This window comes from Mycobacterium sp. SMC-17, from assembly GCF_045310915.1.
In the GTDB taxonomy this organism is placed as follows: Bacteria; Actinomycetota; Actinomycetes; order Mycobacteriales; family Mycobacteriaceae; genus Mycobacterium.
On sequence record NZ_JBJIAK010000026.1, the window covers coordinates 1 to 84,831 of the forward strand.

The 84,831-nt window shown below is 67.6% G+C and carries 43 protein-coding genes, 1 tRNA gene, 1 other RNA gene and 5 pseudogenes; 36 read left to right on the forward strand and 14 right to left on the reverse strand.

The genetic code is table 11. The features are described 5' to 3' along the window. Positions 1-80: 80 nt before the first annotated feature. The 3 genes and pseudogenes from ACJH7A_RS17460 to ACJH7A_RS17470 all read left to right on the forward strand — a co-directional run. A pseudogene (locus ACJH7A_RS17460) lies at positions 81-308 on the forward strand (transposase); the annotation flags it as partial. A 626-nt stretch (positions 309-934) separates the two neighbouring features. Then, the gene (gene ltrA / locus ACJH7A_RS17465; RefSeq protein ID WP_406802441.1) at positions 935-2,389 is read left to right on the forward strand and encodes a group II intron reverse transcriptase/maturase; all 1,455 of its coding nucleotides are present in this window, start codon (positions 935-937) and stop codon (positions 2,387-2,389) included. 113 nt (positions 2,390-2,502) lie between these two features. Further along, positions 2,503-3,486: pseudogene (locus tag ACJH7A_RS17470) on the forward strand (IS3 family transposase); the annotation flags it as partial. Between the two features lie 219 nt (positions 3,487-3,705). Here the strand turns inward: ACJH7A_RS17470 and ACJH7A_RS17475 are convergent. Continuing rightward, entirely contained in the window at positions 3,706-4,434 is a 729-nt protein-coding gene (locus ACJH7A_RS17475) for a hypothetical protein (RefSeq protein ID WP_406802423.1), read from the reverse strand. A 34-nt stretch (positions 4,435-4,468) separates the two neighbouring features. Next, complete coding sequence (locus tag ACJH7A_RS17480; protein ID WP_406802425.1) at positions 4,469-5,419, reverse strand: GIY-YIG nuclease family protein; 951 nt, start codon at positions 5,417-5,419, stop codon at positions 4,469-4,471. Positions 5,420-5,504: 85 nt separating this feature from the next. Here ACJH7A_RS17480 and ACJH7A_RS17485 point away from each other — a divergent pair, with 85 nt between their 5' ends. From ACJH7A_RS17485 to ACJH7A_RS17500, 4 genes and pseudogenes are all read left to right on the forward strand, one after another. Beyond that, positions 5,505-6,071 (forward strand): hypothetical protein, encoded by a 567-nt coding sequence (locus tag ACJH7A_RS17485; RefSeq protein ID WP_406802426.1) that lies wholly within the window; start codon positions 5,505-5,507, stop codon positions 6,069-6,071. Then, the gene (locus ACJH7A_RS17490; protein ID WP_406802427.1) at positions 6,068-7,186 is read left to right on the forward strand and encodes a DUF4062 domain-containing protein; all 1,119 of its coding nucleotides are present in this window, start codon (positions 6,068-6,070) and stop codon (positions 7,184-7,186) included. Before ACJH7A_RS17485 ends, ACJH7A_RS17490 begins: the two co-directional genes overlap by 4 nt. Positions 7,187-7,265: 79 nt before the next feature. After that, entirely contained in the window at positions 7,266-8,216 is a 951-nt protein-coding gene (locus tag ACJH7A_RS17495; protein ID WP_406802428.1) for a hypothetical protein, read from the forward strand. A gap of 328 nt (positions 8,217-8,544) precedes the next feature. After that, a pseudogene (locus tag ACJH7A_RS17500) lies at positions 8,545-8,634 on the forward strand (hypothetical protein); the annotation flags it as partial. Positions 8,635-8,644: 10 nt separating this feature from the next. On the opposite strand, the gene ACJH7A_RS17505 reads toward ACJH7A_RS17500, so the two are convergent. Beyond that, positions 8,645-8,791 carry a hypothetical protein gene (locus ACJH7A_RS17505; RefSeq protein ID WP_212807405.1) on the reverse strand — a complete coding sequence of 49 codons (147 nt, stop codon included), beginning with the start codon at positions 8,789-8,791 and terminating at the stop codon, positions 8,645-8,647. Positions 8,792-9,007: 216 nt separating this feature from the next. On the opposite strand from ACJH7A_RS17505, the gene ACJH7A_RS17510 reads away from it, so the two are divergent. Then, positions 9,008-9,697 carry a GAP family protein gene (locus ACJH7A_RS17510; protein WP_346415866.1) on the forward strand — a complete coding sequence of 230 codons (690 nt, stop codon included), beginning with the start codon at positions 9,008-9,010 and terminating at the stop codon, positions 9,695-9,697. Between the two features lie 159 nt (positions 9,698-9,856). On the opposite strand, the gene ACJH7A_RS17515 is transcribed toward ACJH7A_RS17510, so the two are convergent. Further along, positions 9,857-10,060, reverse strand: a complete 204-nt coding sequence (locus tag ACJH7A_RS17515; RefSeq protein ID WP_020101067.1) for a cold-shock protein — start codon at positions 10,058-10,060, stop codon at positions 9,857-9,859. Positions 10,061-10,299: 239 nt separating this feature from the next. Between ACJH7A_RS17515 and ACJH7A_RS17520 the strand changes: the two are divergent. From ACJH7A_RS17520 to ACJH7A_RS17540, 5 genes and pseudogenes are all read left to right on the forward strand, one after another. After that, positions 10,300-11,773: pseudogene (locus tag ACJH7A_RS17520) on the forward strand (ABC transporter substrate-binding protein). Beyond that, positions 11,770-12,720, forward strand: coding sequence for an ABC transporter permease (locus tag ACJH7A_RS17525; protein ID WP_212807402.1), 951 nt, complete (start codon positions 11,770-11,772; stop codon positions 12,718-12,720). Before ACJH7A_RS17520 ends, ACJH7A_RS17525 begins: the two are co-directional and overlap by 4 nt. Continuing rightward, on the forward strand, positions 12,717-13,556 hold the full coding sequence (locus ACJH7A_RS17530) for an ABC transporter permease (RefSeq protein ID WP_406802429.1): 840 nt from the start codon (positions 12,717-12,719) through the stop codon (positions 13,554-13,556). Before ACJH7A_RS17525 ends, ACJH7A_RS17530 begins: the two co-directional genes overlap by 4 nt. Then, entirely contained in the window at positions 13,553-15,139 is a 1,587-nt protein-coding gene (locus ACJH7A_RS17535) for a dipeptide ABC transporter ATP-binding protein (protein ID WP_406802430.1), read from the forward strand. Before ACJH7A_RS17530 ends, ACJH7A_RS17535 begins: the two co-directional genes overlap by 4 nt. Beyond that, entirely contained in the window at positions 15,139-16,182 is a 1,044-nt protein-coding gene (locus ACJH7A_RS17540) for a zinc-binding dehydrogenase (protein WP_406802431.1), read from the forward strand. Before ACJH7A_RS17535 ends, ACJH7A_RS17540 begins: the two co-directional genes overlap by 1 nt. Before the next feature lie 3 nt (positions 16,183-16,185). Here ACJH7A_RS17540 and ACJH7A_RS17545 read toward each other — a convergent pair whose 3' ends face one another. Further along, entirely contained in the window at positions 16,186-16,617 is a 432-nt protein-coding gene (locus tag ACJH7A_RS17545) for a DUF3887 domain-containing protein (protein WP_406802432.1), read from the reverse strand. 104 nt (positions 16,618-16,721) lie between these two features. Between ACJH7A_RS17545 and ACJH7A_RS17550 the strand changes: the two genes are divergently transcribed. Further along, positions 16,722-17,942, forward strand: a complete 1,221-nt coding sequence (locus ACJH7A_RS17550) for an oxygenase MpaB family protein (protein WP_406802433.1) — start codon at positions 16,722-16,724, stop codon at positions 17,940-17,942. Positions 17,943-17,959: 17 nt separating this feature from the next. On the opposite strand, the gene ACJH7A_RS17555 is transcribed toward ACJH7A_RS17550, so the two are convergent. From ACJH7A_RS17555 to ACJH7A_RS17570, 4 genes are all read right to left on the reverse strand, one after another. Beyond that, entirely contained in the window at positions 17,960-18,223 is a 264-nt protein-coding gene (locus tag ACJH7A_RS17555; protein ID WP_406802434.1) for a hypothetical protein, read from the reverse strand. A gap of 245 nt (positions 18,224-18,468) precedes the next feature. After that, a complete protein-coding gene (locus ACJH7A_RS17560; RefSeq protein ID WP_212807395.1) occupies positions 18,469-19,482 on the reverse strand; it encodes a S1C family serine protease in 1,014 nt (337 codons plus the stop codon). 45 nt (positions 19,483-19,527) lie between these two features. Next, positions 19,528-20,331: a hypothetical protein gene (locus tag ACJH7A_RS17565; protein ID WP_346415857.1), complete on the reverse strand. Its 804-nt coding sequence runs from the start codon at positions 20,329-20,331 to the stop codon at positions 19,528-19,530. A gap of 81 nt (positions 20,332-20,412) precedes the next feature. Continuing rightward, positions 20,413-20,498: transfer RNA gene (locus ACJH7A_RS17570), tRNA-Ser, on the reverse strand. Between the two features lie 68 nt (positions 20,499-20,566). Between ACJH7A_RS17570 and ffs the strand changes: the two genes are divergently transcribed. The 3 genes from ffs (at position 20,567) to ACJH7A_RS17585 (ending at position 24,268) form a co-directional block, all read left to right on the forward strand. Then, positions 20,567-20,663: signal recognition particle sRNA small type (gene ffs, locus ACJH7A_RS17575), an RNA gene on the forward strand. Between the two features lie 28 nt (positions 20,664-20,691). Beyond that, entirely contained in the window at positions 20,692-21,975 is a 1,284-nt protein-coding gene (locus ACJH7A_RS17580) for an aminotransferase class I/II-fold pyridoxal phosphate-dependent enzyme (RefSeq protein ID WP_406784007.1), read from the forward strand. Positions 21,976-22,273: 298 nt separating this feature from the next. After that, positions 22,274-24,268 carry a DNA polymerase III subunits gamma/tau gene (locus ACJH7A_RS17585; protein WP_212807392.1) on the forward strand — a complete coding sequence of 665 codons (1,995 nt, stop codon included), beginning with the start codon at positions 22,274-22,276 and terminating at the stop codon, positions 24,266-24,268. Here ACJH7A_RS17585 and ACJH7A_RS17590 read toward each other — a convergent pair whose 3' ends face one another. After that, complete coding sequence (locus ACJH7A_RS17590; protein WP_406784009.1) at positions 24,269-25,573, reverse strand: class I SAM-dependent methyltransferase; 1,305 nt, start codon at positions 25,571-25,573, stop codon at positions 24,269-24,271. Next, positions 25,570-26,961, reverse strand: a complete 1,392-nt coding sequence (locus ACJH7A_RS17595; RefSeq protein WP_406802435.1) for an FAD-binding oxidoreductase — start codon at positions 26,959-26,961, stop codon at positions 25,570-25,572. Before ACJH7A_RS17595 ends, ACJH7A_RS17590 begins: the two co-directional genes overlap by 4 nt. Before the next feature lie 71 nt (positions 26,962-27,032). Here ACJH7A_RS17595 and ACJH7A_RS17600 point away from each other — a divergent pair, with 71 nt between their 5' ends. The 11 genes from ACJH7A_RS17600 (at position 27,033) to ACJH7A_RS17650 (ending at position 67,738) form a co-directional block, all read left to right on the forward strand. Next, positions 27,033-27,470, forward strand: coding sequence for an SRPBCC family protein (locus ACJH7A_RS17600; RefSeq protein ID WP_020101051.1), 438 nt, complete (start codon positions 27,033-27,035; stop codon positions 27,468-27,470). 107 nt (positions 27,471-27,577) lie between these two features. Then, a complete protein-coding gene (locus ACJH7A_RS17605) occupies positions 27,578-27,910 on the forward strand; it encodes a YbaB/EbfC family nucleoid-associated protein (protein WP_029105129.1) in 333 nt (110 codons plus the stop codon). Position 27,911: 1 nt separating this feature from the next. Beyond that, entirely contained in the window at positions 27,912-28,523 is a 612-nt protein-coding gene (recR, locus tag ACJH7A_RS17610) for a recombination mediator RecR (protein WP_029105128.1), read from the forward strand. A gap of 382 nt (positions 28,524-28,905) precedes the next feature. Then, a complete protein-coding gene (locus ACJH7A_RS17615; protein ID WP_318983915.1) occupies positions 28,906-29,130 on the forward strand; it encodes an MbtH family protein in 225 nt (74 codons plus the stop codon). 43 nt (positions 29,131-29,173) lie between these two features. Then, complete coding sequence (locus ACJH7A_RS17620; RefSeq protein ID WP_406802436.1) at positions 29,174-60,109, forward strand: non-ribosomal peptide synthase/polyketide synthase; 30,936 nt, start codon at positions 29,174-29,176, stop codon at positions 60,107-60,109. Then, the gene (locus ACJH7A_RS17625; protein ID WP_244872742.1) at positions 60,106-63,066 is read left to right on the forward strand and encodes an RND family transporter; all 2,961 of its coding nucleotides are present in this window, start codon (positions 60,106-60,108) and stop codon (positions 63,064-63,066) included. The genes ACJH7A_RS17620 and ACJH7A_RS17625 overlap by 4 nt, the downstream gene beginning before the upstream one ends. Before the next feature lie 9 nt (positions 63,067-63,075). Beyond that, positions 63,076-63,786: an MBL fold metallo-hydrolase gene (locus ACJH7A_RS17630; protein ID WP_212807389.1), complete on the forward strand. Its 711-nt coding sequence runs from the start codon at positions 63,076-63,078 to the stop codon at positions 63,784-63,786. A gap of 147 nt (positions 63,787-63,933) precedes the next feature. Next, positions 63,934-64,218, forward strand: coding sequence for a type VII secretion target (locus ACJH7A_RS17635; protein ID WP_212807388.1), 285 nt, complete (start codon positions 63,934-63,936; stop codon positions 64,216-64,218). 3 nt (positions 64,219-64,221) lie between these two features. Continuing rightward, positions 64,222-65,616 carry a WXG100 family type VII secretion target gene (locus ACJH7A_RS17640; RefSeq protein WP_371824496.1) on the forward strand — a complete coding sequence of 465 codons (1,395 nt, stop codon included), beginning with the start codon at positions 64,222-64,224 and terminating at the stop codon, positions 65,614-65,616. An 8-nt stretch (positions 65,617-65,624) separates the two neighbouring features. Continuing rightward, positions 65,625-66,380: a hypothetical protein gene (locus tag ACJH7A_RS17645; RefSeq protein WP_212807386.1), complete on the forward strand. Its 756-nt coding sequence runs from the start codon at positions 65,625-65,627 to the stop codon at positions 66,378-66,380. A 32-nt stretch (positions 66,381-66,412) separates the two neighbouring features. After that, the gene (locus ACJH7A_RS17650; RefSeq protein WP_212807385.1) at positions 66,413-67,738 is read left to right on the forward strand and encodes a hypothetical protein; all 1,326 of its coding nucleotides are present in this window, start codon (positions 66,413-66,415) and stop codon (positions 67,736-67,738) included. 51 nt (positions 67,739-67,789) lie between these two features. On the opposite strand, the gene ACJH7A_RS17655 is transcribed toward ACJH7A_RS17650, so the two are convergent. The 3 genes from ACJH7A_RS17655 to ACJH7A_RS17665 are packed head-to-tail and all read right to left on the reverse strand — an operon-like array spanning position 67,790 to position 70,410. Beyond that, positions 67,790-68,575: a GntR family transcriptional regulator gene (locus ACJH7A_RS17655; protein ID WP_406802437.1), complete on the reverse strand. Its 786-nt coding sequence runs from the start codon at positions 68,573-68,575 to the stop codon at positions 67,790-67,792. Positions 68,576-68,599: 24 nt separating this feature from the next. Further along, entirely contained in the window at positions 68,600-69,376 is a 777-nt protein-coding gene (gene fabG, locus ACJH7A_RS17660; RefSeq protein WP_138250982.1) for a 3-oxoacyl-ACP reductase FabG, read from the reverse strand. Between the two features lie 17 nt (positions 69,377-69,393). Then, positions 69,394-70,410 carry a phosphotransferase enzyme family protein gene (locus ACJH7A_RS17665; protein ID WP_406802438.1) on the reverse strand — a complete coding sequence of 339 codons (1,017 nt, stop codon included), beginning with the start codon at positions 70,408-70,410 and terminating at the stop codon, positions 69,394-69,396. Positions 70,411-70,752: 342 nt separating this feature from the next. Here ACJH7A_RS17665 and ACJH7A_RS17670 point away from each other — a divergent pair, with 342 nt between their 5' ends. From ACJH7A_RS17670 to ACJH7A_RS17705, 8 genes and pseudogenes are all read left to right on the forward strand, one after another. Further along, positions 70,753-72,333, forward strand: coding sequence for an APC family permease (locus ACJH7A_RS17670; RefSeq protein WP_406802439.1), 1,581 nt, complete (start codon positions 70,753-70,755; stop codon positions 72,331-72,333). Between the two features lie 77 nt (positions 72,334-72,410). Continuing rightward, positions 72,411-73,736 (forward strand): aspartate aminotransferase family protein, encoded by a 1,326-nt coding sequence (locus ACJH7A_RS17675; protein ID WP_212807380.1) that lies wholly within the window; start codon positions 72,411-72,413, stop codon positions 73,734-73,736. Continuing rightward, positions 73,733-75,618, forward strand: a pseudogene (locus ACJH7A_RS17680) (propionyl-CoA synthetase). Before ACJH7A_RS17675 ends, ACJH7A_RS17680 begins: the two are co-directional and overlap by 4 nt. A gap of 30 nt (positions 75,619-75,648) precedes the next feature. Then, positions 75,649-76,389: a GAP family protein gene (locus ACJH7A_RS17685; protein ID WP_064857867.1), complete on the forward strand. Its 741-nt coding sequence runs from the start codon at positions 75,649-75,651 to the stop codon at positions 76,387-76,389. Positions 76,390-76,778: 389 nt separating this feature from the next. Continuing rightward, positions 76,779-77,015: a hypothetical protein gene (locus tag ACJH7A_RS17690; RefSeq protein WP_135357871.1), complete on the forward strand. Its 237-nt coding sequence runs from the start codon at positions 76,779-76,781 to the stop codon at positions 77,013-77,015. Between the two features lie 11 nt (positions 77,016-77,026). Next, positions 77,027-78,898 (forward strand): DUF262 domain-containing protein, encoded by a 1,872-nt coding sequence (locus ACJH7A_RS17695; RefSeq protein ID WP_135357872.1) that lies wholly within the window; start codon positions 77,027-77,029, stop codon positions 78,896-78,898. A 40-nt stretch (positions 78,899-78,938) separates the two neighbouring features. Then, positions 78,939-81,761, forward strand: a complete 2,823-nt coding sequence (locus ACJH7A_RS17700; RefSeq protein WP_064858423.1) for a helicase-related protein — start codon at positions 78,939-78,941, stop codon at positions 81,759-81,761. 332 nt (positions 81,762-82,093) lie between these two features. Next, on the forward strand, positions 82,094-84,831 hold a 2,738-nt coding region (locus ACJH7A_RS17705), incomplete at its 3' end, for an Eco57I restriction-modification methylase domain-containing protein (RefSeq protein WP_406802440.1).

Consider the following 84,831-nt stretch of genomic DNA (forward strand, 5'->3'; position numbering starts at 1 on the left):
TCTCCGGGTCGTACTTGCTCGGCATGACATGCACCTTCCCAAGGAAGGAGGTGCGCATCAAACGCGGGATGGTTCACACCGCGGTCGCGGGCATGTTGGGGATCGGCACCCCAGAGACGCTGCGGACCTGGATCCGTCGCTCGGAGGTCGACACCGGCCAGCGTCCGGGGGTGACCTCGCAGATGGCCGAGGAGAACAAGACGCTGCGTAAGGAGATCGCCGAGCTGCGTCGGGCCAACGAGATCTTGAAAGCAGCGGCGATTTTCTTCGGGGCCGAGCTGTGCGCCACGAGGCGCTGGGTATATCGAGAGGCGGTGAGAGACCGTCTCCTTCGGGTCGTCGCAGCGGCCTGAGGAAGCATCGGGGCAGCCGATCGCCGGGAACGACGGTGATCGGTGGCAAGCGGTCCCGAGAAGGCAAGCCGTGCCGGCACTGCCAGACGGTGCGGGCTTGTCGAGCAAGGTCAGAAGGTGCAGCGTAAGCGAACCAGTGTCAGACGCTCCGTAACCGCGAAGCCGGCTCCAATCTGGTGGATATGGGCCGGTGTGCAGTGCACGAACCCGAGCGGGTGGGGTTTGACTCCGAAGCCGTTTAGTTCCAGCGGTGGGGAGGCCACGGTGAAGGCCTGCGGCGTAGCCGTGGCGATGCTGCCGGAGTAGAGCTGGGCGCCTCCCTGACCAATCGATGACCTGGTGAACGTGGGAACCACCCTGCGGGACCGCTCATTTCGTTTCCGGCAGCCAGTCGGGGCGGGTGTGACGACTCGGGTTCGGAGTCAAGGAACCGCATTTCAGGGTGGGGCGGAGGCCTCGTAGTAGTCGCGGGCGGTGACGTGCCCGTCGTGGAGACCGAGAAAGGCGGTCACAGGGCGAAGGGGGCCAGCAAGACATGCAGTGCGGAAACTGGAAGGTCAGGAGAGGAAGTTATGTCGCCGGTGAATACCGACGAGCTGGAGTTGGCGCTGATGCTGGCGCGGCAACGGGTACTGAAGATCCAGACCAAGCTGCACCGTTGGGCACGCGATGATCTTGATCGCCGGTTCGACGATCTGTTCAACCTCGTCGCCGATCCCGCGTTCGTGTTGGTGGCGTGGGATCGGGTCAGCGGGAATAAGGGTGCCGCCACGGCCGGGGTGGATCGGCGCACCGCGTCGTCCATCACTGCCGGGCAGGGCATCGAGGCGTTCCTCGATGAACTGCGGTCGCAGTTGAAGGACCGCAGTTTCCGCCCGTTGCCGGTGCGCGAGCGGATGATCCCCAAGACCGGTGGTGCGTTGCGCCGCTTGGGGATTCCCACCGTGGCCGATCGGGTGGTCCAGGCATCGTTGAAGTTGGTGTTGGAGCCGATCTTTGAGGCGGATTTCCTGCCGTGTTCCTACGGTTTCCGTCCGAAGCGCCGCGCTCATGATGCGGTGGCCGAAGTGCGTTATCTCGCAACACGTCCCCGGTGTTATGACTGGGTTGTTGAGGGAGACATCAAGGCCTGTTTCGATGAGATCGACCACACCGCTCTGATGGGGCGGGTGCGTCGACGCGTCGGTGACAACCGTGTCTTGGGGTTGGTGAAGGCGTTCCTCAAGGCGGGCATCCTCACCGAGGACGGCCTGCTGGCGGACAGCACCGCCGGAACTCCGCAGGGTGGGATTCTTTCGCCGCTGTTGGCCAATGTGGCGTTGTCGGTGCTCGACGAACACATCGCCGGGTTGCCGGGTGGTCCGGCCACCGGCTCGGTTGAGCGCGCTCGACGACTTCGTCACGGGCAGCCGAACTTTCGGCTGGTCCGCTATGCCGACGACTGGTGTCTGATGGTGCGGGGCACCAGAGCCCACGCCGAAGCACTACAGGAGGACATCGCCGCCGTGTTGGCGACGATGGGGTTGCGTCTGGCACCGGACAAGACCCTGATCACCCACATCGACGAGGGGCTGGACTTCCTCGGGTGGCACATCCAGCGTCGCCGCAAACGAGGCACCAGCTGCAGCTACGTCTACGTTCATCCGTCCACGAAGGCCGTGTTGGCGGTCAAACGGAAGATCAAGACGCTGCGCCGAACAGTTGAACTCAACCAGCCGCTCGATGACCTGCTGCGCCGCATCAACGCGACGCTGCAGGGATGGGCGGGCTATTTCCGGGCCGGGGTGTCCTCGGCGACCTTCTCCTACCTCAGTCACTACACGTGGCAGACGGTGTGGCGCTGGCTCCGACGAAAACACCGCAAGTCGACCTGGAAAGACCTGCGCCGCCAATATTGCGGCGGCGGCTGGTGGCCAGCCACCGAGGACCGTGTGCTGATCGATCTGGAGAAGATCGGCACGACCCGCTACCGCTACCGCGGTGCGGTCATTCCCTCGCCCTGGCCGACCGACGAGGAGGACACCACAGCAGCCTGACCGGGTCTTGTGGAGAGCCCGGTGCATTGAAAGGTGCACGCCGGGTTCGGGAAGCGGCCCGGGAAAACGGAACAGCCCCAACGGTTGTCACCGCGTCCCGGGCCGACTTTCACCGACCGGCCCGGGAGACGGTGATCCGGTTCATCGCCGAACACAAGTACCACCAGGTGGCCGGCCCCGACGGTGGGGCCGGGCTGCGCTGGGGTGTCGAGCCCATGTGCGCTGTGCTGTGTGAGCACGGTGTGCCGATCAGTCCGTCGACCTACTACGAGTGGATCGCCAAGACCCCAACGCGTCGCCAGATCCGGGATGCCGAGTTGGTCGAGATCATCACTGCGGCCAGGGAAGACAAGAAGAAAGGTCGGTTCGTCCAGACACTAGGGTCGCGCAAGTTGTGGATCTGGCTACGCGGCCAGGGCCACGACGTCGCACGCTGCACCGTGGAGCGGATCATGCGCGAACAGGGCTGGGAGGGCGCTCGGTATGGGTCCAAGCACAAGACCACCACCGCCGATGAAAGTCATGTGCGTTACCCCGATCTGGTCGACCGGTGTTTCTACGCGGCGGCACCAAATCGGTTGTGGGTAGCCGACTTTACCTATGTTCCAACCTGGATGGGGTTCGTCTACGTGGCGTTCGTCATCGATGCGTACAGTCGCCGGATCATCGGCTGGCGGGCCGCCAGATCGATGACCACCGACCTGGTCCTCGACGCCGTCGAGCATGCCTTCTTCACTCGCGCCCGGGACGGCAGCACCAGCCTGCATGGGCTGATCGCCCACAGCGACGCGGGCAGTCAATACACGTCTGTGGCGTTCACCCAGCGGCTCATCGACGAGGGCGTGGATCCCTCGGTCGGCTCGGTCGGCGACGCGCTGGACAACGCGCTGGCCGAGACCACCGTCGGGTCGTTCAAGAACGAACTCATCCGCCGGCAAGGCCCGTGGCGTGACGTCAACCAGGTCGAGCTCGCGACCGCCGAATGGGTCGTGTGGTTCAACACTGAACGCCCGCACGAGTACCTCGACGACTTCACCCCCGAAGCCGCCGAGAAGCTCTACTACGATCACAGACGCACCCAGCCGAAGGCAGGGTGATTCAACGAGAACAGTCTCCGGACTCACCGGGACGGGTCACTGACCCACTTAAAGGTGAAGCAGAGCCAGCGTGTCGTCCCGAACCAGGTCAATCCACTGACTACTAAGGACATCCGTAGCCAGAGAAAACTGAGTAGCCAACGCTATCCGTGCAGCTTAGTAGTGGCGCAGAACGGCGAATCCTGCAAGACCCTGAGAGTTGGACTGAGTACGCAGCCTTCAGCTGTCTTGCCCGGCTTGGCGTCGCCAAACGTCAAGGATGTCAGAGCGCAACGGGTAGCCGCCCTTGAGTAGTGGCCGCTTCCCAGCCTCGAATTTAGCGGCGAGTTCACGCAGCCGTTCGGCGCCACGCGCGGCCCACTCGTTGCCGATCGCCCAGGAGTAGATCGGGTCCGGCGAAAGGCGATAGCCGCCGTCCTTGAGCGTTCGCAGGACGGCCACTGCGTCGCGATGGTCCAGTGACCCAGCGAGGTTGTTTCCCATGTTCACCATGGCGGTGAGCGTCTTCAGACCTTCGACAACAACCGGATCGAGCGCGGCACTTTCGTTGACGGCCGCCGGGCCGAGAAGTTCCGGCGATTCTGCAGCAGCCCATGCATCCACTTCGCCTTTCACCCAAGGGACGACGCACAGCGCCGCCGTCCGAGGATCGTCCGCGATCTCGCCGAGCTTTTCCCGTGTCGGCCAGGCGGCCAGCACAGGGCCACCGTGCCAGTCACGCGGCCGGCCGCGCCATGTGGCCACCGTTACCCCGGTGCGCTTCACGAACGTGGATAGCAACGTGTTGCCGTCTACGTTGGCTCGGCCGGGCGCGATGATCAGCGGCGCCCCTCCGACCTCGGCAACCTTCTCCATGAACCAGCGCAACCCATCGCGCAGGCCCTGATCGCCGTGATCGGGGCCTGCGGTCAGCGCCTTCGGGTAATTGCGTTCTGCCCGGCCAAACATAGGCTCATCATGCTCGCACCGGCCGACACATTTTTCAGTTTCTGTTGAGGCCGAACTCGCGCGTCATCAACGCACGCTTGTAATGAGATTCGGCAGCGTCCACCTCTGTCGACGACGTGCTGGGGCCGAACACTCGCAGGATGCTGAACACGAAGTGCCGCGCATGGTCGGTTCTGACCTTTGCGGAGTCGCCGCCGATGCTGCCGAAAGCGAGGTCGCGCAGGGCGACGTTTCCGCCGTGCCCGTCACGCGCGTAGGACATCCACCGACCCAGAATTCGTTCGGCGCCGTCGGCCTTGCCGACGTACTGCCTACCGTTGGAAGAGTCAGTGATGAGATAAATCCCTTGGACTTCGGAGAGCGCGACGCGCCAGTCGGCGTAGCGATGATCGATGATCATCTCGCCGAGTTCGTGGTGGGTCAGCAGTACGCGGTCGAAGCCAGGGAAGGGCACTTTGTCCCTGTCGGCGATCTCCAGCACGGGCAGGTGGGCCGCGTTTGTTGCCCGGCGATGCCAGACGCGTGGGTTGCCCCACTCCACCACGAGTCGATCGGCCAGGGGTGCCAGAAAGGTGCTGCGTCGCAGATCCCAGTACCGGTAGGTGGTCGTTCGCTCGGCGACAATCTCGCCACGATTCTCAAACGTCCCGAACAGGCGTGAGCGTCGTTGGCCGTCGGCGATGAGGACGACCCAGTAGCGAGCAGGTTCTGCGGGAAACCGACGCGCCGAGATGCCTTGAGCACGGGTGTACTCGCGGACGCGTTCCTCGGTGAGGTCTTCAGGGCCTCGAAGTCCGTTCGCGTCGCCCGTCTTAAAGCTGTGTCGGATTAGGTGGATGTCATCCAAGCCGATCGGTGGGGTTTGTTCCGCGCCGATCCCGGCGAGGACGTGCCCGAGAGTGAGAAAGGCGCCGGGTGGGCGTTCGGACGCGGTGGCACGGTCGTCGGCGTCTCCAGCGCCCCGTTGGTAGCGAAGGTCGGACATCGGCTCACTGTATGGCCCTCTGTCGCGCGGGGGCGGAACTGTCGGTACCCGGCGGTAGCGTTGGAGATCCGAGCAGAGGGAGATCATGGAACTCACCGAGGCCCAGTGGCAGACGGCCATACGTCACGCCACTGCTGCCAACTTCCCAGCTCCCGGCTCCAGAATTGCGCCTAACGTCGTCATGCTGACGCTTGCCGCCCTCGTCGGTGACGTCCAGCAGATCATGGCGTCCCATGCCCAGTACTCGGAGGCTCCGGCGACCTGGCGAACCTGGGCGTTCACGCGGTCCGGGCTGGCACAAGTCGAAGCGACGTTCGACGCCGAGCGCTACGACGCAATCGAAGACCGGCAGCGCCGACAACCCCGGTCCGTCTCAAAGCCGCCCGCCGATCCGAAGACGCTGACTGCTCGCATGCTGCCGCTGCGCACCGCGTCGTCTTTCGCCGTGGTGCGGGTGTACCACCATTCCGGAGTCGGACCGATCGGAGACTTCTACGAAGACTTCACGCCACTGGAAATCGAGATCGGCTTCGGTCGGTCCTCGGTGAGCGTCGGCATCGACACCATGTTCGACGACCAGGCCAAACGAGAGCGCTGGGAGGAGTTTGTCTCCGCCGCGCGGCAGGCGGTCATGAAGGGAGGATCTGAATGAGGGTGTTCATCAGCAGCGTCCGGCGTGGGCTTGAAGAGGAGCGCGACGCCCTCCCGGGGCTGATCACCGCGATCGGTCATACGCCGGTCCGGTTTGAGGACTTCACTGCGCAGACAGTGCCGAGCCGGGAAGCGTGCCTGGCGGGAGTCCAAAGCTCCGACGTCTACGTGCTGCTCGTCGGGCCTCATTACGGCCATGTCTTCGAAGACACCGGACAGTCCGCCACCCACGATGAATGGATGGCTGCCACGGCGGCAGGAATGCCGCGCGTGGTCTACCGCAAGGCGGACGTCGAACTGGATGCCGACCAGGCTGCATTCGTCGCGGAGATCGAAGACTACGGGGCAGGCATGTTTCGCGACACGTTCAGCTCCACCGCGGAGTTGCAGACCAAGGTGGCGGGCAAGATCCGGGAACTTGCCGAGACCAGCGGGACGCTGAGCTTCGCAGCAATGACCGAGGCGCCGGTTATCCAGTGGCGCAACCAATTTGCGCTGGGAGGTCAGGGACAACAACTCTCTCGGGCCACGCTCGAAGTCCATGTGCTTCCGTCGCCTGCCGCTCCGCTATCGGCGCGGGCACTCGCTGAAGTGGGGGATGCGTTGGCTGGCCGCATGCGCCGTAGCGGTTTGGTTGATGAGCGCGCCGGCTTGGATACGCGCACTGCGCAGGATGCGATCTATCTGGTGCTCGGGGACGACCCTCCTACAGGGTGGAATTCCGCCGCTGAGGGACGAACGCTGGGACTGCGCATCAGCAATAGCGGCCAAGTGTCGGCGTGGGCGTCGTTACCCCGCGACGGGCTTGGCGCGATTCTCGATCCCACACAACTACCCCTTCAGATCGCGAGCATGCTGCGGTTAATCGGCCATACGCGAGCGATCTCTTCACCGCACGTCGCGATCGCCGTGGGTGTCGCACCGGTAAGCACCTTGTCGATCGGCAAAGTGTCCGATATGCCGCGGATCTCGGCACAACTTCTCAAGCTGTCGGACCAGCCGCTACAAGTCGAGCCCGACGAACTGGTGACGGTGACCGTGCTCGACGTCGGTGCTCCTGAGGTCGGTGGGATCCTGAGCCGCCGCTTGATCGAGGCATTCCACCGGCACCGATGATCCGCCACGGCGACGCACGTCCAGCATCGCGCGCGAATCCGCCCTGTCGTCATGCGGCCACCGGTAGCTTGTCTCGTTGGTGACTGACAGCGACGCGCAGACAAGCTGGACAACTCCGTTCGGGGAGGAGATGGACGCGCGTAACGCCCACCTCGATGCGCTGCCCGGCAGGGCCTACCGCGACTGGTTTGAGTCCCTCAACCGCGCGTCGATGGTCCTCAGCGGGAACAGTGCTCAGATTGAAAACCACCTCGGGCAATTCGTCCACACGCCGATGTTCGTCAGCGAACTTCCCGACGACTTCGCCGCCGAGGCCGCCCGGCTCCTGCACAACTACCTGGCCGCAATCGCGACGCTGCGTGACGTGCAGCGGGTCATCCACCGCAAGATCTGGCCAGACCGGCGCGATCCCGGCGACAAGCAGACCATCTGGGAGACCACCGTCTGGGCGCCAAAGATCCAGGAGCTGTTCGACGACCCGCCGGTTGTGTTCCTGATCGATCTGCGCAACTACTCCATGCACTACGCCATCCCGCAAATGTCGATGTCCACCAGCTGGGGTTCCATCACGGGGCAGCCCGGCGGACCCTCAGCGATGCGCAACACCGTCGCGGTCGACCCCGATGTCTTGCTGAACTGGGACGGGTGGAGATCGAAGGGTCGCCAGTTCGTCGAGTCGCACCAGGGCGGAAGTATCGACATCGTTGAGGTGATCGCGCTGTATTCCACGCGGGTGCGCGAGTTCTTCGGTTGGTTCTGGCAGCAGATCGAAGACTCGAACCGGATTGAGATTCTCGAATACCGTTACAAAGCAATGGAATGGGGCCATTACCTAGACGTCGAGAGCATGGTGACGCAGTTCGGCCCCGATGGCCGCAGCGTGGTACGACCCCGGCTGGCTGAGGCCCGACTGCGCCGGGCGGCATTCGGTACACGCGGCTGGAGGCTTTTCACCCTCAATTCAGAAGGCGAATGGATTGCTGGAGCGCGTGATCCGGGATGGCCACCCTTGGCTGAGGGACCGCGGTAGTTCTCGGCGACTCTTACGGGTCTGCAATGCGGTCGCCTACAGATCCGGGGGCAGTCCCGACGCTGCTGCTCGTCCCTCCCACACGCAGAACTGGAAGAAAGCGCTGGTAGATCAGATCATCATCGACGGCTAGTTCCATGGAGAATGCGCAACTAGTTCCTAATGCGGTTAAGCCAAGCGCAAGGGCCGTTGGAGTACGCCTGCATGTCTTCACGTGCGAGCATTTGATCTAAGCACCCCTGCGTCGTCAGCAAACACGGCTGTTCTCGTGGGTCTCATCGGACACCGATTAATGATCCAGGGGGGAGGCACGCAACCGCACAGCCCTGAACTACCCGGAGAACCGAACTATCCCAAGATGCCGGGTGAGCCGAAGCGGGTGCAGCCGAGCAAGGACCGGGACCTCAAGGGGTCCTAGGGCGCGGTGGTCACGGGGAACACGTGTGGGCCGCCCCTTGCGGGCTCGGCAGCGCCTGGAGATCGTCGGTGCCGCAGCCGAGCGCCGTCCCCGAGATCAGCAGCGCCAGCAGGGCGAGGTACCGCACCGGCTTTCCGCGCCACAAACCGGTATTCACCTGGTGTCCCGATGAGTCGCTGACGCCAACTGAAATATTTTGCTGTCGTCGCACGATGCCACCTCCTCAGTGTGAATATCGCCTAGTAACTGGCAACCTACCGGTGCGTGCCGTTTAGTTGCCAGAAATCGCCGAACAAGTTCGCTGAAATCGAACGTCGACGCATATTGACGATCGTGGCGGCCCCGGGCGATTCCACTGGGTAGATTGCTGCCCATGACTGGAAGCTGGGGCACCGTGTTGACCGGGCTGGTTCCGCTCGGACTGGTGGTGGCACTGTCGCCCATCACCGTCATCCCGGCGGTGTTGGTCCTGCAGGCGCCGCGTCCCCGGCCGACAGGGCTGGCGTTCCTCGCCGGCTGGGCCGTCGGCCTGGCGGTGGTGACGGCCGTGTGCGTGCAGGCCTCGCATCTGCTCAGCGGCGCGCACCATGGCCACAAGTCGCCGCCCGAGTGGGCTTCGTGGCTGCGGGTGGTGCTGGGTGCCGCGCTCATCATCTTCGGCATCTATCGCTGGTTCACCCGGCACAACAGCACGGATTCACCGGGCTGGATGAAGAAGATCGCGACCGTCACGCCGGCCCGCGCGGCGGCGATGGGTGTGGCGCTGGTCGTGGTGCGCCCCGACGTCGTATTGATCTGTGTGCCAGCCGGATTGGCGATCGGCACCGCCGGGCTCGGCATCGAGGGTGACTGGCTGGCCGCGGCCTTCTTCGTGATCGTCGCCGCGTCGACGGTGGCGATCCCGACACTGGCCTACGCCATCGCCGGTGCCCGACTCGATGACACGATGCGGCGGCTCAAAGACTGGATGGAGAAGAACAACGCCGCGCTGATGGCGGCGATCATGGTCGTCATCGGGGCCATGGTGCTCCACAACGGCGCGCGTGCGCTCGGGTGGCTCTAGGAAGCGCGCGGGTCGACCGGCAATGGGCCGAAGAAACCCGTGCGTGCTGTCGAGCGGATGCTCAGGTCAGGACGCGGAGCATCCGTCGACAGTGTCAAGAAAGAGTTGTGGGCTGGTGCGAAATGCTCCACACCAGCCCACTGAGCTTTACGGGCTTAGTTAGACCGCGGTGACTCCGGTTGCGGCCGGGCCCTTGCTGCCCTGACCGACCTCGAACTCGACCCGCTGGCCCTCGTCGAGGGTACGGAAACCGTTGCTACGGATCTCCGAGTAGTGGACGAACAGATCCTTGGAGCCGTCGTCGGGAGTGATGAAGCCGAAGCCCTTCTCACTGTTGAACCATTTCACAGTTCCCTGTGGCATATACCAACTTCTCTCATGTAGAGCAGGACGTTAGGAAGAAAACGTCCGCGGGCATCGTAGCTCAGTTCGATATCCCTCCGCACCCTGAACTGCACATATCGCTGTTCCAGGTGTGAACCGGTGCGCCGCCGGGTATAGGGGCCGCAGGAGTGCGCCGGCCTCCGCTTCATGCCGGCCCCGGTACGGAAGTGACGGACATGCGACTGGTTGCAGCCGTGCTCGTCGTCGTTTCCGTCGTCATGGCGGGGGCCTGCGCGCCCGCACAACGCGTTGACCTGGGCCAGGACGCGGGATACCTGATCGCGGCGATCTCCGGCGAGCCCGACCAACTCGACCCGCAGAAGACCAGCGCGTACTTCTCGTTCGAGGTCCTCGAGAACGTCTTCGACACCCTCGTGGAGCCGGACGCCAACCTGACCATGCGGCCCGCCCTCGCGCAGTCGTGGGACGTCTCGCCTGATCAACGCGCCTGGACGTTCCACCTGCGGCCCGGGGTGACGTTCCACGACGGCAGCCCGCTCACCGCCGCAGACGTCGTCTTCTCCTACCGCCGGATCATCGACGGCAAGCTCGCCAACGCCGACAAGCTCAGTGCCGTCACCGACGTCACCGCGGCCGACGACCACACGGTCCGGATCACGGTGTCGCACCCGACCCCCAATCTGCTGACCAACCTCGGCGGGTTCAAGGGTGTGGCGATCGTGCAGCGCCGCAACGTCGAGGACGGGCAGATCGCCGGCCACCCGATCGGCACCGGGCCGTTCGCCTTCGTCAGCCAGCGCGGCGGTGATGCAATCACGCTGCGCGCAAATCCGCACTACTGGGCCGGCGCCACGGATTCCGGGCGTGACGTTCCGCTTCATCAGCGAGCCCTCGACGGCGCTGTCGGCGCTGCAGGCCGGTGAGATCGACTGGACCGACGCGGTGCCACCGCAGCGGGTCGCCCAGTTGCGCGGCGATGATTCGATCCACCTCGCGGTGACGCCGAGCAACGATTACTGGTACCTGGCCCTCAACGAAGCCCGGCCGGCGTGGCAGGACGTCCGGGTGCGGCAGGCCATCGCCTACGCGATCGACCGGGCGTCGATCGTGCAGGCCACCAGTTACGGTGCGGCGCAGGCCAATCAGCTCGCGATCCCGCAGGGCAATCCGTGGTACACGCCCTACGACAAGTACCGCTACGACATCGACCACGCCAAATCGCTGCTGCGGCACGCCGGCTCGGCGCCGTCCGCCATGGACCTGTTGGTCACCAGCGAGTACCCGCAGACGGTGACCGCCGCCCAGGTGATCGCCGACAACCTCGCGCCGCTGGGCATCCGGGTCACCATCCGCACCGTCGACTTCGGGACGTGGCTCGACGAGCAGCACAGCGGTCACTTCGACATGCTGATGATGGGCTGGCTCGGCAATATCGACCCCGACGATTTCTACTACGCGCAGCATCACACCGGGGGTGCGAGCAATGCCCAGAAATTCTCGGACCCGCGCGTCGACGCACTGCTGGACGCCGGTCGTACCCAGACCAATCAGCAAGTGCGGCAACAGGATTACGCGCGGGCGGCGACGCTCATCGCGGACCAGGTGAGCTACCTCTACCTGTACAACCCCGCGGTGGTCCAGGCCTGGTCACCGCGGCTCACCGGCTATGAGGCCAGGCGCGACAAGGCAATTCGGTTCCGGGACGCGGTACTCGGCGGTGACCGGCCATGACCATCCTGCGGTTCCTGGCCCGTCGGCTCGCCTACTCACTGGTGGTCCTGGTGGGCGTCCTCATCGTGGTGTTCGCCCTGGCTCATCTGGTTCCCGGTGACCCGGTGCGCATCGCCCTGGGGACGCGGTACACACCCGAGGCGTACGACGCCCTCCGTCACGCGAGCGGTCTGGATCGGCCACTGCCTGCCCAGTTCCTCAGCTACCTCGGCCATGCCGCGACGGGCAATCTCGGCGTCAGCTTCCGCAGCGGCGACCCGGTGGCCCAGGTGCTGGCCGAGCGGTTGCCCGCCACCGTCTCGCTGGCCGTGGTCGGCATCGTCCTGGCTCTGGCGATCGCGCTGCCCGCCGGCATCTACGCGGCGTCGCACGAGGGCCGGCTCAGCGACGTGATCGTCCGGGTCACAAGCCAATTCGGGGTGTCCGTGCCGGACTTCTGGCTGGGCATCCTGCTCATCTCGCTGTTTTCCACGACACTGGGCTGGCTGCCGACATCGGGCTACCGGCCGCTGTTCGACGATCCGACGGGCTGGTTGCGCCACGTGATCCTGCCGGGCCTGACCGTGGGTCTGGTGGCCGCGGCGATCATGACGCGTTACGTCCGCTCCGCGGTGCTGGAGGTGTCCGCCATGGGCTACGTCCGCACCGCGCGCTCGAAAGGCCTGCCGCCGCGGGTGGTCACGTTGCGGCACGTCGTGCGCAATGCCCTGGTTCCCATCCTCACCATCACCGGTATCCAGCTGGCGACGATCCTCGGCGGTGTCATCGTGGTCGAGGTGGTGTTCGCGTGGCCGGGCCTGGGCCGACTGGTCTACCTGTCGGTGGCCGCGCGCGACTATCCCGTGATCCAGGGCGCGGTGCTGCTCATCGCGGTCCTGTTCCTGGCCGTCAACCTGGTGGTGGATGTGCTGTATGCAGTTGTCGATCCGCGGATTCGGCTGTCATGAGGCTGCCCACGAATCCCGTCACGGTGGTCAGCGCCGCCGTCGTGGCCGCTGCCGTGGTCGTCGCCGTGGGTGCCGGCCGGCTCGCGCCGTACGGCATCAACGATGTCGACGTACCGCAGGCGCTGCGGCCGCCGAGCGGTGCGCACTGGTTCGGCACCGACGAACTGGGCCGCGATGTGTTGTCCCGCGTGCTGACCGGCCTGCAGGCGTCGATGACGGTGGCGGTGGTCAGCGTGGCGTGCGCGGCGGTGGTCGGCACAGCGCTGGGCGTCATGGCCGGGTACCGCGGCGGCTGGCTGGACACCGTGGTGATGCGGGTCGTCGACGTGTTGTTCGCGTTCCCGGTGCTGTTGTTGGCCATGGCGATCGTCGCGGTGCTGGGGCCCGGCTTGGGCACGACGATCGCCGCGATCGGCATCGTCTACGTGCCGATCTTCGCGCGGGTGGCACGGGCTAGCACCCTGGCGGTGCGGGAGGAGCCGTACGTGGCGGTGTCGCGCACCATGGGGACCGGGACGGCCTACATCCTGCGCCGGCACGTCCTGCCCAACATCACCGGTCCGCTCATCGTCCAGACCTCGCTGTCACTGGCGTTCGCCATCCTGTCCGAGGCCGCGCTGTCCTTCCTCGGCCTGGGCATCCAGCCGCCGCAGCCGTCACTGGGCCGGATGATCTTCGATTCGCAGGGCTTCGTCAGCCTGGCCTGGTGGATGGCGGTGTTCCCCGGCGCGGCGATCGTCGTCATCGTGCTGGCGTGCAACCTGCTCGGTGACGGGCTGCGTGACGTCCTGGATCCCAAGCAGCGCACCATGATCGAGGCGCGGCGGCGTTCATGAGCGTGCTGTCGGTCGACAATCTGGCCGTCCGGATCGGGCGTCGCGACATCGTGCGCGGCGTCTCACTGGCGGTCGAGCCCGAGCAGACGCTCGGCATCGTCGGCGAGTCCGGTTCGGGCAAGTCGACGACGGTGCTGGCCGCGACCGGGCTGCTCGACGCGCCCGGCGCGATCGTGACCGGCTCGAGTGCCCTTGCCGGACAACAGGAACTCGTCAGCGCCCCGGCGCGGACGTTGCGGCGCGTGCACGGCGGCCGGATCGGGTTCGTCTTCCAGGATCCCGGAACCTCGCTGAACCCGCTGCTGACCATCGAACGGCAGATCACCGAATCTCTTGAAACACACAAGCAGGTGACCCGCCGGCACGCCGCGGTGCGCGCCCTGGAACTGCTGGAGGCCGTGGGCCTGCCCGACCCGCAACGGCGGCTGCGCAGCTATCCGCATCAGCTCTCGGGCGGCCAGCGTCAGCGGGTGATGATCGCGATCGCCCTGGCCTGCGACCCCGAACTGCTGATCGCCGACGAGCCGACGACGGCCCTCGACGTCACGACACAGGCCCAGATCATCGAGCTGGTGCGGGAACTGCAGCGCGGGTTCGGTACCGCCGTGGTGTGGATCAGTCACGACCTCGGGGTGATCGGCGAGGTCGCCGACACCGTCACCGTGCTGCGCGGCGGCGAGGCCGTCGAGCAGGCACCGGTCGACGCGATCTTCGATGCGCCGCAGCAGGCCTATACCCGCGAATTGCTCGATGCCAGGCCGGTTTTGGGGCATCCTGCCCGCGAGGTCCCGGACACCGCGACACTGCTCGACGTCTCCGATCTGGATGTCAGGTTTCCCGTGAGCACGCCGACGGGCCGGACGGTGGTCCACGCGGTGAAGGACGTGTCGTTCCGCATCCGCCGGGGGACGACGCTCGGGCTGGTGGGGGAGTCGGGTTCGGGGAAGTCGACCGTGGCGGCCGCGCTGACCGGTCTGGTCGCGCCCGACGGCGGCCGCGCACTCCTCGACGGCACCGACGTGCTGACGGTCAAGCGCCGCGACCGCAAGGCGGTACGCCGCCGGATCGGTCTGGTCTTCCAGGATTCGTTCTCGTCGCTGAATCCCCGCATCCCGGTGGGTCTTTCGATCGCGGAGCCCGTGGCGGGCGCGGCCAAGGAGCGTCGCGCGCGGGTGCGTGAGTTGCTCGCCTCCGTCGAGCTGCCGGCGGACTATGCGGCACGGTATCCGCACGAACTGTCGGGCGGTGAGCGGCAGCGCGTCAACATCGCCCGGGCGCTGGCCGTGGCGCCCGAGCTGTTGATCCTCGACGAGGCCACCGCGTCACTCGACGTCTCGGTGCAGGCCAAGGTGCTGGACCTGCTGACGCGACTGCAGCAGGAAAGTGGTCTGACCTACCTGTTCATCGGCCACGACCTGGCCGTGATCGAGCGGATGAGCCACGACGTCCTGGTGCTGCGCGGCGGCGAAACGGTGGAATACCGCTCTGCCGCCGAGTTGTTCGCGCACCCGGAGCATGAGTACACGCGCGCGTTGCTCGCCGCTGTGCCTCCGGCGCGTCCGGGGCGTGCAACGATGACCTGATGCGCGCGGTGATCTTCGAGCAATTCGGTGGGCCGGTGGACGTCCGGTCGGTTGCCGACCCGACGCCGTCGCCCGGCGGTGTCGTGGTGCAAGTGCACGCGACCGGGTTGTGCCGCAGCGACTGGCACGCCTGGGCCGGGCACGACGACGGCGTCGCCCTCCCGCACGTGCCGGGGCATGAGCTGGTCGGAGAAGTGGTCGCCGTCGGCGCCGACGTCCGGCGCTGGCGGGTCGGTGACCGGGTCACCACACCGTTCGTGTGCGGGTGCGGCACCTGCGAATGGTGTGCCGGCGGCCAGGCGCAGGTGTGTCCCGACCAGACCCAGCCGGGTTTCACCCACTGGGGCTCGTTCGGTGAATACGTGGCGCTGCACGCGGCGGACACGAATCTCGTTGCGGTGTCGGAAGATATCGATGATGCCGCAGCGGCTGCGCTGGGCTGCCGGTTCGCCACCGCCTACCGCGCGCTGCGGGCCCGTGCCGACGTCAAGCCCGGCGAGTGGGTCACGGTGATCGGCGTCGGGGGCGTGGGCCTCAGCGCCGTCCAGGTGGCGGCCGCCGCCGGCGCCAACGTCATCGCCGTCGACCGCACCCCGGCGGCACTGGAACTCGCGCGCAGCCTCGGTGCCGCCGAGACCGTCCTCGCCAACGGCGCCGAGGTGGCGCCAGCGGTGCACGAGATCACCGGCGGCGGTAGCCATGTCGCGGTCGACGCGGTGGGCACCGCGGGGACGTGCGCCGATGCGATCCACAGCCTGCGCAGGCAGGGACGCCACGTGCAGGTGGGCCTGCTACCCAACGTCGATGGGCATCCGCAGGTGCCCATGGATCGCGTAATCGCTTGGGAATTGGATGTTTTGGGGTCGCATGGCATGGCCAGCGCGGACTACCCCGAGATGCTCGACCAGGTCGCGGCGGGCAAGCTGCGCCCGCAGGCGTTGGTCGAGCGGGTGGTGGGGCTCGCCGAAGGCGCGCGCCTGCTGCCGGAGTTCGGCGCCGCCAGCCCGGTGGGAGTCACGTTGATCGACCCCCGGCGGGCGTGACGGTCAGGGGACCGGCACACCTTCGCGCAGGAAGTACACGCCCGCGATGGTGCCGTCGGGATGGATCTTCACCCGGAACTGGCCGGGCATGCGGTCCATCTGCAGCGGGACGTTCACCACGGTGAGGTCGCCGCGCGCGGTGTCCTCGGGGCCGCCGTGCGACTGGTACGCCCCGAACGTGCGCTGGTAGCCGTCCCACACCTGCTGTAATGCCTTGGGGGACAACCGTTTCTGCAGCTCCGGATCGAACCGCGCGGTGACGGCGGCGTAGTTGCCCGCGGCGATGTCGTCGATGGCCGTCATGGCCACCAGGTCGGGTGCGTCGGCCGCCGCCGCGACCGGTGCCCCGCCGAGGGCGACGCCGATCCCGAGCGCCGCGATCGCGGCTGCCACTGTGTTCCGACGCTGATGCTTGGACTGTTCTCCCCGCCACATGAGGGCCAGCCTATGCGCTCGTGCCCCATTTGCCATTGACGAGACCCTCGGTACCGCCTAGTTTTGACTACATACGTTGTCAACGGTGACAAGGAGTGCGCGCGATGTCCCTGCCGATCCCGGCACGTCATCCCGACCGGCCGCAACCGGTACCTGCGGCGATCGGTTCGTTCGCCACGATGCTGGCCATCGGGAAGCCCGACGCCACGCAGTGGCAGCGGCTGGGCGAACGCCTCAATGTGGGCGACGAACCCATGGATGCCCTGGTCGCCTGGATGTCGGAGCAGGGGACGAAGCAGCTGCGGCCGCTGTTCGACCGCGCGCTCACCGACGGCATCGCCACCGTTCCGGAGGCGCCGGAGCCGCTGCGCCGGTTCTTCGAAGAGGTCGAGGCGACCCCGGACTGGGTCGACCCTGAAGCGCTGCGGATCGGACAGCGCACGTTGCGCCGGGGCGGTGCCGACGGCATGTACATCGCCCGGGACGTCGCGCTGCTGGGCGGCTACCAGTTCTCCGGTTTCAACCAGACCCTGCTGCGCACCGGCGCCCTGGAAAAGGGCTCCAACCAGCGGTTCGCCGAAACCATGCAGTGGGCGCTCGACGTGATCGACGCCGGCGGGCTGGAGAAGTTCGGTTCCGGATACCGGTCCACCATCCGCGTCCGCTTCGTACACGCCATGGTGCGACGGCATGTGCAGGCGATGCCGGACTGGCGCGCCGAGCAGTGGGGCCTGCCGGTCAATCAGACCGACATGGCTGCCACGCTGGTGGGCGCCCTGATCGCGCCGGTTCTCGGTGGCCTGGCCATGGGCATCGTGGCCACACCCGCCGAGTTGAGCGCCATCGCGCACCTCACGCGCTACGTCGGCTGGTTGATGGGCGTGCAGGACGAGTGGCTGCCACGGTCCTTCCGGGACAGCGTCCGCATCCTCTATCACACGTCCACCGCACTGGCGGTCTCCGACGAGACCACCAAACAGCTGTCGGTACCGATGGCGCGTGACCCGCTGAGCTGGCATTACCGCGGTGCGACGGGCCTTCGCCGGCGGCTGGCGTGGGCGCAGCACCTGTCGGTGACGACGGCCTTCCTGGGCCCGCGGGTGATGCGCACGCTGGGGCTGCCGTCCTACATGCCGCCGTGGTACCCGGTGCTCCGTATCCCCGTCAACGGCGTGCGCAGCATCGCGGCGCTGGTGCTGCCGGGCGGTTCGGACCGCGCGGCAGACCGCGGGCTACGCGAGCAGAAAGCCCTGCTGCGCACCATGATCGGCGGGGATGAGGCGACCATCGGGGCGTCTGCGTCCCACCTGCGCGGGGTGGCGTGAGTACGGCGGCCTGAGTACTACGGCAGTGGCGCGACGGGAGCGACGCAGGCCGGCTCCACGGGCGCCGGGTCGCGCCATGCGTGGCTGCCGGACATCAATGCGACGGTGAACGCCTCCAGGAGTCCGACCACGACGACGGGCCACATGGCTCCGGCCAGCACGCTCGTGAGGACCTGGTGGTCGGGTCGCTCGTCGTTGCTGAATCGGCGGCCGAGGAGATACGTCGCCAGGGTCACCACAGCCCATATCGCTGTGTACGCCTCCACGTAGAGGTGGACCACTGGGCTACTCCCTTTGACCGGGTAACCGCCGCGTGAACAGCTGTGACCGAAGGCTCATTTGCAGGTGAATGTGTCGCCAATCTAACTCGCGATGGTGTCCCCGCCAAGGGCTTCGTCAGTCGGCAAAACCGCATTTCGGCACGTCAGGGGGCCGTGGCAAATAGCCATCACGCGCGGTACCCGCTTAGTGCCGGTATCCAGCTACTTTGACGGACTAGTAGATTTTTTTGCCAGAAAGTTACGTGTCAGGACGTCAGCACGGCCTTGGCGGTGTGCTGCTGGCCCGCGCGGTCGATCCAGAACAGCTCGACGACGTCGCCGGGGTAGTGCCGGTCCAGCACGCTGGTGAGCGCACTCGCCGAGCTCACCGTGACGGCGTCGATGCTCACCAGCACGTCACCCGGGACCATCCCGGCGATTTGCGCGGGGCCGCCGCTGATCACGTCGCGGATGAGCACACCGGGCAGCTGCGAGTGCTCGTCGGTGCCGCCGACGCCGACGCCGAGCAGCGTGGGCTGCCCGATGTGGATGTTGTTCGACGCCGCGCCGGCCCGGATCTGCGCGGCCGTCGCCAGCGCCTCGTTGATCGGGATGGCGAAGCCCTCGCCACCCGGGCCCATGTGGAAGTTCAGCGTCGCCGCGACCGTCATCCCGACCACCCGGCCGTCGGCGGAGACCAGCGGGCCGCCCGAATCGCCGGCGCGGACCGGGGCCGCGAACTGGATCAGGCCCGTCACCTGCTCGGAACTGCCCGTCAACTCGTCCTTGGCGGTGATGGTGCGGTTCAGCCCGATGACGTGACCGGCCTCGTGGGTCAGTGAGTTGCCACTGCCGTCGGCGTTGCCCAGTGCGACGACCTCGTCGCCGACGGCCACCGCCGACGAGTCGCCCAGCGGGGCGACCGGCAGGTCGGCCGCGCCGCGCAGCTGCAGCACCGCGATGTCGCGGTGCCGGTCGTAGCCGACCAGGTCAGCGCGGTATGGCCGCCCACCGATGGTCGCGGTCACCTTGTCGGCGCCCTGTACGACGTGGAAGTTGGTCAGCAGCGCGCCGCCCGAGTCCAGGACGAAGCCGGTACCGGCACCGATGGCGTGCTGGTAGTTGATGACGGTGTCGACGCGCGCGGTCGCGGGTTCGACGGCGGCTGCGGCCGGGGACGGGTCGGCGTGGGTGACGGGTGCGAGGCTGATGGTGGCCACGGCAACGGCTGCCGCGGCGGCCGCGGTGCCGAGCCGACGGCAGAAGCGGAACCCGCCCATGTGCTGTCCTCCGGACTGCGAGGTGATGGCCCTGTGACTGGGCCCTTAGGCTCCGCGCCCGAACAAGCCGGAGCCTTTGCCGGAGCGGCGGTTGCGCAGCTTACCGGCGGGGGCGTCATCAGTGGCCGTTTCTTCAGCCTCGTCCTCGTTGGTGTCGGCGGTCTCTTCGCCTGACGTCTTGGCCGCTTCATCGGTTTCGGCGGCCTCGGTGTTACCGGCCTCGCCGGTTTCGGTGGTCTCGGCCGCGTCGTCGTCGGCCTTGTCCGTGGCCTCTTCTTCGGCCTCGGCTTCGGTGTCAGTCTCGCTCTCATCGCCGGCTTCCGCGACTTCAGCGGCGACGGCCGGGGCCTCATCGGCGCCCTTGTCGGCCTTGCGGCGGCCGCGGCGCTTGCCGTCGTTGACCTTCAGCGGCGCCGGCGGCGGAGGCGGCAACTCGGCGACGAAGGCCAGGTAGAACGCCAGGGCGGCGAGCAGAGCCAGGCCGGCCGCGCCGCCGTAGATGCCGAACAACCAGGTGCCGGCCTGATCCAGGGTCAACCAGATCTCGCTGATCGCGGCGCCGATGATCAAGACGCCCGCGACGATGTGCAGGACGATCGACCAGGTCCGCAAGGTCAGCGCCAGCTGCGGGGTGCCGTACTCCGGCAGGGCGGTGCGCTGGCGGGTGAACAGGACCGGCAGCGCCGACAACGCGACGATCAGACCGCAGACGATGCGCATCGCGGTGCCGAGGGTGTGCGACCAGTCGCCGGTCAGCTCGTTCCACCGGGGCAGCGCGAAGAAGAAGTACAGCAGCCCGGCGAGGATGAGGAACGACGCGTGCCAAATGATCGCTACCGGCCGCCGCATACTGCTCCTCGAGGGTTTTTCGCTCTGATAGTGGGCCGGGGTGCGACCGGCTGATCAGCTGGTCGCACCCCGGACCGAGTGCGGAGGATAGGGGATTTGAACCCCTGAGGGCTGTTAACCCAACCCGCGTTCCAGGCGAGCGCCATAGGCCACTAGGCGAATCCTCCGTCGACAAGGGTACCCGACCCGGATCCGACGCCCTACTCGTGTGCCACTGGGTGGGTACTACACTCGTGGCCGGACCCCGCGCGGCGTCCATCCTGTGAACTCCCCCAGGGCCGGAAGGCAGCAAGGGTCAACGGGCTCTGGCGGGTGCGCGGGGTCCCCTATGTTTTCGCGATCTGATGCGAGAGGCGCGCCGTGTCGTTTCTGTCCCTCGGCCGTGACGAATTGCAGGCCCAGCACGATCTGCAACAGCGCAATTACGCCGAACTGCAGGCCCGCAACCTGGCCCTCGACCTGACTCGCGGCAAGCCGTCGGCAGAACAGCTCGACCTGTCGAACGCCATGCTGAGCCTGCCGGGAGACACCCCCGGTTCCTACCTGGACGGCAACGGCACCGATACCCGCAACTACGGCGGTCTGCACGGCCTGCCCGAGCTGCGGGCCATCTTCGGTGAACTGCTCGGCCTGCCCGTGCAGAACCTGATCGCCGGCAACAACGCCAGCCTCGAGTTGATGCACGACGTCATCGTGTTCTCGCTGCTGCACGGCGGCGTCGATTCGCCGCGCCCCTGGGTGCAAGAACCCGCCCTGAAGTTCCTGTGTCCGTCGCCCGGCTACGACCGGCACTTCGCGATCACCGAGAGCTTCGGCATCGAGATGATCCCGGTCCCGATGCTCGAGGACGGTCCCGACGTCGACCTCATCGAGGAGCTGGTGGCCGCCGACCCGGCGATCAAGGGCATGTGGTGCGTGCCGGTCTTCGGTAACCCGACCGGCGTCACCTACTCGTGGGAGGCCACTCGCCGGCTGGTGCAGATGCAGACGGCGGCACCGGACTTCCGGCTGTTCTGGGACAACGCCTACGCCGTGCACACGCTGACGCACGAGTCGGTCCAGAACGTCGACGTCGTCGGCCTGGCCGCCACCGCGGGCAACCCGAACCGGCCGTACGTCTTCGCCTCGACGTCCAAGATCACCTTCGCCGGCGCCGGCGTCAGCTTCTTCGGCGGCTCGCTCGGCAACATCGCCTGGTACCTGCAGCACGCCGAGAAGAAGACCATCGGCCCGGACAAGGTCAACCAGCTGCGGCACCTCCGGTTCTTCGGTGACGCCGACGGCGTGCGGCTGCACATGCAGCGGCACCAGGCGCTGATGGCGCCCAAGTTCGCGGCCGTCGCCGAGATTCTCGACGACCGACTCAGCGCGTCGAAGATCGCGTCGTGGACCGACCCCAAGGGTGGCTACTTCGTCAGCCTCGACGTGTGGCCGGGCACCGCGAAGCGGACCGTGGCGCTGGCCAAGGACGCCGGCATCGCGGTGACGGCGGCCGGGGCGTCGTTCCCGTACAAGAAGGACCCGGAGGACAAAAACATCCGGATCGCGCCTTCGTTCCCGCCGCTGCCGGACCTGCGCCTCGCCATCGACGGCTTGGCGACGTGCGCGCTGCTGGCCGCGACCGAGGCGCTGCTGAAGGGCTGAGGTCCTGCCGCGCGCTGTATGCGTTGACCCTGTACCCAGGGCGCATTCGTGCGAGAGCGGTGCGCCGTGGCGTCAGGATCAACGGGTGTCACTGCCGTCCCCACGCTGACTCTGTACTGAGGGCGCAGTTGTGCGAGTAGCGGGGTGCGCAGGCGCAGGGTCAATCGAGTCGTGGTGGTCGTGTTCGCCGAGCCTGACTGCACGGCGATTTGCGGCCTGATTTTCCGCCACCACGTCAGCTTCGCGGAATGGCGAATCCACCAGAGCACGAGTCGGACCCGCTCGGTAGCCTTCTTCCGTGGCTCTCTACCGCAAGTACCGACCGGCAAGTTTCGCTGAGGTAGTCGGGCAGGAGCATGTCACCGAGCCGCTGTGCAACGCGCTGGAATCGGGCCGCATCAACCACGCCTACCTGTTCTCCGGGCCGCGCGGCTGCGGCAAGACGTCGTCGGCGCGCATCCTGGCCCGCTCACTGAACTGCGAACAGGGGCCGACGGCCAATCCGTGCGGCGAATGCCATTCGTGCGTGGCGCTGGCGCCCAACGGGCCGGGCAACATCGACGTCGTCGAACTCGACGCCGCCAGCCACGGTGGTGTCGACGACACCCGCGAACTCCGTGACCGGGCGTTCTACGCGCCGGCGCAGTCGCGGTACCGCATCTTCATCATCGACGAAGCGCACATGGTCACCAATGCCGGTTTCAACGCGCTGCTGAAGATCGTCGAGGAGCCGCCGGAGCACCTGATCTTCGTGTTCGCCACCACGGAGCCGGAGAAGGTGCTGCCGACCATCCGGTCGCGTACCCATCACTACCCGTTCCGGCTGCTGCCGCCGAAGACCATGCGCGGCCTGCTGGAGAAGATCTGCGCGCAAGAAGACGTGCAGGTCGACGATGCGGTGTACCCGCTGGTCATCCGGGCCGGTGGAGGCTCGCCGCGTGACACGTTGTCGGTGCTCGACCAGCTGCTGGCCGGGGCCGAGCAGAACCGCGTCGTGTACCAGCGGGCGCTGTCGCTGCTCGGCGCCACCGACCTCGCGCTGATCGACCGCGCCGTCGACGCGCTGGCCGCCGGCGACGGCGCGGCGCTCTTCGGGGCTGTGGAGTCGGTGATCGACGCCGGGCACGACCCACGCCGGTTCGGCACCGACCTGCTGGAGCGCTTCCGGGATCTGATTGTCCTGCAGGTGGTTCCGGACGCCGCGGCCCGCGGTGTGGTCGACGCGCCGGACGACGTCATGGAGCGCATGCGGGACCAGGCCGCGCAGATCGGCACCGCGACGCTGACGCGGTACGCCGAGGTGATGCACGCCGGGCTCGGGGAGATGCGCGGCGCGACGGCACCGCGGCTGCTGCTCGAAGTGGTGTGCGCCCGGCTGCTGCTGCCGTCGGCCAGTGACACCGAAGCCGCTCTGCTGCAACGCATCGAGCGCATCGAGACCCGGATGAACGTGTCGATCCCGGCTTCGGAGGGCGGGGCCGTTGCTGCCCCGCGTCCCGCTCCGGTGGCGGCCCCGGTCCCGGCACCGGCCGCCGAGTCGTTCGCGGAGGCCCCGAGCGCTCCGCCGGCTCCGTCGGGTTCGGCAGGAAATCGGCAGTTCACGCGGAGAAGTCAAGCCCCGCAATCGGTTTCGGCACCCGAACCGGAGCCGACACCGCCGCCCGCACCTCCGGCGCCGCGGCCCGAACCGCGTCCGGCGCCCGAACCGGCGCCGGTTCAACGTGAAACATCACCTGAACCCGTCGCCCCGCCGGCTGCCGCACCGGCAGCGGCGGCGCCCGTGCAGCCGGCCGCCGCGACACCCGGTGAGCCCGATGCCGCCGCCGTGCGCGCCATGTGGACGACGGTGCGCGAGAAGGTCCGCATGCGCAGCCGCTCGCTGGAAGCCATGCTCATGGAGGCGACGGTCCGCGGTATCGAGGCGGACACTTTGGTGTTGGCGCACCCGGCCCCGCCGCTGGCGAGGCGCCTCAGCGAGCAGCACAACGCCGACGTCATCCGCGAGGCGCTCAAGGATGCCCTCGGGGTGAACTGGCGGGTGCGGTGCGACGCCGGTGCGGCACCTGCGGGTGCGGCCGGGGGCCCGTCGGCCGGTTCCGCGCCCGCGGCGGCAGCCCCGCGTCCGGCGGCCCCGACGCCCGAGCAGCAGGCCGCCGTGGAGCGGGCCGAAGAAGAGGACATGCTGGCCGACGCCGCCAACGACCGCGGCACGGACGTGCCCCGCCGCGACCCCGAAGAGGTGGCGCTGGAACTGCTCAAGAGCGAGCTGGGCGCCCGCCCCATCGGGGAGTGATCAGGGCGTCCACCAGGGCCGCAGCGGCAGCCCGCCGTTGGCCCCGTGCTCGTCGAGTTTGACGGCCAGGACCTGGTGCAGCTGAACGACATTGGTCTCGAATCCCACGCGGGAACCGGCCATGTACATGCCCCAGACCTTGGCCGTGGCCAGGCCGACCTCGGCGACCGCTTCGTCCCAGTTCCGCACCAGGTTGGCGCACCAGTCGCGCAGCGTCAGGGCGTAGTGCGGGCGCAGGTTCTCCTCGTGCAGCACCTCCAGCCCGACATCCTGGGCGGTGGCGATGATCCGCCCCGAGCCGGTCAGCTCTCCGTCGGGGAAGACGTAGCGGTCGATGAACCCGCCGATGTTCCCGGCGCGGTTGTGCGGCCGGGTGATGCAGTGGTTGAGCAGCAGTCCGCCGGGGCGCAGCCGGTCGTGTAGGAACCGGAAGTAGGCCGGGTAGTTGGCGACACCGATGTGCTCGGTCAGACCGATCGAGGACACCGCGTCGAAATTTCCTTCCCGCACATCGCGGTAGTCTCCGTGCACGACGCGGGCGAGATCGGCCAGGCCTTCGTCGGCGATGGCGCGCTGCGCCCAGCCGGCCTGCTCCGCCGACAGCGTGACACCGGTGGCCTGCACACCGTGCCGGGCGGCGTACCGGACCATGCCACCCCAGCCGCAGCCGACGTCGAGCAGCCGGTCGCCGGGCTGCAGGCGCAGCTTGTCGAACACCAGCCGGTACTTGTTCTCCTGGGCTTCCTCGAGCGTGGCGTCGGGCCGCGGGTAGCAGGCGCAGGTGTACGTCATCGACGGCCCGAGCACCCGTTCGTAGAACGCGTTGGAGACGTCGTAGTGGTGATGGATGGCCTCGGCATCCCGGATTCGGCTGTGCCGCAGCCCTTCTGCCATCCGGCGCCATCTCGGCAGCGCCTCCTGCGGGGGCGGGGCGATCGGCAGCAGGTGTTCGAATCCGATGGACCGCACGATGTTCGCCAGCACCCGGATCGGCGGACGCTTGAATTCCACCTTGTCGGCCAGCGCCTTGAGCAGTTCGTAGGGGTCGCCCGGATGCACGCCGAGCGCAGCGAGATCGCCTGCGACGTAGGCCCGGGCCAGGCCCAGATCGCCGGGTGCGGTCGCCAGATAGGTGGTGCCGCGCGGGGTGAGCAGGCTCAGCCCCAGCTCGGCGTCCTCGGGGCCGGCCGAACTGCCGTCGTACGCCTCGAATTTGAGGGGCAGCCGACCACTCGAGAAGCTCTCCAGGACCTCGGCCAGCGTCAGCTTGCCGTCGGTCGTCCCTCGATCGTCAGTTGTCGTCATTGCCGTTGTACCGCCTTCTCATAGAGACCTAGTAGCCGCGATTCGGGGTCGTAAACGTCTTTGACCTTCTGGTACTCCGCGCCGCCGTAGCGCCGGTGGAAATCCTCACGCGAATAGAACGACTCGGAGTACAGGGACTTGTGGCCGCCGCATTCGTCGACCTTGTCCTCGATCAGGCGGTTCGTCTCACCGGCCACCTGTCCGGCCGGGACCGATGACCAGAACCCGACGTTGACGTAGTTGCGGTGGGGCTGGATGGGATACAGCGGCCAGCGGGTGTCATCGCGTAACCGCAAGGGGCACAACCAGATCGGGGTGATGGGCACACGTGCCAGGAACCACTCGAGAAAGTCGACGACGCGCTCGACCGGCACCTCGACGTCCTGCACCACCCGTTCGCGCAACGGCTTTTCCGGGGCCAGGAGGCTGCGGCGCTCGATCCGGTCGGCGATCCGGAAGCGCTGGTCGAGGCCGACGAGCTTCCAGTAGACGCTGCTGCGCCGGTACCGGCGGGGCCACAACCGCCGGATGAGTGGGCGTTGTGCGCCGAAGGCCGCCGAACACCAGAACCAGTCGGTGTCCCAGCGCCAGAGATAGTCCTGCGTGGTGAGCCGGTCGTGCCGCTCACCGGAGTCGTGCTGGATGGAGCGGTAGAAGATGCGCTGACCGGTGTAGTCGCTGACCGGGCCGTCGGTCCCGGTCTTCATGCCGAGGCACAGGTAGCTCTCGTCGGGTCCGAACACGACGCCGTCGAGGTAGTCCACCGGCACACCGTCGTGGCCGCCGGTGTCGAGGATGCGCTGCAGCTCGTCCACCAGATCGGCCACCCGGTGGAAACGCAGGTGCCGCAGCTTCACGAACGGGCGGACCGGCTCCAGCTCGATGCGCAACCGTACCGAATAGCCCAGCGTCCCATAGGAATTCGGGAAGGCGTAGAACAGGTCGGAGTGGGTGTGCGGTGATGCCCGGATCAGTTCGCCGGCCCCGGTGAGAATGTCGAGTTCCTGCACGGACTCGTGCGGCAGGCCGTTGCGGAACGACGTCGACTCGATGCCCAGCCCGGTGACCGCGCCCCCGAGGGTGATGGTCTTGAGCTGCGGCACGACAAGCGGCGCCAGGCCGAACGGCAGCGTCGCGGCGACCAGCGTCTCGTAGGTGCACATGCCCTGCACGTCCGCGGTGCGATTCTCGGTGTCGACGGCCAGCACGCCGTTCAGCCCCGAGACGTCGAGCCCCTTGGTCTTGGTGCGCGCACGCGCCCGGAACAGGTTCGACGTCGGTTTCGCCAGCCGCACCGTCGCCCCCCGCGGGATGGCGCGATAGCTGTCCAGCAGTCGCTGAACGGCCGCCTCGTGGGCGGCCGTCGCATCGCTCGTGACAGCAGTCACACATATACGCTAGACCGAGATCGCGGTCCTCGCGACCGCAAGGGAAGCCGTATGAACAGGAGTTTTACCTGATGGGACAGGTCAGTGCGTCCAGCACCGTGTTGATTCTCGCCGAACCGGAGAAGGTGCTGGCAGCAGTCGCCGACTACCAGACGGTGCGCCCGAAGATCCTCTCGTCGAACTACAGCGGCTACCAGGTGCTCGAAGGCGGACAGGGCGCCGGCACCGTCGCCACCTGGAAGCTGCAGGCCACCAAGAAGCGCTCGCGTGAGGTCAAGGCCACCGTCGACGTCGCAGGCAAGAGCGTCATCGAGAAGGACGCCAACTCGTCGATGGTGACCACGTGGACCGTCGCCCCGGCGGGCACCGGCTCGACCGTCACCGTCAAGACGGCGTGGCAGGGTGCCGGCGGTATCGGCGGCTTCTTCGAGAAGACCTTCGCCCCGCTGGGCCTGCGCAAGATCCAGGACGAGGTGCTCGGCAACCTGAAGAAGGTTGTCGAAGGCTAGCTCTTCGGCGCACGGAGATTCTTTTCGCGGCCAGTCGGTCGCCCGGTGATCCGTCGGGCGACTAGGCTGGCGCGCACACCCGATCATCGAAACTCGAGGGGACCGTCATGCAACCCGGTGGCCAGCCCGATATGTCCGCGCTGCTCGCTCAGGCGCAGCAGATGCAGCAGCAGCTCATGGCGGCGCAGGAGTCCCTGGCCACCTCGTCGGTGACCGGTCAGGCCGGTGGCGGTCTGGTCAAGGTCACCATGATGGGCAGCGGTGAGATCACCGCGCTCACCATCGACCCGAAGGTCGTCGATCCCGACGACATCGAGACGCTGCAGGACCTCATCGTGGGTGCCCTGGGCGACGCCTCCGAGCAGGTGACGCTGATGGCGCAGCAGCGCCTCGGCCCGCTGGCCGGCGGCATGCAGGGCATGGGCCTGCCCGGGTTCTGATGTGTTTGAAGGACCCGTACAGGATTTGATCGACGAACTCGGCAAGCTGCCGGGGATCGGGCCGAAGAGTGCCCAGCGCATCGCGTTCCACCTGCTGTCGGTGGAGCCGCCGGACATCGACCGGCTGACCGCGGTGCTGAACCGGGTGCGTGACGGCGTCAAGTTCTGTGCGGTGTGCGGCAACGTGTCCGACGACGACCGGTGCCGCATCTGCAGCGATCCGCGCCGCGACGGCTCCCTGGTGTGTGTCGTCGAGGAGCCCAAGGACGTCCAGGCGGTGGAGCGCACCCGCGAATTCCGCGGGCGCTACCACGTCCTGGGCGGCGCACTGGATCCGCTGTCCGGCGTCGGGCCGGAACAGCTGCGAATTCGCGAGCTGCTCAACAGGATTGGGCAGCGGGTCGACGGCGTGGACATCGTCGAGGTGATCATCGCGACCGACCCCAACACCGAGGGCGAGGCCACGGCGACGTACCTGGTCCGCATGCTGCGCGACATTCCGGGGCTGACGGTGACGCGCATCGCGTCGGGTCTGCCGATGGGTGGCGACCTCGAGTTCGCCGACGAGCTGACGCTGGGCCGGGCCCTGGCCGGCCGCCGCGCGATGGTCTGACGCGCGGCTCGGCCGCGGTTGTCTGACGCCCGGCCCGGCAAGCTCATCCGCCCCGGTTCAACTCGCTCCCCGCCGAAACCGCATTCGGTCTGGCCCCGTCACCCATTTTCCCTGCCAAATTACCGTTTCCGCAGATTTGGCTAACGAGCTGACGCGGCGGGTGAGGGGCGTGTACTGGGAAGTCCGTACCGGTATCGGCATCCGGCAAAGAATTGCGCCAAAGTTGTTGTTTCCTTGGGGATTTCGCGTCGATCGCGCCGCGGCGGCCCGTTGGCAAACACGTGTGTGGGAACTCAGTGTGGGCATGTAGCATTCGCGCACGGGCCAACCGGAGGATCGGAAGCCCCAATTATCTTGAGCGTCAATTCTTTTGGGGAGCACCATGAGCACCAACCCGTTCGATGACGACAATGGCACCTTTTTTGTGTTGGTCAACGACGAGGAGCAGCACAGCCTGTGGCCCACGTTCGCGGACGTTCCCGAGGGTTGGCGAGTGGTGCACGGCGAAGCCGACCGTGCCTCGTGCCTGGAGTACATCGAACGGGAATGGACCGATATCCGGCCCAAGAGCTTGCGTGACCGACTGTCGGTTGGGCAGCCGCGCTGAGCCTTCGTTAGTTCAGGGGTAGTTCGTCATTTCAGTGTTCGGGATGGATCTCGGCGATTCGTCGTTGCCTGTCACGCGTGGGCAGTTGGACATCTGGCTCGCGCAGGAAACGGGTCAATCGGCTGCGGAGTGGCAGCTCGGCATCTTCGTGAAGATTGACGGGCCGGTCGACTTCGATGTCTTCGAGCGCTCGATCCGCCACGTCGTCGGCGAGGCCGAGCCGGTGCGGGCGACGTTCGCCGAGTCCGACGGCCAGGTGCGGCAGCGGTTGCTCGACGTCGCCGATATCGAGGTCGCCCTTCACGATCTGACGCATGCCGACCAGCCGATGGCGGCGGCGCGCGCGACCGCCTCGGTGCTGCAGCGCACCCCCATGCCGCTCGACGGCCCACTGCTGCGCTTCGCCTACTTCCGGGCCGGCGCCGACGAGTCCTACTTCTTCGCCTGCTGCCACCACATCGTCGCCGACGGCATCGGCCTGGCCCTGGTCCTGCAGCGCATCGCCGCGGTCTACTCGGAATCCGTTGCGGGCAAAGCGATTCAGCCGTCCTACTTCAGTTCGCTGCGGGATCTGCTGGAGTCCGAAGAGGCGTACGAAGCCTCCGCGGACTACGCCGAGGACGAGGCGTACTGGCTGGCGAACCTGCCGGCAGAGCCGACGCGCGAGCTGTCGCCCGATGACGCCGCGCCCGCCGAGGACGGCTCGTCGGACCCGATTCAGCTCGCCCCCGCGCTGCTCGCCCAGGTCGAACGACTGTGTGAGGCCTGGGATGTGCGCCGGTCCACGGTGCTCATCGCCGCGTGTGCCCTGGTGCTGCGGGGCCGGGCCGCCGAGGGGCACGAGGTGGTACTCGACCTGCCGGTGACCCGGCGCGTGCTGCAGGTCTCGAAGACGCTGCCCGGCATGGTCGCCGGGGTCGTGCCGCTGGTGCTGCAGGTTTCCCCTGACGCCACGGTCGCCGAATTCTGTGCGCATGTGCACAGCCGTACCCGAGAAGCGGTGCGCCATCAGCGATTCCCGGTCCAGGCACTGGAACGCAAGAGGTACGGGTCGGGCGCCGACCGGATCGTGGTGGACTTTCTGCCGTCGGGGTTCACCGTGCCGCTGGGCGAGGCCACCGCGGCCGCGCAACTGATCTCCGGTCTCGGTCGGGGCTCCGGGCTGGCGTTCTCGGGTACCGGTGACGAGCTGTCCGTCACGACGTTCGGTACCCGGCAGCTCGACGTCGCGGAACTGGCGGACCAGCTGGACCGTGTGCTGACCGCGATGACGGCCGATCCGGCACAACGCCTGTCGGCGTTGCCGGTGCTCGGTGCGCCGGCTGAGGACCGGCTGGCGGAACTCGGCAACTGGGCGACGCTGGCCGCCGAAGCGGCCCCGCCGCTGTCCATCCCGGCGCTGTTCGCCGAACAGGTGGCCCGCGTGCCGGAGGCGGTGGCGCTCAGTGGCGACGGTCGGCCGCTCACCTACCGCGAGCTGGACCGCGCGTCGAACCGGGTGGCGCAACTGCTCGCCGACCGCGGTACGGGCCCGGGGCGCCGCGTCGCGGTGATGCTGCCGCGGTCGTCCGAGGCCATCGTGACGATCCTGGGCGTGCTCAAGTCCGGCGCGGCCTACCTGCCGATCGACCCGGCACTGCCGGACTCGCGAATCGCCTTCATGCTGGTCGACTCCGCACCGTTCGCGGCTGTCACCACGGCGGCCCTGGCCGACCGCTTCGACGGTTTCGACGGCGTCGTCATCGATGTGCGGGAGCCGTTCGACGGGCCCGACGACTGGCCCGCCGCGGCCGGGCCGGAGCCCGACGACATCGCCTACGTCATCTACACCTCGGGCACGACCGGGACACCGAAAGGTGTTGCGATTGCCCATCAGAACCTGACGCAGCTGATCGCCGCGCAGGATGCCGGCCTGCCGTCCGAGCAGGCGTGGTCGCACTGGCATTCGTACGCCTTCGATTTCTCGGTGTGGGAGATCTTCTCCGCGCTGCTGCGCGGTGGCCGCCTGGTGGTGGTACCCGAGTCGGTGTCCGCCGATCCCGCCGAGTTCCATGACTTCCTGATCGCCGAAGAAGTCACCGTTCTCACGCAAACCCCTTCTGCCATCGGCATGTTGGACATGGCGGGCCTGGAGTCGTGCGCGCTGGTGATGGGCGGCGAGGCGTGCCCGGCCGAGGTGGTCGAGCAATGGGCACCGGGCCGCACGATGGTCAACGGCTACGGCCCGACCGAGACGACGATCTATGCGGCGATCAGTGCACCGCTGGCGGCAGGTGGCGGCGCGGCACCCATCGGTGCGCCGCCGAGTGGCACGGCACTGTTCGTGCTGGACGGCTGGATGCGGCCGGTGCAGCCCGGCGTCGTCGGCGAACTGTATGTCGCCGGTGCCGGTGTGGGCGTCGGCTATCTGCACCGGACCGCATTGACCGGATCACGTTTCGTGCCATGCCCGTTCGGCAAGCCGGGCGAGCGGATGTACCGCACCGGAGACCTGGTGTACTGGGGCGACGACGGCCAGCTGCGGTACGTGGGACGCGCCGACGCTCAGGTCAAGGTCCGCGGCTACCGCATCGAATTGGGCGAAGTCCAAACAGCTTTGGCCGCACTCGACGGCGTCGTGCAGGCAGCGGTGATCGTCCGGGAGGACCGCCCCGGCGACAAGCGCCTCGTCGGCTACGTCACCGGCGCCGTCGACCCGGTCGAGGTGCGGGCCGCCCTCGCCGAGCGCCTGTCGGCGTACCTCGTTCCCGCCGCGGTGGTGGCGCTGGCCGAACTGCCGCTCACCACGAGCGGCAAGCTCGATACCCGCGCCCTGCCAGCCCCGGAGTACACGGGCGACGACTACCGCGCGCCGGACAGCCCTGTCGAAGAGATCCTGGCCGCCATCTATGCGGAGACCCTCGGGCTGGAGCCGGCGGCCGTCAGCGTCGACGACTCGTTCTTCGAGCTGGGCGGCGACAGCATCCTCGCGATGCAGGTGGCGGCGCGCGCCCGCGCCGCCGGCCTGGCGTGCCGCCCGCGTGACGTGTTCGTCGAGCAGACGGTGGCGCGCCTGGCGCAGACGGTGACCGTGACCGACGATGTGGACGACGTCGTCGACGAGGGCATCGGACCGGTGCCGGCCACGCCCATCATCCGGTGGTTCTCGAGTCTGGACGCGCCGGCCGGTGCCGGCGAGTTCAACCAGACCCTCGTGTTGCAGGCGCCGCCCGGCGCCACCGGCGCCGACGCGGTGATGTTGTTGCAGGCCTTGATGAACCGGCACGCCATGCTGCGGCTGCGGGTCGGCGCCGACGGGGCCCTGTCGGTACCCGAAGCCGCATCCGTCGACGCCCGCGACTGCATCGTGGAGGTCGACGAGCTGTCAGAGGCCGCCGTGGCGGCGGCGCGGCGGCGGCTGGACCCGAGCGCCGCGGTGGTGGTCAGCGCCGTGTGGGTCGCCCCCAGCCGGCAGCTGGTCCTGATCATCCATCACCTCGCGGTTGACGGCGTGTCATGGCGAATTCTGTTGGAAGACCTGAACATTGCGTGGGCGCAGCATCGCGGCGGCCAGCCGGTGGAGCTGACGACGACGGGCACCTCGTTCCAGCGGTGGGCCACGCTGCTCACCGAGTACGCGCACGATCCACAGGTGCGGGCGCAGGCGGCGGCCTGGCAACAGGTGGCGGCGGTACCGGCGGCGCTGCCGGCCGCGGACCCCGCCGTGGACACCTACGTCACCGCGGGCCGGCTGTCCGCGACGCTCGACGCCGAGCACACCCGGGCACTCCTCGGCGAGGTACCGGCGGCATTTCACGCCGGCGTGCAGGACATCCTGCTCATCGGGTTCGCCCTTGCGGTCACGGAATTCCTGGGCACCGGCGGCACTCCCGTCGGTATCGACGTCGAGAGCCACGGGCGCGACGAAGACATCGCCGACGGCGTGGATCTCTCGCGCACCGTCGGCTGGTTCACCGCCAAATACCCGGTGTCACTGGCGCTGGGGGAGCTGTCCTGGTCGCAGATCGCCTCGGGCGATGAGGCGCTCGGCGCCGCCGTCAAGGCGGCCAAGGAACAGTTGCGCGCGCAGCCCGCGGGCCTGACCTACGGCCTGCTGCGGTACCTGAACGACGATGTCGATCTCGACGGCGCGGAGCCGAGCCTCGGGTTCAACTATCTCGGCCGCCTGGGCTTTCCGCAGATCGCCGGCGTCGAGGAGCTGTGGCGGCTGGGCCGCGAAGAGCTGTCCCCGGCCGGCGCCGCAGCCCCGCTACCGCTGTTCCACACCGTGGAACTCAACGCCGGCACCGTCGACACCGACGCCGGACCGCAACTGCAGGCCGACTGGACCTGGGCGACCTCGGTTCTCGACGACGCCCAGCTGAACCGGTTGAGCCGGTTGTGGTTCGAGGCGCTGGCCGGCATCTGCGCACACGTCCGGGCGGGTGGCGGCGGATTGACGCCGTCGGACATCGCGCCGGCGCACCTGGGGCAGCAGCAGATCGACCAGCTGCAGCAGCAATACCGGGTCGCCGACATCCTGCCGCTGACGCCGTTGCAGCAGGGTCTGCTGTTCCACAGCAGCACCGCGCACGAGCGGGCCGACGTCGCGGCCGAGATGTACTCGGTGCAGCTGGACTTCACACTGACCGGCGCGCTGGACCCGCAGCGGCTCCGCGACGCCGTGCAACGCACCGTCAACCGGCATCCCCACCTGGCGGCCACCTTCTGCCAGCAGTTCGACGATCCGGTGCAGGTGATCCTGGCCGAGCCCGAAATCGCCTGGCGATTCGTCGATTTCGGCGCGACGGGCGTGCTCGACGAAGACGAGATTCAGCGGCTGTGCGCCGCCGAACGTATCGCGGTCGGCGACCTCGCCGGTGAGCCGCCGTTCCGGGCGCTGCTGATCCGCATCGCTCCGGACCGGCACCGGTTCGTGCTGACCAATCACCACATCGTGCTGGACGGCTGGTCGCTGCCGATCCTGTTGCGGGAAATCTTCGCCGGTTACGCCGGGCACCGGTTGCCGCCCGCGGCGTCGTACCGGAAGTTCATCACCTGGCTCGCCGACCGCGATCTCGATGCGGCGCGCGCGGCGTGGGGTGCGGTGCTCGCGGGCTTCGAGACACCGACGCTGGTGGGCCCGCAGGACCGGCTTCAGGACCGCCTGGGTCGCGGCCAGCGCGGCTTTGCGTCGTTCCAGGTTCCGGCGGAGACCACGCGCGCCCTCGGCGAGCTGGCGCGCTCCTGCCAGACCACCGTCAGCACCGTGCTGCAAGGTGCGTGGGCCGTGCTGCTGACGTCCTTGACCGGCAAGCACGACGTGGCGTTCGGAACCGCGCGGTCGCGGCTCGGCCAGCTCGATGTGGGCGACACCGAATCGATGGTGGGCCTGCTGATCAACACTGTGCCGGTGCGCGCCAACCTAACCGCGGGCACCACCGTCACCGGCCTGCTCGACCAGCTGCAGACCGCGCACAACGACACCCTCGACCACCAGCACCTGGCGCTGGGCGAGATTCACCGCGTCGCCGGCCACGACCAGCTGTTCGACACGCTGTTCGTGTACGAGAACTACCCGGTCGAGGCCGGCATGTCTGTCGGGGTCGACGACCTCGCCATCGCCGAGTTCGCGAACCGCGAGTTCAACCACTACCCGCTGACCGTCGAGGCGTTCCCGGGCGATGAACTCGGGCTGCACATCGAATACGACACCGAGGTGTTCAGCGCCGCCGGTATCGATGCGCTGATCGGCAGGCTCAGCCGGCTGCTGGTGGCGATGACCGCGGACCCGGCGCGAAAGCTGTTGTCCATCAACCTCCTCGACGCGGCCGAGCAGGACGAGTTGCGGCGCTGGTCGGGTGCCGGCGTACGGGCACCGATCGGCCTCGGGCCCGAGCTCCTGGCCGCGGCCGTCGCGGCCGATCCGGATGCAGTCGCCGTCATCGACGGCGCCCACAGTCTGACGTATCGCGAGCTCGACGAAGCCTCGAATCGATTGGCGCGCCTGCTGATCGCGGGCGGCGTCGGTCCCGAACGCGCCGTGGGTGTCGCGATGGACCGGTGCGCCGAACTGGTGGTGGCATGGTGGGCGGTGCTCAAGGCCGGCGGCGTGTACGTGCCGGTGGACCGCACCCATCCCGTCGAACGCATTGCCACGGTGCTGGATTCGGTTGCCGCCACGTGCGTACTCACCCGGGACACCGACCAGATCGGTGGCGCGGGATCACGTCCGGTACTCCGGGCGGATACCGACTTGTCGGACCACAGCGCCGAACCGGTCACCGACGCCGAGCGCTCGGCGCCGCTGACGGTCGACAACACCGCCTACGTCATCTTCACGTCGGGCTCGACGGGCGAGCCCAAGGGCGTCGCGGTCAGCCATGCCGGTCTGCTGGGTGCCGCTGCGGCACAACACGACTCGTACCGCCTGACGGCCGACGCGCGCGTGCTGATGGTCGCCGCCCCGACCTTCGACGCGTCGCTGTTCGAGATGCTGATGGCGACCGGCGCGGCCGCCGCGTTGGTGGTGGCGCCGCGGGACGTGTACGCCGGTGAGGCGCTCGTCGACCTGATGCAACAACACCGGGTCAGCGCGACGCTGCTGACCCCGACGGTGGTGGCATCGCTGGATCGGGCGCGGCTCGACGGACTGACCACACTGATCACCGGCGGTGAGGCCTGCCCCGAAGAACTGGTGCAGGCGTGGGCACCCGGGCGCCGCATGTTCAACGCGTACGGACCCAGCGAATCCACCATCTGGGCCACCGGCACGCCGCTGACGCCGGGGCGGCCGGTGAACATCGGGACGCCCATCGCGGGTACCCGGACCCTGGTGCTCGACGCGCAGCTCAACCCCGTACCGCCGGGCGTGACGGGTGAGCTGTACCTGGCCGGCCCCGCCGTCGCGCTCGGCTATGTGGGCCGTCCGACGCTGACCGCCGAGCGGTTCGTCGCCAATCCGCATGGCCGTCAAGATGATTCCGGCAGCCGGATGTACCGGACCGGCGACCTGGCGCGCTGGAACGCCGACGGCACGCTGGACTACCTGGGCCGGGCCGACACCCAGATCAAGCTGCGCGGCCAGCGCATCGAACTCGGTGAGATCGAGAGCGCGCTGCTGGCCTGCCCGCAGGTCAGCCAGGCGGCCGCCACCGTGCACCACGGCACCGGCGGCGCCCAACTCGTCGGCTACATCACGTTCGAACATGCCACCGACGGCACCCGCGACACCGAACACGACGCGGAGATCGTCGGGGAGTGGCAGGACATCTACGACGAGCTTTACGCCGCCGACGACGCGGAAGGTGAAGCGCCCGAGTTCGGTTCGGACTTCCGGGGCTGGAACAGCAGCTACACCGGCGAGCCGATTCCGCTGGCCGAGATGGAGCAGTGGCGGGCCGCCACGATCGACCGGATCATGGAGCTGCGGCCGCGGCGCGTCCTCGAGATCGGTGCCGGTTCCGGCCTGATCCTGTCCCAGATCGCACCGCACTGCGAGCAGTACGTCGCGACCGACGTGTCATCGGCGGCGGTGGACAAGCTGGCGCGGTCGTTGCGCGAGTTGGACATTCCGTGGCGTGACCGCGTCGAGTTCATGGCACGACCGGCGCACGTCACCGATGGGCTGCCCCGCGGCCATTTCGACACCATCATCGTGAACTCGGTGGTCCAGTACTTCCCCAATGCGGCATACCTGACCGAGGTCATCGACAAGGCCGTCGAGCTGCTGGCGCCCGGCGGCACCCTGTTCCTCGGCGACATCCGTAATCACAGTCTGCAGCACACTTTCCAGACCGCCATCGTGCTGGCCCGCAGCGAGAACGCCGGCACCGATGCCGCCGTGCTCCGGCAGCGTGTCGAGCATGCCGTGCTCGGTGAGGCCGAGCTGCTCCTGGCGCCCGAGTACTTCACGACCTGGGCCGCGCGGCGGGAATCCGCTGTCGGACTGGCCATTCGGATCAAGCGCGGTACCGCGGACAACGAACTCAACCGCTACCGGTACGACGTCACCATCCACAAGGCGCCCGCGTCCGGCCGGTCGGTGGCCGACATCCCGACCTGGACGTGGGACGACTGCGCCGACCTGGCCGGCCTGCAGCACCGGCTGGCCGACCTGCGGCCCGAGGCCATCCGCATCACCGACATCCCCCGCGCGGGCGTGCGCATCGACGTCCGGCTGGAACAGGAGCTCGCTGGGATCCCCGCGGACACCGAAATCCCCGAGGCCACAACGGAAGAACTGCACCGCGTCGGCGAACAGGCGGGATATCAGGTCGCCGTCACCTGGGGTGCCGCACCGGGCAGCGTCGACGCCGTCTTCGTCAGTCCGGGTGACAGCCCGCTGACCGACCTGTACCGGCCGCTCGCGCACACCGGCGTGCACGCCAACGAACCGCACAGCAGCACGAAGATCGGCGCCGTCCGGAACCGCCTGAGCGCGTGGCTGCCCGATTACATGGTGCCGCAGCACATCGTGGTGCTCGACGAGATGCCGTTGACCACATCGGGCAAGCTCGACCGCAAGGCGCTGCCGGCGCCCGAGTACACCGACACCGACGGCTACCGGGCCCCGGCCGGTGTGGTGGAAGAGATCCTCGCGGACATCTACGCCCAGGTGCTGGGTGTGCAGCGCGTCGGGGTGGACGATTCGTTCTTCGACCTGGGCGGCGACTCGCTGTCCGCGATGCGGCTGATCGGCGCGGTCAATTCGAGCCTGGCCGTGGACCTTTCGGTGCGCGCCCTGTTCGAGGCACCCACCGTGGCGCAGCTGGCCCCGCGCATCGGTGGCGACGCCACGCGCCTGGCTCCGCTGGAAGCCGGCGACCGGCCCGAGGTACTTCCGCTGTCGTTCGCGCAGAACCGCTTGTGGTTCTTCGACCAGTTGCAGGGACCGTCGGCCATCTACAACCTGGCCGTGGCGCTGCGGCTGCGCGGCCGCCTCGACACCGACGCACTCGGCCGCGCGTTGGCCGACGTGGTGGCCCGCCATGAAAGCCTGCGGACGTTGTTCGTGGCGCCGGAGGGCGCACCCCAGCAGGTGATCATCCCCGCGGACCAGGCCGACATCGGGTGGGAGACCATCGACGCCGGCGGCTGGCCGGCACATCGGGTCGACGACGCGGTGGGCGCGGCAGCCCGGCACACCTTCGACCTGTCGGCGCAGATCCCGTTCCACGCCAAGCTCTTCCGCATCACCGACGACAATCACATCCTGGTCGTCGTGGTGCACCACATCGCGGCCGACGGCTCGTCGGTCACGCCGCTGGTGCGCGATCTCGGACTGGCCTATGCCAGCCGGTGCGCGGGACGGTCTCCCGACTGGTCGCCGCTGCCGGTGCAGTACGTCGACTACACGCTGTGGCAGCGTGCACAATTCGGCGAACTCGACGATGCCGACGGTCCCATCGCCGCCCAGCTCGACTTCTGGCAGGACACCCTGGCCGGCCTGCCGGAGCGTCTCGACCTGCCCACCGACCGCCCCTATCCGCCGACGGCCGACCACCACGGCGCCCGGGTCACCGTGCAGTGGCCGGTAGCGCTGCAGCAGCAGATCCGCCGCGTCGCCCGGGAGCACAACGCGACCAGCTTCATGGTGATCCAGGCGGCCTTCGCGGCACTGCTGGCACGCATCAGCTCGACTTCCGATGTGGCGGTGGGCTTTCCGATCGCGGGCCGGCGTGACGCCGCACTCGATGATCTGGTCGGCTTCTTCGTCAACACCCTGGTGCTGCGCGTCGACCTGGGCGAGTTCCCGGGCGGCGACCCCACGTTCGTCGACCTCCTCGCGCAGGTCCGCCGACGGAGCCTGGCGGCGTACGAGCACCAGGACGTGCCGTTCGAGATGCTCGTCGAGCGGCTGAATCCCACCCGCAGCCTCACCCATCACCCGGTGGTCCAGGTGCTGCTGGGCTGGCAGAACTTCTCCTGGCAGGCCGGCGATGCGGCCGGGCTGGCCCTCGGCGACCTGCAGGTGACGCCGCTGACGGTCGATACCCAGACCGCCCGGATGGATCTGGCGTTCTCCCTGGGCGAGCGCTGGGACGGTGACGGCGAACCCGACGGGCTCGACGTGATGGTGGAGTTCCGCACGGACATCTTCGACGCGGAGAGCATCCAGGCGCTGGTCGGCCGATTCGAGCGAATGGTGTCGGCGTTCAGCGCCGATCCGGAGCAGCGGCTGTCGTCGGTGAACCTCCTCGACGACGTCGAGCAGGCCCGGCTGGACCGCTGGGGCAACCGCGCCGTGCTGGGTCAGCCGGCAGTGGTGACGACGGTGCCCGAGGTGTTCGCCGCCCAGGCCGCCCGCACCCCCGATGCGGTCGCGGTGGTGTGTGGCGACCGGTCCCTGACCTACCGGGAACTCGACGCGGCGTCGAACCGGCTGGCGAACCTGCTGACCGCGCAGGGCGCCGGGCCGGGACAGATTGTCGCCCTGCTGTTCCCGCGCTCGGCCGAAGCGATCGTGGCGATCCTCGCGGTGCAGAAGTCCGGCGCGGCATACCTGCCGTTCGACCCGGCGCTGCCGGCATCGCGCATCGAGTTCATGCTCGGTGATGCCGCACCGATCGCGGTTGTCACCACCGCCGAGCTCGCCGACCGATTCGACGGATTCGGCGTCACGGTGATCGACGTGGCCGATCCGCGGGTGGCGACGCAGCGCAGCACCCCGCCGCAGGGCCCCGCGCCCGACGACGTGGCTCACCTGATCTACACCTCGGGCACCACCGGGACGCCCAAAGGCGTTGCGGTCACGCAATACAACGTCGTCCAGTTGTTCCAGGGCCTGGAGATCGGCATCGAGTTGTCGCCGGCAGCCGGGGCGAGCGAAGCGACGGGAAATGCACAGGTGTGGACGCAGTTCCACTCCTACGCGTTCGACTTCTCGGTGTGGGAGATCTGGGGCGCGCTGCTGCACGGCGGGCGGCTCGTGGTGGTCCCCGACGCGGTGGCCCGCTCCGCCGATGACTTCCACGACCTGCTGGTGCGCGAGCGCGTCACCGTCCTCACCCAAACCCCTTCCGCGGCAGCGGTGTTGTCCACCGATGGGCTGGACGCGGCCGACCTGGTCATCGGCGCCGAGGCCTGCCCGCCCGAGATGGTCGACCGCTGGGCACCCGGCCGGACCATGGTCAACGTCTACGGTCCGACCGAGACGACCATGTGGCTGTGCAAGAGCCTGCCGCTGACCGCGGGCTCCGGGGCGCCGCCGATCGGCTCGCCCACGGCGGGCGCGGCATTCTTCGTCCTCGACGAGTCGTTGCGCCCCGTGCCGCCGGGCGTCGTCGGTGAGCTGTACCTCGCGGGCCGCGGCGTCGGCATCGGCTACTGGCGCCGGTCCGGCCTGACGGCAACGCGTTTCATGGCCTGCCCGTTCGGCGAACCGGGCACGCGCATGTACCGCACCGGCGACCTGGTGTCGTGGCGCCCCGACGGGCAGCTCGACTACTTCGGGCGCGCCGACGAGCAGGTCAAGGTGCGCGGCTACCGCATCGAATTGGGTGATGTCCGTTCGGCGTTGGCCGAGCTGCCGGGTGTCGAACACGCGGCCGTGATCGCGCGCGAGGACCGTCCCGGCGACAAGCGCCTGGTCGGCTACATCGTCGGCCCGGCGGACCCGGCCGAGGCGCGCACCGCACTGGCGCACCGGTTGCCGGGCTACATGGTCCCGGCCGCCGTCATCGCGGTGCCGGCACTTCCGGTCACCGTCAACGGCAAGCTGGACACGCGGGCACTGCCGGCGCCGGACTACCAGGACGCCGCGCGGTACCGGGCGCCCTCGGGGCCGGTCGAGGAAACCCTGACAGCCATCTACGCCGAACTTCTCGGTGTCGAGCGGGTCGGCGTCGACGATTCGTTCTTCGACCTCGGCGGAGATTCGTTGTCCACCATGCGATTGATCGCCGGCATCAACGCGGCGCTCGATGTCGAGCTGCCGGTGCGCACGGTCTTCGAGGCACCCACCGTGGCTCAGCTCGCCGCGCGGATCGGCGACGGGGCGACGCGGCGCGCGCCGCTGGTGGCTGTCGAGCGACCCGACACCATCCCGCTGTCCTTCGCCCAGAACCGGTTGTGGTTCGTCGACCAATTGCAGGGTGCGTCAGCGCTTTACAACATGCCGGTGATGCTGCGGTTGCAGGGCCGGCTCGATGCCGACGCGTTGCGGGCAGCGCTGGCCGACGTGGTCGGCCGGCACGAGAGCCTGCGCACGGTGTTCACGGCGACCGGTGGCACGCCCCGGCAGGTGGTCGTGCCCGCCGACCAGATGGAACTCGGCTGGGACGTCGTCGATGCCGGCGCCTGGACCGATGAGCAGCGCACAGATGCGGTGCGTGCGGCCGCACAGTACGTGTTCGACCTGTCCACCGAAATCCCGGTGCGCGCCAGCCTGTTCCGCCTCGCCGACGATGAGCACCTGCTGGTGGCAGTCGTGCATCACATCGCCGCGGACGGCTGGTCGCTGCAGCCGCTCGTCACCGATCTCGGCACGGCGTACGTCAGCCGCTGTGCCGGGCAAGCGCCGGGCTGGGCGCCGTTGGCCGTGCAGTACGTCGACTACACCTTGTGGCAGCGTGCGCAACTCGGCGAACTCGACGCACCCGACAGCGAGGTCGCGGCCCAGCTGACCTACTGGACCGAGGCCTTGGCCGGCATCCCCGACCGGATCAACCTGCCGACCGACCGGCCGTACCCCGCGGTCGCCGATCTCCAGGGCGCGACCATCGACGTGGACTGGCCCGCCGAGTTGCAGCAGCAGATCGCGCGCGTGGCACGTGAGCACAACGCGACCAGCTTCATGGTGGTGCAAGCAGCGCTCGCCGTCATGCTGGCCAAGCTCAGCGCGAGTTCCGATGTCGCCATCGGCTTTCCGATCGCGGGGCGGCGCGATCCCGCCCTCGACGACCTCGTGGGCTTCTTCGTCAACACCCTGGTGCTGCGCGTCGACCTCACCGGAAACCCGACCGTCGAAGAGCTCTTGGCGCAGGTGCGCGCACGCAGCCTCGCGGCCTACGAACATCAGGACGTGCCCTTCGAGGTACTGGTCGAGCGCCTGAACCCGGCACGTTCCCTGTCGCACCACCCGCTGGTGCAGGTGCTGCTCGGCTGGCAGAACCTGCCCTGGCAGCACATCGATACCGCGGGTGGCCTGGCGCTGGGTGACCTCACGGTCACGCCGCTGCCGGTGGAAACCCAGGCCGCGCGCATGGACCTGGCGTTCTCGTTGTCCGAACGCTGGACTGCCACAGGAGAACCCGCGGGCATCGGCGGCATCGTCGAGTTCCGCACCGACGTTTTCGACGCGGCGAGCGTCGAAGCGCTGGTGCATCGGATGCAGGGTGTGTTGGCGGCCATGACAGCCGATCCCGCCCGAACGCTGTCCACGGTGGATCTGCTGACGCCCCAGGAGCGCGACCGGATCGCGGCCATCGGCCACCGGGACGTGTTGACGCGGCCATCGAGTCCGCCGTCGATCCCCGAGCTGTTCGCCACCCACGTCCGTGCCGTGCCCGATGCGGTCGCGATCACCGACGCGGGTGCCGAGCTGACCTACGCGGAGCTCGATGCGGCGTCGAACCGCGTTGCCCACCTGTTGGCCGACCGCGGCGTCGGTCCGGGTTCGGTTGTCGCGCTGCTGCTTTCCCGCTCGGCCGACGCCATTGTCGCGATGCTCGGTGTGCTCAAGGCCGGCGCGGCCTATCTGCCGATCGATGTCACGTGGCCGTCGGCGCGCATCGCGTTCGTCCTCGATGACGCGGCACCGGTGGCGGCGATCAGTACCGAGCCGGACCTGTTGTCGGGCTTCAGTGGAGCGGTGGTCTCGGTCGCCGACGCTGCCGGACAAGCTGATTCAGCGCTGCCGGTGCCGAATGCCGATGCGCCGGCCTACCTGATCTACACCTCCGGTACCACCGGAGTACCCAAGGGTGTCGGGCTCACGCACGCCAATGTGACGCAGCTGCTCGGGCCGGTCGACGCGGGCCTCCCGGCTGCCGGGGTCTGGAGCCACGCGCATTCGCTGGCGTTCGACGTCTCGGTGTGGGAGATCTTCGGGCCGCTGCTCCGTGGCGGCCGCGTCGTGGTGATCGGTGACGACGTGGCCCGGTCTTCGGCGGAGTTGCATCAGACTCTGGTGCGCGAAAGCGTCACGGTCTTGACCCAGACCCCGACGGCGGCAGCGGTGTTGTCGCCGGCCGGACTGGAAGATGCGGCCCTTGTCGCGGTGGGTGAGGCCTGCCCGCCCGAGGTGGTGCAGCGCTGGGCGACCGGCGGTCGCCTGATGGTCAACGCCTACGGGCCGACCGAGACCACGATGTGCGTCGCGATCAGCGCGCCGCTGACGGCTGAATCGGTATCGGAATCCGCTGTGGTGCCCATCGGTTCACCGGTGGGCGGCGCGGCGCTGTTCGTACTCGACGACTCGTTGCAGCCGGTGCCGCCCGGGGTCGTCGGCGAGCTGTATGTCGCCGGTGCCGGTGTGGGTGTCGGCTATCTGGGACGCGCCGGGCTGAGCGCATCGCGTTTCGTGGCATGCCCGTTCGGGGCGCCCGGAGAGCGGATGTACCGCACCGGCGACCTGGTGCGCTGGGGTGCCGACGGACAGTTGACGTACCTGGGCCGTGCCGACGAGCAGGTCAAGATTCGCGGCTACCGCATCGAACTCGGTGACGTGCAAAGCGCTTTGGCCGCCGTCGACGGAGTGCAGCAGGCCGTCGTGATCGCCCGTGAGGACCGGCCGGGTGACAGGCGCCTGGTCGGCTACGTGACCGGCGCGGTCGACCCGGCCGCGGCGCGGGCCGAACTGGCGCACCGGCTTCCGGGCTACATGGTGCCGGCCGCGATCATGACGCTGGACCGCTTGCCGCTGACCGCCAACGGCAAGCTGGATACCCGGGCCCTGCCCGCGCCCGACTACGTGGCAGGCGACTACCGGGCACCGGCCACCGCGGTCGAGGAAATCCTGGCCGGCATCTTCGCGAATCTGTTGGGACACAGCCGTGTCGGTGTGGACGATTCGTTCTTCGATCTCGGTGGCGACAGCATCGCCGCCATGCGCCTGACCGCCGCGATCAACGCCGCACTGGACACGGACCTGGCGGTGCGCACCGTGTTCGAGGCGCCGACGATCGCCGAGTTGGCGCCGCGGATCGGGACGGCCGCGCCGCGGCGCGAGCCGCTGGTACCCGGGGAACGGCCGGACGTCATCCCGCTGTCCTTTGCCCAGAATCGCCTGTGGTTCCTGGAACAACTGCAGGGCCCGTCCGCGACCTACAACCTCGCCACGGTGCTGCGTCTCACCGGAGAGCTCGACGCCGGCGCGCTGCACGCCGCGCTCGTCGATGTCGTGGCCCGGCACGAGGCGCTGCGGACCGTGTTCGTCGCCCCGGACGGCGTGCCGCAGCAGGTGGTGCTGCCCGCCTCCCGGGCCGACATCGGTTGGGAGAGCACCGATGCGACCGGCTGGTCCAGGGACCGGCTGGACGCTGCCGTAGCCGACGCGGCCCGGTACGCCTTCGACATCGCCACCGAGATTCCGTTGCGGGCCAGCCTGTTCCGGGTTGCCGACGACGACCACATCCTGGTCGCCGCCGTGCATCACATCGCGGCCGACGGCTGGTCGATCACGCCGCTGGCGCGCGATCTGGGCGTCGCCTACGCGAGTCGGTGCGCCGGACTGACACCGCAGTGGTCCGAGCTGCCGGTGCAGTACGTCGACTACACGCTGTGGCAGCGTGCGCAATTCGGGGATCTGCACGACAGTGACAGCCCGATCGCGGCGCAGCTCGACTACTGGCAGGACGCGTTGGCGGGGCTGCCCGAGCGCCTGCAACTGCCGACCGACCGGCCGTACCCGCTCGTGGCGGATCAGCACGGCGCGACCGTCGCCATCGACTGGCCGGCCGCGCTGCAGCAGCAGATCGCGCAGGTGGCGCGTGACCACAACGCCACCGGATTCATGGTGGTGCAGGCGGCTCTGGCCCTGCTGCTGTCGGCCGTCAGCGCGAGTCCCGATGTCGCCGTGGGTTTCCCGATCGCCGGCCGCACCGACCCGGCGCTCGACGACCTCGTCGGCTTCTTCGTCAACACCCTGGTGCTGCGTGTCGACCTGTCCGGCGACCCGACGTTCGCCGACCTGCTGGCGCAGGTGCAGCAGCGCAGCCTCGCGGCCTACGAGAACCAGGACGTGCCGTTCGAGGTACTCGTCGAGCGGCTGAACCCGACGCGGAACCTGACGCATCATCCGCTGGTGCAGGTGCTCCTGGCGTGGCAGAACCTCCCAGGCCAGCAGGCGCACGGCGCCGGGTTGACGCTCGGTGACCTCGAGGTGACGCCGGTCCCGGTCGACACCCAGACCGCGCGCATGGACCTGACGTTCTCGCTCGGCGAGCGCTGGGCCGACGACGGCGCTCCCGCCGGCATCGCGGGAACCGTCGAATATCGCACCGACGTGTTCGACGCGCCGAGCATCGAGACACTGATCGAGCGGCTGCAGCGCGTATTGGCCTCCGTCAGTGCCGATCCCACGGCGCCGGTGTCCAAGGTCACGTTGCTCGACGACGCCGAGCACACGCGCCTCGACGAGCTCGCCAACCGTGCGGCGCTCCAGCGGCCCGCCCCTGACGTATCGATCCCGGAACTGTTCGCCGGCGTCGCCGCGCGCACGCCGGACGCGCACGCAGTCAGTTGCGCGGGCGACACCCTGACCTACCGCGAACTCGATCGGCGGGCCAACCAGTTCGCGCACCTGCTCGCGACGCACGGCGCCGGTCCGGGACAGACTGTGGCGCTGCTGCTGCCCCGGTCCGCGGAAGCCATCGTGGCGATCCTGGCGGTACTCAAGACCGGGGCGGCCTACCTGCCATTGGATCCGGCGCTGCCGGCGTCCCGCGTCGAATTCGTGCTCGCGGACGCGGCGCCGGTCGCGGTGATCACCACCGGCGACCTGGCAGACCGCGTCTCCGGCATCGACATCGCGGTGCTCGATGTGGACGAGCCGTCCGTGGCCGGCCGGCCCGACACCGCCCTGGCCGGACCCGCAGCAGACGACATCGCCTACCTGATCTACACCTCCGGCACCACCGGTGTCCCGAAAGGCGTTGCCGTCGCGCACCGTAACGTGACCCAGCTGATCGGCGCCCCGGACTCCGGGCTGCCGACCGCCGGTGTGTGGAGCCAGTGGCACTCGCTGGCGTTCGACGTCTCGGTGTGGGAAATCTTCGGTGCGCTGCTGAACGGCGGCCGCCTGGTCGTCGTGCCCGAGTCGGTGGCGCGGGCACCGGAGGACCTCCACGCGCTCGTGGTGGCCGAGCGGGTCACCGTACTGAGCCTGACTCCCTCTGCGGCAGGCGCACTTTCGACCGACGGCCTGGACGGCGTCACCCTGGTGGTCGCGGGCGAGGCGTGCCCCACCGATCTGGTCGACCGCTGGGCCGGCCGCGTCATGATCAACGCCTACGGACCCACCGAGGCGACCATCTATGCCGCGATCAGCGCACCGCTCACAGCCGGTGAGCCGACGGTGCCGATCGGCTCGCCGGTGCCGAACGGCGCAACGTTCGTGCTGGACAGTCACTTACGGCCGGTTCCGGTCGGTGTCGTCGGTGAGCTGTACCTCGCCGGCGGGGGAGTGGCGGCAGGGTATCTGCGCCGCGGCGGACTGACCGCCGCACGCTTCGTGGCGTGTCCGTTCGGCGCGCCCGGCGCCCGCATGTACCGCACCGGTGACCTGGTGCGGTGGCGGGCCGACGGCCAATTGGACTACCTGGGCCGGGCCGACGATCAGGTCAAGATCCGTGGCTACCGCATCGAACTGGGCGATATCCAGGCCGCGCTGGCGGACCTGGACGGTGTGGACCAGGCCGCGGTGATCGCCCGCGAAGATCGGCCGGGGGACAAGCGACTCGTCGGCTATCTCACCGGCTCGGCCGACCCGGAGACGGTTCGCGCCGCGCTGGCAGACCGGTTGCCGGCGTACATGATTCCGGCCGCGGTGGTTGTGGTGCCGGAACTGCCGCTGACCGCCAACGGCAAACTCGATGTCCGGGCGCTTCCGGCGCCCGAATATGCCGCGGGTGATTACCGAGCGCCCGCCAACGCCATCGAGGAAGTCCTCGCCGGCATCTACGCCGCGGTACTCGGTGTCGAGCGCGTCGGCGTCGACGACTCGTTCTTCGACCTCGGTGGCGACAGCATTTCGTCGATGCAGGTCGTGACCCGCGCGCGGGCGGCAGGCCTGATCTGCCGGACCAAGGACCTGTTCGTCGAGCAGACCGTCGCCCGGCTGGCCCGGGTGGTCGAGGTGAGCGAAAACCCCGACGGGGACGCCGATTCGGGTGTCGGCCCGCTGCCGGCCACCCCGATCATCGAATGGCTGCGCACCGTCGACGGCCCCACCGACCAGTTCAACCAGACCGTCGTGCTGCAGGCCCCGGCGCACGCCACCGACGCGGACGCGGCGATCCTGCTGCAGGCCTTGCTCGATCGCCACGCCACGCTGCGCCTGCGCGTCGAGGACGGTGAGTTGAGCACCGCTGAGCCCGGCGCCGTGGACGTCCGCGATTGCCTGCACACCGCCGACACCTGGACCGACGACGCGCTCGCCGCGGCGCGCGCGCAGCTGAACCCCGCTGCCGGGGCCATGCTGAGCGCGCTGTGGGTGGCCGACAGCCGGCAACTCGCGATCATCATCCACCACTTGGCGGTCGACGCCGTGTCGTGGCGAATCCTGTTGGAAGACCTGAACATCGCGTGGGTGCAGCACCGGGCCGGACAGCCCGTGGCATTGCCGGCGGGTGGTACCTCGTTCCGGCGGTGGGCGCAGGTGCTCGCCGAGCATGCCCAGACGACCGACGTCGCCGCTCACGCCGCGGCCTGGCAGCGCGTCACGCAGGCGCCGGCCGTATTGCCTGCCGTGCAGCCCGCGATCGACACCTTCGCCAGTGCGGGGCACCTCGCCGCCGAACTGGATGCCGAGACCACCGCGACGCTGCTGAGCGCCGTGCCGTCGGCGTTCCACGCCGGGATCAACGACATCCTGGTCATCGGATTCGCCTTGGCCCTGGCGGAATTCGCGGGTGAGCACGGCGGGACGATCGGCATCGATGTCGAGGGGCACGGGCGTCATGAAGACCTCGGCGCCGATATCGACCTGACCCGGACCGTCGGCTGGTTCACCACCAAGTCCCCGGTGTCGATCACCCTCGGGGACATCACCTGGGCACAGGTGATCGCCGGTGACACGGCGCTGGGCGCCGTCGTCAAGGACGCCAAGGAGCAACTCCGGGCACTGCCGGACCCGCTCAGCTACGGCTTGCTGCGGTACCTGAATCCCGTTGTGGACGGCAACGATCCGACCGTCGGCTTCAACTACCTCGGGCGACAGGGCGGTACCACCGAACTGTCCGAGGACCTCTGGCGCATCGGGGACCGGACCCCCTCCGCGGCCCTGGCGATCCCCATGCCGCTCATGCACACCCTGGAACTGGGGGCCGGCGCCGTCGAGACTCCCGACGGTCCACGGCTGCATGCCAATTGGACCTGGGCGCCATCGGCACTCGACGCGGAACAGGTGACGCGCCTGAGCCGGCTGTGGTTCGAAGCGCTGTCCGGCATCTGCGCCCACGTGTCGGACGGCGGTGGCGGCCTGACACCGTCCGACATCGCGCCGGCCCGCCTCAGCCAGCAGCAGCTCGATGAGCTGGAACGGCAGCGCGCAGTCGCCGACGTACTACCACTGACCCCGGTGCAGGAGGGCCTGCTCTTCCACGCCACCACCGCCCAGAGCGACGGTGACCTCTACGCCGGACAGCTCGACATCGGCGTCACCGGCCGGCTCGACGCCGACCGGCTGCACACCGCCGTGCGCGCCGCGGTCGCCCGGCATCCGCATCTGGTGGCGAGCTTCCACTCGAGGTTCGGCCAGCCGGTCCAGGTCATCCCGGCCGAGCCCGAAATCGGCTGGCAGTACCTGGAACTCGACAGCGACGCGCAGGTGACACAGCTCCGCGCAGCCGAGCGTGCCGCGGTGTGCGACCTCGGTGCCGGGCCGGTCTTCCGCGCCGCGCTGATCCGGGTCGCACCCGACCGGTACCGGTTCGTGCTGACAAACCACCACATCGTGCTCGACGGCTGGTCGATGCCGATCCTGCTGGCGGAGATCTTCGCGAACTACCACGGTCACCGGCTCCCGCCGGCCACGCCGTACCGCAACTACGTCAGCTGGCTGACCGATCGGGACCACGACGCGGCCACCGCCGCATGGGGCGAACTGCTCCGCGGCCTCGATACGCCCACCTTGGTCGGACCCGCCGGTCGCACGGAATCGGGGCCGCGCGGTGTCGAGACCGTCACGCTCCCGGCGGAAATCGCCACGGCGGCCGCCGAATTGGCACGCGCCCGGCACACCACCGTCAACACCGTGCTGCAGGCCGCGTACGCCCAGCTCCTGTGCTGGCTCACCGGCAGCCACGACGTCGTGTTCGGCACCACGGTCTCCGGCCGGCCCGCCGAGGTCGCCGGCGTCGAATCGATGGTGGGCCTGTTCATCAACACCGTGCCGGTGCGCGCCAACCTCACCGCGACCACCACGGCCGCCGCGCTGCTCGACCAACTGCAGGGTGGGTACAACGACACGTTGGAGCATCAGTACCTGGCGCTCAATGACATTCACCGCATCACCGGTCAGGACCAGCTGTTCGACACGCTGTTCGCGTTCGAGAACTACCCCGTCGACACCGCGGCCCTGTCCAGCGATGCCGAGCTGGCCGTCACCGATGTGGCGACCCACGAATCCACGCACTACCCGCTGACCGTGCAGGCGCAACCGGGCCGCGAGCTGACCATCCGCGTCGAGTACGACACGACGGTCTTCGGCACGGCCGACATCGCGGCGATGGTCGAGCGGCTGCAGACCGTGCTGGCGGCCATGGCCGCCGATCCGGACCGGCCGCTGTCGGCGATCGATGCCCTCGAGCCGGACGAGCGGGCCACGGTCGATCGGTGGAGCGGGCGCGCCGTCCTGACCGAACCCGTCGCCGGGCAGACGGTTCCGGAACTGTTCGCCGCGCAGGTGTCTCGCACCCCCGATGCGGTGGCCCTGACCTACCAGGACTCGGCCTGGACGTACCGGGACCTGAACGACACCGCGGACCGGTTGGCTCACGCGTTGGCGGCTCGCGGCGCGGGTCCGGGACAGACCGTGGCACTGATGTTCCCCCGCTCGGCCGACGCGGTCATCGCGGTCCTGGCGGTGCTCAAGACCGGCGCGGCCTACCTGCCGATCGACCCCGCACTACCCACGGAACGCGTCGAGTTCATGGTCGCCGACGCGGCGCCGGTGCTGCTGTTCACCACCCCGGAACTGGTCGCCGAGATGTCGGGACCGGGTGTCCCCGTGCTGGACGTGGACACCGTCGCGGAACAGCGCAACGGCACCGTCACAGCGGTTTCCGGACCGGGCCCCGACGACATCGCGCACATCATCTACACCTCCGGAACCACCGGGCAGCCCAAGGGCGTCGCCGTCACGCACCGCAACGTGACGCAGCTCTTCGCCGGGCTGGACCTCGGCTTCGACCTGGGTCCGGAACAGGTGTGGGCGCAGTTCCATTCGTACTCGTTCGACTTCTCGGTGTGGGAGATCTGGGCGGCCCTGCTGCACGGCGGGCGCCTCGTGGTGGTCTCCGACGCGGTGGTCCGGTCGCCGGATGAGTTCCACGCCTTGCTCGTTCGCGAGGGCGTCACCGTGCTGGCGCAGACACCGTCGGCGGTCAGTCTGCTGTCGCCGCAGGGTCTGGAGTCGATGGCCTTGCTGATCGGTGCCGAGGCCTGCCCGCCGGAACTGGTGGACCGGTGGGCGCCGGGGCGTGTGATGCTCAACGTCTACGGCCCGACCGAGACCACCATGTGGGTCTCCAAGAGCACGCGGCTGACCGCGGGGTCCGGTGCGCCGCCGATCGGTTCGCCGGTCCCGGGCGCCGCGCTGTTCGTGCTCGACGAGTGGCTGCGGCCGGTGCGGCCGGGCGCGATCGGCGAACTCTACGTGGCGGGCCGCGGCGTCGGGGTCGGCTACTGGGGCCGATCCGCCTTGACCGCAACACGTTTCATGGCGTGCCCGTTCGGCGCGCCCGGAACGCGCATGTACCGGACGGGCGACCTGGCGAGCTGGGGTCCCGACGGGCAGCTGCGCTACCTCGGCCGCGCCGACGAACAGGTCAAGATCCGCGGCCATCGCATCGAACTGGGTGAAGTGCGGTCTGCTCTGGCGGCGGTGGCCGGCGTCGAGCAGGCGGTGGTGGTCACCCGCGAGGACGAAGCCGGCGGCAAGCGTCTGGTCGGCTACGTCGTCGGGTCGGTGAATCCGGCCGAGGTGCGTGCCGCGCTGGCGCAGCGTCTGCCCGGCTATATGGTGCCGGCGGCCGTTCTCGGCCTGGCCGAACTTCCCGTCACGGTCAACGGCAAGCTCGACACCCGCGCGCTGCCGGAACCGGAATACGTTGCGGGCGTGTACCGCGCGCCGGGCAGCCTCACCGAGGAGATCCTGGCCGGCGTCTACGCGCAGGTGCTCGGCATCGAACGGGTGGGTGTTGACGATTCGTTCTTCGACCTCGGTGGCGATTCGCTGTCGACGATGCGGCTGGTCGCGGCCATCAACTCCGCACTGGACGTCGACCTCCCGGTCCGCACGGTCTTCGAGGCACCCACCGTCGCACAGCTGGCGCCGCGAATCGTCGCCGGCGAGCGTGGCCTGCAGCCGCTGACCGTGGCGGCGCGGCCCGACGTGGTGCCGCTGTCGTTCGCGCAGAACCGGTTGTGGCTCGTCGACCAGGTGCAGGGGCCTTCGCCGGTCTACAACATGGCGACGGCCCTGCGGATCGAAGGCGCACTGAACGTCGAGGCCCTCGGCGCGGCGCTGACCGATGTCGTCGGCCGGCACGAGAGCCTGCGCACGCTGCTCACCGCACCCGACGGCACGCCCCAGCAGGTCGTGATTCCCGCGGCGCGTGCCGATTTCGGCTGGAACGTCGTCGACGCCACGCAGTGGTCGGCGAGCCGGCTGCACGACGCTCTCGAGGCCACCGCGCGGAGCACCTTCGACCTGGCCGTCGATATCCCGTTGCGGGCGAAACTCTTCCGCGTCGCGGACGACGAACACGTGCTGGTGGCCGTGGTGCATCACATCGCCGCCGACGGTTGGTCGCTGCGGCCGCTGGTCGCGGATCTGGGACTGGCCTACGCCAGCCGGTGCGCCGGGCAGGCGCCCGACTGGGCACCGCTGCCGGTGCAGTACATCGACTACACCCTCTGGCAACGCGCACAATTCGGCCGCCTCGACGACCGTGGCAGCCGGGTGGCGGCGCAGCTGGCGTACTGGGAGGACGCGCTCGCCGGCCTGCCCGAGCGCGTACAGCTGCCGACTGACCGGCCTTACCCGTTGGTCGCCGACATGGCCGGCGCGACGGTCGCCGTGCAGTGGCCCGCCGAGTTGCAGGAACAGGTCGCCCGGCTGGCCCGCGAGCACAATGCCACGACCTTCATGGTCGTGCAGGCCGCCTTGCTGGCGCTGCTCGCCAAGGTCAGCGCGAATGCCGATGTCGCCGTGGGCTTCCCGATCGCCGGACGACGCGATCCCGCACTCGATGACCTGGTCGGTTTCTTCGTCAACACTCTCGTGCTACGCGCCGACCTGACCGGCGACCCGACATTCGCCGACCTGCTGAACCAGGTCCGCAGCCGCAGCCTGGAGGCCTTCGAGCACCAGGACGTGCCGTTCGAGCTGTTGGTGGAGCGGCTGAATCCGGCGCGCAGCCTCACCCACCATCCGCTGGTGCAGGTCATGCTGTCGTGGCAGAACTTCACCGGCCTGACCGACCCCGCCGCCGGTTCCGGGTTGAAGGGCTTGGACGTCACGTCGATCCCGCTGGGCACCCAGTCCGCCCGCATGGACCTGACCTTCTCGCTTTCCGAACGCTGGACTGCGACAGGTGCACCCGCCGGCATCGGCGGCGAGGTGGAGTTCCGCACCGACGTGTTCGACGCGGAAACCGTTGCCGCGCTGGTCAACCGGATGGAATTGCTGCTGGCGGCGATGACCGCTGAGCCGCAGCGGGCGCTGTCGTCGGTGAGTCTGGTCGACGCCGCCGAACAGGTCCGCCTCGACGAGCTCGGGCACCGTGCGGTGCTCACCGCGCCGGCCGGGGCAGCCGGCTCCATCCCGGAGTTGTTCGCCGCGCAGGTGGCCCGCACTCCGGACGCGGGTGCGCTCACCTGGCAGGGCCGGACCCTGACCTACGCGGAACTGGACGCGGCGGCAAATCGGTTGGCACACGCACTGATCGGTCTCGGTGCCGGTCCGGGGCAGACGGTGGCACTGCTGTTCCACCGGTCTGCCGACGCGATCGTCTCGATCCTCGCGGTGCTCAAGACGGGGGCGGCGTACCTGCCGATCGATCCCGCCCTGCCGTCGGCGCGCATCGAGTTCATGCTCGGCGACGCCGCACCGGTCGCCGCCGTCACCACCGGCGATCTGGTCGAGCGCTTGGCCGGATTCGACCGGCCCGTCCTGGACGTCGCCGACGCGGATATCGAAAACCAGCCCGCCACAACGCCTCCGGCACCCAGCCTGGGTGACATCGCGTACCTGATCTACACCTCCGGCACCACCGGCGTGCCCAAAGGTGTTGCCATCACGCACCGCAACGTCGTGGGTCTGCTCGGTGAGCTGAAAGACCAGCTGCCGACGGCACGCGTGTGGAGCCAGTGGCATTCACTGGCCTTCGACGTCTCGGTGTGGGAGATCTTCGGTGCGCTGCTGCACGGTGGACGCCTCGTCGTGGTGTCCGAGACGGTGGCTCGCTCGCCGGAGGAACTGCACGAGCTGCTGGCTGCCGAGGGTGTCACGATGCTGACCCAAACTCCCTCCGCCGCAATGATGTTGTCGCCGGCGGGGCTGGAGTCGACGTCGCTGGTGGTCGCGGGCGAAGCCTGCCCGCCCGAGCTCGTCGATCGCTGGGCGACCGACAGTGCCCGAGCGGGCCGCGTCATGCTCAACGCCTACGGCCCGACCGAGGCCACCATCTACGCCGCGGTGAGCGCGCCGCTCACCGCGGGTTCGCCCGTCGCACCGATCGGCACGCCGGTGTCGGGTGCGGCGGCCTTCGTCCTGGACGAGCGGTTGCGCCCCGTGCCGGTCGGCGTGGTCGGTGAGTTGTACGTCGCCGGCTCGGGCGTCGCGGCCGGATACGTGCAGCGCGGCGGATTGACCGCGTCGCGCTTCGTGGCGTGCCCGTTCGGCGCGCCGGGACAACGCATGTACCGCACCGGTGACCTCGTGCGGTGGGGCGCCGATGGCCAGCTGCAGTACCTGGGGCGGGCCGACGAGCAGGTCAAGATTCGTGGCTACCGCATCGAACTGGGTGACGTGCAAACGGCTTTGGCCGGTCTCGACGGCGTCCGCCAGGCCGCGGTGATCGTGCGCGAGGACCGCCCGGGCGACAAGCGCCTCGTCGGCTACATCACCGGCACCGCCGACCCGGCCGAGGCGCGGGCCGCGGTGGCCAAACACCTTCCGGCGTACATGGTTCCGGCCGCGGTGGTCGCGATGGCGACGCTGCCGCTGACCCCCAACGGCAAGCTGGACCGGCGCGCGCTCCCGGCACCGACGTACGGCAACGCCGACCAGTACCGGGCGCCGCGAACGCCGGTCGAGGAGACGCTCGCCGCGGTCTACGCCGACGTCCTCGGCGTCGAGCGCGTCGGCGTGGACGATTCGTTCTTCGAGCTGGGCGGCGACAGCATCATGTCGATGCAGGTGGTGGCCCGGGCCCGGGCGGCCGGTCTGAGCTGCCGGCCGCGCGACGTCTTCGTCGAGCAGACGGTGGCGCGCCTGGCCCTCGTGGTCGAAACCGTCGGCGACACCGCCGATGTCGCCGACGCGGGTGTCGGCCCGGTGGTCGCGACACCGATCATGCGATGGCTGGCAGGTGTCGACGGTCCGACGGACCACTTCAACCAGACCATGGTGGTGCAGGCTCCGGCAGGCGCCACCGAGGCCGACGTCGCAATGCTGTTGCAGGCCCTGCTGGATCGGCACGCCATGCTGCGACTGCGGGCCGGCACCGACTGGTCGCTGCACGTGCCCGACGCGGGCACTGTCGATGCTCGGGAGTGCCTGCACACGGTCGACGAGCTGACGGAAGACGCGGTCTCCGCGGCACGGTCGCGGCTGAATCCGGCGGCCGGTGTGATGCTCAGCGCGCTGTGGGTGGCGCCGGCGCGTCAGCTCGTGCTGATCATCCACCACCTCGCCGTGGACGGCGTGTCGTGGCGAATCCTGCTGGAGGACTTGAACGTCGCGTGGCTGCAGTCCCGCGCGGGGCAGCCGGTCGAGCTTCCGGCGAGTGGCACGTCGTTCCAGCGCTGGGCGCAGGTCCTCGTCGAACACGCGGCGGCGCCCGAGGTGGTTGCGCAGGCCGAGGCGTGGCGGGAGGCGGCGGCGACGCCCGCACTGTTGCCCGCCGTGCAGCCGGAGCGGGACACCTTCGCCACGGCCGGGCAGCTGTCGGTCACGCTGGACGACGTCGACACCGTCCAGACGCTTTTGCGCGAGGCCCCGGCGGCGTTCCATGCCGGCATCAACGACGTCCTGCTGATCGGGTTCGCCCTGGCGATGGCCGAATTCGCCGGTAGCGGCCGCACCATCGGTATCGACGTGGAAGGCCATGGCCGGCACGACGAGATCACCGATAACGTCGATCTGTCGCGCACCGTCGGCTGGTTCACAACCAAGTACCCGGTGGCCGTCACGGTCGGGGAGCTGTCCTGGAGCCAGGTGACGTCCGGCGAGGCCGCCCTGGGCGCGGTGCTCAAGCACGCCAAGGAGCAGCTGCGCGCACTGCCGGACGGCCTGACCTATGGCCTGCTGCGCTACCTCAACGACGACATCGATCTCGAAACCGCCGATCCAGCAATCGGATTCAACTATCTGGGCCGACTCGGTGGTGGGTCCGAGCTGTCCGACGAGCTGTGGCAGGTCGGCCGGGACGGTGCGGCGGCAGCTGAGGTCACCGGTCTGGCGACCGCGGTACCGATGCCGTTGATGCACACCCTCGAGCTCAACGCCGGCACAGTCGACACCGACGCCGGCCCGCAGCTGCACGCCAATTGGACGTGGGCACCGTCGGCGCTCGACGGCGAGCAGGTCGAGCGGCTCAGCCGGTTGTGGTTCGATGCGCTGACCGGCATCTGCACCCTCGTGCGTGCCGGCGGTGGTGGGCTGACCCCGTCGGACATCGCACCGGCCGCACTGAGCCAGCAGCAGATCGACGAGCTGGAGCGTGAACACGCGATCGCCGACATCCTGCCGGTGACGCCGCTACAACAGGGCCTGCTCTTCCACGCCGCGCAGACCGGCGCCGAGGCCGATCTGTATGCGGTGCAACTGGATCTGACGCTGGCCGGACCGCTCGACGCGCAGCGGCTCCGCGACGCCGTGCAGACGGTGGTGCAACGGCACCCGAACATCGCGGCCCACTTCTACGCCGGCCTGGAGGTGCAGGTCATCCCGGCGGCACCCGACGTAGCGTGGCGGGTGCTGGACGCAACCGACGACGAGGTCACGCACATCTGCGCCGCCGAACGCGCCGCGGTGTGCGACCTCGGCGACCAGCCGCCCTTCCGGGTTGCGTTGATCCGCGCCGGCGAACAGCGGCACCGGCTGGTGCTCACCAACCACCACGTCGTGATGGACGGCTGGTCACTGCCGGTCCTGCTGCGCGAGATCTTCGCGGGCTATCACGGCTACCGGCTGCCCGCCGCGGTGCCGTACCGCCGCTTCGTCACCTGGCTCTCCGACCGGGATCTCGATGCCGCGCGCACCGCCTGGGCCGAGGTGCTGGCCGGTGTCGACACTCCGACACTGGTTGCCGCACGGACCGCATCGGGTGGCCGTGGCGTGAAATCCGCTGCGCTGTCAGCCGAAACCACACGTGCCGTCGCAGAGCTGGCGCGGGCCCGTCACACCACCGTGAACGTCGTCCTGCAGGCGGCCTACGCGCAGCTGCTCATGCAGCTGACGGGCCGGCACGACGTGGTGTTCGGAACCGCGGTGTCGGGCCGCCCGACCGACGTGGCCGGCGCGGACGAGATGGTCGGCCTGATGATCAACACCGTCCCGGTGCGGGCCACCGCGACCGCGGTCACCACCGTGGCCGAACTGCTCGACCAGATGCAGGACGCGCACAACCGGACGCTCGATCATCAGCACCTGTCACTCGCCGAGATGCACCGGATCACCGGCCAGGACCGGCTTTTCGACACGCTGTTCGCGTACGAGAACTACCCGCTGGGCGCCGCCGCGTCAGGCGGCGTCGGGGACCTGACCATCACCGAGTTCAGCAGCCATGAGCAGAACCACTATCCGTTGACGGTGCAGGCCATGCCGGGTGACGAACTCGGCCTGCGCCTCGAGTACGACACCGCGGTGTTCGAGGCGGCCGACATCGACCGGCTCGTCGAGCGGTTCGAACGCGTGCTGGTCGCGATGACCACCGCGCCCACCGGGCGGCTTGCGTCGGTGAATCTGCTTGCTGCCGAAGAGTGCTCGCAACTGGATCGGATCGGCAACCGGGCCGCCACAGCCGAGGCGCAGGCATCGATTCCGGAACTCTTCGCCGCCCAGGTCGACCGCACCCCGGAGGCTGTCGCGCTCACCGGACCGGACCGCTCGCTGACCTACCGCGATCTCGACGAGGCCGCGAATCGGTTGGCACACCACCTGATCGATGCCGGCGCCGGTCCGGGGCGGACCGTGGCACTGCTGTTCCCCCGGTCGGTCGACGCCGTGGTGGCGATCCTCGCGGTCCTCAAGGCCGGGGCGGCGTACCTGCCGATCGATCCGGCGCTGCCGGCGGAGCGGCTCGCGTTCCTGCTGTCCGATGCGACGCCGAGCGTCGCGGTCACGACGGCAGACCTGGCCGGCCGGCTCGGTGACTTCGACGGCCCGGTCATCGTCGACGCTGCCACCGAAAACTCTCCTGCCACAAGGCTTCCGGACCCGGACCCCGACAGCGTCGCCTACCTGATCTACACCTCCGGTACCACCGGCCTGCCCAAGGGCGTGGCGGTGGCGCACCGCAACGTGGCGCGCCAATTCGCGACACCGCTTGCGGGTCTGCCCGCCGATCCGGTGTGGACGCAGTGCCATTCGTACGCGTTCGACTTCTCGGTGTGGGAGATCTGGGCCGCGCTGCTGCACGGTGCCCGGCTGGTGATCGTGCCCGAGTCGGTGACGGCGAGCCCCGACGAGTTCCAGCGCCTGCTCGCGGCCGAGCACGTCAACGTCCTCACCCAAACCCCTTCCGCAGCAGGCGCGTTGGTGCCGGATGCACTGGCGCCACTGGCGCTGCTGCTCGGCGGTGAGGCCTGCCCGACCGAATTGGTCGACCGCTGGACGGCCTGCGGGCACACCGTCGTCAACGCCTACGGCCCCACCGAGACCACGGTGTACGCGGCGGTGACCGAACCGCTGACAGCCGGCACGGCCTCGGTACCCATCGGCACGCCGGTGCCCGGCACGGCGCTGTTCGTGCTGGACGGCTGGTTGCGCCCGGTTCCCACGGGCGTCGTCGGCGAGCTGTACGTCGCGGGTGCCGGCGTGGGTGTCGGCTACGCCGGCCGGCCGGGGCTGACCGCGGGCCGGTTCGTGGCCTGCCCGTTCCCGGGCGTGGGGGAGCGGATGTACCGCACCGGCGACCTGGTGCGCTGGGACGACGACGGTCGTCTGCACTACGTCGGCCGCGCCGACGAGCAGGTCAAGATTCGTGGCTTCCGCATCGAACTCGGCGAAGTACAAACGGTTTTGGCACGCCTCGACGGCGTGGAGCAGGCGGCGGTGATCGTCCGCGAGGACCGCGCCGGCGACAAGCGCCTCGTCGGCTACATCACCGGCACCGCCGATCCCGCGGCACTGCGCACTCAGCTCGCCGACCTGCTGCCGGCCCACGCGGTCCCGGCCGCCGTCGTCGTCCTGCCGGCGCTGCCCGTCACGATCAACGGCAAGCTCGACGTCCGCGCGCTGCCCGCGCCCGAATACCGGGCGGGCGCCTACCTGGCTCCGCGCACCGCCACCGAGGTGGCGCTGGCCGCCGTGTACGGCCGGGTCCTCGGTGTCGAACGGGTCGGTGTGGACGAGTCGTTCTTCGACCTCGGTGGCGACAGCATCTCGGCGATGCGCTTCGTTGCGGCGATCCGCGCCGACCTCGGCACCGAGCTGTCGGTCACGGCGGTGTTCGAGGCGCCCACGGTGCAGGAGCTCGCCGAGCGGCTGACGGAAGACAGCGCGGCGGCACCCGAGATCGCCCCGGTGCAGGTGCTGAAGACCGGTACGGGCGTCCCACTGTTCTGCCTGCACGCGGTCAGCGGCATCAGCTGGCCGTACCAGGTGCTCGGCGGCCACGTCGACGGTCCGATCATCGGCATTCAGCAACCCGCCGCGGACACCCCGGGATCGCTGAGCGACATGGCGGCGACCTACGCCGACCGGATTCAGGCCGAGCAGCCGTCCGGCCCGTACCACCTGCTGGGCTGGTCGTTCGGCGGTGTCGTCGCGCATGCCGTCGCGGTCGAGCTGCAGCGGCGCGGCGGCACTGTCGCCCGGCTGGTGCTGCTCGACGCCGAGCCGAGCCTGCGCGTCGCGAACCAGGCGGTCGACCGGGATCAGCTGGCCGGCATCGTGGACGACGGTCTGATGGACCTGTTGGTGCGCAACTTCGACACCAACGTCGCGCTGTACCGGGAGCACGAGGCCGGCCGGTTCGACGGCGATGTCGTGGTGATCGCGGCGGCCGCGGATGACGCCGAGCGCGGCGCCTTCCTCGCACAGAGCTGGCGCCCGCACGTGGCCGGCACCGTCACGGTGCACGAGGTGCGGCGCGGACACCATGAGATGCTGACCGGCGAAGCGCTTGCCGAGTACGGCAGGTATCTGAGCGGTGAGGCAACGTGATAGCTCGGTCGGGCAAGGGTGTGTTCGCCGGGGCTTTCGAGCTGCTGGCGCGATTGGTGCTACGCCGGCCCTGGGCCGTGATCGGCGCCTGGCTGCTGCTCGTCGTGGCGCTGTCGGCGGCCGTGCCGCCGCTGATGAAGCTGGCGAGCGACCGCAACCAGGAGCTGTTGCCGAGCAACTCCGCGGTCATGGCGGCGACCCGGGACATGACGTCCGCGTTCCACGAACCCGGGATCCAGAACATCGCGCTGGTGGTCCTCACCGACGAGAACGGCCTGACCAAGGCCGACGAAGACGTCTACCGCACCCTGGTCGACAGCCTGCACCGCGACACCGCCGACGTGGTGATGGTGCAGGACTTCATCTCGCAACCACCCATGCGAGAAGTGTTGGCCAGCAAGGACAACAAGGCGTGGTTCATCCCCGTCGGTATCCGGGGTGAGCTCGGCTCACCGGAGTCCAGCGAGGCGTACAAACGCGTCGTCGGCATCGTCGACCACACCGTCTCCGGCTCGACTCTGACGGTCCACATGACGGGCCTGACGGCCACCGTCGCCGAGCGCGAACAGCTCGGGCTGCGTGATCTGCGGGTCATCGAGACCGCCACCGTCGCCATGGTGCTGCTGATCCTCTTTGTGGTGTACCGCAACATCGTCACGATCCTGGTGCCGCTGGCGACCATCACGGTGTCGCAGGCCGCCGCGACGCAGGGCGTGGCGGCGCTGGCGACATGGGGGCTGCCCATCTCGCAGCAGACCGTCGTGTTCATGAGCGCCATGATGATCGGCGCCGGCGTGGACTACGCCGTCTTCCTGATCAGCCGCTACCACGAATACCTCAGGCAGGGACTCGATTCCGACGAGGCCGTGGCGCGGGCGCTGACCGCCATCGGCAAGGTCATCGCGGCGTCGGCGGCCACCGTCGCGGTGACGTTCCTGGGCATGAGTTTCACCAGCCTCAAGGTCTTCTCGACGACGGGTCCGGCGCTGGCGGTCACGATCGCGGTGGCGTTCCTGTCGTCCATCACGTTGTTGCCGGCGATCCTCACGCTCGTCGGGCGGCGCGGCTGGGCCCGGCCCCGCAAGGAACTGACCAGCCGCTTCTGGCACCGGTCCGGCATCAACATCGTGCGGCGCCCCGTGGTCCACCTGGTCGGCAGTCTCGTCGTGCTGATCGCGCTGGCGGCCGGCGTCGGCTGGCTGCACACCAGCTACGACGCCCGCACCGCACTGCCCGCGACGGCCGAGAGCAACATCGGCATGGCCGCCATCGAGCGGCACTTCCCGGCGAGTGTGACGGCGCCGCAATACCTTTTCGTCCAGTCGCCGCACGACCTGCGGACGACCAAGGGCCTCGCCGACCTCGAACAGATGGCGCAGCGCGTCGCGCAGCTGCCCGACATCGCCGCCGTCCGCGGCGTCACCCGCCCGACCGGCGCCCCGCTGGAGCAGGCGACGCTGAGTTACCAGGCCGGCGAGATCGGCGACAAGCTCGCCGAGGCCACCAACAAGATCAACGGCAGCGTCGACCAACGGCAGGCTCTCGTCGGCGGTGCGGGCAAGCTCGCCGACAGCCTCGCCACGGTGCGCACCCAGCTGACCAAGACCATGGGCGTGATCGACAGCCTGAACAAGAGCATGGCGAGCATCAAGGACCAACTGGAGAGCTCACAGGAGTTCCAGGACGCGCAGCGGCAACTGGACAGCGTGCGCAATTCCGGTGACGTGCCGAACATCCCGCCGCGGTCGGGCAGCCAGAACTTCCAGGACATGGTCGCCATGGCCGACGCGCTGCTGCAGCAGCGCAAGGACAACCCGGGTTGCGATGCCGATCCCGATTGCGCGGGGCAGCGCGACCAACTGCAGCGGCTCTCGGACGGCCTGCACAAGATGCAGCCCTCTTTGGACTCGGCGGCCAAAGCCCTTCGCTCCCTTGGCGGCAGTGGTGCGGGCGCCAGCCCGGCGAGCATGAAGCAGAACATGGCGTCGCTGCAGGAGGGCGCCAACGCGCTGGCCGAGGGCAGCCGCAAGATCGCCGAGGGGCTGCGCGTCCTCGACGACCAGACCAAGCAGCTCGGCGAAGGCCTCTCGCACGCGTCGGCATTCCTGCTGGCGATGAAACTGCACGCCTCGGAGCCGGGAGCCGCGGGCTTCTACATCTCCCCGGAGATCCTCGGCAATGACAAATTCAAGGACCTGGCCCGGGTCTTCATGTCCCCGGACGGGCATTCGGCGCGGTACCTGGTCGAGTCCAAGCTGAACCCCTACGACACCAAGGCCATGGATCAGGTCAAGGCGATTCTCGCCGCCGCGCAAGGCGCACAGGCCAATACGTCGCTGGCGGACGCCAAGATCGCGATGTCGGGCATGACGCCGTACTACGCGGAACTGCGCGACTACTTCAACAAGGACCTGCGGTACATCGTGCTGATGACCGTCATCGTGGTTTTCCTGATCCTGGTGCTGCTGCTGCGGGCCGTCGTCGCACCGCTGTATCTCGTTGGCACCGTGATCCTCTCGTGCCTGTCGTCGCTCGGCATCGGGGTCATCGTGTTGCAGATTCTCGGCGGTCAGCCCATGGCGGCGAGTACTCCGGGCATGGCCTTCATCGTGCTGGTGGCCGTCGGCGCCGACTACAACATGCTGCTGATCTCCCGGATCCGCGACGAATCGCCGAACGGCATCCGTTCGGGCGTCATCCGCACGGTGCGGAGCACCGGCAGCGTGATCACCTCTGCCGGAATGATCTTCGCCGCACCCATGTTCGCCATGCTGTTCAGCAGCATCGGCTCGATGGTGCAGGGCGGCTTCATCATCGGCGTGGGCCTGCTGATCGACACCCTCATCGTCCGCACCGTCACCGTGCCGGCGCTGGCCGTACTGGTCGGCAAGTACAACTGGTGGCCATCGAGAAACAGGAGCGGTTCCAAGCGGAGGCCGGCGCCCGTCCTCGGCTAGCGTGGGGACATGGCCGAACTGCTCGCGCTGACCCCGTTGTTGTACCGACTGCGGATCCCTGGCGAGCGGGCCCATCTGCTCAACTGCTATCTGCGGCTCGACCCCGACGGTGTGACGCTCGTCGATACCGGCTGGCCCGACAGCGCCGCACTGGTCGCCGACGCCCTCACCGCACTCGGCCGGGAGCCCGCCGATGTGAAACGTATTGTGCTGACGCACTTTCACGAGGACCACTGCGGCGCCGCCGCGGAGATCGCCGGCTGGTCCGGTGCCGAAGTGATTGCCGGGGAGCTGGATTCGTCGTACATCACGGGTGCCGCCGACGGGCCGGTACCGGTCCTCACCGATGCCGAGCGGACGCTGCGGCCGGACTTCGACGCCGCACCGCACGGCCCGGCCTGCCCTGTCGACCGCACGGTGGCCGATGGTGACATCCTCGACTTCGCCGGCGGCGCCCGCGTCATCGCCGTCCCGGGTCACACGCCGGGCAGTATCGCGCTGTACCTGTCGGACGACGATGCCGTGCTCACCGGCGACGCCGTCGCGGAGGTGAACGGTCAAGTGGCCGTGGGTGTCTTCAACACCGACCGGCCCGCCGCGGTCCGGGCCGCCGGCATCATCGCGGCGACCGGCGCCCGCATCGCCGGGTTCGGCCACGGTGAGGCGATCGTCGGCGATGCCGCGGCCCGCATCGCCGCGGCCGTCGACCTGTTCGGGTGAATCCGCGGCCAGCAGGCCATCTACTCAACGGGCGCTGCGGATCGGTCAAGTCTCGGCATCCAGTAAAGATCGGTCAATTCTGATTTTGCTGACGGTTCGCCCTCGCGGTGCGCGATATCCTCGAACGCGAGGGTGGGGAGGATCCGAATGCTGGTTGACCCTGAGATTTTGCGGGCGTTCGCAGATCAAGTTGGTATCGCATCCAATGCGATCCGTGCCGCGGACATGGGGAGCAAGGCGAGTAGCGCCGGAGATGGGCTACCTGGTTCCACTACGCAATGGGCCTGCCGCGTTGTCGGAGCCCATATCGCCGCCGAGGCTGAGAAGATCGCAAGCAGCATCACGCGTATGGGGGCGGCGGTTCGCGGGGCCGGCGACAAGTACGAGGTGACCGACAGCGACCTCGCCGGGGCGTTCAAAGGGCTGTTCTGACCGATGTTGCCGTCGAGACCCCGGTTGGAGAAATGGTCGCCAGATTCCCTCGTCTCGGCGGGGAGTGCACTGGGAAAGAGCGGCGACGATATCGCGTCAGCCGTTCGATCTCTCGACGACCAGATCAGGCGGATGCCTGAGGCGAGCGCATGGTCGGGCTCCGCACATGACGCAGCGACCGCGATGTTCGGCCGGGCGACGAGAGCCGCTGATGATTTCGCGAAGTACACGAGCTCGGTGAAATCGGCACTCGCCAAGGGCGCGTCAGATATTGGCAATGCAAGGGCCGCGCTCATCAACAAAGCCGACGCGATCGATCGGACCGAACTTCACGTCAGCGATCAGTGGGTAGTGCTGATCAAACCAGCCGAGATGTCAGAGGAGAAGGCCGCCGCGCTCCAGCGTCAAGCGGAAGTGGAGCAGGTAGAAGTCAACCGGCTGCTGGTGGCCGTCGGTGGCGCCGATAGTGGTACGGCAGCTGCGGTGCAGGCTGCTGCGAAGAATTTTGGCTTCGCGTTGCCTGCGCCGAGTGACATCGGCTTGGGGTTCCCGACGACCGGGCCGGTGCAACCGGCGGACGAGGTTCCAAACCCGCTCACCATGGACGGATTGATGCAGCAAGGCATCGTCCGTGGCGAAGATATGGCGACTATCAGAATTGCCACGACCGAATCGATTGACAAGGACGGAAATCACGTCACCACGTTGACAATGGCGGACGGCGGCAAGAAGGTCATCACGACGTATGACTTCAATAATACGAAGAAGATGGAACATGTGGGGTCGAATTGGTTCGACAAGAACGGCAATTTGCTTTGTCACACGGCGTCCTGGGTTGACCCTGGAACAAAGGTGAAATACACCCAGATGGATTTCGGGAACAACGGTGCATTCTTCCTCGCCACCGAGACCCCGGACGGACACCAAACAGCGGGTTGGACAATGCCGGATGGGCGGCACGGAGCGTTGCCGCCCGACAATCCGTTCTTTACCAGCGACGCGCCGACGGTGGTCGGCGGGGCACTCACAGGCCTCGATGCACACGTGGGCCGAGGCGGCAGCCTGCCGGGGCTGACCCCGGACTCCGTCAAGGACATCGGTAAGGCTGCCAGATACGGCGGGCCAGCTCTGGGACTATTGACAACAATGTATAAGTTTGCCGCTGCGCCGACTCCGCATGAGGCCTGTGTCGCAGGCATCTCTGGGGTTTTCGGGGTTGGCGGTGATTACGCCGGAGGCTGGGGCGGTGCAAAGCTCGGTGCCGTAGTCGGTGCGCCGTTTGGGCCCGAGGTGGCGGCGTTTACAGTGCCAGTGTTTGCGGTCGGGGGTGCGTTCGGCGGGGGCAAGGGAATGGAGTGGATAGGAAATCAGGTTGGTGGTGCATTTTGCCCGAAATAGAATTACAGATGCCCGAGCACTGGAAAAATCCAAGAGTGGCCGCGAATTTTTCTATCTCGGTTTTTGCGGTTCTCGTTGCGCTTTGCCTCATCTGGGTTCTCTATCTACTTGGCCGTCGTGACTATCTAACTTCTGTATTCGCTGTCGGACTACTACTGTGTTTCCTGTTTCTGCTTGTTTTGGCACTACAGGTTCGGCTGGGTCGCGTTGTTCCTCAGGCAACCAGTGAAGCCGACGGCACATATTTCCGTCCACCACACGCAAAGACCCGGTTCCTGGAGCTATCGATTGTCAGCGCGATAGTTAGTGGAATTTCTTTTGTTTGCTACGTTCCTAGCGGGCGGCTCGCAATCGGAATCGGTGGGGCCAGGCAAATCTATTACCCCATTATTGTTGCCGGAATGGTGTGTTGGTTTGCCTACCTTCTCCTGCGCGGTAGGTCGAACGGCTGGGGATATCTGAAACTGTCGCCGGAAGGGTTTGAGGTCTCAAACTCCGTAACCACGACCGCCAGTGGAGCGTGGGATGACGTGGTGGATGTCATTGACCAGGCGCCCAAGGGCAAGGCCGTGAGCTGTCCGGCGGTGATGGTGATGACAGATGGTGAAACGCAGACCATCAACAGCTTGCCTACCTACCAGGCGAATGGAGCTGCGCTCTACTGGGCTATCCGGCATTACTGGCTGTATCCGGAGAACCGCGGTGAGCTCGCCAATGGCCGGGCGATCGAACGGTTGCGGGCGCAGGACTTCGAGGTCGAATGATCCGTCGAGGCGGGCTTCGCAAATGGTGGCTGGTGGCTGGTGCGCTGGCTTTGGCTGCTGCGGTGGTGGCTGCCGTGATCGTCGTCCAGCGACCGGTCGACGGCAGGCCACAGTCTGCGCCACCGCTGGCCACCGCAGAGCAGTTGGGGTTGCCCAACCAGTTGTTGCTGTCTCAGTCGATGCGGAAGCAACCGGTGTTCGGCTGGCACGTGACGGCAGCCGAGCTGGGGCTACCGGCAGATTCGATGATCCATCCGGCCGGCAATGTGGGGGACCGTGGATTCTTTCTCGGTGCCTCGAGCGACGGGTGGCGAGTTGTCGGGGTCAACGTGGCGGATGGTCACCGGCTGTTCGCTCCGGTTCGGCTGGGCCCCAACGCACGCGCGGCCAGTACTCGCTGTTTCGTGAATGGGCCGGCGATGTTGTTGTGCGTATGGGAGGCTTCGGGACAGCCGCGGCGGGCGTGGGTCGTCAACACCGAGACTGGGGCCGTGATGTTCGACGGCCCGACTGAACTACGAGCATACGGATCAGGTCCCGAACCACGCTTGAGCCAGGTAGGTGACTACGTGGTTGCCGCGGTGCCGGACAGTGGTGTTCATGGGGTCGGCCCGCATGCCGAGCTCACATGGTTTGTCCCGGGCGATGGTCTGCTCGGGGATTCTGCGGGAGCCAATTCGGACCTTCAGCCGATGAAGTTTGCGTCGCAAGGTGTTTTCAGGGCGCCGGACATCGTTTTCTCGGTTGTCGACGGCGTCTCGGTGAAGCCTTCAGCGGGGCGTGACGCATCAGTCGGGGGTGCCATCGTCTACGCCGGTGGGTTCGGGTTCAGCTATCACGATCAAGACGGCTCGGAACGCGTTGCGCTGCTTGATGAATCCGGCCGGTTATCGGCGCAGATAGCCGGAGGCCTTGTGAATACCTCGCCCGACGTGCCGATCGTGGAGGACGAGTCGCAGCTTCGAGTCGTCACGATGAGTGGGCGGCAACTGCTCGAAATCCCCAAGCCGACGTTACGGCTATACGCACGGCTCATTGGTACGACCCTGTACGTCGCCTCCGACAAGCGGCTTCGAAGTTGGCAGCAATTCGACCTGCGAACGGGCGCCAAGGGAAAGGCCTGCGATGCCGAAGGCCTGTCCACCAGCTACATCGGCTCTGATGGCGCGATCGCCATCCTGACGGGCGAGCCGTCACCGGTCGCCTATGGCATGGATATGGCGACATGTGAAACCGCGTGGGCCATGCCAGGCACAAGCTCCCCAGACGTGACTGTGCGGGAAGTATGGAGGGTCAACACCACGCTGCTGGGTCGCGGCGCGAACGACTTGTTTTCACTTGTGTCGCAGCCTAAATGAGCTGGAGCTAGTGGAAATCCCTGGGCATTCTCGGCGCGCTCGGTGGGACAGCTAGGCCGTGACGGTGAGCTCGACGCGGCCGTCGGTGCCGAGGGTCTCGCGCTCGGCCAGCGCGGAGGTCTTGGCGACGAGCCGGACCCGGTCGGCGCGGAACAGATCCTCGGAGTATTCGAACGGCCGCCCGCCCGCATCCGAGGCGACACGCGTCATCGCCAGCAGGGGAGTGCGCGTCGGGATTTCGAGCCAGGACGCTTCACGGGGATTGGCGCTGACGACCTCGATGCTCTCGACCGAGGTGACCGGCCGCAGGTCGTAGCGGACGGCCAAGATGTCGTAGAGCGACCCGCCGAGAGGTTGCTCGAGCAGGTCCGGAACGAGGTCGGCGGGGAAGTGCGCGCAGTCGACCGACAGCGGGAAGCCGTCGGCATAGCGCAGGCGCTGGATGACGACGAGTTCGGTGTCGGGCTCGATGCCCAGGCGTTGCGCCTCGATGGCCGTGGCGCCGCGCAGGGCCGTCGACAACACCCGGCTGCGGGTCGTGGAATGACCGCCCTGCTTCAGCCGGTTCGGCAGGCCCGACAGTTCGGCGACGTTGCGTTCCACGAGCACCGTCTTGATGAACGTGCCGCCCGCGCGGCCACTGCGCCGCTCCAGGATCCCGGCGCGGCTCAGCGGCACCAGGGCGCTGCGCAGCGTCGCGCGGGAGACGGAGAACTGCTCGGCCATCTCGCGTTCGGAGCCCAGACGGTCACCCGGTCGCAGGGTGCCGGCGTCGAGCATCGCGACGATGCGGCGCCGCACATCCTCGGCTACCGGGCCACCCTCGGACTCGTCCATGTCGTTCACCGTACCGACCGGCTGTCACCCGGCGACGGCGTCCAGCGATTCCGGCAGGATTTGCCCGCCGTCGACGACGATGGACTGGCCGGTGAGGTAGCGGGCCTCGTCGCTTGCCAGGAACGCGGCGAGGTGGCCGATGTCTTCCGGCGTGCCCAACGTCCCGGCGGGGATGGAGCGGGCCATGCCGGCGATGTAGTCCTCGCCCATCTCCTGCAATCCCTCGGTGAGGATGTTGCCCGGCAAGATGGCGTTGACGGTGATGTGTTTCGGCGCGAGTTCGATTGCGGCGGTGCGCATGAAGCCCAGCTGCGCGGCCTTCGACGCGCCGTAGTGCGACCAGCCGGGGAAACCCGTCACCGGACCGGTGATGGACGAGGTGAGGATGACGCGGCCGGCGCCGCTGCGGGTCAGCGCATCGAGACAGGCCTGCACGCTGTAGACGGTGCCCTTGACGTTGACGTCGAGCACGGTGGCGAGATCGTCGGGCGTCATGGTGGCCAGCGGTGCCTCGGGGAAGATGCCGGCGTTGGCGCACAGCACGTCGATGCCGCCGAAGGCGTCGACGGCGGCATCGGCCATCGCCCGGCAGGATCGCGGATCGGCCACATCGACCGCGACGCCGATGATCTTGCCGGAGCCCAAGCCGTCGAGGCCGGCGACGGCGGTGTCGAGGTCGTGCAGCGAGCGGGCCGCCACGGCGACGTTGGCGCCCGCGGTGGCGAACACCGCGGCGATGCCATAGCCGATGCCTTTGGTGGCGCCGGTGACGATGACGTTCTTGTTGGCGAGATCGAACATGGTGTTTGTGTTTCCTGTCAGTGGGAGAGGGTGGGAGCGGCCGCGGGCACAGCCACGCGGAACCACGACGGGTCGGTGAGGTAGGCCTGTGCCAATTGTGCAGTGCCCGAGGCATACCGGGGCCCGAGCGTCTGTGCCGGTCCGGATTCGGGATGGCTGCCGATCCAGGCCGTGAGCATCAGGCGGCGCAGCATGACGAACGTCGGGATCTCGGCGAGGTCGGCGGCGGGAATGTCGCGGACGCTGCGGTAGCCCGCGAGCCATTCGTCGATGATGCGGGCGGCATCGGGGGTGTCCTCGACGAACGACACCACGGCACCCAGGTCGGCGAGGTACCACGACCAGCCGCAGTCGTCGAAGTCGATGACGGTGATCTTGCCGTTGTGCACCATGAGGTTCGACATCCGCAGGTCGGCGTGGACGAGCCCGAAGCGCTCGGGGCCCATGCCGTAGTCGGTGAGGCGTTCGATGACCTTGCGTTCGGCCTCTTCGATGACGGCGGCGTCCGCGGCCGACAAAGCCGGCGCGTCCCGCCAGTCACCCCAGCGCCCGGCCGTGCCGAGCATGGTGTCGAGGTCCCACCGGAACCGCGTGAAGGCCTCGGGTCGCTGACAGTTCTGGACGTGCTCGTGCAGCGTCGCGGTGATGGCGCCCAGTTCGCTGAAGCTGATGTCGGAGGCGTCATCCTCGGCGATGGTGCCTTCCACGAAAGTGAACAGGTCGACGAGGTAGGTCTCATCGCCGATGCGGGCCTCCACGACGCGCCGGCCGTCGGGAGCGGGTATCACCTGCGGCGTCGTGATGGCGGAGTCGCGGCGGAGGCTTTCCATCCAGTCGAGTTCGGATTCGATGGCGGCCAGCGAGTGGTAGCCCGGCCGGTGCACGCGCAGGACCTGGCGCCCGGTCTCCGATTCCACCAGGAACGTGCCGTTCTCCGAGTAGCTCAGCAGCGTCACAGTCGCCGAATCGAGTCCATAGTGGGGGAGCGCGGCGTGCGCGAAGCGTTCGTAGTCGGTGGCGGCCATGTCGCTCATTGTGGCTCTCCTGAACTGGCGGTGTGGGCACGGTCACTATTTGGTCTGGTCAGTTCTACCGCACTTCGGGTCGAAAGTGAACCAAAACCGAAAATTGGTAACGACGGTTTTACGGGCCGGAAATATGGCACTCTGTCAACCCGGCCCACAGGAAGTGCGCAGGTAGTACGGGTATTGACCGCGCTGGAGTGGTCTGGTACCAATAGCCGTGTGCCGATGGCGTGGGGGTCCATTGGTCCATCGGATAGCTGAAGTGCCGCTCGACGAAGCAGACCAAATAAACCCAAAACCGGCCAGCGTGGCCCGGACCCATCTCCCATCAGATCGGATCGGTTAGCACCCATGAGTGAAATCGACGACCACCCACGAACTGCCCCGGTGACATCGGCGCCGCCCGACAGCGGCCCCGGCGTGCAGCGCCTCAAACCCAACGCCGTCGGCTTGATCGGCGTGCTGTTCATGGCGGTGGCCACCGCCGCCCCGATCACCGCGATGGTCGGCAACGTCCCGATCGCCGTCGGGTCCGGTAACGGTGCGGCCGCCCCCGCCGGGTACCTGATTGCGACGATCGTGCTCGGCCTGTTCGCTGTCGGATATGCGGCGATGTCGAAGCACATCACCGCGACGGGGGCGTTCTACGGCTACATCTCGCACGGACTCGGACGGGTGCTCGGTCTGTCGGCCGGCTTCCTGACGGTCCTGGCGTACGTGGTTTTCGAGGCGTCCCTGGTCGGCATCTTCTCGTTCTTCTCGCGGGATCTGTTCGCATCACTGTTCAATGTGCACCTGCCGTGGCTGCTGTTCGCCGTTGTGATGATCGTCGCCAATGCGGTGCTCACCTACTTCGATGTCAACTTGGCCGCGAAAGTGCTTGGCGGACTGCTGATCACCGAGATCGTGATGTTGACGCTGATGGCCGGCTCCGTCGTCGTCAGCGGCGGTGGCCCGGAAGGCTGGTCGCTGTCATCTCTCAACCCGGTCAACGGGCTCAAGGGGCTCGACGCCGTCGTCCCGAACGTCAACGGCGCGGGCACCATGGCCGTCGTCGGCTCCGCCGGAATCGGTCTGTTCTTCGCCTTCTGGTCCTGGGTCGGATTCGAGTCCAGTGCCATGTACGGCGAAGAGTCCAAGAACCCCAAGAAGATCATCCCCGTCGCGATCATGTCGTCGGTGCTCGGCATCGGGGCGTTCTACATCGTGGTGTCGTGGCTGGCGATCGTGGGCACCGGGCCCAGCAAATCCATTGCGCTGGCGCAGGATACGAACACCGCCGGTGAAATCTTCTTCACTCCGGTGCGCGAGCACCTCGGTGGCTGGGCAGTGACCATGTTCCAGATCCTGCTGACCACCGGCTCCTACGCGTGCGGCATGGCCTTCCACAACTGCGCTGCCCGCTACATCTACGCGCTCGGCCGCGAAGACATCCTGCCCAGAACCGCGAAAACCATTGGCCGTACCCACCACAGCCACGGATCCCCGCACATCGCGGGCTTCGTGCAGACGGCCATCACCCTGGTGATCGTGCTGTGGTTCGCGGTGTCCGGTCGCGATCCCTACAGCGGGCTCTACGGCCTTGCCGCGCTGCTGGGTACCTCCGCCATTCTCATCGTGCAGGCGATGGCGGCGTTCTCGGTCGTCTCGTACTTCCATGTGCGCAAGCAACATCCGGAGACCGCGCACTGGTTCCGCACCTTGGTGGCTCCCGGGCTCGGCGGCATCGGCATGCTGTACGTCATCTACCTGCTGATCAAGAACGCCTCGTTCGCGGCCGGTACGGCCAAGGACGACATCGTCTTCGATTCGATTCCCTGGGTCGTCGGTGGCACCGCGATCGCCGGAATCGTTGTCGCCCTGGTACTTCGGGCCCGGTCCCCGCAGCGCTACGACCGATTGGGGCGCGTCGTGCTCGACGAAGAACGTTGACGCCGTAGGCGTCATCCAGCATCCGCCGTCACCTCGTCACACCGCGCCGATCGCTTTCTACCGCAAGGACAACGAACATGGCTTTCTCCACAATCATGGACTCCAACAGCTACACCGGAGGGGAAGATCTCGACCCCACCACCGATGCCATGGTCGAGAAGCGGCGATCGACGCTGGGTCCGTCCTATCGGCTCTTCTACAACCGGCCCGTCCACCTGGTCAAAGGCTCGGGCGCCCATCTCTATGACGCCGACGGCAACAAGTACCTCGACGCCTACAACAACGTGGCCAGCGTCGGGCACTGCAACCCGCGGGTCATCGAGGCCGTCACCCGGCAGATGTCGGAGCTCAACACCCACACCCGGTACCTGCACGGCGGCATCCTCGACTACTCCGAGAAGCTGCTGGCCACGTTCCCGGCGGAGATCTCGTCGATCATGTACACCTGCACGGGATCCGAGGCCAACGACCTGGCCGTCCGGGTCGCCGAACAGTACAGCGGCGGCACCGGGGTCATCGTCACCGAGGAGGCGTACCACGGCAACAGTGCGCTGATCTCGGCGATGTCGCCGTCGCTGGGCGTCGGTGTGCCACTGGGCGCCAACGTGCGCACGGTGCCGGCGCCGGACTCGTACCGCATCGACCCGGCGGTGCTGGGCCAGTGGTTCGCCGACCAGGTCAGCGCCGCGATCGCCGATCTGGAGCGGCACGGCCACAAGTTCAGCGCGCTGCTGCTGGATTCGATCTTCTCCTCCGACGGCATCTACGTCGATCCATCGGTGCTGGCGCCCGCTGTCGAGGTCGTCCACCGCGCCGGCGGCGTGTTCATCGCCGACGAGGTGCAGCCGGGCTTCTCGCGGACCGGCGAGGCGATGTGGGGTTTCCAGCGGCACGGCGTGGTGCCCGACCTGGTGACGATGGGCAAGCCCATGGGCAACGGCATTCCTGTCGCGGCGATGGCCGCCCGCCCGGAGATTCTCGACGCCTTCGCACAGGAGACGCCCTACTTCAACACCTTTGGCGGCAACCCCGTCTCGATGGCCGCGGCGCAGGCCGTCCTCGACGTCATCCAGGGCGACGGGCTGGCCGCGCACGCCGTCGAGGTCGGTGACCAACTGCGCGCCGAACTGCGCGCGCTGGCGAAGGACTACCCGTTCGTCGGCGACGTCCGCGGCGCGGGCCTGTACACCGGCGTCGAGATCGTCGCCGACCCCGACAGCAAGGAACACGACCGCGGGCAGGCGCAGCGCATCGTCGACATGATGCGCGATAACCGCGTTCTGATCTCTGTGTGCGGCGGACATGGCAACATCCTCAAAGTGCGCCCACCTCTTGTCTTCTCGATGTCGGACCTGGACTGGTTCATGACGGTGTTCTCGGCTGTCGCCAAGGAACTCGCGTGAGCGCCTATCGCGAGGCGTTCGAGGCCGCAGCGGAGCGGCCCGACGACTTCTGGCTGACGGCCGCGCAGGCCATCGACTGGACCGTCGCGCCGACCCGCGCACTCGACGATTCCGCGGCGCCGCATTACCGCTGGTTCCCCGACGGTCAGCTCAACACCTGCTACAACGCCCTCGACCGGCACGTCGCGGCCGGTAACGGCGGCCGCACCGCACTGATCTACGACTCCGCGATGGTCGGCGTGCAGCAGTCCTTCACGTACGCCGAACTGCTCGACCGGGTGGCGCGCTTCGCCGGAGTGCTTGCCGCACAAGGCGTCACCAAGGGCGCCCGCGTCGTGGTCTACATGCCGATGATCCCCGAAGCGGTTGTCGCCATGCTGGCCTGCGCCCGCATCGGCGCCGTCCACTCGGTGGTGTGTTCGGTGGGTTCGCGGCGAACGAACTCGCGGCCCGCATCGACGACGCACAGCCGGTGGCGCTGCTGACCGCCTCCGGTGGGCTGGAACCGGGTCGCACCGTCGAATACCTGCCCGTCGTCGCCAAGGCGCTGACGCTGACCAGCGCCGCGCCGGCCACGGTGATCGTCAAGAACCGCGGCGAGATCGCGGGGGAGGCCGCCGACTATCCGGGCTACCTCGATTGGGACACGTTGGCCGCAGGTGCCGAGCCCGCCGCTCCGGTGCCGGTGGCCGCCACCGACCCGCTCTACATCCTGTACACCTCCGGCACGACCGGGCGGCCCAAGGGCGTCGTCCGCGACAACGGGGGGCACGCCGTCGCGCTGGCCTGGTCGATGAAGAACGTCTACGACATCGGTGCCGGCCAGGTGATGTGGACGGCCTCGGACATCGGGTGGGTCGTCGGCAGCTCGTACATCGTGTACGGGCCGCTGATCGCCGGCGCCACCACCGTGCTCTACGAAGGCAAGCCCGTCGGCACCCCCGACGCCGGCGCGTTCTGGCGGGTCATCGAACAGCACGGGGTGGAGGCGCTGTTCACCGCGCCGACCGCGCTGCGCGCCATCCGCAAAGCCGATCCCGACGCGTCGATGCTTGCCGGACATGACATTTCGACGCTGCGCACACTGTTCGTCGCCGGGGAACGGCTGGACCCCGACACCTACGAATGGGCATCGGAGAAGTTGCACTGCCCCGTCGTCGACCACTGGTGGCAGACCGAAACCGGCTGGGCCATCTGCGCGAACCTGCGCGGCCTCGAACCCATGCCCATCAAAGCCGGCTCACCGACCGTCCCGGTACCGGGCTACCGCGTCAGCATCGTCGATGCGTCGGGTAATCCGGTCGCGCCCGGCGTCGAAGGCAACATCGTCATCAAACTGCCGTTGCCGCCGGGCACCCTCGCCGGGCTGTGGCAGAACGACAAGGGCTTCGTGCAGTCGTACCTGTCGGCGTTCCCGGGCTACTACTTGACGGGTGACTTCGGCTACGTCGACGACGACGGCTACCTGACCGTGCTGGGCCGCACCGACGACGTCATCAACGTTGCGGGCCACCGGCTTTCGACCGGAAGCATCGAAGCCGTCATCGCCGGCCACCGGGCTGTCGCGGAGTGCGCCGTCATCGGCATCCACGACGACCTCAAAGGGCAGCGGCCCAGCGGTTATGTCGTGCTGAAGGCCGGTGCGGACGTCGACGGCGCGGTGCTGCAACAGGAACTCGCGGCGATGGTGCGGGACCAGATCGGCGCTGTCGCCACTTTCCGCGACGTCACGGTCGTGGGCGCGCTGCCCAAGACCCGGTCGGGGAAGATTCTGCGAAAGACCATGCGGCAGATCGCCGAAGGCACCGACTACGTCGTGCCGTCGACCATCGAGGACAGCTCGGTGATCGATGCGCTGATACCGGTGCTGCGGCCCAGCTAGCTTCGCGCCGCGACCGGTAAGTTGGCGGCAATGTGGGGTTCTGTGGCGGTGCTGGCGCTGCCGATCGCGTTCGATCCGGTACGTCTCGGGGTCAACCTGCTGCTGATCTCCCGGCCACGGCCGGCGCAGAACCTGCTGGTGTACTGGGTCGGATGTGTGACCGCGAGCGTCATGCTGCTGTTGCTCCCGCTGCTGGCGCTGCATTTCACCGATCTGGCGTGGGTGCACGATCTGGCCAATCCCCGCACCACCGCGAGCGCGACCATGCGGCATGTCCAGGTGTTCGTCGGCGTGCTGCTGCTGGTCATCGCGGCGGTGACGGCCATGCGGATGGTGACGCGCCGGCGCGCGCCGGACACGGACGCCTCACCCATCTCGAAACTGTTGCAGCGCGACCCCGACGCGCCGCCACGGGGCGGATTGCTGGGACGGGCGCAACGGGCCTGGGAGAGCGGGGCGCTGTGGGTCGCCGCGGTGATCGGCTTCTGGGCCGGCCCCAACCCGTCGCTGGTGCTGTTCGCCCTGACGACGATCCTGGCATCCGGCGCCGCCATCGGCACGCAGATCGGCGTCGCACTGGTTTTCATCGTGGTGAGCCTCGCCGTCGTGGAAGTGGTGCTGCTCTGCAACGTCGTCTCCCCGGTGAAAACCCAAGCGGCACTGCGGAAAGTGCACGACAGGGTCGGCGGCTACCGGCAGCAGATCGTGGTGGCGATCGTGACGCTCGTCGGACTGGCGTTCGTCGCCCAGGGCTCGGGCTTACTCGGGTAGCTATCGCCGAAACGCCATTCCAGCAGGCCGCTACCCGCACTTTCTCTGCGCAACGGCGGGTTCGGCAGTCGTTCCATCCCCGCCTCGCGCGTAGCGGTGTCCGGCAGCCGCCGGCGAGCCCGAGGGCAGAGGGACGACGATCTCCTGAACGGGTCCGGTGCTTACGCGCTGCGTGGCCCGTTCGATGGGATTGCGCAGGCAACCCGCAAAGCGATCAGTGGGTGCCCCGAGATTGATGCTCTGGTGGCATGTCAAACTTTGCACATAGCGTCGAGAACACATCTCCGTCGGTAGGTGGTCCTACACTCCCACCGATGCCAAAAATGACGGGTAATGATGAGTGAGGAACAGGTGAACGACGGCCACGACGACGTGCTAGTTCCGTTTGGATGCTCGGGACCGAAGAAGGTTTGATTGTGGCGGTCCCGACGGCTGACGAGCTGACACCTGCGCGTCTCACTGAGACGCGTTCTGCACTGGCGGCGTTCGCGGACTCCCGGGTAGCTACGGTTGAGGCTCATCCGCTGTCGGTCAATGTCGATCGGTCGAGGGGAATCTCGCTCGGTGCGATCAGCCCGCTGGCGCAGCAGATCGGAACTCTGGTGCTCCCGGCATCGGTCGCGTGAGGTCCTGAGGCATGGAAGCGCATCCCCGTAGCCCCCGAGTGCTGTTCGAGGGCAAAGAACATTACGAGATCCCCGCCTTTCAGCGGCCGTATGTCTGGAATGAAGAAGATCAGTGGGCACCGCTGTGGGACGACGTGCTCCGGGTCGCAGAAAGCTATATTGCAGCAAAGGAATCTGGCACAGAACCCGCAATCCGACAGCACTTTCTCGGCGCGGTGGTTTACGAGACAAGGCCGCCGGTCACCGGCGACGTGACCCGTCATGAGGTCATCGACGGTCAACAACGCATGACTACCCTGCAATTGCTGCTTGACGCAGTCCAGCAGGTGATCGACGAGCGTGGTCACGAAGATCTTGCAGAGGCGCTGGAAGGCCTCATCCTCAACAAGCAAAAGGCGTTCATAGACCAGCGCGAACGGTTCAAGCTCTGGCCGTCGCAAGCCGATCGCCTGGCCTTTGCCGCAGCCATGGACCCGGCGGCGCCCAGTGATGGCGAGCACCGAATCCTGGATGCTCACAAATTCTTTCGACGAGAAGCTACTCGTTGGCTGAGCGGCGAACCGGATGACGACGGGGATGTTCCGCCGAGCACCGAGGGATTGCGCGTCGAAGCGCTGACCTCCACATTGCAGGACCGACTGATACTCGTCGCGATCGACCTCACTGGTCACGATGACGCACAGCTGATCTTCGAGACCCTGAACGATCGTGGAACTCCTCTGTTGAAGGCCGATTTGATCAAGAACTGGGTCTTCCGAACGGGTGAAGCCATTGGGGCGACTGTCGAGAAGTGGTCGGTTACCCATTGGGCCGAGTTTGACGATGCGTGGTGGCGGGAGGAAATAGCGCAAGGCCGGCATGTGAGGTCTCGCATCGACATCTTCCTCCAATACTGGCTGACCATGCGGACCCAGGACGAGGTCAAGGCAGAGGACATTTTCCGAATCTTCGTTTCCTACGCCGGACCTCACTTCACGTCAGCAGGTTGCGCCGACGCCCTCCTGGCTGAGCTTCGGCAGGATGCCGATTCCTATCGAACCTTCGCGCAACTCGCTCCGACGACGCCCGAAGGTCGTTTTTATTCCCGAGTCATCGAGACGATGGAGCTCGCCGCCATCACGCCGGTGTTTCTGTGGCTGTTGTCGCCGAACCACCACGTTCCAGCTCGTCAGCTGCGGATCGGCTTCGAATCACTGGAGAGCTGGGTCATTCGTAGGACATTGCTACGCATGACGACCAAGGACGTCAACAAGTTTGTCGTCGCGATCCTTAAGTCGCTCAACGACATTAGTGCAGCCGAGGTAGGTGAGAAGCTGCGTGAGTATCTCGCCTCACAGACCGCCGAGACCCGCCTCTGGCCCACCGATCTCGATCTACGGACGCAGCTTCCGGAAGTTAAGCTCTACGGCGTAATTCGCCAGGGCCGACTGCGCGTGGTGCTCGGAGCCATTGAGCACCACTTGCGCGCACAAAGTGCAATGTATGAAGACATCTCGTTGCCGGCTGGTTTGGAGATCGAACATGTTATGCCCCGTGGCTGGCGCACTCACTGGGACACGGTGCCTCCGATGTCGCCCGAAGACGCGGCGAAGCGCGACAAATACATCAATACGATTGGAAATCTGACGCTGGTGACCAAATCGCTCAACGCGTCGCTGTCGAACAGGCCTTGGACTGACGTGCAGGCAACGGGGCTGATGGAAGGTGGTCAGCCTGGCATGGGTAAGCGCAGCCTGATTGATTCCTTCAGCCTGCTCGTCCTGAATAAATCAATCCTGAAGGACCATGTCGAATCCTGGACCGACGACGATATTGCGGAACGCTCACGGAGAATGGCCGCGGCGGTCTGCGCTGTCTGGCCTGGGCCGACGGGAAACGGATGACGATTCGTTGCTCGGGTGTGCGTACAGGAGGAACACGAGGTTGACCGCAACTTTTACCGCCGCCCCAGGTTCCACTGTTGTTGTCCGCGACGAGGATTGGCTCGTCACCAAGATCGACCCAGCGACCGACGGCTTCTTTGTCCACGTAGTCGGCCTGTCTGAGTTGGTCCGCGACACTGAGGCGACGTTCTCGACCGCACTGGACGAGATCATCGAATCCGACCCGGCAGGGGTGCAGGTCAAGGGTGACGACTCTCATGGCTTCCGCAAGACGAAACTCTGGCTGGAAGCGATGCTGCGCAAGACGCCCGTGCCGATCGCCGACCCCGAACTGACGGTCGCCAATCGAGGTCTCGCCGACACGCTCAAGTACCAGCTCAAGGCCGTGCGGCAAGCCCTCGACCCCGACAATCTGCGGCCGCGCATCCTGCTCGCCGATGCTGTCGGCCTCGGCAAGACCCTCGAAATCGGCATGATCCTCGCGGAGCTGGTCCGCCGCGGCCGCGGTGAACGCATCCTGGTAGTCACCCCAAAACACGTGCTCGAGCAGTTCCAGATGGAGATGTGGACCCGCTTCGCCCTGCCGTTCGTCCGGCTGGACTCGGCAGGTATTCAGCGCATTCGCCGCGAGCTACCGGCCAATCGCAACCCGTTCACGTACTACAAGCGGATCATCATCTCGATCGATACGCTCAAGAGCGACAAGTACATTGCGCATCTGCGCAAGCAGCGCTGGGACGCGGTGGTCATCGACGAGTCGCACAACGTCACCAACGCGATGTCGCAGAACAACCGCTTGGCTCGTCTACTGGCCGCCCGGTCTGACGCGTTGATCCTCGCCTCGGCAACCCCGCACAACGGTAAGGCCGAGTCGTTCGCCGAGCTGATCCGCATGCTCGAACCCAGCGCGGTGAAGGCCGACGGCACCATCGACGAAGAGCAGGTCAGGCGCCTCATCATCCGCCGGCACCGTCATCACCCGGATGTGAAGGGCGAGGTCGGTTCGGACTGGGCCGAGCGTCTGGAGCCACGCAATCTGCTCGTCAAGGCTTCGCCGATCGAGAATCAGATCGCCCGTGAGCTCAATGATGTGTGGCTGCACCCACAGGGCAGCGCGCCGACCAGCGTCCCGCTGTTTCCGTGGACCCTCGCCAAGGCATTCCTATCGTCGCCCGCCGCGCTCGCCCAGTCCTGCAAGGAACGTCTCAAGCGGCAGGTGGAGCCGAAAGAGCAAGCCGCACTGAATAATCTGCTGACACTCGCTCAGCAGGCCGAGGCCGGAAAATCCGCGAAGTACGACGCTCTGGTCGAGTATCTCGCCAAAATCGGTGTCAGGAAAGGTAATGCGACCCGCGCGGTCGTGTTCGCCGAACGGGTGGCCACCCTAGGTTGGCTGCAGAAGCGCCTAATGAAGGACTTCGGGATCACCAAGGATCAGGTAGCGATCCTGCACGGTGGTCTGTCGGATGTTGAGCAGCAGGACATTGTGGAGTCTTTCAAGCTGGAATCCTCGCCGATTCGCATCCTGGTCACCGGCGATGTCGCCTCCGAAGGCGTGAACTTGCACAGCCAGTGCCACCACCTGATCCACTTCGACATACCATGGTCGCTCATCAGGATCGAGCAGCGCAACGGGCGCATCGACCGTTACGGCCAGAAGCATCGCCCGGAGATCACCACGCTGCTGTTGGAGCCCGACACTGACGAATTTGCTGGGGACATCAGGGTTCTCACCCGCCTGATCGAGCGTGAACACGAAGCGCACAAGGCTCTCGGTGACTCGGCGTCGCTAATCGGAACCTACGAGGTCAAGGCCGAAGAGGACGCGATCCGAGATGTGCTGGCCCGCAAGAAAAATCTTGACGATGTCGTCAAGACGGTCGCCCAGGTGCAGGCGTCCGGCGGCATGGACGGACTGCTGGCTCGCCTGATGACGATGCCCACCCAGGCCGCGTCGGAACAGCCGACGACGGAGCACCGAGGCATCTATGCCACCGATATCGACTATCTGTCCGACGCCCTCGACGAGTTCCTTAAGACACCGGGTCTGGAGCCGCCGTTGGGAGTGGCGTGGCAGCGCAACGACCAGCACAAGTCCGCGGTGCTCAAACCGCCGAAGGACTTGAAACAGCGCCTGCAGGTGCTGCCGCAGTCCTACTTGTCGGCGCGCAAGGTAACTGAGCTGTTCCGGTTGGCGTTCACAGTGGCGCGCGGGCAGCAGGAGCTCACGGCGGCTCGGTCGGGACAGTCCACCTCGGCATGGCCGGAGGCGCATTACCTCGCGCCGCTGCACCCGATTATGGACTGGGCCAGCGACCGGGCACTGGCCGAGCTCGGCCGCAACGAGGTGTTCGTGGTGCGCGGCGACGTCAATGCTCCGACCGTCCTAGCGCAGGCTACCCTGACGAACACGCTCGGGCAGGTTGTCGCGTCGAGCTATATCAACGTCGAATTTCCCTACGCATTCAGCGGATTCGCCCGTCCCTATCCGTCCGCCGAGGAGGCTATCGGTCACCTCAAGCTGGCAAGCATCAACACCGGCGACATCGCGGACGCCGATCAGCTGCAGCCGTACGTGAAGCATGCGGTGGCCTCGGCGGAGGCGGTGGTCGAGGGCCAGATCGATGCCATCAAGGCCGAGACACGCGGCCGCATCGACCGCTGGGTGGAGCGCAGCAAGAAGTGGGACGACGAAGCCGACGCGCTCGTCCAGCGAAAAGAATTGAAGGACAGGCGGACCCGCGTGCGCGAAGAGGCTGTGCTGGCCGAGGAGATGAATCCGGACCGGACGTTGATCCGGCCTCTGCTCGTGGTCATCCCTGCTGGTACATCCGTGGCTGACCTGATCGGAGAGAGCCGATGAGTGACGCGATCATCCTCGGCGGCGAGTTCGTCAGCGAGCACTACTTCGGCACCGACGCGACCAAGCAGTCATTTCGCTCGCGGGTTCTGGCCTGCCGTAAGGTGTGGGACGAGGTGAAAGCCAGCGTCGAGCCGACGGTCCGATCGCGCTATATGGAGGCCCGCGACCAGCTGGGCAAGTCCTTCGCGGCGCTCGATGAAGGCACCGTCGACCTGCCCGGCCTCTATGGCCAACTGCGCACCGCTCTGGGATTCGAGGGACTCGGATTCGACATCGAGCCAAGGGATTCCATCCTGACCATCCGTGCCAGCGGCCTGTCCGGTGCCGCGCCGTTGGCGCTGATCGACGCGCAGGCGAACCAAGAGTTGGAGGCGTTGCTCGACAAGGACAACGACAATCTGCTGCAGCCGTTCTCGGTGGATGAGAAGACCGAGCTGACTTCGGTGGCCCGACTGCTGTCGCACCTGTTTGTCGCCGAGGATGGACCTCAGTTCGCACTGGTTTTCGCCGGGTCGATTGTGCTGCTGGCCGAGCGCGAACGCTGGCCCGAAGGCCGTTACCTCGCTGTTGATTTGCAGCTGGTGGGGGAGCGCGCGGACGCCACCAAGGCCGGTGAAATCGACACCGCCTTGGCCTGCATATGTGCTGAGTCGGTGGCTCCGGACGCCGAGGGAAACATCTGGTGGACAGACGTTTTCGACGAATCGGTCAAGCACACCGTCGGTGTCTCGCAGGACCTGCGTGAAGGTGTGCGGTTGTCGATCGAGATCATCGCCAACGAGGTGGTGAGCCGCCGCCGGGCACAGGGTCTGGAACCGCTGCCGCAGGATCAGGCCCAGGTGCTGGCGCGGCAGTCGCTGCGCTTCCTGTACCGAATCCTGTTTCTGCTCTATGCCGAAGCGTCGCCCGAGATGGGTGTGCTGCCGGTCGGTGAACATGCCTACGAGCGTGGCTACAGCCTGGACCGGCTGCGTGATCTGACTCTCGTTGAGTTGGCAAGCCCACGGTCACTGAATGGGACCCATCTGTTCGATTCGCTGGGTGTGCTGTTCACGCGTATCGACAAGGGACATGACGGCGGCGTCGAGAACGACGAAGAAGGTTCGCGTGCACAAGGGTTGACGTTCAACGCGCTGAAAGCCGACCTGTTCCTCGGTCGCGCCACCGCGTTGATCGACGAGGTGAAGCTCGGCAACGGTGAGCTGCAGCGGGTGCTGCGACATCTGCTGCTCAGCAAGAAGCAGGCCGGCCGCGACCGTGGCTTCATCTCGTACGCGGAGCTGGGCATCAACCAACTCGGCGCCGTATACGAGGGCCTGATGAGTTACACCGGCTTTTTTGCCGGGACTGACTTGTATGAGGTTGCGAAGAACGGGGATTCGTCGAAAGGCTCCTGGGTCGTTCCGCATGATCGGATCGACGGCATCAGCGAGGCCGACTTCGTCCGTGCCGTCGACGAGAACACTGGCGAGAGCAAGCCAGTTTTGCACCAGCGCGGAACCTTCGTGTTCCGGCTGGCCGGCCGTGAACGCCAGCAATCGGCCTCCTACTACACCCCTGAGGTGTTGACCCGCTTCACGGTGAGTCAAGCCCTCGCGGAGCTGCTCGACCAGGACGGCAGAACGACGACTGCCCGCGAGATTCTCGACCTCACTGTGTGCGAGCCCGCACTCGGGTCCGGGGCGTTCGCGATCGAGGCCGTGACGCAGCTCGCCGAGCAATACCTCACCCGCCGCCAGCACGAACTGGGCGAGCGCATCGACCCGGACCAGTACGCGGCAGAACTGCAAAAGGTCAAGGCGTACTTGGCATTACATCAGGTCTACGGGGTAGACCTGAATGCGACGGCGGTCGAATTCGCGGAAATCTCCCTGTGGCTGGCGACCATGGGCAAGGGTCTGGCGGCGCCGTGGTTCGGTCTGCATCTGCGGCGCGGAAACTCCCTTATCGGCGCCCGAAAGGTACTGGACGGTGGCGTATTTGAGTTTCTGAAGCCGAGCGCCGGCTGGGGGAGCACGGTCGAGGCGAAGGAGGCAAAGACTCTTGCGCCCGTTGAACTGAAGCGCTTGCAGGAGTGGCGCAAGGTGCTCAAGCCAAAGCTGACTGCGGCGCAGGTCAAGGAATTGAAGGCGCTGACGAGTCGTGCCGAACGACTCTGGGATTTCGCGGCCCGCCGTCTACAGATCGCCGAGGCGGAAATCCGGCGCAACATCGAGGTATGGGGTGCCACAGACCTCCCCGTCGGTGGCGCTGTTACCCGCGAGCAGGTCGAGGCTTCGCTTGCGGATTCGAGCGGTGCCTACCGGCGTCTTCGCCGTGCCATGGACGCGTGGTGCGCGCTGTGGTTCTGGCCGCTGACCACCGATGTTGCCCCGCCGACGGTTGGCCAGTGGATCGAGGTGATGAAGGCCCTGCTCGGAGTTGAGGGCAAGGTGAAGCGTGGGCACGAAGAGCAGCTGACTTTCGGCGACGCCGTTACTTGGGACGAATTGGAAGAGGCCGAGGCAACCGATCTGGCCTTTGCTTTTGTTGCGGACGTTCCACGGCTTGTGGCCGACAATCCGTGGTTGGGCGAATGCGAACGCATCGCGAATCGGTACGGGTTCTTCCACTGGGAGCTCGAATTCGCGCCGGTCTTCGAGAACGGCGGATTCGATCTACAGGTCGGAAACCCGCCCTGGGTGCGGCCCCGCTCGGATGTCGAGGCGCTGCTCGCCGAGGGCGACCCGTGGTTCTCATTGAAGGCGAAGGCGACGCAAGCCGAAGTTGCCCAGCACCGGGAGGCAGCTTTGGACCGGCCGGGGATTCGTGATCTGGTTATCGGCGGGACAGCCGAAGTTGCCTGCACCGCGGCATTTGTCGGCGACGAGCGGATGTACCCGCATCTGAAAGGCCTCCAGCCGGACCTCTACCGGTGTTTCATGGAACGGACCTGGCGAAACGCCAAATCAACAGGTTCGGTCGGCCTCATTCATCCCGAGACGCATTTCACAGACGAGAAGGCGGGGTTGTTGCGGTCTGCGACGTATCGGAGGTTGCGGCGGCACTGGCAGTTCTTGAACGAGCTTCA

Bases quoted from the DNA above. Each gene is read 5' to 3' on its own strand.
- ACJH7A_RS17640 (WP_371824496.1), top strand. From the start codon at position 64,222: ATGTTGCCGTCGAGACCCCGGTTGGAGAAATGGTCGCCAGATTCCCTC.
- ACJH7A_RS17615 (WP_318983915.1), top strand. From the start codon at position 28,906: ATGAGCACCAACCCGTTCGATGACGACAATGGCACCTTTTTTGTGTTG.
- ACJH7A_RS17690 (WP_135357871.1), top strand. From the start codon at position 76,779: ATGCTCGGGACCGAAGAAGGTTTGATTGTGGCGGTCCCGACGGCTGAC.
- ACJH7A_RS17600 (WP_020101051.1), top strand. From the start codon at position 27,033: ATGGGACAGGTCAGTGCGTCCAGCACCGTGTTGATTCTCGCCGAACCG.
- ACJH7A_RS17590 (WP_406784009.1), bottom strand. From the start codon at position 25,573: ATGACGACAACTGACGATCGAGGGACGACCGACGGCAAGCTGACGCTG.
- ACJH7A_RS17605 (WP_029105129.1), top strand. From the start codon at position 27,578: ATGCAACCCGGTGGCCAGCCCGATATGTCCGCGCTGCTCGCTCAGGCG.
- ACJH7A_RS17560 (WP_212807395.1), bottom strand. From the start codon at position 19,482: ATGGGCGGGTTCCGCTTCTGCCGTCGGCTCGGCACCGCGGCCGCCGCG.
- ACJH7A_RS17630 (WP_212807389.1), top strand. From the start codon at position 63,076: ATGGCCGAACTGCTCGCGCTGACCCCGTTGTTGTACCGACTGCGGATC.
- ACJH7A_RS17515 (WP_020101067.1), bottom strand. From the start codon at position 10,060: ATGCCACAGGGAACTGTGAAATGGTTCAACAGTGAGAAGGGCTTCGGC.
- ACJH7A_RS17485 (WP_406802426.1), top strand. From the start codon at position 5,505: ATGGAACTCACCGAGGCCCAGTGGCAGACGGCCATACGTCACGCCACT.
- ACJH7A_RS17475 (WP_406802423.1), bottom strand. From the start codon at position 4,434: ATGTTTGGCCGGGCAGAACGCAATTACCCGAAGGCGCTGACCGCAGGC.
- ACJH7A_RS17635 (WP_212807388.1), top strand. From the start codon at position 63,934: ATGCTGGTTGACCCTGAGATTTTGCGGGCGTTCGCAGATCAAGTTGGT.
- ACJH7A_RS17655 (WP_406802437.1), bottom strand. From the start codon at position 68,575: ATGGACGAGTCCGAGGGTGGCCCGGTAGCCGAGGATGTGCGGCGCCGC.
- ACJH7A_RS17490 (WP_406802427.1), top strand. From the start codon at position 6,068: ATGAGGGTGTTCATCAGCAGCGTCCGGCGTGGGCTTGAAGAGGAGCGC.
- ACJH7A_RS17510 (WP_346415866.1), top strand. From the start codon at position 9,008: ATGACTGGAAGCTGGGGCACCGTGTTGACCGGGCTGGTTCCGCTCGGA.
- ACJH7A_RS17545 (WP_406802432.1), bottom strand. From the start codon at position 16,617: ATGTGGCGGGGAGAACAGTCCAAGCATCAGCGTCGGAACACAGTGGCA.
- ACJH7A_RS17665 (WP_406802438.1), bottom strand. From the start codon at position 70,410: ATGAGCGACATGGCCGCCACCGACTACGAACGCTTCGCGCACGCCGCG.
- ACJH7A_RS17565 (WP_346415857.1), bottom strand. From the start codon at position 20,331: ATGCGGCGGCCGGTAGCGATCATTTGGCACGCGTCGTTCCTCATCCTC.
- ACJH7A_RS17530 (WP_406802429.1), top strand. From the start codon at position 12,717: ATGAGGCTGCCCACGAATCCCGTCACGGTGGTCAGCGCCGCCGTCGTG.
- ACJH7A_RS17675 (WP_212807380.1), top strand. From the start codon at position 72,411: ATGGCTTTCTCCACAATCATGGACTCCAACAGCTACACCGGAGGGGAA.
- ACJH7A_RS17525 (WP_212807402.1), top strand. From the start codon at position 11,770: ATGACCATCCTGCGGTTCCTGGCCCGTCGGCTCGCCTACTCACTGGTG.
- ACJH7A_RS17540 (WP_406802431.1), top strand. From the start codon at position 15,139: ATGCGCGCGGTGATCTTCGAGCAATTCGGTGGGCCGGTGGACGTCCGG.
- ACJH7A_RS17550 (WP_406802433.1), top strand. From the start codon at position 16,722: ATGTCCCTGCCGATCCCGGCACGTCATCCCGACCGGCCGCAACCGGTA.
- ACJH7A_RS17480 (WP_406802425.1), bottom strand. From the start codon at position 5,419: ATGTCCGACCTTCGCTACCAACGGGGCGCTGGAGACGCCGACGACCGT.
- ACJH7A_RS17685 (WP_064857867.1), top strand. From the start codon at position 75,649: ATGTGGGGTTCTGTGGCGGTGCTGGCGCTGCCGATCGCGTTCGATCCG.
- ACJH7A_RS17695 (WP_135357872.1), top strand. From the start codon at position 77,027: ATGGAAGCGCATCCCCGTAGCCCCCGAGTGCTGTTCGAGGGCAAAGAA.
- ACJH7A_RS17670 (WP_406802439.1), top strand. From the start codon at position 70,753: ATGAGTGAAATCGACGACCACCCACGAACTGCCCCGGTGACATCGGCG.
- ACJH7A_RS17620 (WP_406802436.1), top strand. From the start codon at position 29,174: ATGGATCTCGGCGATTCGTCGTTGCCTGTCACGCGTGGGCAGTTGGAC.
- fabG (WP_138250982.1), bottom strand. From the start codon at position 69,376: ATGTTCGATCTCGCCAACAAGAACGTCATCGTCACCGGCGCCACCAAA.
- ACJH7A_RS17535 (WP_406802430.1), top strand. From the start codon at position 13,553: ATGAGCGTGCTGTCGGTCGACAATCTGGCCGTCCGGATCGGGCGTCGC.
- ACJH7A_RS17645 (WP_212807386.1), top strand. From the start codon at position 65,625: ATGCCCGAGCACTGGAAAAATCCAAGAGTGGCCGCGAATTTTTCTATC.